Annotated in this window: 116 protein-coding genes, 6 tRNA genes and 1 pseudogene (2 of these 123 running past the window's edge); 57 read left to right on the top strand and 66 right to left on the bottom strand. The window is 55.6% G+C overall.

The window, feature by feature from the left end:
* Nucleotides 1–2,224: the 5' portion of a PEP/pyruvate-binding domain-containing protein gene (locus tag MW898_RS10995; RefSeq protein WP_248907154.1), read on the bottom strand. It extends 464 nt beyond the left edge of the window; only the first 2,224 of its 2,688 coding nucleotides appear in the window; it begins with the start codon at nt 2,222–2,224; its stop codon lies beyond the left edge, outside the window.
* A 188-nt stretch (nt 2,225–2,412) separates the two neighbouring features.
* Here MW898_RS10995 and tgtA point away from each other — a divergent pair, with 188 nt between their 5' ends.
* A complete protein-coding gene (gene tgtA, locus MW898_RS11000; RefSeq protein ID WP_248907156.1) occupies nt 2,413–3,885 on the top strand; it encodes a tRNA guanosine(15) transglycosylase TgtA in 1,473 nt (490 codons plus the stop codon).
* 52 nt (nt 3,886–3,937) lie between these two features.
* Nucleotides 3,938–5,686, top strand: coding sequence for an archaeosine synthase subunit alpha (gene arcS, locus MW898_RS11005; protein WP_248907158.1), 1,749 nt, complete (start codon nt 3,938–3,940; stop codon nt 5,684–5,686).
* Nucleotides 5,687–5,709: 23 nt separating this feature from the next.
* Here arcS and msrB read toward each other — a convergent pair whose 3' ends face one another.
* On the bottom strand, nt 5,710–6,114 hold the full coding sequence (gene msrB / locus MW898_RS11010) for a peptide-methionine (R)-S-oxide reductase MsrB (RefSeq protein ID WP_248907160.1): 405 nt from the start codon (nt 6,112–6,114) through the stop codon (nt 5,710–5,712).
* 144 nt (nt 6,115–6,258) lie between these two features.
* Between msrB and MW898_RS11015 the strand changes: the two genes are divergently transcribed.
* Nucleotides 6,259–6,522, top strand: a complete 264-nt coding sequence (locus tag MW898_RS11015; protein ID WP_248907162.1) for a hypothetical protein — start codon at nt 6,259–6,261, stop codon at nt 6,520–6,522.
* A 3-nt stretch (nt 6,523–6,525) separates the two neighbouring features.
* Complete coding sequence (locus tag MW898_RS11020; RefSeq protein WP_248907164.1) at nt 6,526–8,259, top strand: ComEC/Rec2 family competence protein; 1,734 nt, start codon at nt 6,526–6,528, stop codon at nt 8,257–8,259.
* A gap of 191 nt (nt 8,260–8,450) precedes the next feature.
* On the opposite strand, the gene MW898_RS11025 is transcribed toward MW898_RS11020, so the two are convergent.
* From MW898_RS11025 to MW898_RS11035, 3 genes are all read right to left on the bottom strand, one after another.
* On the bottom strand, nt 8,451–8,966 hold the full coding sequence (locus MW898_RS11025; RefSeq protein ID WP_248907166.1) for a hypothetical protein: 516 nt from the start codon (nt 8,964–8,966) through the stop codon (nt 8,451–8,453).
* A 302-nt stretch (nt 8,967–9,268) separates the two neighbouring features.
* Nucleotides 9,269–9,342, bottom strand: a tRNA-Ile gene (locus MW898_RS11030).
* 93 nt (nt 9,343–9,435) lie between these two features.
* The gene (locus tag MW898_RS11035; protein WP_248907168.1) at nt 9,436–9,927 is read right to left on the bottom strand and encodes an FxsA family protein; all 492 of its coding nucleotides are present in this window, start codon (nt 9,925–9,927) and stop codon (nt 9,436–9,438) included.
* Between the two features lie 94 nt (nt 9,928–10,021).
* Between MW898_RS11035 and MW898_RS11040 the strand changes: the two genes are divergently transcribed.
* Together MW898_RS11040 and MW898_RS11045 are read left to right on the top strand one after the other, a co-directional pair.
* A complete protein-coding gene (locus MW898_RS11040) occupies nt 10,022–11,614 on the top strand; it encodes a DUF255 domain-containing protein (protein ID WP_248907169.1) in 1,593 nt (530 codons plus the stop codon).
* 44 nt (nt 11,615–11,658) lie between these two features.
* Entirely contained in the window at nt 11,659–12,462 is an 804-nt protein-coding gene (locus MW898_RS11045) for a TrmB family transcriptional regulator (RefSeq protein ID WP_248907171.1), read from the top strand.
* A gap of 197 nt (nt 12,463–12,659) precedes the next feature.
* Here MW898_RS11045 and mptA read toward each other — a convergent pair whose 3' ends face one another.
* From mptA to MW898_RS11060, 3 genes are all read right to left on the bottom strand, one after another.
* Nucleotides 12,660–13,589, bottom strand: a complete 930-nt coding sequence (gene mptA / locus MW898_RS11050; RefSeq protein WP_248907173.1) for a GTP cyclohydrolase MptA — start codon at nt 13,587–13,589, stop codon at nt 12,660–12,662.
* Between the two features lie 382 nt (nt 13,590–13,971).
* Nucleotides 13,972–14,547 (bottom strand): DsrE/DsrF/DrsH-like family protein, encoded by a 576-nt coding sequence (locus MW898_RS11055; protein ID WP_248907175.1) that lies wholly within the window; start codon nt 14,545–14,547, stop codon nt 13,972–13,974.
* A gap of 1 nt (nt 14,548) precedes the next feature.
* Entirely contained in the window at nt 14,549–14,794 is a 246-nt protein-coding gene (locus MW898_RS11060; protein ID WP_248907177.1) for a sulfurtransferase TusA family protein, read from the bottom strand.
* A 205-nt stretch (nt 14,795–14,999) separates the two neighbouring features.
* Here MW898_RS11060 and MW898_RS11065 point away from each other — a divergent pair, with 205 nt between their 5' ends.
* On the top strand, nt 15,000–16,178 hold the full coding sequence (locus tag MW898_RS11065) for an MBL fold metallo-hydrolase (protein ID WP_248909756.1): 1,179 nt from the start codon (nt 15,000–15,002) through the stop codon (nt 16,176–16,178).
* A gap of 67 nt (nt 16,179–16,245) precedes the next feature.
* A complete protein-coding gene (locus MW898_RS11070; RefSeq protein ID WP_248907179.1) occupies nt 16,246–16,650 on the top strand; it encodes a helix-turn-helix domain-containing protein in 405 nt (134 codons plus the stop codon).
* A 202-nt stretch (nt 16,651–16,852) separates the two neighbouring features.
* Here the strand turns inward: MW898_RS11070 and MW898_RS11075 are convergent, their stop codons facing one another.
* The 4 genes from MW898_RS11075 to MW898_RS11090 all read right to left on the bottom strand — a co-directional run bounded on the left by MW898_RS11075 (nt 16,853) and on the right by MW898_RS11090 (nt 20,349).
* On the bottom strand, nt 16,853–17,671 hold the full coding sequence (locus MW898_RS11075; protein ID WP_248907181.1) for an NAD(+)/NADH kinase: 819 nt from the start codon (nt 17,669–17,671) through the stop codon (nt 16,853–16,855).
* A gap of 113 nt (nt 17,672–17,784) precedes the next feature.
* Nucleotides 17,785–19,248 carry an MDR family MFS transporter gene (locus tag MW898_RS11080; RefSeq protein ID WP_248907183.1) on the bottom strand — a complete coding sequence of 488 codons (1,464 nt, stop codon included), beginning with the start codon at nt 19,246–19,248 and terminating at the stop codon, nt 17,785–17,787.
* A gap of 176 nt (nt 19,249–19,424) precedes the next feature.
* Nucleotides 19,425–19,507 (bottom strand) — tRNA-Ser (locus MW898_RS11085).
* 41 nt (nt 19,508–19,548) lie between these two features.
* Complete coding sequence (locus tag MW898_RS11090; RefSeq protein WP_248907184.1) at nt 19,549–20,349, bottom strand: hypothetical protein; 801 nt, start codon at nt 20,347–20,349, stop codon at nt 19,549–19,551.
* A 53-nt stretch (nt 20,350–20,402) separates the two neighbouring features.
* On the opposite strand from MW898_RS11090, the gene MW898_RS11095 reads away from it, so the two are divergent.
* Nucleotides 20,403–20,612, top strand: a complete 210-nt coding sequence (locus MW898_RS11095) for a hypothetical protein (RefSeq protein WP_248907186.1) — start codon at nt 20,403–20,405, stop codon at nt 20,610–20,612.
* A gap of 40 nt (nt 20,613–20,652) precedes the next feature.
* Here the strand turns inward: MW898_RS11095 and aroC are convergent, their stop codons facing one another.
* Nucleotides 20,653–21,816 (bottom strand): chorismate synthase, encoded by a 1,164-nt coding sequence (gene aroC, locus MW898_RS11100; protein WP_248907188.1) that lies wholly within the window; start codon nt 21,814–21,816, stop codon nt 20,653–20,655.
* Nucleotides 21,817–21,952: 136 nt separating this feature from the next.
* Nucleotides 21,953–22,669, bottom strand: coding sequence for a hypothetical protein (locus MW898_RS11105; RefSeq protein ID WP_248907190.1), 717 nt, complete (start codon nt 22,667–22,669; stop codon nt 21,953–21,955).
* 100 nt (nt 22,670–22,769) lie between these two features.
* Here MW898_RS11105 and MW898_RS11110 point away from each other — a divergent pair, with 100 nt between their 5' ends.
* Nucleotides 22,770–23,165, top strand: coding sequence for a CopG family ribbon-helix-helix protein (locus MW898_RS11110; protein ID WP_248907192.1), 396 nt, complete (start codon nt 22,770–22,772; stop codon nt 23,163–23,165).
* A gap of 158 nt (nt 23,166–23,323) precedes the next feature.
* Nucleotides 23,324–24,259, top strand: a complete 936-nt coding sequence (locus MW898_RS11115) for a branched-chain amino acid transaminase (protein ID WP_248907194.1) — start codon at nt 23,324–23,326, stop codon at nt 24,257–24,259.
* Between the two features lie 167 nt (nt 24,260–24,426).
* On the opposite strand, the gene MW898_RS11120 is transcribed toward MW898_RS11115, so the two are convergent.
* Nucleotides 24,427–24,879, bottom strand: coding sequence for an Ig-like domain-containing protein (locus tag MW898_RS11120; RefSeq protein WP_248907196.1), 453 nt, complete (start codon nt 24,877–24,879; stop codon nt 24,427–24,429).
* Between the two features lie 70 nt (nt 24,880–24,949).
* A complete protein-coding gene (locus tag MW898_RS11125; protein WP_248907198.1) occupies nt 24,950–26,032 on the bottom strand; it encodes a DUF373 family protein in 1,083 nt (360 codons plus the stop codon).
* A gap of 158 nt (nt 26,033–26,190) precedes the next feature.
* Here MW898_RS11125 and MW898_RS11130 point away from each other — a divergent pair, with 158 nt between their 5' ends.
* The gene (locus MW898_RS11130; RefSeq protein WP_248907200.1) at nt 26,191–26,802 is read left to right on the top strand and encodes a YbhB/YbcL family Raf kinase inhibitor-like protein; all 612 of its coding nucleotides are present in this window, start codon (nt 26,191–26,193) and stop codon (nt 26,800–26,802) included.
* A gap of 87 nt (nt 26,803–26,889) precedes the next feature.
* The gene (locus MW898_RS11135) at nt 26,890–27,882 is read left to right on the top strand and encodes a radical SAM protein (RefSeq protein ID WP_248907202.1); all 993 of its coding nucleotides are present in this window, start codon (nt 26,890–26,892) and stop codon (nt 27,880–27,882) included.
* A gap of 51 nt (nt 27,883–27,933) precedes the next feature.
* On the opposite strand, the gene MW898_RS11140 is transcribed toward MW898_RS11135, so the two are convergent.
* From MW898_RS11140 to MW898_RS11150, 3 genes are read right to left on the bottom strand one after another with little or no spacing between them, the layout of a single operon-like run.
* On the bottom strand, nt 27,934–28,092 hold the full coding sequence (locus tag MW898_RS11140; protein WP_248907204.1) for a hypothetical protein: 159 nt from the start codon (nt 28,090–28,092) through the stop codon (nt 27,934–27,936).
* Nucleotides 28,093–28,104: 12 nt separating this feature from the next.
* Complete coding sequence (locus MW898_RS11145) at nt 28,105–28,302, bottom strand: HEPN domain-containing protein (RefSeq protein ID WP_248907206.1); 198 nt, start codon at nt 28,300–28,302, stop codon at nt 28,105–28,107.
* Nucleotides 28,295–28,621 carry a nucleotidyltransferase domain-containing protein gene (locus tag MW898_RS11150; protein WP_248907208.1) on the bottom strand — a complete coding sequence of 109 codons (327 nt, stop codon included), beginning with the start codon at nt 28,619–28,621 and terminating at the stop codon, nt 28,295–28,297. The genes MW898_RS11145 and MW898_RS11150 overlap by 8 nt, the downstream gene beginning before the upstream one ends.
* Nucleotides 28,622–28,690: 69 nt before the next feature.
* Here MW898_RS11150 and MW898_RS11155 point away from each other — a divergent pair, with 69 nt between their 5' ends.
* Nucleotides 28,691–28,897: a DUF7537 family lipoprotein gene (locus tag MW898_RS11155; protein ID WP_248907210.1), complete on the top strand. Its 207-nt coding sequence runs from the start codon at nt 28,691–28,693 to the stop codon at nt 28,895–28,897.
* A gap of 7 nt (nt 28,898–28,904) precedes the next feature.
* Here MW898_RS11155 and MW898_RS11160 read toward each other — a convergent pair whose 3' ends face one another.
* Together MW898_RS11160 and MW898_RS11165 are read right to left on the bottom strand one after the other, a co-directional pair.
* Nucleotides 28,905–30,938, bottom strand: coding sequence for a DEAD/DEAH box helicase (locus MW898_RS11160; RefSeq protein WP_248907212.1), 2,034 nt, complete (start codon nt 30,936–30,938; stop codon nt 28,905–28,907).
* A 55-nt stretch (nt 30,939–30,993) separates the two neighbouring features.
* Nucleotides 30,994–31,890: a complex I NDUFA9 subunit family protein gene (locus MW898_RS11165; protein ID WP_248907214.1), complete on the bottom strand. Its 897-nt coding sequence runs from the start codon at nt 31,888–31,890 to the stop codon at nt 30,994–30,996.
* A gap of 181 nt (nt 31,891–32,071) precedes the next feature.
* Here MW898_RS11165 and tmk point away from each other — a divergent pair, with 181 nt between their 5' ends.
* Nucleotides 32,072–32,653 (top strand): dTMP kinase, encoded by a 582-nt coding sequence (gene tmk / locus MW898_RS11170; protein WP_248907216.1) that lies wholly within the window; start codon nt 32,072–32,074, stop codon nt 32,651–32,653.
* A gap of 82 nt (nt 32,654–32,735) precedes the next feature.
* Here the strand turns inward: tmk and MW898_RS11175 are convergent, their stop codons facing one another.
* The gene (locus MW898_RS11175) at nt 32,736–32,960 is read right to left on the bottom strand and encodes a hypothetical protein (RefSeq protein WP_248907218.1); all 225 of its coding nucleotides are present in this window, start codon (nt 32,958–32,960) and stop codon (nt 32,736–32,738) included.
* Between the two features lie 152 nt (nt 32,961–33,112).
* Complete coding sequence (locus MW898_RS11180) at nt 33,113–33,424, bottom strand: DUF7991 family protein (protein ID WP_248907220.1); 312 nt, start codon at nt 33,422–33,424, stop codon at nt 33,113–33,115.
* An 80-nt stretch (nt 33,425–33,504) separates the two neighbouring features.
* Here MW898_RS11180 and MW898_RS11185 point away from each other — a divergent pair, with 80 nt between their 5' ends.
* Nucleotides 33,505–34,521 (top strand): thiamine pyrophosphate-dependent enzyme, encoded by a 1,017-nt coding sequence (locus tag MW898_RS11185; RefSeq protein WP_248907222.1) that lies wholly within the window; start codon nt 33,505–33,507, stop codon nt 34,519–34,521.
* A gap of 35 nt (nt 34,522–34,556) precedes the next feature.
* Here the strand turns inward: MW898_RS11185 and MW898_RS11190 are convergent, their stop codons facing one another.
* Nucleotides 34,557–34,829 carry a DUF7967 family protein gene (locus tag MW898_RS11190; RefSeq protein WP_248907223.1) on the bottom strand — a complete coding sequence of 91 codons (273 nt, stop codon included), beginning with the start codon at nt 34,827–34,829 and terminating at the stop codon, nt 34,557–34,559.
* A gap of 114 nt (nt 34,830–34,943) precedes the next feature.
* Between MW898_RS11190 and MW898_RS11195 the strand changes: the two genes are divergently transcribed.
* Nucleotides 34,944–35,624, top strand: a complete 681-nt coding sequence (locus tag MW898_RS11195) for a potassium channel family protein (RefSeq protein ID WP_248907225.1) — start codon at nt 34,944–34,946, stop codon at nt 35,622–35,624.
* 79 nt (nt 35,625–35,703) lie between these two features.
* On the opposite strand, the gene MW898_RS11200 is transcribed toward MW898_RS11195, so the two are convergent.
* Nucleotides 35,704–36,225 carry a DUF5813 family protein gene (locus MW898_RS11200; RefSeq protein ID WP_248907227.1) on the bottom strand — a complete coding sequence of 174 codons (522 nt, stop codon included), beginning with the start codon at nt 36,223–36,225 and terminating at the stop codon, nt 35,704–35,706.
* Nucleotides 36,226–36,346: 121 nt separating this feature from the next.
* Here MW898_RS11200 and MW898_RS11205 point away from each other — a divergent pair, with 121 nt between their 5' ends.
* On the top strand, nt 36,347–36,961 hold the full coding sequence (locus MW898_RS11205) for a DUF106 domain-containing protein (protein ID WP_248907229.1): 615 nt from the start codon (nt 36,347–36,349) through the stop codon (nt 36,959–36,961).
* A gap of 89 nt (nt 36,962–37,050) precedes the next feature.
* On the opposite strand, the gene MW898_RS11210 is transcribed toward MW898_RS11205, so the two are convergent.
* A tRNA-Leu gene (locus MW898_RS11210) sits at nt 37,051–37,135 on the bottom strand.
* A 53-nt stretch (nt 37,136–37,188) separates the two neighbouring features.
* The gene (locus MW898_RS11215; protein ID WP_248907231.1) at nt 37,189–37,524 is read right to left on the bottom strand and encodes a ferredoxin; all 336 of its coding nucleotides are present in this window, start codon (nt 37,522–37,524) and stop codon (nt 37,189–37,191) included.
* A gap of 182 nt (nt 37,525–37,706) precedes the next feature.
* Here MW898_RS11215 and MW898_RS11220 point away from each other — a divergent pair, with 182 nt between their 5' ends.
* From MW898_RS11220 to MW898_RS11240, 5 genes are all read left to right on the top strand, one after another.
* Nucleotides 37,707–39,356 (top strand): ABC transporter substrate-binding protein, encoded by a 1,650-nt coding sequence (locus tag MW898_RS11220; RefSeq protein WP_248907233.1) that lies wholly within the window; start codon nt 37,707–37,709, stop codon nt 39,354–39,356.
* Between the two features lie 113 nt (nt 39,357–39,469).
* A complete protein-coding gene (locus MW898_RS26015; RefSeq protein WP_248907235.1) occupies nt 39,470–40,468 on the top strand; it encodes an ABC transporter permease in 999 nt (332 codons plus the stop codon).
* A gap of 2 nt (nt 40,469–40,470) precedes the next feature.
* Nucleotides 40,471–41,463, top strand: coding sequence for an ABC transporter permease (locus MW898_RS11230; RefSeq protein ID WP_248907236.1), 993 nt, complete (start codon nt 40,471–40,473; stop codon nt 41,461–41,463).
* Nucleotide 41,464: 1 nt separating this feature from the next.
* A complete protein-coding gene (locus tag MW898_RS11235) occupies nt 41,465–42,733 on the top strand; it encodes an ABC transporter ATP-binding protein (protein ID WP_248907238.1) in 1,269 nt (422 codons plus the stop codon).
* On the top strand, nt 42,726–43,985 hold the full coding sequence (locus MW898_RS11240) for an ABC transporter ATP-binding protein (RefSeq protein ID WP_277999780.1): 1,260 nt from the start codon (nt 42,726–42,728) through the stop codon (nt 43,983–43,985). Before MW898_RS11235 ends, MW898_RS11240 begins: the two co-directional genes overlap by 8 nt.
* Before the next feature lie 37 nt (nt 43,986–44,022).
* Here MW898_RS11240 and MW898_RS11245 read toward each other — a convergent pair whose 3' ends face one another.
* Both MW898_RS11245 and MW898_RS11250 read right to left on the bottom strand, forming a co-directional pair.
* Nucleotides 44,023–44,496 carry a DUF7974 family protein gene (locus MW898_RS11245; RefSeq protein WP_248907240.1) on the bottom strand — a complete coding sequence of 158 codons (474 nt, stop codon included), beginning with the start codon at nt 44,494–44,496 and terminating at the stop codon, nt 44,023–44,025.
* 147 nt (nt 44,497–44,643) lie between these two features.
* Nucleotides 44,644–45,354 (bottom strand): nucleotide exchange factor GrpE, encoded by a 711-nt coding sequence (locus MW898_RS11250; protein WP_248907242.1) that lies wholly within the window; start codon nt 45,352–45,354, stop codon nt 44,644–44,646.
* A gap of 229 nt (nt 45,355–45,583) precedes the next feature.
* Here MW898_RS11250 and MW898_RS11255 point away from each other — a divergent pair, with 229 nt between their 5' ends.
* From MW898_RS11255 to MW898_RS11270, 4 genes are all read left to right on the top strand, one after another.
* Complete coding sequence (locus MW898_RS11255) at nt 45,584–48,634, top strand: FAD-binding oxidoreductase (RefSeq protein WP_248907244.1); 3,051 nt, start codon at nt 45,584–45,586, stop codon at nt 48,632–48,634.
* 36 nt (nt 48,635–48,670) lie between these two features.
* A tRNA-His gene (locus tag MW898_RS11260) sits at nt 48,671–48,742 on the top strand.
* A 302-nt stretch (nt 48,743–49,044) separates the two neighbouring features.
* On the top strand, nt 49,045–49,344 hold the full coding sequence (locus tag MW898_RS11265; protein WP_248907246.1) for a DUF8011 family protein: 300 nt from the start codon (nt 49,045–49,047) through the stop codon (nt 49,342–49,344).
* A gap of 377 nt (nt 49,345–49,721) precedes the next feature.
* A complete protein-coding gene (locus tag MW898_RS11270; protein WP_248907248.1) occupies nt 49,722–50,207 on the top strand; it encodes a hypothetical protein in 486 nt (161 codons plus the stop codon).
* A 93-nt stretch (nt 50,208–50,300) separates the two neighbouring features.
* Here the strand turns inward: MW898_RS11270 and MW898_RS11275 are convergent, their stop codons facing one another.
* Entirely contained in the window at nt 50,301–50,849 is a 549-nt protein-coding gene (locus tag MW898_RS11275; RefSeq protein WP_248907250.1) for a DedA family protein, read from the bottom strand.
* Nucleotides 50,850–51,241: 392 nt separating this feature from the next.
* On the opposite strand from MW898_RS11275, the gene MW898_RS11280 reads away from it, so the two are divergent.
* Entirely contained in the window at nt 51,242–51,964 is a 723-nt protein-coding gene (locus tag MW898_RS11280) for a competence/damage-inducible protein A (RefSeq protein WP_248907252.1), read from the top strand.
* Between the two features lie 5 nt (nt 51,965–51,969).
* Here MW898_RS11280 and MW898_RS11285 read toward each other — a convergent pair whose 3' ends face one another.
* Entirely contained in the window at nt 51,970–53,187 is a 1,218-nt protein-coding gene (locus MW898_RS11285) for a CBS domain-containing protein (RefSeq protein ID WP_248907254.1), read from the bottom strand.
* 61 nt (nt 53,188–53,248) lie between these two features.
* On the opposite strand from MW898_RS11285, the gene MW898_RS11290 reads away from it, so the two are divergent.
* Entirely contained in the window at nt 53,249–53,626 is a 378-nt protein-coding gene (locus MW898_RS11290; RefSeq protein ID WP_248907256.1) for a cupin domain-containing protein, read from the top strand.
* A gap of 31 nt (nt 53,627–53,657) precedes the next feature.
* On the opposite strand, the gene thrC is transcribed toward MW898_RS11290, so the two are convergent.
* Nucleotides 53,658–54,908, bottom strand: a complete 1,251-nt coding sequence (gene thrC / locus MW898_RS11295) for a threonine synthase (RefSeq protein ID WP_248907258.1) — start codon at nt 54,906–54,908, stop codon at nt 53,658–53,660.
* Between the two features lie 169 nt (nt 54,909–55,077).
* Here thrC and MW898_RS11300 point away from each other — a divergent pair, with 169 nt between their 5' ends.
* Nucleotides 55,078–56,058, top strand: coding sequence for a glycerophosphodiester phosphodiesterase (locus MW898_RS11300; RefSeq protein ID WP_373689845.1), 981 nt, complete (start codon nt 55,078–55,080; stop codon nt 56,056–56,058).
* A 20-nt stretch (nt 56,059–56,078) separates the two neighbouring features.
* Here the strand turns inward: MW898_RS11300 and MW898_RS11305 are convergent, their stop codons facing one another.
* Nucleotides 56,079–56,561: an acyltransferase gene (locus MW898_RS11305; protein WP_248907260.1), complete on the bottom strand. Its 483-nt coding sequence runs from the start codon at nt 56,559–56,561 to the stop codon at nt 56,079–56,081.
* A 127-nt stretch (nt 56,562–56,688) separates the two neighbouring features.
* The gene (locus tag MW898_RS11310; protein ID WP_248907262.1) at nt 56,689–57,081 is read right to left on the bottom strand and encodes a helix-turn-helix domain-containing protein; all 393 of its coding nucleotides are present in this window, start codon (nt 57,079–57,081) and stop codon (nt 56,689–56,691) included.
* 159 nt (nt 57,082–57,240) lie between these two features.
* On the opposite strand from MW898_RS11310, the gene MW898_RS11315 reads away from it, so the two are divergent.
* Nucleotides 57,241–59,460 (top strand): ATP-dependent DNA helicase, encoded by a 2,220-nt coding sequence (locus MW898_RS11315; protein ID WP_264822274.1) that lies wholly within the window; start codon nt 57,241–57,243, stop codon nt 59,458–59,460.
* A 9-nt stretch (nt 59,461–59,469) separates the two neighbouring features.
* Here the strand turns inward: MW898_RS11315 and MW898_RS11320 are convergent, their stop codons facing one another.
* A complete protein-coding gene (locus MW898_RS11320; protein WP_248907264.1) occupies nt 59,470–61,023 on the bottom strand; it encodes an Hvo_1808 family surface protein in 1,554 nt (517 codons plus the stop codon).
* Nucleotides 61,024–61,485: 462 nt separating this feature from the next.
* Between MW898_RS11320 and MW898_RS11325 the strand changes: the two genes are divergently transcribed.
* From MW898_RS11325 to argF, 9 genes are all read left to right on the top strand, one after another.
* Nucleotides 61,486–62,718, top strand: a complete 1,233-nt coding sequence (locus tag MW898_RS11325) for an argininosuccinate synthase (RefSeq protein ID WP_248907266.1) — start codon at nt 61,486–61,488, stop codon at nt 62,716–62,718.
* Nucleotides 62,719–62,721: 3 nt separating this feature from the next.
* On the top strand, nt 62,722–64,176 hold the full coding sequence (gene argH / locus MW898_RS11330; RefSeq protein WP_248907269.1) for an argininosuccinate lyase: 1,455 nt from the start codon (nt 62,722–62,724) through the stop codon (nt 64,174–64,176).
* Between the two features lie 181 nt (nt 64,177–64,357).
* Nucleotides 64,358–64,522, top strand: coding sequence for a lysine biosynthesis protein LysW (gene lysW / locus MW898_RS11335; protein ID WP_248907270.1), 165 nt, complete (start codon nt 64,358–64,360; stop codon nt 64,520–64,522).
* 33 nt (nt 64,523–64,555) lie between these two features.
* On the top strand, nt 64,556–65,434 hold the full coding sequence (gene lysX / locus MW898_RS11340) for a lysine biosynthesis protein LysX (RefSeq protein WP_248907272.1): 879 nt from the start codon (nt 64,556–64,558) through the stop codon (nt 65,432–65,434).
* Nucleotides 65,431–66,465, top strand: a complete 1,035-nt coding sequence (gene argC, locus MW898_RS11345; RefSeq protein ID WP_248907274.1) for an N-acetyl-gamma-glutamyl-phosphate reductase — start codon at nt 65,431–65,433, stop codon at nt 66,463–66,465. The genes lysX and argC overlap by 4 nt, the downstream gene beginning before the upstream one ends.
* Nucleotides 66,466–66,496: 31 nt before the next feature.
* Nucleotides 66,497–67,315 carry an acetylglutamate/acetylaminoadipate kinase gene (locus MW898_RS11350; protein ID WP_248907276.1) on the top strand — a complete coding sequence of 273 codons (819 nt, stop codon included), beginning with the start codon at nt 66,497–66,499 and terminating at the stop codon, nt 67,313–67,315.
* Nucleotides 67,312–68,445: an aspartate aminotransferase family protein gene (locus tag MW898_RS11355; protein ID WP_248907278.1), complete on the top strand. Its 1,134-nt coding sequence runs from the start codon at nt 67,312–67,314 to the stop codon at nt 68,443–68,445. Before MW898_RS11350 ends, MW898_RS11355 begins: the two co-directional genes overlap by 4 nt.
* Nucleotides 68,442–69,506, top strand: a complete 1,065-nt coding sequence (locus tag MW898_RS11360; RefSeq protein WP_248907280.1) for a [LysW]-lysine hydrolase — start codon at nt 68,442–68,444, stop codon at nt 69,504–69,506. Before MW898_RS11355 ends, MW898_RS11360 begins: the two co-directional genes overlap by 4 nt.
* Complete coding sequence (gene argF, locus MW898_RS11365; RefSeq protein ID WP_368409195.1) at nt 69,497–70,402, top strand: ornithine carbamoyltransferase; 906 nt, start codon at nt 69,497–69,499, stop codon at nt 70,400–70,402. Before MW898_RS11360 ends, argF begins: the two co-directional genes overlap by 10 nt.
* A gap of 141 nt (nt 70,403–70,543) precedes the next feature.
* On the opposite strand, the gene MW898_RS11370 is transcribed toward argF, so the two are convergent.
* The gene (locus tag MW898_RS11370; RefSeq protein WP_248907284.1) at nt 70,544–70,861 is read right to left on the bottom strand and encodes a hypothetical protein; all 318 of its coding nucleotides are present in this window, start codon (nt 70,859–70,861) and stop codon (nt 70,544–70,546) included.
* Nucleotides 70,862–71,180: 319 nt separating this feature from the next.
* Here MW898_RS11370 and MW898_RS11375 point away from each other — a divergent pair, with 319 nt between their 5' ends.
* From MW898_RS11375 to MW898_RS11385, 3 genes are read left to right on the top strand one after another with little or no spacing between them, the layout of a single operon-like run.
* On the top strand, nt 71,181–72,455 hold the full coding sequence (locus MW898_RS11375; protein ID WP_248907286.1) for a Single-stranded DNA binding protein: 1,275 nt from the start codon (nt 71,181–71,183) through the stop codon (nt 72,453–72,455).
* Nucleotides 72,452–74,155: a hypothetical protein gene (locus MW898_RS11380; protein WP_248907288.1), complete on the top strand. Its 1,704-nt coding sequence runs from the start codon at nt 72,452–72,454 to the stop codon at nt 74,153–74,155. The genes MW898_RS11375 and MW898_RS11380 overlap by 4 nt, the downstream gene beginning before the upstream one ends.
* Before the next feature lie 5 nt (nt 74,156–74,160).
* Nucleotides 74,161–74,904: a metallophosphoesterase gene (locus tag MW898_RS11385; RefSeq protein ID WP_248907290.1), complete on the top strand. Its 744-nt coding sequence runs from the start codon at nt 74,161–74,163 to the stop codon at nt 74,902–74,904.
* Nucleotides 74,905–75,049: 145 nt separating this feature from the next.
* Here MW898_RS11385 and MW898_RS11390 read toward each other — a convergent pair whose 3' ends face one another.
* Nucleotides 75,050–76,198, bottom strand: a complete 1,149-nt coding sequence (locus tag MW898_RS11390; protein ID WP_248907292.1) for an NAD(P)/FAD-dependent oxidoreductase — start codon at nt 76,196–76,198, stop codon at nt 75,050–75,052.
* Nucleotides 76,199–76,511: 313 nt separating this feature from the next.
* On the opposite strand from MW898_RS11390, the gene MW898_RS11395 reads away from it, so the two are divergent.
* Entirely contained in the window at nt 76,512–77,282 is a 771-nt protein-coding gene (locus tag MW898_RS11395; RefSeq protein WP_248907294.1) for an SIR2 family NAD-dependent protein deacylase, read from the top strand.
* Between the two features lie 34 nt (nt 77,283–77,316).
* Nucleotides 77,317–77,724: a cupin domain-containing protein gene (locus MW898_RS11400; protein WP_248907296.1), complete on the top strand. Its 408-nt coding sequence runs from the start codon at nt 77,317–77,319 to the stop codon at nt 77,722–77,724.
* Nucleotides 77,725–77,844: 120 nt separating this feature from the next.
* Here MW898_RS11400 and MW898_RS26505 read toward each other — a convergent pair whose 3' ends face one another.
* Both MW898_RS26505 and MW898_RS11405 read right to left on the bottom strand, forming a co-directional pair.
* Nucleotides 77,845–78,003 carry a DUF7563 family protein gene (locus MW898_RS26505; RefSeq protein ID WP_438268373.1) on the bottom strand — a complete coding sequence of 53 codons (159 nt, stop codon included), beginning with the start codon at nt 78,001–78,003 and terminating at the stop codon, nt 77,845–77,847.
* Between the two features lie 113 nt (nt 78,004–78,116).
* Complete coding sequence (locus MW898_RS11405; protein ID WP_248907298.1) at nt 78,117–78,359, bottom strand: glutathione S-transferase N-terminal domain-containing protein; 243 nt, start codon at nt 78,357–78,359, stop codon at nt 78,117–78,119.
* A 73-nt stretch (nt 78,360–78,432) separates the two neighbouring features.
* On the opposite strand from MW898_RS11405, the gene MW898_RS11410 reads away from it, so the two are divergent.
* Both MW898_RS11410 and MW898_RS11415 read left to right on the top strand, forming a co-directional pair.
* Nucleotides 78,433–78,903, top strand: a complete 471-nt coding sequence (locus tag MW898_RS11410) for a redoxin domain-containing protein (protein WP_248907300.1) — start codon at nt 78,433–78,435, stop codon at nt 78,901–78,903.
* Between the two features lie 455 nt (nt 78,904–79,358).
* Nucleotides 79,359–80,117 (top strand): creatininase family protein, encoded by a 759-nt coding sequence (locus tag MW898_RS11415; protein WP_248907302.1) that lies wholly within the window; start codon nt 79,359–79,361, stop codon nt 80,115–80,117.
* Nucleotides 80,118–80,294: 177 nt separating this feature from the next.
* Here the strand turns inward: MW898_RS11415 and MW898_RS11420 are convergent, their stop codons facing one another.
* Entirely contained in the window at nt 80,295–81,509 is a 1,215-nt protein-coding gene (locus MW898_RS11420) for an acyl-CoA dehydrogenase family protein (RefSeq protein ID WP_248907304.1), read from the bottom strand.
* A 545-nt stretch (nt 81,510–82,054) separates the two neighbouring features.
* On the opposite strand from MW898_RS11420, the gene MW898_RS11425 reads away from it, so the two are divergent.
* From MW898_RS11425 to MW898_RS11435, 3 genes are all read left to right on the top strand, one after another.
* The gene (locus MW898_RS11425) at nt 82,055–82,897 is read left to right on the top strand and encodes a HEAT repeat domain-containing protein (protein WP_248907306.1); all 843 of its coding nucleotides are present in this window, start codon (nt 82,055–82,057) and stop codon (nt 82,895–82,897) included.
* Between the two features lie 125 nt (nt 82,898–83,022).
* Nucleotides 83,023–83,847, top strand: a complete 825-nt coding sequence (locus tag MW898_RS11430) for a sister chromatid cohesion protein PDS5 (protein WP_248907308.1) — start codon at nt 83,023–83,025, stop codon at nt 83,845–83,847.
* A 3-nt stretch (nt 83,848–83,850) separates the two neighbouring features.
* Nucleotides 83,851–85,659: a hypothetical protein gene (locus tag MW898_RS11435; RefSeq protein ID WP_248907310.1), complete on the top strand. Its 1,809-nt coding sequence runs from the start codon at nt 83,851–83,853 to the stop codon at nt 85,657–85,659.
* A gap of 81 nt (nt 85,660–85,740) precedes the next feature.
* Here MW898_RS11435 and MW898_RS11440 read toward each other — a convergent pair whose 3' ends face one another.
* The 17 genes from MW898_RS11440 to moaA form a co-directional block, all read right to left on the bottom strand.
* Nucleotides 85,741–87,465, bottom strand: coding sequence for a type IV secretory system conjugative DNA transfer family protein (locus MW898_RS11440; protein WP_248907312.1), 1,725 nt, complete (start codon nt 87,463–87,465; stop codon nt 85,741–85,743).
* Nucleotides 87,466–87,750: 285 nt separating this feature from the next.
* On the bottom strand, nt 87,751–88,497 hold the full coding sequence (locus tag MW898_RS11445) for an isopentenyl phosphate kinase (RefSeq protein WP_248907314.1): 747 nt from the start codon (nt 88,495–88,497) through the stop codon (nt 87,751–87,753).
* The gene (gene mvk, locus MW898_RS11450) at nt 88,494–89,480 is read right to left on the bottom strand and encodes a mevalonate kinase (protein WP_248907316.1); all 987 of its coding nucleotides are present in this window, start codon (nt 89,478–89,480) and stop codon (nt 88,494–88,496) included. The genes MW898_RS11445 and mvk overlap by 4 nt, the downstream gene beginning before the upstream one ends.
* A 214-nt stretch (nt 89,481–89,694) precedes the next feature.
* The gene (gene rpsB, locus MW898_RS11455) at nt 89,695–90,492 is read right to left on the bottom strand and encodes a 30S ribosomal protein S2 (protein ID WP_248907318.1); all 798 of its coding nucleotides are present in this window, start codon (nt 90,490–90,492) and stop codon (nt 89,695–89,697) included.
* Nucleotides 90,489–91,685, bottom strand: coding sequence for a phosphopyruvate hydratase (eno, locus tag MW898_RS11460; RefSeq protein WP_248907320.1), 1,197 nt, complete (start codon nt 91,683–91,685; stop codon nt 90,489–90,491). The genes rpsB and eno overlap by 4 nt, the downstream gene beginning before the upstream one ends.
* On the bottom strand, nt 91,682–91,891 hold the full coding sequence (locus MW898_RS11465; protein WP_248907322.1) for a DNA-directed RNA polymerase subunit K: 210 nt from the start codon (nt 91,889–91,891) through the stop codon (nt 91,682–91,684). Before MW898_RS11465 ends, eno begins: the two co-directional genes overlap by 4 nt.
* A gap of 5 nt (nt 91,892–91,896) precedes the next feature.
* Nucleotides 91,897–92,091, bottom strand: coding sequence for a DNA-directed RNA polymerase subunit N (locus tag MW898_RS11470; RefSeq protein ID WP_248907324.1), 195 nt, complete (start codon nt 92,089–92,091; stop codon nt 91,897–91,899).
* Between the two features lie 12 nt (nt 92,092–92,103).
* Nucleotides 92,104–92,502, bottom strand: coding sequence for a 30S ribosomal protein S9 (locus MW898_RS11475; RefSeq protein WP_248907326.1), 399 nt, complete (start codon nt 92,500–92,502; stop codon nt 92,104–92,106).
* Nucleotides 92,496–92,951, bottom strand: coding sequence for a 50S ribosomal protein L13 (locus MW898_RS11480; RefSeq protein ID WP_248907328.1), 456 nt, complete (start codon nt 92,949–92,951; stop codon nt 92,496–92,498). The genes MW898_RS11475 and MW898_RS11480 overlap by 7 nt, the downstream gene beginning before the upstream one ends.
* Nucleotides 92,948–93,295, bottom strand: a complete 348-nt coding sequence (locus MW898_RS11485) for a 50S ribosomal protein L18e (protein ID WP_248907330.1) — start codon at nt 93,293–93,295, stop codon at nt 92,948–92,950. The genes MW898_RS11480 and MW898_RS11485 overlap by 4 nt, the downstream gene beginning before the upstream one ends.
* A gap of 12 nt (nt 93,296–93,307) precedes the next feature.
* Nucleotides 93,308–93,392 (bottom strand) — tRNA-Leu (locus tag MW898_RS11490).
* A gap of 177 nt (nt 93,393–93,569) precedes the next feature.
* Nucleotides 93,570–94,388, bottom strand: coding sequence for a DNA-directed RNA polymerase subunit D (locus MW898_RS11495; protein ID WP_248907332.1), 819 nt, complete (start codon nt 94,386–94,388; stop codon nt 93,570–93,572).
* Nucleotide 94,389: 1 nt separating this feature from the next.
* Nucleotides 94,390–94,779, bottom strand: coding sequence for a 30S ribosomal protein S11 (locus MW898_RS11500; protein WP_248907334.1), 390 nt, complete (start codon nt 94,777–94,779; stop codon nt 94,390–94,392).
* Nucleotides 94,780–94,785: 6 nt separating this feature from the next.
* Entirely contained in the window at nt 94,786–95,313 is a 528-nt protein-coding gene (locus MW898_RS11505; protein WP_248907336.1) for a 30S ribosomal protein S4, read from the bottom strand.
* Complete coding sequence (locus MW898_RS11510) at nt 95,313–95,804, bottom strand: 30S ribosomal protein S13 (RefSeq protein WP_248907338.1); 492 nt, start codon at nt 95,802–95,804, stop codon at nt 95,313–95,315. The genes MW898_RS11505 and MW898_RS11510 overlap by 1 nt, the downstream gene beginning before the upstream one ends.
* A gap of 14 nt (nt 95,805–95,818) precedes the next feature.
* Nucleotides 95,819–95,903, bottom strand: a tRNA-Ser gene (locus tag MW898_RS11515).
* A 225-nt stretch (nt 95,904–96,128) separates the two neighbouring features.
* Complete coding sequence (gene moaA, locus MW898_RS11520) at nt 96,129–97,085, bottom strand: GTP 3',8-cyclase MoaA (protein WP_248907340.1); 957 nt, start codon at nt 97,083–97,085, stop codon at nt 96,129–96,131.
* 195 nt (nt 97,086–97,280) lie between these two features.
* On the opposite strand from moaA, the gene MW898_RS11525 reads away from it, so the two are divergent.
* The 3 genes from MW898_RS11525 to MW898_RS11535 all read left to right on the top strand — a co-directional run bounded on the left by MW898_RS11525 (nt 97,281) and on the right by MW898_RS11535 (nt 99,226).
* Nucleotides 97,281–98,312, top strand: a complete 1,032-nt coding sequence (locus tag MW898_RS11525; protein WP_248907343.1) for an Mrp/NBP35 family ATP-binding protein — start codon at nt 97,281–97,283, stop codon at nt 98,310–98,312.
* Nucleotides 98,313–98,314: 2 nt separating this feature from the next.
* Nucleotides 98,315–98,536 (top strand): DUF7976 family protein, encoded by a 222-nt coding sequence (locus MW898_RS11530; RefSeq protein ID WP_248907345.1) that lies wholly within the window; start codon nt 98,315–98,317, stop codon nt 98,534–98,536.
* Nucleotides 98,537–98,713: 177 nt separating this feature from the next.
* A complete protein-coding gene (locus MW898_RS11535) occupies nt 98,714–99,226 on the top strand; it encodes an SHOCT domain-containing protein (RefSeq protein WP_248907347.1) in 513 nt (170 codons plus the stop codon).
* Nucleotides 99,227–99,305: 79 nt separating this feature from the next.
* Here the strand turns inward: MW898_RS11535 and MW898_RS11540 are convergent, their stop codons facing one another.
* Nucleotides 99,306–99,926, bottom strand: coding sequence for an NUDIX hydrolase (locus MW898_RS11540; RefSeq protein WP_248907349.1), 621 nt, complete (start codon nt 99,924–99,926; stop codon nt 99,306–99,308).
* Nucleotides 99,927–100,211: 285 nt separating this feature from the next.
* Entirely contained in the window at nt 100,212–102,497 is a 2,286-nt protein-coding gene (locus MW898_RS11545) for a twin-arginine translocase subunit TatC (RefSeq protein WP_248907351.1), read from the bottom strand.
* Nucleotides 102,498–102,881: 384 nt separating this feature from the next.
* On the opposite strand from MW898_RS11545, the gene MW898_RS11550 reads away from it, so the two are divergent.
* Nucleotides 102,882–104,594, top strand: coding sequence for a carbamoyltransferase family protein (locus MW898_RS11550; RefSeq protein ID WP_248907353.1), 1,713 nt, complete (start codon nt 102,882–102,884; stop codon nt 104,592–104,594).
* Nucleotides 104,595–104,729: 135 nt separating this feature from the next.
* Here the strand turns inward: MW898_RS11550 and hflX are convergent, their stop codons facing one another.
* The 3 genes from hflX to MW898_RS11565 all read right to left on the bottom strand — a co-directional run bounded on the left by hflX (nt 104,730) and on the right by MW898_RS11565 (nt 108,997).
* Entirely contained in the window at nt 104,730–106,007 is a 1,278-nt protein-coding gene (gene hflX, locus MW898_RS11555) for a GTPase HflX (RefSeq protein WP_248907355.1), read from the bottom strand.
* A 246-nt stretch (nt 106,008–106,253) separates the two neighbouring features.
* Complete coding sequence (locus tag MW898_RS11560) at nt 106,254–107,021, bottom strand: fumarylacetoacetate hydrolase family protein (protein ID WP_248907356.1); 768 nt, start codon at nt 107,019–107,021, stop codon at nt 106,254–106,256.
* Between the two features lie 134 nt (nt 107,022–107,155).
* Nucleotides 107,156–108,997: an SLC13 family permease gene (locus tag MW898_RS11565; protein ID WP_368409071.1), complete on the bottom strand. Its 1,842-nt coding sequence runs from the start codon at nt 108,995–108,997 to the stop codon at nt 107,156–107,158.
* Between the two features lie 176 nt (nt 108,998–109,173).
* Here MW898_RS11565 and MW898_RS11570 point away from each other — a divergent pair, with 176 nt between their 5' ends.
* From MW898_RS11570 to MW898_RS11580, 3 genes are all read left to right on the top strand, one after another.
* Complete coding sequence (locus MW898_RS11570) at nt 109,174–109,890, top strand: metal-dependent hydrolase (RefSeq protein WP_248907358.1); 717 nt, start codon at nt 109,174–109,176, stop codon at nt 109,888–109,890.
* 126 nt (nt 109,891–110,016) lie between these two features.
* A complete protein-coding gene (locus MW898_RS11575) occupies nt 110,017–110,415 on the top strand; it encodes an OsmC family protein (RefSeq protein ID WP_248909760.1) in 399 nt (132 codons plus the stop codon).
* A gap of 278 nt (nt 110,416–110,693) precedes the next feature.
* On the top strand, nt 110,694–111,152 hold the full coding sequence (locus MW898_RS11580; protein ID WP_248907360.1) for a DUF5799 family protein: 459 nt from the start codon (nt 110,694–110,696) through the stop codon (nt 111,150–111,152).
* Between the two features lie 39 nt (nt 111,153–111,191).
* Here the strand turns inward: MW898_RS11580 and MW898_RS11585 are convergent.
* From MW898_RS11585 to leuC, 4 genes and pseudogenes are all read right to left on the bottom strand, one after another.
* A pseudogene (locus MW898_RS11585) lies at nt 111,192–111,458 on the bottom strand (type II toxin-antitoxin system PemK/MazF family toxin); the annotation flags it as partial.
* A gap of 109 nt (nt 111,459–111,567) precedes the next feature.
* A complete protein-coding gene (locus MW898_RS11590) occupies nt 111,568–112,545 on the bottom strand; it encodes an isocitrate/isopropylmalate family dehydrogenase (protein ID WP_248907364.1) in 978 nt (325 codons plus the stop codon).
* On the bottom strand, nt 112,538–113,197 hold the full coding sequence (gene leuD, locus MW898_RS11595; RefSeq protein ID WP_248907366.1) for a 3-isopropylmalate dehydratase small subunit: 660 nt from the start codon (nt 113,195–113,197) through the stop codon (nt 112,538–112,540). Before leuD ends, MW898_RS11590 begins: the two co-directional genes overlap by 8 nt.
* A protein-coding gene (gene leuC / locus MW898_RS11600) for a 3-isopropylmalate dehydratase large subunit (RefSeq protein WP_248907368.1) crosses the window boundary here: on the bottom strand, nt 113,194–113,336 show its 3' portion. Its footprint extends 1,279 nt past the window's final position; the window shows 143 of its 1,422 coding nt (coding positions 1,280–1,422); the start codon falls outside the window, past its right edge; it ends in the stop codon at nt 113,194–113,196. The genes leuD and leuC overlap by 4 nt, the downstream gene beginning before the upstream one ends.

The following is a 113,336-nucleotide window of genomic DNA, read 5'->3' on the forward strand; positions in this document are numbered from 1 at the left end:
ACAGCTCCTCTTTTCGAAGATACCAGACATCGTCTGGATCTCGCAACTGGTCGTTCGCAGCGAGCTGTTCTCCGGCGTGCTGAAGTCCCTCGTGCCAAGCCGCGAACAGATGGGCGGATCCCTGTTTCGGTTCGTCCCGTAACGGAATGTAGCCACGATAGACGCGTAGTAACCGACGAACGAGGGGTCGTCGGAGCGGGCCGAGAACACCCTGTCCCGCCTTCCGCAGAAGATCGTCTACGGCTTGCTTGGCTGCTTGCTGTCGAGCACGAAGATGGCTCCGATACGTTTCCTCGTCCCCTGCACGGAGATTACTCCGAACGATTTGCAGCACGCCAGCGGGATCGTCTCGCCATCGAGGACGACTGACATCGATCTCACCGGTTGTTCTGTGACCGAAGTCTTCGAGGAACGTCTCAAGTTCGCTGACGAACGCGTCACCACCATCAACAGTGGCAATCTCGGCCAGCGTTCGCCCATCACGGAGAGCTTCTCCGACAGCAGGATACTCGTGCGCGACTGCTTCGAGGTCATCAAGACCGAGATTCATCCGGGTGCCCACCTCATCACTAGAGCCTCTCCCCGCAGCATCGACAGTAGCGTGCTCCTCGGGAAAGAGCTTCTTCAGTGCCTTTCCTGCTGTCATTCCAGCCATGAGAGGCATGAATCGAGGGTAGACCTCCCGCATGAGAGAAACCGTATCGTATGGGAGCCCATCGAAAACCGTCCGTGCCAGTTGTTCTCCATCGTCCGGTTCGAGTATCTCTGTGGCGGCCTGCTCACCCCACTCACGATACCATTGCCGGAGGTGGGGCATATCCTCTCCCGCGCGGATAAACGATAGACAGTAGCCCGAGACGATACCCGGAATGATTGGTGCGACGGTACGAATCAGCTGAAACGCATCACGCCCGAGCGAGGGAACGATCGAAGGCGAGACTCCCCCCTCGAACTCCGATTCGCGTCGCTCGGTCAGCTCTTTCAATCCGAGAGCTGCGTGCTCGACCATCGAGATGAGTCCCGTTACGATTGTCCCCCGAAAGAGAGACTGACGCAGGAACGGCGTAATATCTTCGTACACCCGTCCACCCGCGTGAGCTGCCCATCTGCCACGTTCACCTGCAGTGTCGAACTCAGCGAGCATCTCTTCGATCACCGCGGTCCACAGATCCACAGCGAGTGGCGGCATCGCTTCTGCCATCGCTTGGGTGTGACCCACGCTGAGATAGACGTGCAGACGCCCGTCAGTCGGCATCGGTTCGGGGAGCGGAAACAGTGCGGTGATCGGTCGTGATTGGAGTATCACGAACTCGCCATCGACGAGCGCCCACTCGATGTCCTGTGGACTTTCGAGGTGCGATTCGATTCTGACACCCAATCGAACGAGATCAGAGAGGTTATCGTCCGAGAGCACGCGAGCACGTTGCTCAGTTTCATCGAGTGTAACGCGGTTGGGGTCGTTCTCTTCCAACGAGAGTCGTATCTGCTTGGTGCCGACATCGTACGACAGCACTTCCCCCGTCGATTTCTCTACGTGGGCGTTATCTGCTTCGACCTCACCGGCGACGATCGTTTCTCCAAGCCCGAACGCAGCGTCGACGGACGCAATCGTCCGGTTGCCACTGTCGGGATCTGCGGTGAACAGGACACCCGCTGCCTCGGCGTCGACCATCCGTTGGACGACGACAGCGAGTGCAACATCAGCGTTCGGGATGTTGTTCTGGTTTCGGTATGTAACAGCTCTCTCAGTGAATAGACTCGCAAGACAATCCAGCACACGATCTGCGACATCGTCGGGGCTAACCCCCAGATACGTCTCGTGCTGTCCGGCGAACGAGGCAGATGGGAGATCCTCTGCTGTCGCGCTGGATCGGACCGCATACGAGGCGGCTCCGTGTGTCTCGATTGCCTCTCGCAGTTGGCTGTGCAGTTCATCTGGCAGCTCTCGCGTTCGAAAGGACGAACGAATTTCTTCTGTGCGCCGTTCGAGTTCGGTTCGGTTCTCTGCAGAACGATCATCGAGAGACTGGATTGCATCTCTCATTTCGTTGTTCAGCAGGATTTCGTAGGCATCGGTGGTGACACAGAAACCTCCCGGAACGTTGAATCCGGCTTCGATGAGTGCGCCAAGCGTCGCTCCTTTTCCACCGAAACGCTCCCGTTCCGGATCGACTGCGTCCAGATCGACGATGAATTGCTTCGGTTCGTTCTCGGTGGTGCTCATACCCAATCACAGCGATGTTGTGATTTGAAAAACTCCATGACTAAAATAGCTATGAAGTTGTGAATGCATAAGCCTATCTGCGCTGTCCAGATGAGTAGTAATTGTCTCTCCGATACGTTCCGGGAGATACGGTTTGAGGACAGGAGCCGAACGCAATTCTTAGTGGTGCGCTCGGGCAACGGGACGCAATGGGAGAGATTTTTGAAGTCCGATCGTTCGACGCCGCAGGCCGTATCGGGGAGTTGACCGTTCCTCGGGCCGGTCTCACCGTCGAGACGCCAGCGCTGCTTCCCGTCGTGAATCCGCACATCGGGACGATCGATCCAGCTGATTTGGCCAGCGAATTCGGGGTCGAGATGCTCATTACGAACAGTTACATCCTCAACCGAAGCGATGACCTGCGCGACCGGGTGCTTTCTGAAGGAGTGCACACACTGCTCGATTTCCCCGGTGTCATCATGACCGACTCAGGCTCGTTTCAACTGGCCGAGTACGGCGATATCGAGGTGACGACCGAGGAAATACTCCAATTCCAACGGGATATCGGCTCGGATATCGGAACGCCGGTCGATATCCCGACTCCACCGGACGTAAGTAGAGCGCAGGCAAACGAGGAGCTTCAGACGACACAGGAGCGCCTCAAAACCGCCGAACGCGTCGGTCAGAAGATGGACAGTGAGATGCTCATCACCGCTCCAGTCCAAGGATCAACCCAACTCGACCTGCGTGAGCAGGCCGCGCGCCACGCCTACCAGACGAAGCTCGACGTCTATCCCGTCGGTGGAGTCGTGCCGTTGTTGAACGCCTATCGATACTCGGATATGGTTGATGTGGTTGCGGCCGCAAAGCGTGGATTGGGCGTCGACGCGCCTGTTCATCTGTTCGGAGCGGGCCATCCGATGATGCTCGCGCTCGCAGTTGCGCTTGGGTGCGACGTGTTCGATTCGGCGGCGTACGCAATCTACGCGCGCGACGACCGCTATCTCACCGTTCGCGGGACGGAACATCTCGACGACCTCGCGTACTTTCCGTGTTCGTGTTCGATCTGTACCAATCATACACCAGACGAGATCCGGAGGTGCGACGACGAGACAAGAGAGGAGTTGCTTGCACGCCACAACCTCCACGTCACGTTCGCGGAGCTACGCCGGGTGAAACAGGCGATCCGTCGTGGCAATCTGCTCGAACTCGTCGATGCACGGGCACGAGGACACCCAAAGCTGCTCGATGGCTATCGGACGCTATTCGATCACAGCGAGCAGTTGGAGCGATCGGATCCGGTCTCGAAGGACGCGGTGTTTCACGTTTCGAGCGAGTGCGTCCGCAGACCAGAGGTCATGCGTCACCACTCACGACTCGAACGACTGAGCGTCGATGGAGACGTGTTGCTTTCAGAAGGAGGAGTCAACGAAGCGTTCGACGAGACGTGGCGTGTCGTCCCGCCGTTCGGTCCGTTCCCTCGGTCGCTCTCGGAGACGTACCCACTGACCGTAGAAGTTCCCGAGCGAATGAGCCGGAAGAGCTACGAAATGGCCGCAGACGGCATCCGTGCGCTCGTCGAGACAAACCCCGATACCTCGTTCACGCTCGCACACCGGGAATGGCCCAAGAGCGCACTCACACGACTACCGAACGCAGTAACAGTCACTGAACTCTCATGACTCTCGAAGACACAAGCCAACGTAGTTCTGTGTCGACGCCAGAAGACGACCAATGACCGATTATTTCGAAGTTCACGAGCGCGACGGACCGGCTCGGATTGGGGAACTCCGCCTCGCTGATTCGATTCATACGCCCGCACTCATCGACGACAGCATTGAAGACGCGGGGAGTCTCTGGTCCGAGGAACGGACGACACCAGTGGGGGACGAGACGGCGCTGACTGTCCTTCCCCACCGAAGCTTTCCAGCAGGGACCGACACGGAGGTCGAGGAGGCGTTCGCAGTTGAGTATCCGACTGTCGAGTTCCCGAGTGCGGCTGTCATCTCTCGTGAGACAGCAGGAGATCACGGGAGTGATGCGTACATCCTCTCTTCTGCCTCCGGTATCGTGGGGCATGCATCGAAGTTCGTCGACACAATCGTCGATGTTCGAACATCGATTCCGGCTGATACCGCACTCCTCCTCTCGGGGGTGGCGACACCGGCGAACGCCGCCACGCTGGCCTACGCGGGTGTTGATCTCTTCGACAGCAATCGCGCGTACGTCCGTGGATTGGAAGGATTCTATCTGACGGCAGACGGTGAGGAGTTCCTCGAAGATCTGACTGAGCTTCCGTGTTCCTGTCCGGCCTGCCAGCGAGGACGGGATGCATTCGACCGGGAGCACTGCGCTGAGCACAACGTGGCCGCCATCGAAACGGAGTTGGCACGCGTCCGCGAACGCATTCGTGCTGGTCGACTCCGAGATTATCTCGAAGGACAAGCCCGCCACGACGCGTGGCTGACAGCGGCATTCAGACGACTCGACCAGCAATACAGCTATCTCGAACAACACACGCCCCTCTTACGCCAGAGCACGCTGCTCGCTGCGAGTGACGACAGCATGCGACGAGTCGAAATCCAGCGTTTTGCAGATCGTGTGTGCACACGCTATCGAAACCGCTTCGAACAGCCACTTGCACTTGTCCCCTGTTCGGCCCGAAAACCCTACAGCGAATCACAGAGCCACGGTCAGTTCCACGACGCGATCCACTATCGCGCGCACAAGGTGTCGATGACATCGCCGATCGGCGTCGTTCCCCAGGAGCTGGAGTATACGTACCCCGCACAACACTACGACAGCGTCGTGACAGGGCGGTGGTCAGCAGAGGAGATCGACTTCGTCGCCCGCGTGCTGACAGAGTATCTCGAACAGAACGAGTACCCTCGCTACATCGCGCACGTTCCGCCGGGTGGCTACCGAGAGATCTGTGAACGTGTCGAGAAACGTACTGGAATTGAGTTCGAGTACACTGTCAGCGATCATCCGACGACAGCCGAATCGTTGGCGAATCTCCGAGAGACACTCAGCGGCGAATCGAAGTATCTGAAGCGCGAGCGCGAGCATAACACTGTTCGTGCAATCGCGGACTACCAGCTCGGACCTGACGCTGGGACCGAACTGTTTGGAACAGAGATCTCCGTGGACGGATGGCTACCGTCGCTGCGTGTCCACGACAAGGGGCAATTGGCGACGATTGTCCCTCAGTACGGAACGCTCGCGTTCACGCTCGCTGGCGCACGCCGATGGCTCGATAGCAGCGTCCCGACCAAGCGCGTCGAAATTGATCCATTCGTACCGCAAGGAAGCGTCCTCGCTCCCGGTATCGTGGACGCTAGCGCGGACATCCGCGTTGGTGATGAAGTCGTTATTGAGGGACCAAAGGCGTTCGCCGTCGGACGAGCGTCGATGAGTGGACCTGAAATGACGACGAGTACACGAGGAATCGCGGTCGAAGTCCGTCACGTCGATGAACGGTAAGTGACGAGCGAAACAGAAGGGCGCTACTCTTCCTCGGTTTCGAAATCGAGCGAAACAGAGTTGATGCAGTAGCGTTTGCCAGTCGGATCCGGACCGTCGTCGAACACGTGCCCAAGATGGCCGCCACAGCGCGCACAGACGACCTCTGTTCGATTCATTCCGTGGCTCGTATCGCGGTGGAGTTCGATCGCATCCTCCATCGCATCGTAAAAGCTCGGCCAGCCCGTGTTGGTCCCGAATTTCGTTTCGGAATCGAATAGCTCGACTCCACAGGCCGCACACTGGTATGTTCCCTCTTCGTTCGTACTGATGTGCTCTCCACTGAATCGCGGCTCGGTCCCCTTCTCGCGGAGAATTTGGTACTCCTCATCGGAGAGAACCTCGCGCCACTCCTCGTCGGTCTGGGGGATTGAATCGCTCTCAGGCATGGGGTGACGTATGCGCTCGATCAGGTTGTGCGTTTCGAACAAATAGAAATGGAAAGAGGGAACGACGGGGAATTGAAACCACCGTCCGTGGCAACTATTCAGTCCCGGCATAATTAAGTTCGATGCCAGTGATTGTCACAGATAATGATAGAGCGCCGTCTTTCGTATCAAGACCTTGAGGATGGTGTCGCAACACTGTTATTGTTTGAAGGTGAGGAAATCAAGGAAGATTTCTACTGGGATGTAGAGGATATGCCAGACGGTGCAGAACCCGGAGATCAATATCAACCGGAGTTCGAGGATGGTGAACTCGTCGCACTGCATTATGACGAGGAACTCACTGAACAAACATTTGAGGAACACCAAGACGCGCTTGAATGGTACAATGAGATGTTGGAAGATAACTAAGATATGCCCGGCGAACCGCTGTCTAATGGGAAACGAGAAGTATACACACTGAACGTTGAGCAAGCGGATTCGCATGCGATTATCACAGAAGATGGAAAAATCGCCCTCATAGATGCAGATAAAGAGAGGGCTGCTGACGAACTTGACACCATCTTAGCCGGACGGGAAACGCCACAGACAGATACCGGACGTGTTCCGATCGAGACGTTCGTTCTGACACATTTTCATGACGATCATTCGAGAGGTGTGCAGGAATTGTATGACCACGGCTACGAAATACAACATGCTATCCAGCCTGACGAAGATCGGTATACGATGCGTGACCGGGAGACCAGAAAGCCAAGGAAAGGCGTGAAAGTGGCTGTCAAGATGACGTACGCCCGTGCGTTGAAAAAGCATGACCCAGATACCATCAAACAGGTCTCAATGGGTGATTCTCTCTCCTCAGATATAGACAGTCAAGTTCTGGCTCCACCCAGTGATTCAGGCACGATCACATTCACCAGCCCAGAGACTGGGCGGAAAAACACCCTCAAACCGACCGGTGCGAACGCAAACAGTATTGCTCTCAAAACGGAGGGCGAGCAGTCGGTGTTGTTCATGGGGGATGTCGAGGACACCGGCGGACTCAACGGCGAAAGTCAGGTGATGCACCAACACGATAGTGAGGAAAGCGAGGTTGATCTCGACGCCGACATCCTCGTGGTCTCGCATCACGGTTCAGATAACGCGACCAGCACAGAATTCCTCGAGCGAGTCGATCCAGAGGTAGCAGTAATTTCGAGTGGTCTACACAATAAGCACACGAGCGAGAACCAGCACGACGCTCATCCCCACGATGCGACTCTCAAGCGACTGCACGATCGGGGTATCGATGTCTACTGGACGCCGGGTCACGGAACACTCCGGACCGACCTAGACACAGAGGCTGCCCACCCGGAGCCAACGACCGATCTCGAAACGACCAACGCCGCCGATGTGGCCGCGCTGAAATACTACTGCCGGGAACACGACGTCTCACCGGAACAGATCGTGGCACTTACCCCAGACCATTTGCCTGAAGAAACGTCCGCGTGGGTAGCCGACGCCGCACCGATGATGGTCGAGTCGACCGAAGAGATCTTGGACGAAGCGATTGCGAACGGCGAATCCGTTGAGGATCTCCGACAGACGCTCGATCCAACGCCGGACGCGCACGATCAGCTCCAAACGAGCGTGCAAGCCGATCGAGACGAACACGTGACGACCAGAGCAGACGTGAACCGGAACCGGGAGGCGTTTTTCAGCGCCAAACGGGCAGAAGACGCCTACAAGCGGCTCCCACTGCACACGCGACTTCGGGCAAACCTCCCCAACCGATTCGGGGGGATCGAGCATCCGCTGGCAGATGTTCCTTCACCCGACGATATCGATGGTCCCCGAAAGGTCGAGGAGGTCCCACGGGCTGTTCAACATTCTCCCGCAGCCAAAAAGCGCGACAAGAGAGGAATCGTCATCGACGAGCGGCTCCTTGCGGCCGAAGACGCCGCTGACGAGGCTGTCGACACTGCTGAAACGAGTGAAACGTTGTGTCACCACCTCCGAGAGACCCCCGGCGCACACCAAGACTTCCTCTATGCGATCGAGACCCCCGATGCCCATACCAAGCACAAACCCGAAGAAGATCTCTCCGAGTCGTTGGAACAGACGAACCAGCGGGAACGATCGCAGACACAGGATGTCTCGCTGGGACTCTGATGTCGTGGTATCGATGGGGAGATCGTCCGCTTACCAGACAAGCGTCGTCGATGACTCCGAGAACTTGGACAATGGAACTCCGTCGGTTTACAGCAAAGTTTCTGTCCAACCACCGAAATCGAATGGAACATTTCAAGCATCAATCGACTGATCACGAGGGAATCTTCGGAATCCAATACGTATCCCTGTAATCACACCTCTGTCCAAGATATCACTTCTTCATCGTCCGAGAATATTCCAATATCAGTTACGTGAATAGTTACATCCGACACAGTATCGACGGTACATCCATATACTATTTTACATATGTCTTCAAATATGATATATTCGTCAGAAGCATTCACGGGTTGGCTATGGCAGGCCATAACACACTCTACGTCGGAAGACGGCTGCTTCAATGAGAATAATCGGTCAACTGCCCAATACAGAACTCGTAAAACCATCGAATTTGGAAAATCGGGGTCGGTATAATTAGCTGGTATTTCAAGACCATGTCTTTCACTCACATTCAACATTGCAGCATCCTTCCTATCGTCCACCTTCGTAACGGTGTGACATCCTGACCGATATTGGTACATTGGAATATCGCCCTCAAACGTTACGTTCATGAACCCAGGTCCGTCACCGATTCTCTGTTGTGCTTCTTCAAACATCTGCTGGAGGCGTGTTTCCTTCTTCTCACTACTCCACTGAGCGGGATCCATCATCGAATACGAATCAGAGGCAACAGGCTTAACATCATATATTTGTATTTCAAACAGCAGACTACGGTGCTTCGTCCAGCAAGAACTTCCATGAATCGAGGGGAGGGGATCGCTCGGAGGTACTGAATGTGGCTCCCACTCCAATCGTTTGAGTCAGTCTATGAAATCCGATTTCAACGGTTGAAGACACAGAACGGCACAAATCCATCCAGAATTATTTTAGATTCCCATCTAGAGATGGTGTGAGTAATCGACAGAACAGAGATCCGTTCCGTCAATGTGAAATAATCGGCAGAAATGTAGTATGGGCCGACGCGGATTTGAACCGCGGACCTCCCGGTTATCAGCCGAGCGCTCAACCTAACTGAGCTATCGGCCCGCTGAACGTACTCTGTCGTACTGCCCTGTTCTGTTTAAGCGTTTCTTTTTGTCGGCCGCGAGTGACCGACTCTCAATCGTTCTGCCGGAGTATTCATTTGTCACTCCCGTCTCCTTTGACGCTGTATTCATCATCACCGAGATTGTACGTCGCGTTGTCCTGATTTTGGTTAGGAAAGCCCGATGTATAGATCGTTCCAGTGACGAATCCGTCGGTTTTGCCGTCGAGATACGGCGTGATGACGTATCGTTTTGCTAGCAATCGGACTGGATAACGTGTCGGAGGCAACACGAGGATCAGCCCAGTGAGATCCGTCACTAGCCCGGGAGTGAGAAAGAACACGCCGGACGCTATGAGGAGTGCACCGTCGACGAGTTCATCTTGGGGAACCTCACCTGTTCGCAGTTTCCGTTCAACTCGACTGATGGTGTGGCGTCCCTCTGCACGAACGAGAAGCATCCCAATGAGTGCCGTCAGTACGACGAGTGCGACTGTGGCAACCCAGCCGATCACTTGCGACACCAAAAAGAGGATGACGATATCGGCAAGGGGGATGAGCAATAACAGAGCGATGAGCCGCTTCATATCGGTACGTATTTACCCTAGATGCAAACGTGTTCCGGCTCTCATCAGGCATCCGCAACACGCATCTGTCGCGCCAACGGGAGATAATACAACGATGTGCCCCGAAACACTCATCAATTGGCGTGACTGGGGACCGGCTCCGTTCGAGGAGGCACGCGCCGCCACTCGTCCAGTCTTGCTCTCGATCTCTGCGCCCTGGTGTGAGTGGTGTGCCACGATGGACCGCGAGGCGTTCTCGAACCCCGCTGTCGCGGCGAATATCCACGACGATTTTATTCCGATCCGTATCGATGCGGACCGACATCCACGAGTCCGAGATCGATACACGATGGGTGGTTTTCCATCGACAGTGTTTCTCACCCCGGAGGGAGAGGTGATCACCGGTGCGACGTACATGGAAACAGAAAGTCTCCGGTCCGTTCTCGAACGAGTCCGGGAGACGTGGACTGAGAACGACGGAGGCAGCATTCCCCGTGCGCTCCGCGACACCGAGTTGCCCCGTGACACGCTCGATGAGCGTATCGTGACGCACATGGAACAACAGGTGCAAGCGGCCTTCGACGACGAATTCGGCGGCTGGGGAGACGGTCCGAAGTTCCCGCTCCCGCGGACGATAGAGTTCGCGCTGAAGCGGGATCGATCTTCTGCGCTCCGAACGCTCGAAGCGATCGCTACACATCTCTACGATACGTACGACGGAGGGTTCTTTCGCTATGCTGGATCGCGTGATTGGAGTGATCTCCACCGAGAGAAAGTGCTCGATACGAACGCTGCAATCTGTCGCGCATTCACAACCGCATACCTCTACACTGGTGAGGACCGCTATCGAGAGCCAGCACAGGAGACCATCGAGTACCTCACGACGACGCTCTGGACGGGCGATGCCTTCGCGGGCAGTCAAGCCGCGGGTGAGTACTACACCCTCGAACCAACCGAACGCGAGAGTCAAGAGCCACCCTTCGTCGACGAGACAGTGTTTGCCGATCGGACGTCGCTCGCTGTCGATGCGCTCTGTCGGTTCTACGCAGTCACCGACAACGAGGGCGCGCGGCGCTACGCAGAGCGTGCGCTTTCTCACGTGCTCGAAACACTCGTCAATAGTGCAGGGACGGTTTGTCACTTCGACGGTGGTTCCGAAGGACTGCTCCTCGATCAGGCACGAGTTCTTCAGGCACTCACCACGGCCGCCCAGATACTCGATCAAAAGTACATTGTCCCAGCGCAGACGGTCGCAGATTGGACGATTGAGCACCGAGAACGAGACGGAGCCTTCGTCGATGGATCCGACGGTCCCGCTCTGCTCGATCGACCACTCCAGCCGCTCGATACGACGGTCGAACTCGCAGACGCACTGATCGACCTCGCGGTTCTGACCCAGAACACGGAATATCGATCAGTCGCTCGGACAGCACTCGAATCGTTTGCTGGAGCACACGACCGGATGGGCGTCACGGTGGCGAACTATGCGAGTGCCGTCGCCCGCGTCGTGAACACGCCACTCGTGATCGAAATCGCTGACGAACCCGGGAGCGATCTCCACCGAGCAGCACTTCGCGTTGCCGATCACGAGAAAATCGTCGTTCTCACAGGGGAATCAGACGGGAAAGCGACCGTACTCGACGAAAGTGGACAGACGGGTCCAGTAACAACCCCTGACGCACTCGTTTCGCTCATCGAGGATGCGTAAACTCCCGATGTGTTTTTATCGTCGCAACAAAATTAGAGTACATAATGGCAAACCTCAGAGACCTCGGCCTTTCGGAGTACGAAGCGCGCGCCTATCGAGCGCTCCTTCAGACGGGACCGACAACCGCAAAGGAGTTGTCACAAGTTAGCGACGTGCCGATGGGGCGGATCTATGACGTGTTGAACAGCATTGAGCAGTATAATCTCGTTCGCTCACAGACCGCTTCGCGGCCGAAAAAATACGTCGCTGTCGAACCCTCGACTGCACTCAGTCGCCTGTTGGAGGATAAAAAGCGCGAGCTCGCTGAAAAGGAGAACCAGTATGAGGAGATTGTCGACGAACTCGTCACCTCCCTCGACAGCACAGAGCCACACGAGGAAACGTTCTGGACGGCCGCGGTCGGCCCCGAAGAGGTTGTCGATCTGCTCGTTGAGCGAATTTCCGTGGCCGATGAACGAGTCGTGATGGTTGCCTCGACAGTCTCACAGCAGTTTGATCTCGACGATCTCGGCGATCGGGTGTCCGCTTCCCTCGAAGCAGCACTCGATCGTGGCGTCGAGGTGTCACTGCTCATGCGTCCTGCGCTCGTCGATGCACTTCCCCCCACAGTCGGGAAGCGCTATCGGACTAGTCTCTCACCACACCGGAATTTCGACTGTCGAACGAGCGACAACGTCAGCGGCACGTTCACCATCGTCGACGATGTTGAGGTCTGTATCGAAGTCTCTCACCCACTCCGAGAGATGGATACATTTGCGATGATCAACCTCAAAGACAGAGGCTTCGCATCGGATGTTCATTCAGAGTTCGAACCGCGCTGGGCCGAGGCGGAAGCACTAACGTTCTAAGAACCACGATACAACCGATCCCAGTGCTGTGGCCATTTGCCACTCTACACTCAAAACTGGGTTACTCGATTCATGCGCTGAGCGACGAGTACTGCGGTGAGTTTAAATTCCAAATGCAGGCAGTGGGTGACACTCAGCGACCAATTTCAAAAATATCTGATAAGTAAAAGACGCACCAACAAGGGAGCAACGCTCGCTTACGATCCGTTCAGCTCGGACCGGAGGGCACTCATCTTTGCGACGCGTTCGGCGTGAGCGTTATGTTGGTGGATCGATTCGTCGTTCGACTGTTTCATCGTGATGATCGCATCATCCGGGAGGTCCGAGAACTGGTTGACGACTCCTTCGGCCATGGCACGGACACAGTCCTCGACAAATTTCGCGTCCGTGTGAGACGAGTAGGTCATGTGGTCTTCGTCGGGCCGTTTTGCGAGGTTGTAGATCCGTGCACTCATCGAATCACGGGCAACTTCGATGACGTCGGTGACATCAACGTTTGGTTCGCCCGCCGCTTCGATGGTGAGTGTAGCGTGTCCGCGCTGGGAGTGACCTGGCTGTGGAACCGTATCGAGGAACTGCTCGATGACTCCGTCCTCGACACCGAGGTCGAGGAGCGTTTCTCGGGCGCGGGCGGCAGACATTCCTTGCGAACAGGGACAGACGGTCATCCCAACGACGCGCGCACCAATCTCTTCACGAGTGCCGTCTTCGGTTGCTGTGGCACTCGCGATGATATCCGCAGTCGACTGGGTGAGGCGGTCTGACTCGGGCGTCTGATCGTGGACAGCGTATGTCGCCTCCATGTGGACTTCGGCTTTCGTCGTATAGTCGTGCTTTTCGAGGAGACGCTCGGCAGCGGTACCACAGACGTCTTCGACGCCGGAGGTAGTATCACTGACCGCGATCTCAAGTGTCTCGTCAATGACTTCCATGTTCCGGCTCATGTCCGCACCCTTCCGCCACTTTGGCAGATCGACGAACACTTCGAATTCAGCCATCAGTACGATGGGTCTGCGATCATCCCGATCGATCTTGACGAGCTTCTCGACCCCGGTCACGCCGACGCGGTTAAGCCCGATACTGACGGTCGGACTCGACGCCTGCACGTCCGGCAGCTGCTGGCTCATTATTTCGAGAAATGAGCCAGACCCGAATATGGGTTCCGAAACCCACATGAATTTCTCACAATTCGTTCGTACGGTTTTTGTTGCCCGGAACTTCGTATCGGGGTTTCCACAAACGTTCAACCAGACGATACCAATCGTATCGAAGCGAGCCAATGAATTGGAACCAACAGCGCACGGCGACTGGCCACGAAATTCTGTACCGACTCCACACTCATCACAGAAGTGACTGAGGATTGCAATTGCTGAAACACGGTGGAAAACAGCGTCTTAGAACGACGGTCTCCTTTGCCGTCTCTGAGAATACGCAATGGTGGACTGGGCTGGATCCAGTATGAGAAACCGCTCTGGCGCATCAGACACACCTAATCTACAAAATAGTGCGCTAAATGAGAAGTTGGATATCTGACTCAGCCATGTCTCGAATGGCTGTCGCCGCACCAACACCGACGGTAATGCCGTCATAGAAGTTGTCTTCGTCATATCCCATGAGATCGATTGTCATCTGACAGGCTTGGAATTCGACTCCCATATCGAGAGAAGTGTCAAGAAGTTCCTCGATCGTGGCTGTGTCGTTGTCTGCAATCTGCTTTTCCATCATCTTCGTTACGATTCGATCCATTCCCGGAAATGCCGCGATTGCGTTCGGAACTGACATATTAGGATTTCCGACCGAACTCAGCTTCAGATTCTTCGATTTCTCCTTATGAAGGATGTCCAGCCCCCAGAACGTGTGAAAAACTGTGACTTCGTACCCGAACGCTGCGGCGGTGCTTGCAAGAATGAGCGGGGGATAGGCCATATCGAGCGTCCCCTTCGTTGCGATAATCGATATTTTCGGCTGCTTATCACGGCTCTCTACGTCAGCAACCCGGTCCTCAAGAGCGACGACTCGCTCTTCGAGCTCTTCATGAGTCAAGCGCTCGTCGGACTCTGGCGTTTGCGGAGTGTCAGTACTCATTCTATGAGTCCGTCTTGCGGATGTAATGCGTGAATATCTCGCTACGCTCGTCCTGCTCAATGAGTTCGACGTCGCTGGTTGCAGCTGCCCAACCAGCGAGATCACTCATACTTCCGGGATCGGTCGCGAGAACTTCCAGAATCGCTCCTTCTTCGAGTTGATCGATAGTCTGCTTTGTCTTGACGACTGGCATGGGACAGTTCTGTCCCGTTGTGTCGAGTACCTCGGCAGTTTTGTGTGTGGTCATAATAGTGACTACATCGCACAATATTGGAGAGGACCGTAAAAACGTACCGATAGTAGACCTTATTTTGAACACAACTAGTCCCCCATGCTCCCCGTATTATCTACTATCATGGCCTATTAGTCACTTTCTCCCTTATTAGTATTGTGTGGATATAGAATTACTATGCAAAATCTTATTGGCGAGCCGTTTGTAGAAGCGAATGACAATGACCGACGGAGAGTACCATTCGGAGGATGATATCAACTCGATCCCGCCGAAAGAGCTGAAAGAACGTATCGACAGAGACGAGGACGTGTTTATCCTCGATATCCGAGCAGAAAATGACTTCGAGGAGTGGCACATCAGCGATGAGAACGTCGAGATCGTGAATCATCCGTATTTCACGCTGCTCGATGGAATTCCTGAGGAGTTACTCACAAAACTTCCCGAGGAACAGAAGCTCACCGTATTATGCGCGAAGGGTGGTTCCAGCGAGCTGGTCGCCGAAAACCTCCAACAAGAGGACTACGATGTCGATCATCTCGAGCGCGGGATGAAGGGCTGGGCACGGATCTACGAATACACCGAGCTCACGGTCCAGAGTGACGTAACGATCGCACAGTATCATCGACCGTCGAGTGGCTGTCTCGCGTACCTCATCGTCTCGGACAGCGAGGCCGCTGTTATCGACCCACTCCACGCGTTTACTGCTCAGTATGCACAAGACGTGCGAAACCTCGGTGCTGAACTGGTTTACGCGCTCGATACGCATATCCATGCAGATCACATCTCAGGCATTCGATCGCTCGCTGATCAGACAGGTGCGACTGCAGTTATGCCCGCGGCTGCCACAGAGCGTGGTGTCGATTACGATCAACCATACGAGACGGTTCGAAACGGGGATAGCCTCACCGTTGGTGAGGTAGAGATCGACGTTATCCACACGCCCGGCCACACATCGGGAATGACCGCGTACAAGGTCGAAAACGTACTGTTCACCGGCGACGGGCTGTTCACAGAAAGCGTCGCACGACCCGATCTCGAAGATCCAGCGGCGGCCACGGACGCAGCTGCGACGCTGTACGAATCACTCACCGAGGAGATCCTGACACTGCCCGACGACACGATCATCGCACCTGCACACGTTAGCGATTCCGCAAGTCAGTGCGAAGATGGCACCTACACCGCTATACTCGGTGAACTCACGGAAACAATGGACGTACTGTCGATGGATAAAGAGCCGTTCGTCGAGTTCATCGTTTCGAGCATGCCGCCTCGACCCGCTAACTATGAGGCGATCATCGCTACCAACCTTGGCGAGGAATCACCTGACGACGAAGAAGCGTTCGAACTCGAACTGGGCCCGAATAATTGCGCAGCGAGCGAATCACCACTAACGAATTGAGATGGGCACGGTATTGTGCTAACTATGCAAATTCTTTTGAATGTGTATCGCTAACCACGAGTAACCGATGGCCGACTCGATGAGCGAAATGCTCCGGCAGGATATGCAATGTGAGGGACTGTTGGAGTGTTTCCACAACCTCAAAGAAATCGACAAGGATGTGTTTCGATTGCTGAACGAGACAGATGAATCACTCACTGTCGACGGAATTGCAGATAAAATCGACCGTGAGCGGTCGACCGCCTACCGCTCGGTACAGCGACTGCTGCAGGCTGGATTCATTCAGAAAGAGCAGATCAACTACGAACAAGGAGGTTACTATCACGTCTACCATCCGCGGGCCGCCGAAGACATTACACAAGAGATGCAGCGGATGCTCAACGACTGGTATGCGAAGATGGGACAGCTCATTGGTGAGTTCAGCGAAAAGTACGATGACGAACCCGGCCAGCTATCACCAACTGAAAACTGATCATCTCTCATTACACAGCAACAAAAACGATCGATATGGATCCCTCGTGTTTGATTTCGACGCCGTGAGTTTGAGGTGAGCGTTCCGTTCGTACCCTGATTCTCATGTGAGGAGATAGCTTCCTCGTACTCGTCGTCTCAGTCACAATCGAACGATTAGTAGCAAAGTAGTGACCGTTGGAGACGAAACGGCATTCGAACGCTCATCCCAATTGCAATTTTCCGAGCGCCGCAAAGAAGTCGATATCCGGACCAGCAATCCGAACAGGCGGCGCTTCGGTCGAGAGTGAAATAGTCACCGGCGGATTGAGTTCTCGCTTGACTCGACCGTCACTAACAGCAACAGCCTGCTCGGCTCCATCGACGCGGACGGTCACGTCGGTGTCCGAACCAACCAGCAGTGGTGGCATCCCTTCTGTGGCACACATTTCGTTGACGACAAGTGCCGAAACGTCGGTGTGGACAAGCGGCCCACCTTCACTGAGATTGTAGGCAGTGCTGCCAGTCGGCGTGGAGACAAGGACGCCATCTGCGTGTCCACCAGTGTACAACGAGCCGTCGAGTCGAATCTCGATGTCGATACCATTTCCAGGACCGCGTTGGGGGCCCATGATGACCACTTCGTTCAACGCAGGAGAGAGCGTCCAGTCCTCACCCGTGGCCGTTAGTCGTGGGACCTCCCGAATCTTGACCGTCCCGTCACTGAGTTCTGAAATCGTTCGTTCGACGGCCGACACAGCGTTTTCTGGTGGTGTTGCGTTCAAAAATCCAACCTCACCGAGATTCACACCCATGATCGGCGTCGAACCAATCCCGCGCACGGCATAAAGAAACGTGCCGTCGCCACCGATACTCACGACGAGGTCACATCCGGCCATTCCTTCGATCGATACACCAGGTACGTCGAGGGATTTGGCTGTTGTCTCATCGACGACGACATCAGCACTCACGGAACTGCGGATGTCGCCTGCCAACGCCGCCGCCCGTGGGTTATCCTGCTGTGCGACAATACCGACTCGCATATCTGTGTATCGAACCCTGTCGTCAAAAACCCACGCACACGCGGGTGTTGTGGGATGAAACGGTGCGTTCACTCACATGGCAGGGGTTGACAGAATTAGAGAACTAGAGATATCTAGTCGTCCCCGGACGGCACGTCTTGTGCTTGGGCATGAGCTGGCGGGAGATACACGGACAGTCCAAACGTGAGAAGACAGATGACGAACGACACGGCAAAGACAGTCGTTAGGCCCTCCGTCAACACGAGGGTGAGGCCGTCCGGTGGGGTGGACGAATCAAGCAGCACGCGCTGGAGGTCACCAAGATCCGATACTCCTGGTACCGCATCAAGCTGATCGTTCATCACGAGAGTCATCACGATGCCGAGCACTGTGACACCGATCGTGCCACCGAGATTTCGGAAAAACTGTTGTGATGAGGTCGCAAGCCCCATCTGTTCGGTACCGAGCCGATTCTGGATCGTCGTCAACAATGGTGGTGTAATCATCCCCATCCCGACACCCATCACGAAGACGTTCACGAGGATAGCGAGGAGAGAGAGCGATGCCGTCCAGAACGCGCCAGCCACGAAGCTCGCTGTCATTATAGCCGCGCCGGTCACAATGAGCCGACGCTCGCCGAACCTGTTCACCTGTCGTCCGGAGACAAAGCTCATTCCCGACCATCCGATCGAGATCGGAAAGACCGCGAGTGCTGCGCTTGCAGCCCCGCCGTAGACGCTCTGGACGAACAAGGGCACGTAAGTGAGGGCTGCAAAGATGACGAAGCTACTGAAGAAGCCGACAGCGTTGGTGATAAGGAACACTCGATCCTCGAATAACGAGAGCGGGAGAATGGGAACCCGAACCGAACGCTCGATGCGGATGAACGCGAGCACGCTCCCGAGACCAACCACGAGCAGACCTCCGGTCAGTGCGATCGAGGACTCGGACAGTTCCAGCGCAAGGAGAATCGCCCCGACACTAGCTGAGAGAGCAAGCGCACCACCGTAGTCGACCTGTCGCTCGACCTCACCAGTTGTCTCTTCGAGTGATCGGGAGACCAGCACGATAGCCACGATACCGACGGGAACACTGAGATAGAACACCCACCGCCAGTCCAGAGTCACGACGATGAGATAGCCGAGTAATGGGCCGATGACGCTCGAAACACCCCAGACTGCGCTCCCGTAACCGATTGCTTTTCCTCTCTGATCAGGCGGATAGATCACACCGAGAATGGTGTACGGAATTGCGTACATTGCACCCGCTCCGATGCCCTGAACGGCTCGAAATACGATGAGCTGGTCCATCGATTGGGCCGCCCCAGCGAGCGCGCTCGCAAGTACGAAGACGACGACACCGATGTAAAAGAACCGCTTTCGGCCATAAATATCTGACAGCCGACCGAACAACGGCATACTGATCGCCGCAAACAACATGTACGCAGCAAACACCCACGAGTAGAGACTAAGCCCACCGATCGACGCCACGACCGTCGGCATCGCTGTGCTCACGATCGTGCCGTCGATCCCAGCGAGAAATATCCCAAGCATCATGCCAAGCGTGACGAGGCGTCTATTCGATGTCGGCTGTTCCATAGATGAAGCGATGCGTTCCGACTACAAAACGCCGCGCCGAATCGTGGCGATATTCAAATTTTGATTCCCATAGCACAGTGACACGAATCGAAATTGCAGAACGCTATACAGTGTCCATACGAGAAGTTACGAAGGTAGTGTTGACGAAACAGAGGGCATAGAAAATCCGTTGTCAGCGGTGGGGATGGGATTCGAACCCATGAGGCCATAGGCCACCTGTTTTCAAGACAGGCGCGTTAGTCCACTCCGCCACCCCACCTGCGTTCTCCTATATTCCCGCCTCTGTTTAAATTCTAACGATCAGCGCGTCAGATCCAGTCCGTGTTCGCATTCGACGATAGACAGTCCGAGGCTGTCGAGGAACGCGGTTGTGTGCTCGGGAACGAGGCGGCCGGCGCGTCGACGGGCACGGATGAGTGCAAGCGCCTCAGCGAGATCAGTCCCGGATTCGACGACAGGAAACTGTGGGAGGAAATCAACCTCGTGGCCAGCGTCGATTGCTCGATCAGTCAGTGTTTCGACAGCAGGAGCGGTGTACGCGTCAGCGTAATCAATCGTCTCTCTGAATCCAGCGTAGTAGACTCGACCGTCGGTCGATGGTCCGAGAATGACAGGAGACCGTCGGAGTTTCATCGCGGCGGTGTCAATCTGCTGGCGAGAGAGAAACGGTGCGTTCGGTTTCACGATGGCGACCGTTCCTACACCCTCTCGTTCGAGGAGATGCGTCGCCGTATTGCCAGCCCGTCCCGAAAACGTCTCACCAACCTGACGCTCGAAACGAGCCACATCGGGATCGTCGAGCGTGTTGTCAACAACTGCCCGAACGTGGGCTTCAGCTTCGTCTTTAGATTCTGATTTTGGCTCTGACTCTAATTCTGATTCGACGGTTTTGGTTTGTCCGTCGTGTTCGGGAAGTGCATCGTCCGGCCGGTAGTTGACGAGCAACTCACCCCCGCTCGCTTCGACAGCACGACAGGCATCTTGCAGCATCGCGGTGTAGAGTTCGGTCGCTTCGGTGGTCGAAAGCGGCGATGTTTCGGGAAGAGCGGTGAGAACGAGACCATCGCGGGGTGGATCACAGAGAACGGCAATCGTGGTCATACGAGTACTGGGTGGGGCGCGACCTTTATCATCCCGGCTTTGGAAGCGGTGGTATGGATTTGACACGAACGGTCGGCGTGCTCGCTGTCCTCACGACTGTTGTTGGCGTGGTGGGTGCGCTCTTTTCATTCGTTGCTCGACTGCTGGCTGGATCGTACGTGATTCCAGTGATACTTGCTCTCTTGCTCCTCAGTGCAAGCATCGCTGCAAGCGTTGGTACTGGTGTGTTGTCAAGCCGATTTCTCTCGAATCCGTACTGGTGAATCAATAACTGAAAATAGTTCAGTGGTGCGTGGAGGAGCGTTATTCTTCTCGGTCTCTGTTCTCCGGGCTCCGTGGGTGGTACTCCGTCTCGTATTCACCGGGACGGTCGTCGAGACGGTCCGGATTGAGGTAGCCACCGAGGAGCATGAAGTCGACGATTGTGAGGTTGACCATTGCCTCAACGACTGGGACGCCCCGAGGCGGGAGAACGGGATCGTGTCGACCAATAACTTGAATCTCTTTTTCCTCGCCCGTCTCCCAGTCGACTGTCGTCTGTGTTTTCGGGATGGATGTGGGGGCATGCAGCGTCACTTCCCCGTAGATCGGCTGGCCGGTCGTGATGCCGCCCTGCAGGCCGCCGTGGTCGTTACCGACGGGGATGGGATCGCCGTCCTCATCGAAGGTCCAGTCTTCGTTGCGCTCGCTCCCGGTCTGTTCGCGCGCTGTCCGACCCAATCCGAACTCGAATCCTGTAGCGGCGGGAACGGCCATCATCGCCTGTCCGAGGCGTGCGGTAACTGAATCGAATCGCGGAGCTCCCAGTCCGCGTGGCACACCACGCGCCTCAAAGTAGATTGAACCACCGATCGAATCGCCCTCCTGCTGGTATGTTTGGATGCGCTCGCGCATCCGTTCTGCCGTCTCAGGATGAGCACACCGCACCTCGTTTTCCTCTGTATGTTCGAGGAGTTCATCGAACGATACATCAGGAGACTCGATGTCACCGATCTGATTGACGTGTGCTTTGACCTGAATTCCCTCGCGTTCGAGGAGTTTCTGCGCGATTGCTCCAGCAGCGACCCAATTAACGGTCTCGCGAGCGCTCGAACGACCACCACCACCCCAGTTTCGCGTCCCGAACTTCGCAGAGTAGGTGAAATCTCCGTGACTCGGACGGGGTGCGGTAATGAACGGTTCGTATTTCCCCGAACGAGGGTCTTTGTTCTGAATCCCCATCCCGATCGGCGTTCCCGTCGTATAGCCGTCCTGCAGACCGCTGTGAATCTCGACAGCGTCGGGTTCGTCGCGGCTGGTCGTGATCATCGATTGGCCGGGCTTGCGCCGATCAAGTTCGTGCTGAACGTCCTCTTCAGAGAGTTCGAGACCCGCCGGACATCCAGAGACCGTGACACCCATCGCCGGCCCGTGACTCTCACCATAACTGGTGACGCGAAAGAGCCGACCAAACTCGTTTCCATTCATTACTCGGGTATTGGAGGCGGGCCATTTAGGTGTTGCAACTCGCGCAACCGAGGAGACAGAAAAGCTCTGCGTTACTCGATGTACACACACGCCAGATACTGTGTCGGCGTCACAGCAACACAGCACACACCCAGAATTACAACACGCCGGTGATGAATCCAAGGCCCATCAGAATCAGAACGGCTGCTGAGATCGTCGGGAAGTATTCGGCGTAGCGCTCGGCACGTTCTTCGTACCGTTCGAAACCAGCAATAAATAACATGGTCAGTGCAACGAGCGCAAGGATCACAGCAAGTGCATAGACGAGCATCAGTTCGAGACAGTACGACGAACCGGTACACATCGCAATGATCTCGAACTCCTCCTCGTGCGCAAATCCGAGGAAAAACGCGGCACTCGTGATTCCCCACAACCCACGCGAATCATCAGGCGATAGCTCGCTGTGGTCGTGATCGTCATGATCATGGTCATAATCATGCTCGTGATCATGATCGTGGTCGTGATCGTGATCGTGATTTTTTTCGTTCTCGCTCTGAGCATGAGTGTGTGAGTGGCCATTCCGATACTCGTAGATGCCGAGTAAGATGAGGAGCACACCAGCAACGTAGTTCAGTCCATCGAATTGTCCGATTCCGCTGTACGTTTTGAGGAGGAAAAAGAGACCGACGACAGCGATAGAGCTGATGAGATGTCCGATGCCAATAAGAAGACCGGAAATGAACCCGAAAATCCACCGATTTGATGTGTCAATAGCGTACACTGCTGCGACTGGCCAGCCGTGACCCGGTTCGGCTCCGTGGATGAGTCCGAGAGCCACCGCACCGACAAACACCGAGAGCGACCCATCAAGCATATCAGAAGACAGAACAGCCATTGATAAGATGGTTGTTATGATCGGAATGGGGATATCGTAATAACCGGGACATCTTTGCTGGAGAGATCGAATATCCGCCATGCGTACGAGCCTGAATATTCCCAAAGAGGATCTCGCGGCATTCGATGCAGTCTGGCAATCGGAAGGCTACGACTCGCGTTCGCGTGCGGTTCGAGAGGCCATTCGAGAGTACACGGAAGCCCACGCACGCCTCGAAGAGACGACTGGCGAGGTCGTTGCTCTTCTCGCGTTCGATTACGAACACCACGCAGTCATCGAACCGCTCCATACAGTCCAACACGAGTTTCAGGACGTTATCAGCGCGACCAGCCACGCACATCAGGGAGACTGGTGTCTCGAAGGAGTGTTCTGTCGTGGGTCGGCTCCACGTGTTCGTGAACTCGTGTATGAGCTCAGAGATTTCGACGCCGTTGGTCGAGTGAAAGTGATGACACTCATGGCCAATGATGACTGATGACAGCGAGATCGACGACGGAAGGGTAGTGATAGAAATAACAACAATAGTAGCGATGAAATGAATATCAAAATAAAAATGGACATGGATTTTCCGAGCGTATTCATTGTGCGGCAAAAACCGCCAAGACTCATTACCCCCCAGAGAGAGACTCCACTATGAGTTTCGCCGAGATGGACATCGACACTATTTGGATGGATGGCGAGTTCGTCGACTGGGATGAAGCACAGATACACGTCCTCACGCACGGACTCCACTACGGAAGCGGTGTCTTCGAGGGGGTCCGCTGCTATGCGACCGAGCATGGTCCAGCTATCTTCCGGTGGGAGGAACATCTCGAACGGCTATACAATTCCGCAAAGCCCTACGGACTCGACATCGAGTATACCAAAGAAGAACTTACCGAGGCGACGGTTGAGCTCATCCGCCGTCAAGATCTCGCGTCGTGTTATATCAGACCGCTCGCGTTTTATGGATACGACAGCCTCGGTGTGAGTCCGGAAGGCTGTCCGACACAGGTCGCTATCGCCTGCTGGCCATGGGGGACGTATCTGGGCGAGCAGGCGCTCGAAGAGGGCGTTGACGTGATGGTTTCCTCGTGGCGCAAGCACGCATCGAGTCAGATCCCGACGAACGCCAAAACCACTGGACTGTATGTCAACAGCCTTCTCGCTGGCGAAGAAGCGCGACGAAACGGCTACGTCGAAGCCATTGTTCTGAATAAGGAAGGAAACGTTGCCGAGGGACCAGGTGAGAACATCTTCGTCGTGCGTGACGGCGAGATCTACACACCAGGACTCGCAGAGAGCATCTTGGACGGTATCACACGCAGAACTGCCATCACGCTCGCCCGCGAACAGGGGTATACGGTTCACGATGAAGCGACGATCAGCCGTGGTGAGCTGTACACCGCTGACGAGCTCTTCTTCACTGGAAGTGCTGCCGAAATCACGCCAATTCGTTTGGTTGACGACGTTCAGATCGGTGACGGAACGCGTGGACCTATCACTGAAGACGTGCAGTCGGCGTTCTTCGATCTCGTCGAGCGACGCGTGAGCGACCACGATGAGTGGTTCCACTACGTTTCGGAGTGAGCCATCGTATTTGATTCGGTGGTGCAAGCTGTTCGTGCTGGAGATTTGCTTCGACAGTCAGAATTGAGAGTGCTGATGAGCAAGCAGGCTAGTCCGACACCTGAACAGACACGCCACCAAACACCGCAATGAAAACAATAAGATGAATCGACAAGAGTGAACGCGGATCAACTCGTATCGTTGGTTCTGCTTCCAGACACACCGCCGCAGTGAGATCGTATTTGTGGAGCACCATCGTCACGGATTTCGATTACGATTGTTTCTGTGTCACAGTTACCGTTTGGAGGGACGTACTCAGCCGTGCGTGGGTCGCTCTCATCAACATGAATGGTAATCGTGTGCGCTGGGCCACGAAACGTGCCAGCGACGGTGGTCGCATTCGATTTGATTTGGTACTGAAATCGAAAGAGGTGTTTCTCGTCAGGATTGTCAATGGTAACTGTCACATTACGTGCTGAGTCACCGAGGTTTTCGACGACAACGTTCCGGTTCCGTTTGGGCATGTCCATCCCGAAGAGCTGTCCGAGACATCCAGATGTGGCCGAGAGGACACCGAGACAAACAGCACCGACGACAGTTCGTCGGGAACACGGTCGTCTCCGAACGCTTGAAGATGACATAGTACAGGATTTACGCCATTCCGAATGAATCATCCGACATCAGATTGTTCCGTTTATCAACATATTTTTTTTATGCCGTCGTTTTTCGCTCTGCTGAGAACCGCGATTCCGCGATTGCGAATGCGAGTGTGCTGAACACACCGAGCAACGTGCTTGCGGTGAGGACAATAGCGAGAAATGAGAGATTAACATATGAGAGTACGTGCGCGCTCACGCCGTAGAGAACGGCTGCGATGGCCAGTACATAGAAGGGAGCGTTGAGGTGACGCCACCGGAAGGTGTCGTGGAGATACTCGTCTGTAATGTGGCCGAGACTCGCTGTGACTCCAGCAGCGGCAAGCCAGTATACAGCGCCGTAGACGAGCGCAGCACCAGTCGTGAGAATACCAACCGGAGCGCCCGATCGGAGGCTGGAAAGCGTGTCAACGCCGTTTACACTGCCAATTACGATCAGTGCGGCTGCAACGACGTACGTCACAATCGTTACTCGACCAGTGTAGAGGCTCGTTCGGGCACGCTTGACGGCAGTGTCGAGAACCCGGTCAAGCCCGAGTCCACGGAAGAGGAGATAAGCCCCAAGAGAGCCACTCAGTGCCCCGAGCGTCGCACCAGGGAGATTAAAATGATTTGCCACTTCGACGAGCGGGTAGACGAGCAAGAGGACGCCAAGTGGAATAAGGATGGTACCACGCGTCTCGGGGTCATCAAGCACCTGCTTAATCGTATAGTACATCGATTCGAGATCTTGTGCCTGCCGGACAACGACCCGCTGAACACTATCTATTGGGACACGGGAACGGATGACCGGGATGACGCTCTCGTCTTGTGCACCATCAGTGACGACGATAGCGTGTACGTCTTCGCCGGTTGATAACGAGGCGAGAACGGTATCGACCTCTTCACCGACTTTTCGGTTTGCGGCGACATCGCTCCCATTCGTTCCAGTGACGACCGCTACCTCAACTGTCTCGTCATCGATGTGGTCGTAGAGGTGTATCCCTTCGAACACCACGTTGACATCCGAATCCTCGGGATCTGCGGTAGCGAGTGCAACAGCTGCTTCTTCTACAGACTCGCGCCCGACGACTGGCGTCTGTAGTCCAGTCTTGCGTCCAAGATCGTCGTCAAGGTCGACACACAGCACCAGCAACATCACTCGACGGTACAGCCCCCGGGGTAACGAACTTATCGGGCACGAATCGAATCCCGGATGTGTGCAGTGCGAATCTATGATCAGCCGATCGAACGGTTGTACGATCTACGGCGACCGACAACGGACAGTATATCCCTCCGGCGACCGTGCAAGCAACCATGCGAACGAGGCGTCAGGTGCTCGGTACGCTCGGTGCGCTCGGTACGGTGACGGCGCTCGCTGGCTGTGCCAGTCGAGCAGACAGACAGAGCGGCGGAGCAGGGCTGTTCGCCCCTGAATTTTCTGACCGATCTATCCCAGAGCAGTACACCTGTGCAGGTGGAGATATTTCACCAGAACTCGAATTTTCAGATGTTTCCTTTGACACTGAGGCGTTCGCGCTTATTATGGATACTGTCGATGCGTCCGGTTCGAAGCCGTTCGTCCATTGGCTTATCTGGAACATCCCAGCAAACACGACGACACTTCCAGAGGGTATTCCACAACAACCACGAGTCGAACTTTCCGAACGTGGAACTGATCCCGGATTCCCTGCGACCGTCACCGGAACGACTGGGCCGGTACATCAGGGAACCAATGGGTTCGGTGAAATAGGATATCGTGGTCCGTGTCCCCCACCAGAAGAACCGCCATATACCTACGAATTTACGCTGTATTCACTCCGATCAACGATCGACGTAGCTCCTGGAGCGAAGCGCCCAGCACTCGAATCGGCCATCCAGAGTGAACTCATCGGGGAAACGACGCTGATAGGAACATTCGATCGATAAGCCAAATAGAGACAGCACACGATGCGGTCTGCAATTCGGGAAAGAACGCACGACTTTTCAGCGTCGACCGGATATCGAACGTAACGGATGATCTCAAAGGGCTGTGAACAGTGTGCCGAGGGCGGCAAGATGGTGCTGTTCGTCTACGGATACTGTGACCAGCGTGATTGCTTTTACTGCCCGCTCGGTGAGAATCGCAAGAACGTCATGGACGTGTACGCCAACGAACGGCTGATCGAAGAAGACGAGGACATAATCCGCGAGGCAAAGCGCATGGACGCCCTCGGAACATCGATCACCGGAGGAGAACCACAAGAAGTCCTCAACCGTACCTGCCGATACCTGTCTCTATTGAAAGATGAATTCGGAGAGGATCATCACACGCACCTGTATACTGGTATTACGGGCGGTCGGGAGAACATGCGTCGGCTCGCGTCCGCCGGTCTCGACGAGATCAGGTTCCACCCACCGTACGAACTGTGGGGCGATCTCCACGGGACCGAGTGGGAGGATATCCTGTACATTGCCCGTGAAGAAGGACTCACACCCGCGTTCGAGATTCCCGGCATTCGGGCCGAATCGGAGTTCCTCACGTTTCTCGATGAGGGCGCAGCGGAGTTCTGTAACATCAACGAGTTCGAGATGAGCGACGGAAACGCACAACGAATGAAAGAACAGGGCTATGAACTCCGCGATGGCCACATGAGTGCCGTCGAAGGGAGTCACGATGTGCTCGAAGAGATGGGCGAGCACGAGCGCGTCTACTTTTGTACCAGCGTGTTCAAGGACGCTGCCCAACACCGCAATCGTCTGAAACGAATGGCGCGCAATGTTCAACGGCCGTTCGATGAGATAACAGACGATGGAACCCTCGTCTATGGGAAGACGTGGTTGACAGAAGCAGAACTGCAAGCACTCGGTGTCCCTGAAGAGTACTATACGGTGAAGACGGACCACGTCGAGCTCGCGTGGTGGCTTTTAGAGGAGCTCATCGAAGAAGGCGATGCGGGACGTGGCGAAGTCGTTGAGCAGTACCCGACTGTGAACGGAACCGTCGTCGAGCGAACGCCGTTGGCGTAGCGCCGGTAGCTTCGTGAGATGGGATCTATCGATTGAGTATAGCTTTGTACACTATACTAGCGCTTTCATGTCTTCCACAAACTGTTCTGTGTTCTCGAACATCTCATCGAGATCACCTTCGATCGGATCGTGTTCGTAGTCCGCTGTCTGTCGTCGCGTTCTCATCGCGTTTAGAAAGCGGCCATCATCGCGGCTTGCTTCGTTTTCCATTACGATCTCTTCTCAGAAATCAGATACGACTCCGTTGTGTGTCGTCGGATCGAATCCTCGCGTATGGAGTACGGCTATTGCTGCGTGAAAACAAGCGTAGTAGAGTCGATTTACGATCGCTCGATCTGTTCCGCCGGTCTGTCGAAGCTTGGTGGCATCAGCCAACGCCTCGTTGGCCCGCTCGAATTCCTCTGTCGTGTACTCATCCATATAATCGACCCTCTCTCCGTACGTTTCGCAGAAATGGAAAATCCTTCCGAGACTCAAATTTCTCTCTCGTTTTGATGTGTGGACTTATCACAACGCCGTGTTCGAGACCGATGTCGAACGCTAGGGCGTAGAGCGTCTCCGCCTCCTCAGTCGTTGTAAGAATCACAAGAATATCGACATCGGAATGTTCGGTCGCCTCGCCTCGTGCTGTACTCCCGTAGAGGATAATTTCGTGAATATCATCCCCGAGTACTTCCTTCGCTCCCTGCGCGAACGCCTCAAATGCTCGTTCTCGCTGTCGGGTCGCTTGTGTACTCATAATAAGCCCTTAGACGGCCAGTTATTCAATCTCTTGGGTGAATACGCAAAGACCAGTATGATTCCTCCGATGGTGTCCGAATCAACAGTCGAGAACTTCACCATGACCGCGTTGGTCGACTCCGATGGGTTAGTTCGATCAAGTACGTACGAAATAACGTATACGACCAGTGAAGGAGAGACACACAGCAGGACGGGTTCGATCCGGTTCAACGGCGCCGATACCACGACGGTTACCGAACCCGCGTGGGTCGAGGAGGCACAAGCCGAAAGCTAACTAACAATCAGATCTCCGACTCGAGCAGTTCGATATCCCCGACGATATCGTAGGGATCGTCTCCTGCACGAATTCCTTCCAACATGACGAACGCCGCTTTCGGTGCGAGGAAGTGCCGACAGATCACTCTTCCGAGTGGCGTCGCGGTCGCCCCGTCGATGAAGTCGTACTGGATGAGTTTTCCGAGCGCGTGTTTCGTCGGCACATCTCCGATCATTCGGTCGTTGAGACGCTTTGCACCTCGACCGGCAACAACGATGTTCGCAAGCGTCTCTTCGACGGCCGCTGACTCGTCGTAGGGCGTCACGACTGACTCCATCTCTCCTTTAAGAAGTTTGAACGCTACCTCATCCTCGGTCATTCCCATGGAGTTATGGTACGTGCCATCGGGTTCGACGAGGAGGTAGACGGTACCTTCGTCGTGGAAGTCAGGACGTCCCGCGCGTCCGAGCATCTGACTGAACTCCTGCACCGAAAGCCACTCGATGCCCATTGCAAGCGAGTCGAAAATGACCTGCGATGCAGGAAAGTCGACGCCAGCGGCGAGCGCGGCGGTCGTCACAACGGCAGCGAGCTCCTGATCTGCGAATTTCCGCTCGACCGTCTTTCGGCGCTTATAGTCCAGCCCAGCGTGATACGGCGCACTATCGTACTCCAGCGACCGACTGATGGAGTGACAGCGCCGCCGTGAATTGGTGAAGATGATGGTCTGGCCGCGATAGTCTTTCGACGATTTCGTATCGAATGCACGTCTAACGAGCTTGTTCTCGATATCCGATTTATCGTGCCCGTCCGTGAACGTAACGTGGCGCTCAATAGGAACTGGTCGCTCCTCGAACTCAATGAGTGTCGCATCGAGCGCGCCCGCGAGCTGTTTGGGGTTGCCTACAGTCGCGGAGAGATACACCCACTGCGTGTCCCCCTTGTCCTGCTCACAGTAGTGTTTCAAGCGGGAAATGAGGCCATCGAGACGGTGACCGCGTTCGGTTTCCCCAAGGGTGTGAACTTCGTCAATGACGACAGTGCCGATATCACCGAGATCCTTCCCGGTGCGAAGAGCGTGGTCGATCCCCTCGTAGGTCCCGACAATAACGTCCGCACCGGGATTGAAGCCCGCACCACCATCACGGATACGGCTCGCCCCAACCCGAATTGTCACGTCTACGAGAGAGCCGTACGCTTCGTCGAACTGTTCGTGTTTCTGGTTCGCCAGCGCGACGAGTGGGACGAGAAAGAGCATCTTTCCCTCCCCAGAGAGGATACGATCGATACCGGCGAGTTCACCGATAAGCGTCTTCCCTGTCGCGGTCGCACTCACGACGAGCTGATCGCGTCCCGAGAGGACGCCGTTTCTGACCGCGAGACTCTGGACTGGGAGGAGCTGCTCAAACTGTTCGGTGATGAGCGATGCGAGCTTCGGATTGAGATCAAGCGCATCAGTCGGGACGGGATCGACCGCATCGACCGTGGAGCTAATCTCATCAAACTTCGTAAGTTCGGGGTCGAGACGGCCTTTCAAGAGGTTCACTATCCGATCGAGATCGCCGATCTCGACTAACAGATCTTCGAGACGCTCGCGGGCACCGGACTGGAGACTCCGGTAGTTGAGCTCCCGTTCGAGTTCGCGCTTTGCACAATCGAGACAGATGTGTTCACCGTCGGCACGAATATCCGTCTCACTCGTTAGCGGTGAGTATCGACCCGCGCTCGCGCAGTATCGGCACGTCCGAACGACCTTTGCACCGAGCTGATAGCCGTCCAGCATCGATCGAATCTGATCGCGTCCGTTCCGTGATGTCTGCTCGGAGATACGGATGCGCGTCGCGCGTCGTGCGATGTCGACGAACTCCTCGGGCCGACGGAGGTCTTCACCCGACCCTTCACTCACACGAAACCGAGCCGGACGAGGTCCGGCATTCGTCTCTTTCAGCTCAAGAATCGCCTGCAGCAGCCGCTCGTTATCACGGGTAACGACGACAGTGTAATCGTCGGACCGTTCGTGGAGGAACAGGGTGTCGACCGCCGAAACCTGCTGAGACACGGACCCTACTACCCGGCGGGGCTATTTGACTGTCCCGAACTCGATGCACCGTTCATCAGAGACGGGCGTCGAGATCGAGGTACGATTCAAACGTCGTCAGACTCTCTAGAGCGACACCGAACGCCTCAATGTCGTTCGAATCGGTGGTGTTGTCCATACGGAGTGATTTCGCTTGGTCGGCACCCATTGGGGCGCCCGGAAGCGGACCGACGACAGTGAGACCGATATCGACGAGCTGCATCGGGATCGGAACGATCGTCACCGACTGTCCACTCGCTCGGTAGACGAGTTTGGTAACGTCCGCGAGTGTGAGCATTTCCGGGCCGGCAATTTCGTAGGTCCCGTCGAACGCGTCGTCTTCGATCGCATCAGCGAGTATCGGGACGAGGTCACCAACCCAGATGGGCTGGAACCGAGTACGCGTCCCCCCGCCTGGCAGTCCCGTTACAAACGGCGTGGTGAGTTGTTTTGTGAACGAGACAAATTCTCCACCGTCACCAAACACGATTGACGGACGAATGATGACGTGGTCGAGAGTGGCATTTCTGATGACGGCTTCGGCCTGACCCTTCGCTTTGATGTATGCTGTGTCGCCGTTCGGGTCCGCCCCGAGTGCGCTCATCTGAACGATCCGACCAACGTCGTTCTCTTGTGCCGCGCGAACGATGTTTTCGGTCCCGCCGAGATGGACGTCAAAGTGCTTTCTGTCGCCGCCACTCGGTTTGAACAGCGGCGAGAGGGCGACCAAATTGACGACAACATCCATCCCATCGAACGCAGGCGCGATTGAATCGTACGCAGTGACATCACCCATCGCCGTCTCGACGCCGTCGGAAAGATTTGTCTCACTTGGAGTGCGCGAGAGTGCGATCACGTCATGACCGCGCGAGTCTAGTTCATTGCACAACGCCGTCCCGATAAAGCCGCTCCCACCGACGACTAGCACACTCATAGTATCATATTTGTTCGATAAAGACGTAAAACTATCGTGCGAATACAATCGGTTTCAGTCTACTGAGAAGACTGTTGTACAGAGTAGCAATACGGGAATGCATGAAACTCAGTTGCATGTTCTCTCAGAGAGGCAGTTCTGAGACCGTACTGTCTTACTATGAGACCCTCGTATCCGAAGTATGCTTATCACGCTCGAAGGTATCGATGGAGCCGGTAAGACGACAGTGCAAGAGGCGCTTGAAGCGACTGTCGACGCCGTATTCACAGGGGAACCAACTAGCTCGTGGTACGGAGAAAGCGTCGCTCGGTCGTTGGCTGACAACGAGGCGGATCCACTCGCCGAACTGTTTCTCTATACGGCAGATCACGCAGATCATCTCGCTCGGGTAATTCGTCCAGCACTCGATCAGGGTGAAGTCGTTATCTCAGATCGCTACTCGGACTCACGATATGCGTATCAGGGAGCCAGTTTGGAGGGTGTCGTTCCGCGACCGATGGAGTACATACGTGGGATTCATCAACCATTCACTCGTCCGCCAGACGCTACGATCTACCTCGATATCTCCCCAGAAGAAGGTGCAAAGCGCGCGGGTGCGAGTGATAAATTCGAACAAGCGGGCTATCTCACAGCCGTTCAGGAAAACTACGAGCGACTGATCGGATACGATCCCGATCGCTTCATTCGGATCAATGCCGAACGCTCGCCTGAAGCGGTCATCGAGGATGTCGAACGAGCGATCGAACGGCTGCTAGAAGGGTAACAGGGCTTCTTGTCGTTTGTCCCCAAGAATCCTCTATGAATACGAACGCGACACTACCCACTCCTCGACGCTCTCGATCACCTCAGCGTCTGTAGCCGCCGTCGGTGAGAGTGACGCCGTCTCGACGATCATCAAGGATAGAGAATGTATCGTCAATCGCACGGTGTTGCCGTACAAGCAGTCGATCGACTGCTTCGGATGCGACTTCCTCCACGGTTACACCGCGCTCGATAGCGATCTGTCGGAGAGACTCGTATTCGTCCTCCGTCAGTTCGATGTGCACCCGTTTTCTCTCATCTTCTCCCATATTCGTCTCAATTATCCCCCGACACATAATTTTTCTGTATATCAAATGTATTTATAAATCAAAACGTGTGTTTAATTGTATCAGTCGACGTGCTCGGAGGGCGAGCACAAAGTCCTCCTGAAGCACTTGCTCACTTGCTATCGTTCGTGTTACTATTTCGTTGGTAGCGTAACCTCCTCGGGTGCGGGCATCCAGAAGTAATCGAACGCGATTCCGATAGTAACCGGCAGTACAACGAGGAGGCCGATCACGAGTCGTGGACTTCCGATATCGAATCCAAAGCCGGCTGCGCTCATGATTTGCGTAAGGATCACGAGAACCGGAGGGATGATTAAGAGGGCGAACACCACCGGACCCCAACTCGTTTTGAGTCGGACGCGGAAAAAGCGAGTCATCAGCGCCGTAATGGCGGTATTGACGCCGATCATGACGAGTAGTTGAATGACATCGACGACCGAAACCATATGTGTGGTTTGATTTCTGTCCTCTTTGTCGTGTCGAAGGCCACCGCAACGTCTTTCAGCGTTTGTGCCGATTCGCTTGCATGCACCGGGTCATTGACGAGGGGGATCTTGCGTCAACGTCGTTCGATATTGAGGAGGCACGCGCGCTCTTGAGAGACATGGTTCGTGCACGAACGTTCGACGATCGGGCGCTCTCGCTCCAACGGCGAGGATGGATGAGTGGATATCCACCTTTCCGTGGTCAGGAAGCGTCACAGGTCGGAGCCGCCCACGCGATGGGCGAAAACGATTGGCTCGTGCCGACGTACCGATCGAACGCGATGCAACTCGCCCGTGGTGTTCCACCGAGCGATATCCTTCGCTTCCGTCGGGGACATCCCGAGTACCATTCAGATCATCAGATTCCCATCTTTCCACAGGCGGTCCCGATTGCCACACAGACACTCCACGCTGTCGGTATTGGAATGGCTCGAAACTATCGACACGGAGACGATGCCCACGCTGTTCTCTGCTACCTCGGTGACGGTGCAACGAGTGAGGGGGATTTCCACGAAGCGCTCAATTTCGCGGGCGTATTCGACGCTCCAGTCGTTTTCTTCTGTGAGAACAACCACTGGGCCATCAGTCTGCCCCGCAATCGCCAGACAGCAGCGGACAGTATCGCTATCAAAGCCGAGGCGTACGGATTCGAGGGCAAGCAGGTTGATGGCAACGATCCACTTGCTGTGCGATCGTCCGTCGAGAGCGCGCTCGAAACCGCCCGAGCAGGCAGTCCAATCCTCATTGAGAGTCTCACGTACCGTCAAGGAGCGCATTCGACGAGCGACGACCCAGACCGATATCGTGATGACGTCGATCTCCCTGAATGGCGTACCGCCGATCCGATCGAACGCTTCGGGACGTATCTCCGCGAACAAGACGCTATCGACGACGAGTTCATTCCCACCGTCGAAAACGAAGTTCGTGACGAGATCAGCGACGCTGTCTCGACAATCGAAGAGACCGAGACGACAGATCCGTCCGATGTCTTCGACTTCGTCTACGCAGATCTCACGCCGCGGCTCCGAGAGCAACGAGCGTCGATCCAATCACGATAACCAGAACAGCTCAAAAATTCGTGGGCATTAACCCGTTAGATCGCGTCATCAGGATCGTGTTTTTCCTTCATCCGGGTGACTTCGTCCGCGTACTGTTTCCGGGTTTTTTCATCTACAAGTGCGAGATTATCCTGTTCGACGAGGAGGCTTGCACTTGTCTCCCGCTCTGAACCGCTGAAACTCGTCACTGCTCGCTCTTTGCGGAATTCGTACCGGCCGTCCATCGTTGCGTAGGTGAGAATGATGAGGTTCTGTTCGTCGTCGGAGTATGTGCGTTCAACGAGCCAGACGCGTTCCATTTCGTCCATGATGTTTTGTTGGATTTCCGTATACAAAACTACCATCAGTGTCCGCTACGAGAGACACCGGCAGTCACTGATCCGGTGAGCAGAGTTATGTGTCTCGCTTGGTTTAGAGTACTCATGCGCTTTGTTATCATCGGCGGCGGGCGTGTCGGAAAGCGGACAGCCCGTGTTCTCGAAGGGGAAGGCTACGATGTGTCGATCCTCGAATCGAGTGCCGAGCGGGTCGATCGACTCCGCAAAGAAGGATTCGACGCCGTACAGGGGGACGGCAGCGAGGAGAGCGAACTTCTCGGACTCGATCTCGATAGCGCAGATGGCGTCGCTGCACTCACGGGAAGTCTTACTGTTAACGTCATCGCCTGTCTGATCGCCAAAAGCTACGATTGCCGAACCGTGCTTCGTGTCGATAGTGATTACTACGAGTACCTGTGTCGCAAATACGCGACTGAGATCGACGAAGTGATCTACCCAGAACGGCTCGGTGCCATCGCTGCCAAGAACGCTCTTTTAGGCGGCAGCATCCGCGCTATCGCAGATATTGCTCAAGAGATTCAGCTCGTTGAGCTGACGGTGACTGAAGAATCGCCGATGCGGGGGTACACTCTCTCAGAACTTGAGCTCCCAGCCAACTCACGTCTCCTCGGGTTCGGTAAAGCAGGCGATTCGATCCACCTCCCTGCCGAAGATGAATCGCTCGAACTCGGCGATCGGCTTGTCGTTATTGCTAACTTCGATGTCCTCGCCGATGTCCGCCGCATCATCGTTGGCGAAAGCGACAGCCAAGCCGCAGCAGTCTGATGCAACCGGAAGTCACAGCCGCAGTATCTCATTTTTATCCCGCGTTGCAACGCTGTCTGTAGATCTGGACTGCGGTGTGTTACAGCGGGGTTGGTCCACCGCTCACTTCATCATTGTTTCCCTGATGGGCATTGCTGAGCAGTTCTGAGACGGGTGGGCGGTACGTATAGCCCGGGACGATGCCCTCTACGTATGTTCCTTCGACGTACTCGGCTATCGCTTTCGCCACGTCGGGTGCCCGATCGCTATTTCCGAACTGGAACGCGAACTCGACGATTGCTTCTCCATCGTCCGATCGGGCGGAGAAATCATCAAGCGTGATATCCTCACGAACGGCTCCTGGTGCGTCTTCGAGCCGGCGTTCGAACGTCTCGAACCAACCCGCACGAAGACTCGGGCCAACGTCTTCCTCGACGGCACTGGCAAGCGTCGGTGTTCGGACTGTGAGTCTATACAGGAGCATCCACGAATCAGCGTCGCTCTCGGATGCTACAACGCGGCTGTCGAACGCCGTTGTTCCCAGAACGTACCCGCCGTCTTCGGTCGAGTAGGCGGTGTGACGCTCGAATGCCTGTCGAGCGTTTTCCAGTGGCTCGGTCATATCCTACGTTGGGTGATCGAGAAGAAAAGCGCACTGTGTCTCCACTGATCACGTGAGAACTACAAACGACACGGGAGACAGCTACGAAAACCATTAGTCAGTGTTCGTTGTATGAGCGTGCATGGTCCTCGAAAGTAGTGGGTGGACAGCGTACGATACAGCAGCCAGCGTGTTCGCGCTTGCTCTGCTGTCTGGGTACGCTTTTGCGCCCATCCAAATCGCCGTCGCCACGACGCTCAATCTCGTACTCAGTCCGCTTGCGACGCTCATCCCTCTCTCGTTGTTCTTGCTTGGACTGTCCGGTGTGACTGGCATTTCCGCGACCGCGCTGCGACACCTCCTCCTCGATAATGACCGGCTCGATCGCCTCCAGTCCAGAATAACGGAACTGCAAGAGAAGATAGCTGCCGGACAGAACGACGATGAAGCGATCGATGCGGTGACCGAAGAGCAACAGGAACTCGTGAACAGTACGATAACGATGATGAAGCTGCAGTTCCGCCCGATGGTGTGGAGCATGATCGTCACAGTTCCAGTATTTCTCTGGCTTCGGTGGGCAGTAATGGCACCGACCGCGGCCGCAATTCCGGTCGCTCTTACTCTCCCGGTCGTCGGACAGATCGCGCTCTCGGCGACGCTCATCGGTCCGCTCAAAGTCTGGATCGTCTGGTATATCGGCGGATCGATTTCAGCGTCCGTGCTCTCTCGTCGACTCCTCGCCCGCGTTACGCACTAAGACGAATACGGCGGGCTGGTGCCATCTCACCAGATGCTGTTCTCCAGAGCAAATCGATCGTTACCACCCGCTGATTCGTTCTAAAAGAATGCGGAGGGAGGGATTCGAACCCACGGACTCCTTCGAGAGCGGATCTTAAGTCCGCCGCCTTTGTCCAGACTCGGCCACCTCCGCGCGTTTGGATATCGTCAGTCTCACCGAAAGTGGTTTCGATCCGAGTAGGTGGTTTACCACTCGACGCTCAGCGTTCCATCACCGTTCGGATCCGGTGCGATCTCCTCGTCAGTCTGCCGGTCAATGACGTGGATGACACCGCGTCCCTTCTTGGCTGGGCACACCTCTGCGGCGCGAACGTTGTGCTCAAGGTCCGCTTCGTCGAAAAAGTACGTTTTGGGAGCGGCGATCCCGCTCATCAGATCCATCTCCCAGTTCTCGGAAACCTCTGCACACTTGCCCGCCGCAATGCATAGATTCGCCTCGAAGATAATCTTGTACGGCTTTTCGTCTACGGGTGGAGCGTCGTGCTCACCGATCTCACTCGGGTCGACCCTATCCCCAGCCATCAATGAGTGCTTTGCAGTCGATGGGTTTGGGGCTGTCGATCCTGCCCGTACCCCGGAATGTGAGATAATAACAAAGTGTAACTGAAAGATGGATTTTACATACCATAATAACTTTACTGTAGTAACTATCACTGAGGTTGGGAGAGAATGGCAGACAATAGAAGTCAATAAACCACATACCAATGACAGATAGTGATCAACCGAAACGTATTGGTCGTATCGATCGCCGGAAATTCATCGCTGGAGTCGGAGCTGGGGTTGCCACCGGGCTCGCTGGGTGTCTCGACAGCTTCAACGCTCCCAGCAACAACAGTGATAACGGAAGCAGCGGCGGAAACAACTCTGGCGGGGGCTCAGAAGGATTGCTCACGTTTGCACAGGTGAAAAGTCCCGTTGAGTTCGATCCGGTCGTCCTCAACGACGTCCCTTCGGATCAGGTCGCCTCGCTCGTCTTCGATCCACTGTACCAGTTTGACAAAGGAGGGACCAATCTCGTTCCGAGGGTTGCAGCCAAGAAGCCAGAAGTCGAAAAAGGAGGCAAGCGATACATTGTCGAGCTCAATACGGATGCAACGTTCCAGAACGGCGACCCAGTAACACCGGAGGATGTGAAGTATACCTTCACTGCGCCGGTCAAAGAGGAGACAGAAAACGCTGGTGACTTCAGCTCGATCAAGACTGTCAAGACAGTCGACGATTCGACGGTCCAGTTCGATCTGAAATATCCGTTTGGCGCGTTCGACTCGTATCTCGCCGCAGATATCGTCCCGAAGTCAGTCCGTGAGAACGATAAGAAGAAGTTCAATACGAAACAGCCAATCGGTGCCGGACCATTCAAGTTCGCCGGGTGGAAAGAAGGAAACTTCGTCCGTGTCGAGCGCTGGGACGACTACTGGGGCGATCAGAAACCAAATCTCTCCGAAATCAAATTCGTTCCCGTTGAGGAAGGAACGACCAGAGTTACGACGCTCAAGTCCGGTGAGAACGACATCATCGAGGAGATACCGCCTAAATCCTGGAATACCGTCAAGAGTATCAGTGGTGCATCGATCAATTCTGTTCCAGGTGTTGGGTATTTCTACCTCGCATTTAACTGTAATAAAGGACCGACAGCCGATCCGAAGGTCCGCGAGGCGGTCGATTACACCTTCTCGATGGATCAAGCGGTATCGAACTTCGTCGAACCGACGGGAATCCGTCAGTACAGTCCACTCCCCGAAGCCCTCGCCAGCGAGTGGGATATGCCCGTCAAGAAATGGAAGGAAATCCCCCACGACAAGAACATTGACAAAGCGAAGTCGATGCTCGATGACTCCGATAACGTCCCCGACAACTGGAATGCGAATATCATCGTCCCGCCGGACGATAAGCGTGAACAACTCGGTACCACGGTAGCCAGCGGCCTGAAGGAGGCCGGCTACAACGCGAGCGTCCAGCGACTCGACTGGGGAGCATTCCTCGATAAGTACGTCAGCGGCGATCCAAACGACTACAACATGTACACGCTCGGGTGGTCTGGCTCACCCGATCCGGACTCGTTCATGTACTTCCTCTTCTCCCAGAAGGAAGAGGGCGTGGGCAATGGAACGTTCTATCGAAACGATACCGTCGAGAAGGCAATCACGGATGCGCGCCGCTCGACAGATCAGAATAAGCGCCGCAAGCTGTACGAGAAGGCAATCACGACGCTCCTCGAAGATCGTGCCCATCTACCAGCGTACAACCTCAAAAACAGCTTCGGCGTAAAAAGCTACGTCAAGGACTTCACGGCCCACCCAGTGAGCAGCTTCAGTATGGTTAGTGGTTACAACAACGTCTCAGTCGAAAAGTGACTCGACCGTACAATCGACGTCATACATGACAGACACGACGATTCATCGGCGACGGAGAGCCGCGCGTAGATCCGATCGATACGATCTGCCCATTCGGAGAGAGAGGTGATTGTGTGGGATTAGCGCGCTATACCGTCCGGCGGTTGGTACAGGCGATACCGGTGGTACTCGGTATTGTGACGATCACATTCGTCCTTACGGACGCCATTCCTGGCGACCCGGTCAGTATCATGCTCGGACCGACTCCAAGCGCTGGGCAAGCGGAGGCGATCCGCGCGAAGTACGGTCTCAACCAGCCGTTGTATGTCCGATATCTCAACTACCTTGCTGGTGTCGTCCAAGGTGATCTTGGACAGAGCCTCTACTATCAGGTTCCCGTCACGCAGAAAATCGCCGAACGGCTCCCAGTGACACTGCTCCTCTTACTGTCGAGTTTCACGTTCGCTATAATCGCGTCGATCCCACTGGGCGTTATTTCCGCGAAGCGGCGCAACAAACCGACTGATCACGTTGCACGGATTGTTGCGCTGGTCGGTGTGAGCACACCCTCGTTCTGGATCGGGCTGATGCTCATTATCATCTTCGCGTTCAAGCTCGGGTGGTTACCGGCGACGAACCTCATCTTACCGTGGACCCATCCACTGCGGATCGAAGGGGCACAGACACGCGTTGATGTTCTCATCATGTCGATGAAGCATCTCGTGTTGCCGACGCTGTCGCTCGGAACACTCCAGATGGCGGCGATCACTCGCATCGAGCGGTCGTCGATGTTGGAGGTGCTCTCGAAGGAGTACGTCAAACTTGCACGCGCGTATGGCGTCTCCGAATCGACAATTCTCAGAAAGCACGCCTTCCGAAACGCACAGCTACCGGTGCTGACGGTACTCGGACTCAACCTATCGACGGCGATCGGGGGAGCAGTGCTGACCGAGACTGTCTTCAGTATCAACGGGATGGGAACGCTCATCATCACCGCTGTTTACAACCAAGACTATCAACTGATAATGGGAACGACAATTGTCTTCGGATTGGCATTCGTGATAGGAGTAATCCTCACCGATCTCTCCTACGCGTACGTCGATCCGCGTGTCTCATACGACGAAGGGAACTGATCATGACCACAAACTCAGACGAACTACTCTCCTCAGATCGCACTGATGGCTCCGAGGAGAGAGAAAAGCAGGAGTACGAGGGCGTATCTCGGGTGGGCTGGCGCTACACCCTCACACAGATTAGGCGTGATCCGACCGCCCTTACCGGGCTGTTCATCATTGGATTCATGACAGCCATCGCCATCTTCGCGTACGTCGACGCGAAATTCCTCGGATACTGGTTCGCAAACACGTACTGGGTTAATCCGGCAAACGACCCACAGGTCGTCAACGCGCTACTACCGCCGGTCAGTGCCGAAAACACGTTCGGTACTGGTACGTGGAAACACCCACTCGGAACAGACAACCGTGGCCGAGACATCCTCGTGCGACTGTTCTATGGGACGCGAATCGCCATTCAAGTCGGATTCATTTCGACGGCGTTTGGTCTCGTGGGAGGCGCTCTCGTGGGAGCTGTCTCTGGCTACTACGGTGGATGGGTGGACGATGTACTGATGCGTGCCGTTGAGACACTCTATGCGATTCCGTTTCTCATCCTCGTCATCGCGTTTATGTCCGTCTTCGGACGAAATCTCATATTCGCGATGATTGGTGTCGGGATCGCCTCAATCCCAGTCTTCGCACGGCTGATCCGCTCACGCGTGCTCAGCGTCCGTGAAGAAGACTACGTCGAGGCTGCCCGGGCAGCGGGTGTGCGAGATCGGAATATCATTCTCCGTCACGTGATTCCGAACAGTTTCGCGCCTGTACTCGTTCAGGCAACCTTGCAAGTCGGTCTGAGTATCATCATCGTCGCTGGCCTCTCTTTCCTTGGCTTTGGTGTCCAGCCGCCAACCCCGTCGTGGGGTCAGATGTTGTCTCAGTCACGCAATTACATGCTCGAAAGCCTCTGGTTCAGCCTCTGGCCTGGACTCGCTATCCTCGTTACTGTCGTCGGATTCAACCTCTTCGGAGACGGCCTCAGAGATGCACTCGATCCGCGTATCAATGATTGACATGACTCAGGAACCACTTCTCCGCGTTAACGATCTGAAGACACAGTTTTTCACCGAATCGGGCGTCGTCCGTGCGGTTGACGGCATCTCATTCGACGTGAACCAGAGCGAAATTGTCGGCCTTGTCGGGGAAAGCGGCGCTGGAAAGAGTGTCGCAGCCTCCAGCATCCTCAGACTTGTTGAGAGACCCGGTGAGATCGTAGGCGGCGAAATCACCTTTAAGGGTGAGACGCTGTTCGGTCTCGAAGAGCAATCGGGGAGTGAACTCCAGAAATCTCCGGAGATGCTCTCTGAAACGGCGATGCGAAAGCGAATCCGCGGTCAGGAAATTGCCATCATCTTCCAAGATCCGATGGAGAGCCTCAACCCGGTCTTTACCATTGGTGGCCAACTCCGTGAGTTCATTGAGCTCAACCGCGACCTCGATAAGAGCGAAGCAAAGCGTGAAGCCATCGACATGCTTCGGGAGGTTGGAATTCCCGAACCGGAAAAGCGCTATGATGACTACCCACACCAGTTTTCTGGTGGGATGCGCCAGCGCGTCCTCATCGCAATGGCACTCTCGTGTGAGCCGAGCCTCATCATCGCCGACGAGCCGACAACAGCGCTGGACGTCACGGTCGAAGGGCAGATCCTCGATCTCGTCGCCGATCTTCAGGAGAAGTATGGCACGAGCTTCATCTGGGTAACACACGACATGGGCGTGGTCGCGGAGATATGCGACCGCGTGAACGTGATGTATCTCGGTGAGATCGTCGAACAAGCCGACGTTGACGATCTCTTTCACAACACCAACCACCCCTACACGCAGGCACTGCTGGAGTCGATCCCACGGCCAGACGAGACGGTCACTGAACTCGACCCGATCGAAGGCGTCATGCCAGAGGCGATCAACCCACCGAGCGGTTGTCGGTTCCACACCCGTTGTCCTGACGCACGTGAGGTCTGTGTCCACGCACATCCTGACACTCGGAACGTTGCTGATCCAGCTGCGTCTCCACATCACGCTGCCTGTTTCATGCACGACGCCTTCGAGGCAGGATACTGGAAGAGCGACCCGATCACCGCAGACGCGAAAGGAGGCTTTGGCGAAGGACTCCTCAACGATGAGCGGGGAGGCGGTGTTCAAAAAACCGATGGCGGAATCCGTGGCGTCGATAGAAGCGGTGACAACGACAACAGCAGTAACGGCAGCGACAAACACAAACACGGCCACGACCACAACCACGACCGCGACAACGGTGCTGGAGGGAGTAAACACGATGAGTAACGCTACATCCGAAGAGACACGGAAACAGTCAGACGACGCACTGCTCGAAGTCAATGGGTTGACGAAACACTTCGATCAAGGGAGTGGCTTTCTGAGCGGGTTTCTTGACAGTGATGAGGTACGCGCTGTCGAAGATGTCTCATTCAAGATTAAGCCGGGCGAAACTCTCGGGCTGGTTGGTGAATCCGGATGTGGAAAGAGCACGCTTGCACGGACTATCCTTCAACTCGTCAAACCGACCGACGGCGAAGTTCGCTTCAAAGGGCGAGACTTGACTGAACTGGACGGCGAGGATCTCCGCGCACAGCGTCGGGATATGCAGATGATCTTTCAAGATCCACAGTCGAGTCTCGATCCTCGAATGAAGGTTGGTCCGATCGTCGAGGAACCGATGCGTGCCCACGGACTCAACGAAGAGAGTCGTGAGGCGCGCGCCCGGGAGCTACTCGAAAAAGTCGGGCTGGATCCACACCACTACAACCGCTATCCACACCAGTTCTCTGGCGGACAGCGTCAGCGGATCAATCTCGCACGGGCGCTGTCGGTGAACCCCGATTTCATTGTCTGTGACGAACCCGTGAGTTCACTCGATGTCTCGATCCAAGCTCAAGTGCTGAACACGATGAGTGCGCTCCAAGAGGAGTTCGGCCTCACATATCTCTTCATCGCACACGATCTCTCCGTCATACGTCATATTAGTGACCGCGTTGCGGTGATGTATCTGGGACGGATCGTCGAACTCGCTGAGAAAGAAGACCTATTCGAGAACCCACAACACCCGTACACACGGGCGCTGTTGTCGTCGATTCCGGTTCCCGACCCGCGCGCAAAAGGACAGCGTGGAGTACTCGAAGGTGACGTGCCGAGTCCGATCGATCCGCCCTCTGGATGTCGATTCCGGACCCGTTGTCCAGAGCTGATCTGTCCGTCTGAGTACAATTTGAACGAGAGGCAGTGGAGTAGCGTGCGGGCATTCGTACGGGCAGTAGATCGACGCACGTTCGAGCCAGAGACCGAGCACACACTGCGTGAGCGGTTCTTCGGGGATATTTCGCTTAGAGGAGATGCAGCGGACATCGTCGACCAAGCAATCAGCCGTGTTCTTGAAGGAGAGTGGGATGAAGCGAATCAACTACTCGATGAGGGCTTCGCACAGAAGAGTATCTGTGCGCGAGAAGAGCCAGCGTACGAGGTTGCGCCGGAATATGGTTCGGATCGCCACTTCGCAGCCTGTCATCTCCACCGGGAGTAAACAATCGGTGTAAGGCACTCCGTTCGTAGTGTTCGTCTCAACCGATCTGCACCGTTGTCGTCGCCGATGGTGATGAATCTGCGGTGGCGATGAATACGTCGATAACGTACTCCCGTGGTTCAGCTGTCACCCATCGACCTTCGTCAGTTCGTCCGAATCGGCCGTTCCATTGCCAGTCGATCTGTTTTCGCTCGCGGGGACGAAACGAAAAGCTGTTCGGTGTCGAACGGGTGTACCGAGCCTCATCGCTTGCTTCGAGTTCTCCGTCGACCCGCCAACCCCAGAGACGCTGGCGCGGTGTTTGCACCGTGATCGGTACCGGGAGTTGGTTCATGAATTTCGCGGTGATTTCGACTGCTTCGCCGGGATCATACTGCTGTTTGTCGGTTTCGACAGCAACGTGCACAGCGCGTTGGGCGATTGATTGTGGAACGAATTTCCCGAGGATGTCCGCGAGATAGTTCCGGTTTTCGTCCAAGCCGTGACGGGCCACTCGCTCATCAGATGGCATACTACGGGGCGTACTCTACCAGCGATTGTCGCGCGGTGACGTTCGTATGTCGTTCGGTCGCCATCGGAGATCTATTAAACAGAGGTGTTATTCGTTCTGCCGATCGGTTGTCGCTGTTCAAGATGTAAAGAATTGTTACGTTCTCTCCTACTTACTATCCGCTTTCCCATCGCTAACGGTGACTTGCGCTTCACGGATGACCTTATCAGCCATCTCGTACCCCGGTCGATGAACGGCATCGATGGTGTCTTCGGGTTGATCTGAGTCGACGCGCATCAATACTTCGTGGCGCTGTGGGTCGATATCCTCGCCCGGTTCCGGCGTGATTTCGGCGACGTTCTCTTGTTCGAGAGTCCGATCGAACTGTCGGAGCGTGGTCTCGATTCCTTCTCTGATCTCGCCGTCCTGTTCGAGTCCACGTTTTAAATTGTCTCGAACGTCGATGATGCGCGTGATGAGGTCTTCGGTAGCACGTTTTCGCTCTTGCTTGCGGCGTTTTTCCATTCGTTTCTTGTAGTTTTGGAAATCCGCCTGCGTGCGTTTAAGACGTGATTCAAGATCGTCGATGGTGGACTCCAGTTCGTCGATCGTATCTTGTTGTTCATCGGCTTTCGCTCGGAACGATTCGATCTCTCGTGCTAGTTGGTTGGGGTCGCTGTCTGCAATGCGCTCAACGAGATCATCAGATGGTTCCTCAAAGCTCCCCTCGGTCGTTTCACCCGAGCCAGAATCCGAATACTCATCGTCAGTCATCCCATTCGGATTGGTCGCCTCCGTACCGGACGTTCCTGCATCTTCACCCTCAACGTACCGTTTACCCGACGCCGATTCGTCCCGTGGTGGCTCATTTTCACTCATTAGTGGACAAACGACGGCAGGCCGATTAAACGAACCGGAACAAACCGACGCGTCGAAGATTCGGAAACCGGTGTCCAACCATCTGACTCGTGATCTCAGCGGATCGAATCAGATCATACTGCACTGCATTTTCCTCCGCTCGGACCGTAGAACACCGAGAAATAATACAGTCGGTTTGTGCGACCATATGTCACAGAGCGCTTAACCTTCGGATACGAAGACGAATACAATGTCACTCGGCGAAAGTGAGATCAACTTCGACCCATCAACCGATCGGGCGAACTACGACTACGTGAGCGACGATATTGCTCGACCAGACCTCCTCAATGACCTCAAACGGCTCGTCGATGACGATGACGATGTTCGGTTCGATACGTACTCCAGACAGTTGTATGCGACCGATGCCAGCGCTTACGCGGTGTTGCCAATCGGCATCGTCTTTCCACGATCGAGTGACGACGTGGCTGCGGTCGTGGAGTACTGTGCCGAGCATGGAATCCCGGTGTTGCCCCGCGGCGGCGGAACGAGCCTCGGGGGACAGGCAGTCAACGAAGCGGTCGTTCTCGATTTTACGAAGCATATGGATGGGCTGCTTTCGGTCGATCCCGAGTCTCGTACAGCAACCGCCCAGCCTGGTGCGATTCTCGGCGATATCGACGAGCAGCTCGAACCGCACGGATTGAAGTTTGCGCCAGATCCCGCGTGGGGTGATAAGAGTGCTCTTGGAGGGGCCATCGGCAACAATTCGACGGGAGCACACTCGCTGAAGTACGGAAAGACCGACGCCTACATCGAAGCGTGTGAGGTTGTGCTCGCGGATGGTACAGCCACACGCTTTGGAGAGATTTCGGTCGATACGCTACGCGAGAGAGCGGACCCGACCGCCGACGAACTACGCGCACAAATCTACGCTGCCGTTCTCCGAATCATCGACGAGGAAGCAGAGGAAGTCGACCGCCGCTATCCAGATCTGAAACGGAACGTCTCGGGGTACAACCTCGATCGGCTCATCGAGGAAGCGCGAGAGGAGCACGCGACGAATGATGAAACACCGGCGACTGTGAACCTCGCGCGACTACTGGCGGGAAGTGAAGGAACGCTGGCGATCGTCACGGAGGCGACGGTCTCGCTCGAACCGATACCGGAAACGAAGTCGGTCGCGTTGCTGACGTACGACTCTGTCCTCGATGCGGTAGCGGATGTTGATCCGATTCTCGATCACGATCCCGCGGCAGTCGAGGTGATGGACGACGTTTTGTTGGATCTCGCGCGCGCGACAGAAGAGTTCTCCAACGTCGTTGGGTTACTCCCCGAAGGAACTGATTCGGTGCTACTGGTCGAGTTCTACGCGGACAGCAACGAGGATGGCCGTCGAAAGGTCGAAGACCTCATCGCCGACCGCGTTCGGACGACGGACAACCACGACGCGGTAGCCGAGCAAAGCGATATGAAACGCGCGCGCCACGCACTGGAAGCACACGAAGCGGAAATGCGCGCCAAGTTCTGGAAAATGCGCAAGTCGGGGCTGCCGATTCTCCTCTCGCGCACGACTGATGAAAAGCATATCGCGTACATCGAGGACACTGCTGTTCCCGCTGAAAACCTTCGTGGATACGTTGCTGACGTACAATCCATCCTCGATGAGCACGATACGTTCGCCAGCTACTACGCTCACGCTGGTCCGGGTGTCCTCCACATCCGTCCGCTTGTCAACACAAAAACGATCGAAGGCGTCGAAGAGATGGCCGCCATCGCAGACGAAATGACGGATCTTGTCGTCGAGTACGGTGGAAGCGTCTCTGGTGAGCACGGAGATGGTCACGCTCGTACACAGTGGAATCGAAAGCTCTACGGCGATCGTCTCTGGGGCGTGTTTCGTGACCTCAAAACCGCGTTTGATCCGGATTGGCTGCTCAACCCCGGAAACATTTGTGGCGATCACGACATGACACAAAATCTCCGATTCGACCCCGACTACGAGTTCGACGCGGGATTCGAGCCGTCGCTCGAATGGCCGACAGAGAACGGATTTCAGGGAATGGCCGAACTCTGTCACGGCTGTGGCGGCTGTCGGGGCCATCAATCGACTACAGGAGGCGTCATGTGTCCGACGTACCGGGCGGCTCACGAGGAGATCCAATCCACCCGAGGACGAGCGAACATGCTCCGTGCAGCGATGAGCGGACAGCTCGATCCAGAAGAACAGTTCACTGACGAGTTCATCCACGAAGTGCTCGATATGTGTATCGGCTGTAAAGGCTGTGCGAGAGACTGTCCGAGCGAGGTGGACATGGCGAAGTTGAAAGCCGAGGTCACACACGAGTATCACCAGCGCAACGGTGCAAGCCTGCGCGATCGGCTCTTTGCGAATATCGAGTCGCTCTCGGCGCTTGGGAGTGCGCTCGCTCCGCTCTCGAACGTGGCGATGCGGATGCCGGGTGCGGGCTGGCTTGCCGAAGCGACAGTTGGTATCGCCCGCGAACGCGAGCTTCCTGCCTTTCGTTACGAGAGCTTCACAGACTGGTTCGAACAGCGCGGTCCGCGCGTCCCTGCCACCGATGCAACGCGGAAGGCGTTGCTGTTCCCCGATACGTACACGAACTACAACCATCCAGCGTCTGGGAGGGCGGCCGTCCGCGTGCTGGAGGCAGCGGGTGTTCATCTTCAGGTTCCCGACGTTACGGGGAGCGGTCGACCACCGTACTCGAAAGGATTTATCGATCAAGCGCGCAGGGTAGCCCAACGAAACGTCACCGCGCTTGCACCGATGGTCGAGGACTGCTGGGACGTCATCGTCGTCGAACCGTCTGATGCGGTGATGTTCCAGTTGGACTATCTCGATCTTCTCCCCGGACCGACCACCGAACTGATCGCAGAGAACACATACGGCGTGATGGAGTATCTCGACACCCACAGACTGGACGAATCGATGGCGTTCGATGCGCCCGATGAAGCCCTGACCTACCACGGGCACTGCCATCAAAAGGCCACGAAAAAGGATCATCACGCTGTCGGTGTGCTCCGTCGAGCGGGTTTTTCCGTCGATCCACTCGACAGTGGCTGCTGTGGAATGGCTGGGAGCTTCGGCTACGAGTCCGAACACTACTCGATGAGTAAAGCCATCGCTCGAATTCTATACGACCAAGTTGACGAAAGCACTGGTGACACCGTCGTTGCACCCGGTGCGTCGTGTCGCGCACAGCTCGACGACCACGTCGGTAAGAAACCACCACACCCAATCGAGAAAATGGCAACAGCACTGGGCGGCGAAGAGTCGTAACCTATATCAAATCACCATCGGGTACTACTGAATGTGTCCGGGTTGGGGTAATGGTCATCCTTCAGGCTTGTGGAGCCTGAGACGCGGGTTCAATTCTCGCACCCGGACCTGTTTTCTCTCGATGCTAATTGGTGAGTATCGCTACTGAGAGAGCGTGTAGGTCAGAAATAACGATACGATCGATAGTACGCGAGACATCGCTCAGACTGCAGCTATCGAGTGGTACCTCATATCCAATCAACGACACGCTAGTTTCGAGCCATCAAACTGGCGAGTCTGTCTCGCAACGCCCGGGACGCCCCGGGTGTGATTCGGATCCCGAGTGATGATCGATCCAACAGTCGAACAACGTCGACGGTCACCATACTTTTGCACGTAATCGTTGTACTGACATACTACAGAGATCTGTTATGGATTTTAGTAAGTACCAACGATCGTTGTTCAAAAAGCCGTGGAAGAAAATGGCTGAGCGGGCGTTTTTCGGCTTCTCTGTCCTATGTACGGTGTACTTTCTACGGAACGGCAACGGGCAACTCGCGCTCTTGGCTGGCGGTGGGCTGATCTGCATTTCACTGTCCCAACTCCTCCACAAAGAACGTCATGAGGCGTCGACCGTTCTCTGGCTCGCGGGACTCGTGCTGTATGTGTGTCTGTTGTTATTCACCAACGTCGTCTTTCCTGAGATCCTCTTCATCTTTGATGGAGTGTGATACGATTGTGTGGTGTGCGTGTTTCCTGAATCCACGAACAATGCGATTCAGAACAGAAATCTCCAGTCGAATATTTTGAAAGAGCACTGTATGTTCCTGTCGGATAAAACAGGGAACATCACTACCAAACGACGAAACAGTCTACCGTGAACTAGATATGATTAAAAAAGTACTCATCTGCTACATTCAAAATTATTTCGTCTAATGTCTATTAGAAACATATGCATACCTACTGGCTACATATAATTCAGTTTAGTTGTGGATCTAGTCTCAAAACAACCATTTCACGTACAGATAGATATAATCCATGTCCATTCTATCCTAGTTTCGAGTCCACATTACTAGTATTTTTTAAGGAGGGAATTGGTATAATTACCATGGTGATGTGGATAGTTCCGGTGGATGCAATGCTCTGGCACACGCTCGAATCACCAGTGAATTTGACCGAGTGGGATGGACGAACAATTGAATTTCCGTTTTTCGCTCGTGTCCTCGGTATTCGGACTGGTTCAGAGGAGAATGTCTGGAAACGCAATCGGCAGTACTGGGAGACAATGGATTCAGAGGATCCGTTGTTGATTTACCGTACGGATTTAGAACGCTACATTGGATTTGGTCGAGTCGGACAGAAAGCAGAGACGACGTACTTTGGAAAAACGTACTGGGGAGACGAGTCAGCTGCTAGTATTTTTACTGTCGACGATTATGATGATTCACTCGATCTCTCCCCCGAGACGGTCAACGACGTTTTAGGATACGAAGAAGGGTTCCGACCGCACGGACTCTCCAAAGTGAGCCCAGATCGACCAATCAGTGAGCTTCTGTTCTTCCTCGATGTGAGTCGAGGATACGTCAAAACATAGACTGTACGGAATATCGTACAAAGTCCGTTTGGTGAATTTTGACCGCCATAGCAATAAATTGAATTGTCATAACCCAACAGCTACATCTATGTTTCAATATATCGTGGGGAGTAAAGTCAACGTGGCGATGGAGATAGTCAGCGGTGCTGTGACGGTGGTGACGAACACTGCAGCGGCTGCGGTGAACAGCGCACTACCAGCGGCGGAGTAGGCAACGAACTTTCGACGGTTCATCCCAGCGAAACCGGCCGGGATCGAGATAAGCGAGCGCACGGCCGGGAGTAACCGCCCCCAGAACACGGTCTGCTCTCCCCAGCGTTGAAACCAGTAGCGCGCCCGGTCGATGTCACGTTCAGAAACCCGGACGTATCGACCATAGTGGTTGAGAGCCTCGTGGCTTGTCGCACCGAAGACGTAGTACGCGAACAGACTACCGAGAGTCGCACCCGCAGTCCCCACGAGAACGAACGCACAGAACGACGTCACACCTGTGACGAGCAGTTCTGCAGCGGCCGGGACGACGACTTCGCTCGGAACGAATGGAAACACCATCGACGACTCACCGAACATGAACAGAAAAAACGCGAGGTATCCGTACTGCGTGAGAAGCGCGAGCAGTGCATCTGTCGACCACTGGAACACAGTCCTCTTTTACCGCGTGCGCGTTTTGCACTTTTGCTCCACCCCAAGATGGCTTCAAGCGTAGTCTAAAGACGTTCCGTCAGTTCTGAGAATACGTACACACACAAACGACGTGAATAGCGTGAGTTCACGGGTGCTCCCGGGGCGCTAGCAATCGCTGAAACGTGCAAAGCGTGGTGATCACCGGTCAGCCTGTCGGAGTGTGGCCCACCAAAGCGACACCATTGCGTCTGAGAATGAAAAGACGCACGCGTGAAGGACGGAACATGCACTCACGAGCCGTCCGGATGAGATGATTTCCATCTCGAACAAACAGGGAATCCCGGCCTTCAGGATGGTGGTAGTTGATAGAAGGGGCAACGCATATTTTCGGGAACTACGACTGTCGATGTATGCAGGTGGCTCTTCTAACGGTCGGTGACGAACTCCTTTCGGGGGACACGGAGAACACGAATGCGACGTGGCTTGCTCGCCAGCTTTCAGGGCGCGGCGTTGCGGTGAAACGAATCGCGGTCGTACCAGATGAGGTATCCGTTATTGCAGAACACGTCAGTAAGTACAGCACGGCGTTCGATGCGACGCTCGTCACCGGTGGACTCGGTCGAACACCAGACGACGTGACGATGGACGGTGTTGCCCGCGCGTTCGATCGATCGTTACAACCGAACGAACTGGCTCGAGCTGATATCGAGCAGACAGTCGCTGCACTCGCTGAACGTCGCCCGAATCTTTCATTCGACATCGAAATTGAGACAGAGGCAGCAATCCCGGAGAATGCACGACCGCTCATCAACGACGCTGGGCTTTCACCAGGATGTGTACTCGAGACGGTCTACGTGCTCCCAGGCATTCCAGAAGAGATGCGATCGATGTTTACATCAGTTGCAGACGAGTTCGCTGGTGAAGTTCAGACGAGAGTTCTCTACACCAACGATCCGGAGTCGAATCTCGTCGGTACGCTCACGGACGCACGCGATCGCTTCGACGTAGGCGTCGGGTGCTATCCCAACCGGGATGCAGGACACAACAGACTGAAACTCAGTGGAACGGACAAAAGCGCGCTCGAAACAGCCGAGTCGTGGTTGCGCGATCGAGTTACCGTGGTTGAGGAGTAATCCGATCAGCGTGCTTCACGCGGATAGCCGGTCGAGTGGTCCGACTGCGATCCGGTCCGCGGTTCCAGCGAACCGCTCGAACGAATGACTGCGAGCGCAGTCATCAGATCCGATCGAGTGAGCAACCCAGCGAACTCCTCATCGTCCATGACAAGGAGTCGACCGATGTTCTCCTCTTGCATCATCGTGAGTGCCTCTAACGCGTCCTCATTGACATCCACAGTGACGAGATCCGTACTCATGATCTCCTCAACGCGGTAGGCGTCCTGTTCGACTTCATTGACGCTCTTTGCGTCTTCGAGCGTGACGAGTCCAACAAGATGACCATCACGGAGCACTGGATAGCCAGTGTGGCGCTTCTGGAACATGTACTCGAGGAGTTCGGAGACGCTCGATTTCGCATCGACGGTGTTGACATTTTCCGCAGGTGTCATGACATCTCGCACACTGACACCCTCGAAGGCGGCGCTCATCATCGTCTGTTGTGCTTCGGAAGTCGCCCCGAGGTAGATGAAAAAGGCGATACCGACGAGGAAGATGTTGAATCCGACGAATAGCCCAACGAGACCGAGCAGGATCGCAAAGAACTTCCCCACCTCGGCAGCGATTTCGGTCGCCCGCGCGTACGGACGGTTAATAGCGAGCAACGCACGAAGGATTCGTCCCCCGTCCATTGGAAACCCCGGCAGGAGATTGAATGCGGCCAGTGCGAGATTCGTAATAGCGAGATAACCGAGAACAAATAATAACGCAGCCGAACCGACGCCGACGGCACCAGCCGGAAGAATCGAGGGGGTCGTCAAGAAGACGCCAAACAGTCCGATACCGAGACCGATACTCACGAGAGGACCCGCAATCGCAATGTACAGTTCCTGTTCCCACTCTTCGGGCATTTCACTCAGTTGAGCGATACCACCGAACAGCCACAGCGTGATGGAGGAGATAGGATACCCATAGCGCCTCGCTACGAGAGAGTGTCCGAGCTCGTGGAGGAGGACGCTGGCGAACAACCCAATGGCAGCGACCAACCCAACGACAAACGGAACAACATCTCCAGAAAGTGCCGAAGAAACGATATCTACCGCAAAGTATTGGTTGAGGATACCGACCCAGATGTTCACCTCACTGCCGATGAGATACGCGAACAACGGCAGGACGAGCAGGAACGTCAGGTCAAGTTTAATGGGGATACCAAACGCGCTCCCGATACGGAAACTCCGCATACTTCGTGCTACGGTATCAGTCCTCTTAACACCGAGGACGAAGAACACTGTGTAGATTCGTATGAGTGATCAGACACAACAGCCACTCGTCCGTCGCGCAGAAGAGATCGAGTACGAAACGGTCGCGGCTGCCGACGGTATGGACAAGGGTGTCCTCATCGGTCCAGAGCACGGTGCACCGAACCTCGCTATCCGACGATTCTCGCTCGAACCCGGCGCAACGGTCCCAAAGCACACAAACGAAATCGAGCACGAGCAGTACGTTCTCGCAGGGGAGTACGTCGTCGGTATTGATGACGAGGAATATACGGTGTCGGCTGGCGATTCGCTGTTCATTCCTGCTGACGTCGTTCACTGGTATCGGAACGACGGCGACGAGCAAGGCGCGTTCATTTGTGCCGTGCCAACAGGCGATGATGAAATCAACCTCGTAGAGTAACGTCTTCGATTCTCTTCTACTCTCTTCTGCGCTACTCTTCTGAGACGTGTGCGAGCACAGCGTCAGTGTCGTTTGGAACGGGTTCGGGGTCGTTCCCGGCAACAGCAGCCGCGTCAGGATCTTTCAGCAGGTGGCCGGTTGTGAGACAGACAACATCTTCGTCAGACTGTACGATGTCCTGTTTGCGAAGCTTTCTGAGACCAGCAACGCTTGCAGCACTCGCGGGTTCGACGCCAATCCCTTCGCCAGCAAGATCTCGCTGTGCTTGTGTGATTTCTCTGTCGCTGACAGCGACGGCAGTCCCGTTCGTTTCGCGGATACCCGGTACTGCTTTCGGTGCGTTGACGGGGTTGCCGATCCGGATGGCTGTTGCCTTCGTCTCGACCTCGTCCCATCGACGAACCGGCTCGTCGCTTTCGATTGCTTCGACGATCGGTGCAGCGCCTTCGGCTTGGACGCCTGTCAGCTTTGGCACCTCCTCAGGCGTGAGCGCCCCCGAGGCGACGAGTTCGCGGAACGTCTTGTACAGTGCAGACGTGTTGCCAGCGTTGCCGACCGGGAGAACGATACGATCGGGGAATCGACCTTCGTCCCGGTAATGGCGCTCCAGAATTTCGTGTCCGATGGTCTTCTGTCCCTCTAATCTGAATGGATTGAGTGAGTTCAGCAGATACGCCTCGCCACGGTCTGCGAGATCACGGACGATGTCGAGACAGTCATCGAAGTTGCCGTCAACCTCCAGAATGCGCGCTCCGTGGAGACTCGCCTGTGCGACTTTTCCCGCAGCAACCTTCCCCGCAGGCAATAAGACAAGCGTCTCCATCCCGGCGCGAGCACCGTACGCTGCGAGTGCTGCGCTCGTGTTCCCTGTGCTCGCACACACCAACCGTTCGACACCGAGCTCTTGGGCCACCCGAACGCCGACGGTCATCCCTCGATCCTTGAAGCTTCCCGTCGGATTCATCCCCTCGTGTTTGATGCGAAGCGTTCGAACGCCGATGTCGTTCTCTAACCGAGGTGCGTAGTACAACGGCGTGGCCCCCTCAGGGAGTGAGACACCATCATCGAACGGGAGTGCGGCCGCGTATCGCCAGACGCCCGAACCAGAGAACGCATCAAACGTTGGATACTCGGCGTAGCGAACTTCGAGCAAGCCATCCGCGTCACTCGTATAGCGAACTCCGTCGAACGGAGCGTACGTCTCGCCGGTTTCGATACACTCCAACCAGATGCCGTCTGCTGCCTCAGGAGGCACGTGTTTTGAAAGCTGTAGGTTTGCCATTGGTCGACGGTTGGCGCATGAGAGATAAAAACCGGGCGGTCCCTCCGAACGCTGCCGTAAGTTCGAGATACATCAGGCAATACAGAGATCTCCGGAGACAGCCATAGATAAAGTACTAATATTAATACAAAATATAACAGTTTATAAGTAATTACGACGTAGTTGAAGCATGGAAATGACGAGTTTGAACCGGCGGCAGTTCGTAATCGGAGCGAGCATGACAGCAGGGTCGGCCTTCGGTGGCGTCGGTACCGTCTCGGCAGTAACCCGTGAGAAAGACGACGAGACGGCTCCATCGGTTATCGCTCACCGCGGCTTTGCTGGTGTGTATCCCGAGAACACAGTTCGAGCAGCCCGACTCGCTTCACACACCTCGAAAAGACGGAGAGAGACGGGCAAAGCGGGCCGTGCCAGCCTCGGTGCCGACATGATCGAGATCGATATAGTGCCCACAGCGGACGGCGATATCGTCGTTTTTCACGACGATCGTCTGTCCGGACGCGACGGTGGCGAGCGGGGGCTAACCGACGCGTCGGGCGTTGTCTGGGAGACACCGAGCGAGGAAGTGCTTGCGGCGGAAGTACTCGAAAGCGGTGAGACTGTTCCCCGTCTGAGCGACGTGATGGACGCCATCCCAAAGCACGTCGGTGTGAATATCGAGCTCAAGAATCCCGGCTCGTTCGACCTACAGTTCGCAACAGCCCTCTCGAATGACGAACTCGAACAGCAAAAGGAGATCTGGGAGTCATTTACCGAAGACGCACTTGCGATCGCATCGGAGTACGAGAACCCAATTCTCATTTCGTCGTTCTACGAGGCAGCGCTTGCGACCGTCCGTGAGGCCGACCCGACGCTCCCGATCGCGTTCTTGTTCTGGGATTCGATCGAGGAGGGGTTGACCGTAACCCGAAGATACGACTGCGAAGCAGTGCATCCACCGTGGAACATGATTCAGGATACGCCATTCTTCGAGGACGAATACTACACGAGCGGGCCGTTCGCCGACATCGACCTCGTTGAGGTGGCCCACGCCGAAGACCGAGCAGTGAACGTCTACACGATCGGTACGTGGTACCAAGCCGAACAACTGGCTGCTGCAGGCGTCGACGGACTCATTTCGGATTATCCGGCACTACTCTCACCACGGTGAAAATGCGGACACAGGAAGTATTACTCAGTCATCCAGTCGTGTAGATCGACAACGTGCTGTGCCGGGGGGGAACCGAGAACAATTTTTTCGGAGCCGACATCGTCGACTACCGTCGATCCAGCCGAGAGAACCGTTCGTTCACCGATTTCGACGCCCGGACCGACGACAGCTCCTGCACCGATGAAGACGCCGTGATGCAAAATTATTCGCTCGAAGATATCGTTTTGAAACGTCATTCCGTCCTCACTCAGTTCGTGCGTCACGCCGACAATGCTACAGTTCGGTCCAATCTGGACGTGATCTCCAATTTCGGCGTTCTCGATGTAACAGCCCGCGTTGATATCGATCGTATCTCCTATGCTGCACTTCTTGATCGAAGTCCGCTCGTAGATTTGACATTCGTCACCGATGTCGGAATCGTGAACAGTGACGTATTCCCGTATTTCTGTGCTTCCAACGGTCGAATCGACAATTCGTGCAGTACGATCGATCTCGTTTCCCATGACGTGAGTGTCGCCTGCTCGCTTTTAGAACTTCTACATCACGAGCGTGGACAACCGACACAGTCAGTGAGTCTATCTCGGTTTTACAGGATATACATCATGGAAACGTTCCAATTCGGTCAGTTCACTACGCTCGACTTTCGTCTTCGCCATACTCGTCGATTCGTTCGTGGACGTACGCTGCCCACGCGTCGAGTGTCTCGTGCATGAGTTCTTTCGTCTCGTCGAGTGGTGTCGCGGTGTATTGGTAAACCTGCCCACCACCATCGAGTAGCTGACGTTCGCGTGCAACGAGCTCTTTTTCTCGGAGAGTCGTGAGCGATCGGCTGACGTTGCTCCGATCGCGGTCGAGCCCGTCAGCAAGTTCTGCGACCGTACACCCGGACGTATCGAGGAGCATGAGATACGTCGTGCTCTCGTGCTGTCGCATGTCGAAGACACACGAGAGAACATCTGCGAACGTCGGCTCACTGCCGAGCATGAGCTGGCGAAAACGGGTTGGATTCGGATCGGCGTCCATAGCAGACGTATGTCCGTTCGACAAATAATGACTCACCCATCCAACGTGAAAACTAGATCTCCGATGTTGTCCGAGTGGATTCGGCGAGCGCACAGCACAACAAAAGCGTGCGCCACCGAACGCCGAAGATTTTTCACGGGTAACGGATAAGGATCGACAGTGCCAAACCCGCCGTATCTTCGGTTTTTCCCGTACGAAGACCCGTACGACCACCAGCGGGAGGCGATGGAAACGATTGGCGAGGCGCTCTCTGGTGGACGGGACGTTCTCTTCGAAGGCGCATGTGGAACGGGAAAGACGCTTGCTGCGCTCGTGCCCGCATTAGAGTACGCCCGCGAGGCGAACAAGACCGTCGTCATTACGACGAACGTCCACCAGCAGACTCGCCAATTCATCGAGGAAGCACGCGCTATCACCCGACAGGAGTCGATTCAAGCGGTCGTGTTCAAGGGAAAACTCGATATGTGTCACATCGATGTGGGCTATGAGGAGTGTCAGGCGCTTCGAGACACGACGCGTGAACTGGCCGAGACAGAACAAGAACGAGCTGAACTGGCCGAAACGGAGCGCACGTTGCTCGATGAATCCCGAGCCCGAGAGGGTGCCAACGCGGATCAAGCAGCCGAGGGTCGAAACGCCGTCATGGAGGAACTCGATGAACTCGATGATACCCTCGAAGAGCTTCAAGAGCAGGCGACGTGTGAGTACTACTACCGCAACGTAACCGAGGAGACGGACGCCTTCTACGAGTGGCTATTCGCGGACGTGCGGACACCCGAAGAGATCTACGAGTACGCTCACAACGCGGGCCTGTGCGGGTACGAACTCCTGAAAGAAGGGATGGAGGGCGTCGACCTCGTGGTATGTAACTATCACCACGTGCTCGATCCGATGATCCGCGAGCAGTTCTTCCGGTGGTTGGGGCGTGATCCAGAAGACGTCGTCGTCGTTTTCGATGAGGCCCACAACATCGAAGACGCAGCCCGTGATCACGCGACCCGGACGCTCACCGAATCGACGCTCGAAAGCGCGCTCTCCGAACTTGAATCGGTCGAAGATAGGAGAACAACGAGTGCTGAAAACGTCATCGAAGCGTTCTACACCGCACTCACTTCGACCTACGACGACGCACTGGCGTTCGGAGAGCGCGAGACCATCGGAGACGAGTGGTACGATCTCTCGATCACGAACGAAACCGGCCGCGATGAGCTCACGCTTTCATTCCTCGATGCGTACACGGGCGCGGGGATCCACAACGACCTCGACCGGAGCCTCGACCTCGGAAATTCGCTCGATCGATCGTACCAACAGGAGTACAAAAACGGTGAAACACGAACGCGAAAAGAGTGTCGCATCCTGCAGTCAGCGTCGTTCATCGACGACTGGCTTCGTGATAGCGATCATAATGAAATGTATCCGGTGGTGAGCGTGCGCCGGGATGGAGGAAATGATTCGGTGTACGGTCGGTCTGAGCTGTATACGTGTATTCCTCGGCAGGTCACGGAACCGTTGTTCGAGGAGCTACACGCGAGTGTATTGATGAGCGCGACGCTGCGGCCGTTCGATGTGCTGTCCGACGTGCTCGGGATCACTGGATACGTCGGTGACGACGACGAACAGGACGGTCCAGTGACGATGGCCTACGGAGCACAGTTTCCGGAAGAGCGTCGACGGACATACGCGGTCGATACGCCCGCACTCTTCGCCAGCCGACGCGAGGAACACGATATTCAGCGCAAAATCACCGGCGTTCTCGAAGACGCGATCGAGTTCACACCGGGTAACGTGCTCTGTTTCTTTCCGAGCTATCGTGAAGCAGAACGCTATCAGGCGTTGATCGATGTGGATGCGACGTTGTACCTCGACGAGCCAGGAGCGAGCGTCGAGGAACGCAAACGGGAGTTCACAGGCAGTTCAAACGGTGTGTTCTTCACCTCGTTGTGGGGAACACTCACGGAGGGAGTCAGTTTCGATGGCGACGACGCGCGGACAGTGGTGGTCGTTGGTGTCCCATATCCCCGGCTCGATGACCGGATGGAAGCGGTCCAATCGGCGTACTCGATGGCGTTCGATGGTAACGACAACGACAGCGACGATCCGGGATGGGAGTACGCTGTAGAAGTACCAACGGTTCGGAAAACCAGACAGGCGCTCGGGCGAGTCGTCCGCTCGCCGGAGGATTTCGGTGCTCGTCTCCTTGTCGATGAACGCTACACGATGCGTGCCAGACGAGAAATGCAGAAATACAGCGTCGTGGAGACGTTTCCTCCCGAGGAACGGACCGAAACGATCGACATCGAACCGGAGAAGCTCAGATTCGGTCTGTTGAATTTTTATACGGATATGGACGCGTGGGTCGGTGCACCACCTACACCCTGATCGACCCGGTCACTGTCGGGGTTGGAGCATGACACTGAGGAGTACAATCCCTGCAATGGCGATGAGTCCGCCGAAACCAGGACCACTCGTCGTCGTCGTTGTCGTTGTGTCCTCGGTATTCGTTGTGTGAGTCGATTGCTCTTCCGTCGTAGCATCAGCTTTCGAATCAATATCGTCCAGCGCATCGATCGTCGGTCCGTTCACGATTGTCACCGTCGTTCCAGTGCGTCTGACGGAGAACGCGTCCGCGAACGCTCCATTGTTGATACGCCACGTGTGCACGCCTTGCTTTGTAGCGCCCTCTGTTTCGAGGATCTCGATGTATGCATTACGGAATTCACGAGCATCGCGCTCTGAGTCCCAGCTCGTCTTCCAGACGTATCCACGCTTATCGCCCTTCGCGTAGGTGTACAGGCCGTCGCTCCTCCAGCCAGAGGAGGGACGGCTGACGTAGTTGTAGACGTCGGCCGACGAATCCGAGCGCGAGAGATTCTCCTCACGTATCGGTGAATCTGAAGCCGATTGACGCCAGAACAGCGTGTAGATACCAGCCTCACCGACGGTGTCGTTCTCAATGCGATTCCAACCGTTCCGAGAGCGGTCGGTGAACGATTGATTCGATGGTTCGTCGGGACGCCCCGGATGAATCACGGTTGCGGTCGATGTCGGCAGCTGGGTGTGTGCATCATTGATCGCCGTCCAGCCGCCGTTCCCAAAGAGCGTCCGGACATACACCTCACCAGCCGCGTATGGGAAGTACGTAAACCGATAGAAACGGAACGTTGCAGTTCGATCTGCGTTGTTTCCACTCGTTGGATTATCGATACAATTCCAGCCATCTTGGCAGTTTTGCCGGTATCGTTCAGTGATGTACGCAGCTTCCCCTTCGACGAGACCGTCCTTAGCGAACTCGCCATCGAGCGTTGAGTGTCGATACCGCTGCTGTTGGAGGTCGAACTGCTGGTCTTGAAGCATGTGCGCGAGTTCGTGAATCATCGTCGCGCCATCCACCGTCGGCTTCGAGGGATCTCCTACGATGACGATGCGATCACTGCCTTCCTCGGCAGCGAATCCGAGAACACCCCCCTGTTGGGCACGCTGAATAGCGCGTGAGGCGTTCGTAGACTCACCGTAGAAAAACAGCGCTTCCCAGAGCTGCTCGTTCGACGTAAGTCCGAACGTGTCGTTTCGGGGGGGATCGAGATTTTCGGGACGAACGAACTCGATCTCGACCTGTTCGGTGAATTCGAGTCGCCGGATGTGCTCGACGCGGGCCATGCTACGCGCGAGGAACGCATCGAGTTCCGACTCAGAGAGACCATCACTCTGGTCGACGGTGATCGATTCGTTATACCAGTATCCGCTTTCCCAACCGAGTGTATCTGTGTTCGGATCAGGCGGTGCGCTCTGCATAGCGTTCGATTCGAGGGAGCCGGACGTTTCTATCGAATCGACCGAAGTCGCGTGATCATCAGCCACTGTAAAAAGACCAGTCTCGACAGGCAACGCTAGTACTACGAGACCAATCAAAAGTGCGACAACAGCGACGTGTCGCGCTCGCATCTCTACTCTACCGTTGTGGCTCCGCTACTTAATCCCACGTCCAGTTGGCTCGATACATTGCTAAGCGAAGGAATCACTAATCACACCACCGTAGCCATCGAAAGCGACGAATGCACGTTCCTCATCGAAGTCCCAGACAATGGTCGTTCACGTACCTGCGTTGTAAGGTTTATTAGCCATATTTTAGCTTCGTAATCCGCACACTGTGCCACCATACCTCACAGAATTCTTGCCGCTCCGGAAGAGTTTAATACCCTGCTGAATCTATGCCGGAGTACATGCAAACGAAACCCCGCGATCACTGCTCGCTTGCAATGACCCGCGGGTCCGCCCTCGTTCTCCGACGACGACGACCGGGCCGCTAGGCCCGACTATACTACTTTTCTGACCGGATTTGCCTCGCTTTCAAACGACCCCGAGAAGCTACCATACAACCAAAAACATCGAAAATAAGACAAAAATATGACAGGAAATGATACAGTTGCGCTTGCGTTTTCCGGTGGACTCGACACGACAGTGTGCGTTCCACTACTCGAAGAGGAATACGGCTACGATGATGTTATCGGCGTCACCGTCGATGTCGGGCAACCCGACGAAGAGTTCGCAGAAGCAACGGAAACAGCCGACGCACTCGGCATTGAGCACTTCGTCGTAGACGCTCGTGAAGAGTTTGCGTCGCTCTGTCTCCAATCGGTTCGTGCGAACGCAGACTATCAAGGATATCCACTCGGTACAGCACTCGCTCGTCCCGTTATTGCAGAGGCAATTCTCGAAGTGGCGACCAAAGAAGGCTGCAGTGCCATCGCTCACGGCTGTACTGGAAAGGGGAACGACCAGCTCCGGTTCGAGGCCGTCTGGCGTGACTCCGACCTCGAAGTCATCGCGCCAGTGCGCGAGCTCGGGTTGACACGCGAATTCGAGATCGAATACGCGGCCGAGCGCGATCTACCAGTCGAGAGCGGTAACGAGGGGGCGTGGAGCATCGATACGAACCTCTGGAGTCGCTCCATTGAGGGCGACGACCTCGAAGATCCCGGGTACGTGCCACCGGAAGACATCTACGAATGGACTGATCTACCAGAGACACTCGATACCGAGACCATTGCAATCGGGTTCGAAGACGGGTACGCCGTGAGTATTGACGGCGAATCACTCGAACCGATCGCGCTCATCGAGAAGCTGAACACGCTCGCAGGAGCGCACGGAATCGGACGCACAGACATGATGGAAGATCGGATGCTCGGGCTGAAAGTTCGTGAAAACTACGAACACCCGGCTGCAACCGTGCTCCTCACTGCCCACGAGGCGCTCGAAGGTCTCGTGCTGACCCAAGAAGAGCGCTCGTCGAAAGCACACATCGACCAACAGTGGAGCGAGAAAGCCTACGAAGGGCTCCTTTCTGCACCACTGGTCGATGCCCTCTCGGGATTCATCGATGCGACGCAACAGCGCGTCACGGGGACCGTAACGGTCAAGCTCGAAGTCGGACACGCACGGCCAGTCGCGCGCAAAAGCGAGTACGCGGTGTACTCCGAATCGGCGGCGTCATTCAACACCGAGACCGTCGACGGCATCAAACAGGAGGACGCGACGGGCGTTGCGAAGTACCACGGTTATCAGGACCGGCTCGCACGCGTCACGACAGCGACAGACGACGCGCCCGAGGCCCTCATGGACGGCGGAACAGAGGAGTAAGCAATGGACAAGGAGATCAGATCCGGTGCAGCCGTCCGCGGTGATCGCTTCAGTGGTGGTCCCGCGCGTGAGTTCCTCTCATCCCTTGCCGCGGACGAGCGGATCTTTGCCGCCGACATCGCTGTTGATCGCGCACACAGCGTGATGCTTGCAGAGCAGGGAATCGTCCCAACGGATGAGATCGGACAGATCCTCGCGGCGCTCGATGTGATCGAAGTCGAGGGACACGAATCCCTGCCCGACGGCGAAGATGTCCACGAGGCCATCGAGTCGGCTGTCATCGACGCAGTCGGTCCAACTGGCGGGAAGATGCACACCGCCCGGAGCCGGAACGACGAGGTGGCAGCGTGCATTCGCTACCGCCTGCGTGATGATCTCATCGATAGCATCGACGCGGCTATCGGGCTACGCGAGGCGTTGGCGGGCGTCGCAAGTGAGCACCAAGAGACGGTGATGCCTGGATTCACGCACTTACAGCCCGCCCAACCGACGACGGTCGCCCACTGGGTGCTCTCGTATGAACAGGCGCTTCAGCGCGATACGGATCGCCTGTATTCGGCCTACAGTCGGACGAACCGCTCACCACTCGGTGCGGCCGCGTTCGCGGGAACGCCCTTCTCGATCGACCGCGAACGCACCGCCGAACTGCTCGGTTTTGATGGGATCGTCGAGAACTCGATGGACGCTGCCTCGGCGCGAGACTTCCTCTTCGACAGTGCGGCAGCGCTCGCGGGACTAGCGACGACGCTGTCAGGACTCGCAGAGGATCTGATCCTCTTCTCGAACAAGGGGTACGTCGAACTCTCGGATGAGTACTCCTCGACGTCCTCGATCATGCCACAGAAGAAAAACCCCGACACGCTCGAACTCGTTCGAGCAACAGCCGGATCGGCAAGTGCGGGGCTCAACGGCTTGCTCACGACACTCAAAGGGCTGCCACGAGCGTACAACCGCGATCTCCAGCGGGCGACCACGCACGTGTGGTCAACAGTCGATGCCGTCACCGAGGGAACCGCTGTCGCCAGTGGAGCAATCACGACGACAGCGTGGAACACCGTCGCTCTCGCTGATGCGGCTGGGAGTGGCTTTTCGACCGCAACGGGAATTGCAGACAAGCTTGCAATGTGTGGAATACCCTTCCGGACGGCCCACGAAATCCTCGCTAAGGCCGCACAGGAGGGAGCAGACGCTGCTGCTATCGAATCCGCAGCTGAGGAAATACTCGATGAACCACTCGGTGCCTACATCTCCAACGAAGAGATACAGGCCACACTCGATCCCATTCAGAGCGTAGCGAGCCGCGATTCGCGCGGCGGACCGGCACCCTCAGCGATCGACGCACAGCTCGATTCGGTTACGAAATCCCTCGAATCGGATCGAGAAGCGCTCACGAATCAGCAGGCGAACATCGAATCCGCGCACAAAACGCTCACAGAGGTGGTACATCGCTATGCTTGAGCGACGACGACCACGACTACCGATCCCGTCCCCCCTCGGGGACAAATAACAAAACTATGATGTACATTATCATGGATCGCTGTATTGGACGCTAACACACCAATAGAGCCTTGTTTGGGTTGTTAAATTTTTATGATACTTTCGATGGTTTTAAGATGATCCCACGACGAGATTGAGGTACATGGCAGAATGCATCGAATGCGGGGCTGACGTAACCCTGCACGACGACATCGAAGAAGGAGAGATCATTGATTGTGGGACATGCGGTGCCGAATTAGAGGTCCTCGAAACAGCTCCTGTGGTGCTCGATACCGCGCCTGAGCTCGAAGAGGATTGGGGCGAGTAAGGCGATGGGAGCAGTCGGCACATACATACAATCATGAATATCGGTGTACTCTATTCCCGGATTCGCCGCGACGAGAAGCTCCTGTTGTCCGAACTGCGAGAGCGTGGACACGAGGTCACGAAACTCGACGTTCGCACGTTGCAGTTCGACCTTTCGGAACCGCCGGAAGCACTCACAGCGTGTGATATCGTTCTTGATCGGTGCCTCGCTACGAGTCGGAGCGTCTACGCAACGCAGTTCATCGACAGGTACGGGATTCCAGTCGTGAACGGACCGGAGACGGCAGCGGTGTGTGCCGACAAGGCGAAGAATAGTCTCGCACTCGCGCAAGCGGATATTCCGACACCACGGACGGAAGTCGCGTTCACGAAAGACGCCGCGATGGAGATCATCGAGAAGTTCGGCTACCCATGCGTACTAAAGCCCGTCGTCGGGTCGTGGGGGCGATTGATGGCGAAAATCGACTCCGAGAGCGCCGCCGAAGCCATTTTAGAGCACAAGGCGACTCTCGGTCACTACGAGCACAAGGTGTTCTACATCCAGGAGTTCGTCGAAAAACCCGACCGCGACATCCGCGTCCTTGCTATCGACGGCGAGCCGATCGCATCGATGGTCCGTTCTTCGGAGCACTGGCTGACGAACGCCGCGAAGGGAGCAACGACGCGCGAATTCGAGCTCGACGATACGGCTCGTGATCTCGTCGCCCGCGCGAGCGACGCGGTTGGTGGTGGTCTGCTCGGTGTCGATCTGATGGAGATCAAATCCGGCTCAGAATCGGAGGCCGAGTACACTGTCCACGAGGTGAACCACACGGTCGAATTCAAGGCGCTCGATGAGGCGACAACGGTCGACGTGCCAGCGGCGGTCGTCGACTGGCTCGAAACGAAAGCCACGCAGGAGGTGATCGCATGAGTACCTTGACAGCAACGGTTGTCGGTGCGAGTGGGTTCACGGGAGGCGAGCTCCTTCGGTTGCTCGCTGGTCACCCCAAATTCGAGATCGCACAGGCAACGAGCCGCCAGTACGAGCGCAAGACGATCGGTCGTGTTCATCCGAATCTCCGCGGGGTCGATCTGCGATTCAGTGCTCCCGACGATCTGGAAAGCGTCGACGTGTTGTTCGCAGCGACGCCACACGGTGTCTCCATGGATCACATCGACGCCTTCCAAGAGGCAGCGGACACGATTGTGGATCTGAGTGCGGATTTCCGCCTCGACAGCGAAGGGCAGTACGACGAGTGGTACGACGGACACACGCGTCCAGAGTTTCTCTCGGAATCGGTGTACGCGCTTCCCGAACTCACACGCGAGGATCTACCCGGTGCAGAGTTGATCGCAGCGGGCGGTTGCAACGCGACCGCCACCATCCTTGGGCTACTACCATTATTCGAAGACGGTATCCTCGATGGAACGGAGCAGACCATCGTTGACGTGAAAGTTGGTTCTTCTGAGGGTGGTGCTGGTGGCGGAACAGCTTCCTCACACGCCGAGCGCTCGGGCGTCGTCCGTCCGTACGCGCCTGCGGGCCATCGCCACGAGGCTGAGATCGAGCAGTTCCTCGGTCCAGTGAGCTTCACCGCCCACGCGGTCGATATGATTCGTGGCGCGAGTGCGACGTGTCACATCTTCCCGAACGATCCAGTCACAAAGCGGGATCTCTGGGGAGCCTATCGGGAACAGTACGACGAGGAGCCGTTTGTGCGCACAGTTGCAGGCGGCGGCGTGTATCGCTACCCCGAACCGAAGGCTGTTGCGGGGACGAACTACGCCGAAGTCGGCTTCGAACTCGATCCATCGAACAAGCGGATCATCGTGTTCTCGGCCATCGACAACATGATGAAGGGATCTGCTGGACAAGCGATCCACGCGGCAAACATCGCGCTCGGTTTCGAGGAGACTGCTGGATTAGCGTTTCAGGGATTACATCCCGTGGGGGCACCATGAGGTGCTGTTGGCACAGTGGGAGGTGGGCCCTGTGACGGTTGTCGTCAAGGTCGGCGGCGCGCGCGCTGTCGATCCGAAAGACGCGCTTGCAGACGTTTCGGCGCTCATCGACAACGACGAGCAGGTGGTCGTCGTTCACGGTGGATCAACTGCCGTAGACGACACGCTCGAAGCGCTCGGGGAGACACCGGAGTACGTCGAGACGCCGTCGGGCGTCGTTGGACGGTTCACCGACGAACGCACGATGGAGGTGTTTTCGATGGTTCTTCCCGGGAAACTCAACACCGATCTCGTGGTCGGATTACAGAACGAGGGTGTCGACGCAATCGGACTCTCGGGTATCGATGGGCAGTTGCTCTCGGGTTCACGGAAGTCCGCTGTTCGAGTCGTCGAAGATGGGAAGAAGAAGATCCGTCGTGGCGATCACTCGGGGCGTATCGAGCGCGTAAACGGTGATTTGCTGGAGACGCTGCTCGAAAGCGGATACACGCCCGTCGTGACCGTCCCGATGTTGGCGGACGACGGAGTGGCGGTGAACAGCGACGCTGATCGCGCGGCGGCAGCGGTTGCTGGTGCGCTCTCAGCAGAGCTCGTCATTCTCACTGACGTTCCTGGTGTACTCGCGGATGTCGACGACGAGTCATCGGTTATCGAGCGCGTCGATTCATCTGATGCGTACGAGACGCTGACTGCGGCCGCAGAAGGGTTTATGACTCGGAAAGTGATGGCCGCGACTGAAGCGCTCGAAGATGGTGCAGAAAGCGCGACAATCGCCAGTGCGAACACCGAAGCGCCGATCAGTGGCGCACTCGGTTCGAACGGAACGACAATCACGCCGGAGGCACTATGACTGAAGCTGGATTCGTCTTCAACGAAAAGCCCATTCGCATCGATAGCGGAGCGGGTCCATATCTGTATGACACGGAGGGGACCGAGTATCTCGATTTCGGTGCGAGCTACGCCGTAACGCCGACCGGTCACTGTCATCCGGAAGTAGTGGCTGCCGTCCAACAGCAAGTTGAGCAGCTCATGTACGTGCAGGCGTCGTACCCGGTCGACATCAGAGACGACCTCTCTACGACGCTCGCAGCGAGTGCTCCCGGCGATATCGGAAATGTGTGGCTCTGTAATTCAGGGACGGAGGCGAACGAAGCCGCAATCAAGTTCGCTCGGAGCGCAACCGGACGCTCGAAGATCGTCGCCACGAAAAACGGATTCCACGGACGGACGCTTGGCGCGCTCGCAGCGACGTGGAAGAAAAAGTACAAGAAACCATTCGAGCCACTCGCGGGCGACTTCGAATTCGTGCCCTACGGCGACCACGAGGCGCTCGAAGCAGCAGTTGATGAGGAGACTGCGGCAGTCCTCCTCGAACCGATTCAGGGAGAAGGAGGGATCAACCCGACAACGCACGAGTATCTGCAGGCCGTGCGCGAACAGACAGCCGCCCACGACGCAGCGATGGTGCTGGATGAGATCCAAACGGGACTCGGACGCACCGGCACCATGTGGGCGACCGAGGAGTTTGGCATTGTCCCCGACATCCTCACGACAGCGAAGGGACTCGCAAGCGGATTACCGATTGGTGCGACGCTCTGTCGTGACTGGATCGCAGACGGTGCAGGCGATCACGGCTCGACGTTCAGCGGGGGACCAGTCGTCTGTGCCGCTGCGCAGGCGACACTCGATGTGCTCGCAAACGAGGACCTCCCAGCGCACGCCGCGGAGATCGGCGCATATCTCACTGATGCGTTACAAACGGCCATCGGAGACGACGTGCGTGACATTCGTGGTCGGGGGCTCATGATCGGCATCGAAGTCAAGCGCGGCGCGAATCGGTTGTTGCCGACACTCGCGCTCGAACATAACATTCTGGCGCTTCCTGCCGGACGAACGGTCCTCCGATTGCTTCCGCCGCTGATCATCGATCGCGATCACGCGGACCATGTCGTCAACGCACTCAGCGAGGTGATCGGATGAACTCCGTCGTATCCACCCAAGAGATGACACCACGCGAACTGCTCAAAGAAATCGTAACCATTCCATCCGTGTCGGGAGACGAACAGGCCTGTGCAGAACGACTCGCAGCCTACTTCGAGAGCCACGACCGCAACGTGTGGATCGATGAGGTGGGGAACGTTCGTGCGCCCGCAGACGATAGCGTCCTCTTCACGTCACACATCGACACAGTACCGGGTGAGATTCCGGTTCGCATCGATGCTGGCGAACAGTCGGGCGAACCCGCACTCTGGGGCCGCGGAAGCGTCGATGCGAAGGGGCCCTTGGTTGCAATGGCGGTCGCTGCAGTCCGAACGGGAATGAGTTTCGTCGGCGTTGTCGGAGAAGAAGTCGATTCCCGCGGAGCATGCCACGTCGTTGCAAACCGCGACGCTCCAGAGACTGTTATCAACGGTGAGCCAAGCGGTTGGAACGGCATCACTCTCGGCTATCGTGGACTGCTCGCCGGGACGTACGTCGTGACGAGCGAATCAGGACACACGTCCCGACCGGAGAACAACGCGATTCAGGACGCGATGGACTGGTGGGGACGCGTCGAGCAAGCGTTCGAACCGGACGAGTGGACGCCGGTTTTCGAGCGTGTGACGTGTAAGCCAATTCGAGTCGAAGGCGGGACGAGCGACGATGGGCTCTCGGTGGAATCGTCCATGGATGTACAGCTCAGGGTTCCACCGAACCACACTGTCGACGAAATCCGCGAAATCGCCGATTCACAGCTCAATGGTGGCACAGTCAGGTGGTACGACGCAGTTCCGCCTGTCATGATGGAGCCGCGAACCGATGTGGCACGCGCGTTCCGGGTCGCTATCCGGAAACACGGAGGCGACGCCCGACTCCTTCGCAAAACGGGAACGAGCGATATGAACGTCTTTGCGAGCGAGTGGGACTGTCCGATGGTCACCTACGGACCAGGCGATTCCGATCTCGATCACGCACCGAACGAGCATCTACCACTGGAGTCGTTCGACCGTTCCGTGGCAGTGCTCGAATCCGTTGGACAGAAGCTTGGAGGATCACAATGACACAGCATTTCCTCGATGTCGATGATCTCTCGCGTGAAGAACTCGACGACGTGCTCGACGACGCCGAAGCGCTGAAAAGCCAAGAGACAGGGGACGATGACAATCACGCCCCACTCCCTGACAAAACGCTGGCAATGTTGTTCGAGAAGCCGAGCACGCGCACGCGTGTGTCATTCGAGACGGGGATGACCCAACTCGGTGGGCACGCAATTTTCCTCGGCCCTGACGACACGCAACTTGGACGGGGAGAGCCACTTTCAGACACCGCTCGGACGCTTTCGCGGTACGTCGACGGTATCATGGTTCGCGTGTTCAACCACGCTGATGCTGTCGAACTCGCCGAGTATGCGAGCGTACCAATCGTCAACGGACTCACTGACGATGCTCACCCATGCCAAGCACTCGCGGATTTGCTGACAATACGAGAACATTTCGACTCATTCGACGTGCAGGCCGCGTGGGTCGGAGACGGAAACAATGTCGCTCAATCGTTCGTTATCGGATGCGCGATGGTCGGCATCGATCTCACAGTCGCTCATCCCGAAGGCTACGGAATCGACGACAGCGTCATCGACCGTGCAAATCAGTTCGACGGACCTAACGTCACGGTAACGAATGACCCAACTAAAGCTGTAGCTGACGCCGACGTGGTGTACACCGACGTCTGGGTGAGCATGGGACAGGAAAAAGAGCGTGACGAGAAGTTACAGGCGTTTGAAGGATTTCAGGTTAACGAGGAACTCCTCGATGAACAAGCGGTGCTGCACTGCCTCCCGGCACATAGAGGAGAAGAGATCACCGGCGCGGTAATCGAAAGCGATCACGCACTCGTCTGGGACCAAGCCGAAAACCGGCTCCACGCACAGAAGGCTCTGTTAACAAAACTACTGTCGTAATTTTCGAAAATTCAATCGAAACAAGAGACAATATGAGACACTGGGAGCCGCGTACACCACATTGCATTGCACCGAATCGAATTGTAATAGACGGCGCTACGCTTTGGATTAGTAGCGTCTGTGGGTGTCGTAGTGTCTGTGTTATCTGATTCCGATTTGTTCTCTCAGTTCCTCCGAGTTGTTGAGCATTACGCGCACGCCGTTTTCCCAGAAGAGTTTATTCGGTTCTAATTGTTCCCCGTATCGTTGGTAGAAAACATCATCGAGTTCGTCGTACAACGAAATGACTTCGTCGACGAGATCGTCTGGAATTCGCATTTTCACGGTTGTGCTGTGCTCTTCCGTTTCCGGATCCGACGGCAGACCGATCGTTCCACGCACCACAACGTGGCCGTGGCCATTTTCACGGGCATCGTTTACCCAGACAAATTCGCTCGAATCAGAGTCGTCCTCAACCATCACCTACAAAGTGGAAACTAATGTAAATATACCTTGGGTGTTACAGAGACGCAAGGAGAGTTTTCACAGCTATAGCCGTGGGATAAATCTACTAGGACCGAACGTGGTGGTGTCGATTGCGAATCTGATAGTCGTTAGCCCAACTCTTTCATAAACAGACCCATATGATTTTTCATAGATATAGTTCTATGTATGAAGAGAACGAATCCAGAGAATCTCAGTCAAAATCATATTCTATCCGTAATTTCTGTGTACAAGACCTGAGTCGTCCGCTGGCACGAACGCTTTTTGTGAGCGAGCGCACAACGGACAAGATGCGATGGATACCGACACTCACGCCGAGGAACTTGCCTCCGACCTCGGTGTCGACAAAGAGGAGGTCGCAGCGGATCTCGAAAATCTCATCGATTATGATGTTCCACTCGACGAAGCAAAACAAAGCCTCCGACGGAAGTACGGCAGCGGCGGTGGTGGCGGCAGCACTTCCCCGACGGCCGTCGATATCAGCGACATTACGACAGACGATACAAGCGTCACAGTAACCACTCGTGTCCTGACCGTTGGGAAGCGAACCATCAGATACAGCGGCGATGACTTCACCATTTCGGAGGGTGAACTCGCCGATAAAACTGGGACGATATCGTACACCGCGTGGGAGGATTTCGGTCTTTCATCGGGAGATACGATTACCATCGGCAACGCGGGCGTCCGCGAGTGGGACGGTGAACCAGAACTCAATCTTGGAGAGAACACATCAGTTACCACTGCCGAAGAATCGCTCGACGTACCGTACGCGGTCGGTGGGAAGCGATCGCTCGTCGATCTCTCTCCTGGTGATCGAGGGATCACACTCGAAGTCACCGTGAGTGAACTCGAAGAGCGGACGATCGATGGCCGCGACGGTCCGACAGACATCCTGAGTGGTGTGCTCGCGGACGAAACGACTCGCCTCCCGTTCACCGATTGGGAGCCACACGACGAGATCGAACCCGGCGCGTCGATCCGGCTTGAAGACTGTTACATCCGCGAGTTCCGAGGGGTCCCATCTGTGAATCTCTCTGAATTCACAACAGTCACACCGATGGATCGGACAATTGAAAAGACCGAAACGGCACCGAAAAAGCAGATTGGAGCGGCTGTCGCCGACGGAGGTATGTTCGACATCGAACTCACAGGGAGCGTGCTCGCGGTCCGTGACGGTTCTGGACTCATTCAACGCTGTCCAGAGTGTAACCGCGTCATTCAGAACGGGCAGTGTCGAAGCCACGGCGATGTCGACGGCCTCGATGATCTCCGTGTGAAAGCGATTCTCGATGACGGGACCGGGACAGTGACTGTTGTGCTCGACCGAGAACTAACAGAGCGCGTCTACGGGGGGACACTTGAGGATGCACTTACCAGTGCCCGCGATGCAATGGACAAAGCAGTCGTGGCCGCTTCGATCGCATCAGATATCGTCGGAAAGCGACACCGCGTTCGCGGCTCACTCAGCGTCGATGAGTACGGCGCAAATCTCGATGCGACCGAGTTTGAGACCGTTACCAAAGAACCAACAAAGCGTGCTCGTGCCCTTCTCGCGGAGGTGGACGGATGAGCGAGCGTAACCGCAGTAGTAGTAGTGGTAGTGGTAGTGGTGCCTCCAGTAATCGCGAGGTCGCGTATCGTCTGTTTGCGGCAGAGTGCAACGATGCGAGCCATTCGTACTCCGAAAGCGACGAGGAACGGGCTCCGAACTACGTGGTCACCCCAACTGGTGCGCGAGTCAACCGACTGTTCGTCATCGGTGTTCTGACAGAAGTTACACAGGCTGGTGATAGCATGCTTCGTGCACGGATAGCAGATCCGACCGGCGCGTTCGTCGTCTACGCCGGGCAGTATCAACCCGACGCAATGGCGTTTCTCGATGGCATGGAGCCACCAGCGTTCGTGGCCGTCACTGGAAAGGCCCGGACGTTCCAGCCCGAAGACTCAGACATCGTATACACTTCCATTCGACCGGAGGAAATGAATGAGGTCGATAGCAATACGCGCGACCGCTGGACGGTCTCAACGACCAAACGAACGCTCGAACGGATCGCAACCACCGCTGCTGCGCTCGATACCGGACAGACGGGCGAGGAACTCCACAACACACTCCGCGAGAATGGAGTCGATCCGAGTCTCGCAGCCGGAATCCCGATCGCTATCGATTACTACGACACGACAGCAGCGTATCTCGCAGACGTTCAACGCCTCGCACTCGATGCGACACGTCTCGTTGCGGGCGAGATCGACACAGTCGACAGCCTCGAGCTGGCACCCGGACAAGGGGATGGACCGATCAAACCGGCACTCGACGTGGACGAACTCTCGATCGTGACAGACGAGAAAGTGAAATCAAAATCCAGCCCGGAATCAGAACCAAATTCAGAGCCAGAGCCAGAGTCGGAGCCGGAGCCGGATATTCCAGATCAAACACCGGCTGAGGACGACAGTGATTCCCCAGCGTCTGCTGAAGATCGTACGGCCACGACAACAGAGCGAGAACGAACGGAGCAGTCTCCAGCTCAATCCACAGAGGAACCGACAAACGCGGACGTCGAAACCGAGGCAAAGACAGACACAGACGCTGAGACTGAAGCTGATACAGACGCGGACAGAGAGACAGCCGACGTCACAATAGAAGAGGCAGACGAATTCGATTCCGAAGAGTATGATCCTGAGGAGTTCGATCCCGAGGAGTTCGAACTCGACGAAGAAACCCGACGAGAAGTCGAGGAAGAGTTCGGAACCGAGTTCTCGACCGCCGCTGAGGTCGATGCCCCTGGTGAGGCGGGGATCGAAACGAGCGAACCAGATATACCGGATGTGACAGAATCCGACGAAGCAGCTCCCGAATCGGGCGAAACACAAACAGAAGCGGAACCCACGTTCGATGACCTCTCCGATGAGTCCGATATCGATGAGGAAACGACCGCCGAGACAGCATCGACGACCGACGCCGAACCAGAACCAGAATCCGAGCCAGAACCAGAACCAGAATCCGAGCCAGAACCAGAACTAGAATTTGAATCGGAATCTGATTCAGAGCCAGCGTCGGAATCAGAACCTGACGAGGAGATAGACATCGAGTCGTTGTTACTTGATCTGATGCACGATTTCGATGACGGTGACGGGGCGGACCGTGAGGAGCTCACCGAGCAAGTGAGTGAGTCGGCTGGTGTTTCGACGGAGGTTGTCGATGACACGATTCAGGACGCATTGATGAGTGGGAAGTGTTACGAACCGAACGGTGGTAAGCTGAAGCCGATTTGATTGTAATGTTCGAACCGGTTCCCGACGAACCAGCGGCGCTTGCGGATCTCGGATCGGACCGTGCGCTCGTTATCGCGGACTATCACGCTGGGCTCGAGGTTGCACTCCGACGCGAGGGCGTCGAACTTCCGATGAGGGACACGGATCGAAGGGAGGCTCTGCTCACGTTGCTCGATCGGACGGATGCAGATCATATCGTTTTTCTCGGTGATATCGCCACGGACATTGGTGCATCCAACCGTGAGGAGCGCGCTGAGCTCCAGTCGCTGTTTGCCGCTATCACAGAGCGTGTTCCCGTCACGATCGTGAAGGGAAATCACGACGGTGCGATTGAGGAGCTAACCGACGATGATGAGATTCGCGTCACTGGAACTGAAGGGATCAGGATCGGCTCAGTCGGCTTCGTTCACGGACACACGTGGCCCAGCATCGACGTACTCACGGCAGACACCGTTGTGATGGGCCACGAACACCCAATGGTCCGCCTGATTGATGAGGTCGGCGGCAGTCGGACGGAACGGGTGTGGCTTCGAGGACCGCTCCGATCCGATCCGTTCGAAGCCTACCACGAAACAGCACTCGAAATCAGTGGCGAACTCGTCGTGTGCCCGGCGTTCAACGATCTCACTGGCGGAACGTGGACGAATCTCGATCAGGATTTTCTCTCGCCATTTCTCCCTGCCGGCGTCGAAAGCGCACAGGCGTATCTGCTGAACGGAACACGACTCGGGGCGTATGACGAAATTTAACCCGTCAGAACGATCTGTGTACGGATCGTATTCCGTTCGATATTCAGCGTATCGGCATCGATCGCGTGTGAGTGTGTGTACTCTGTTTCTCTGCAGGTGATATCGAGCAGATGTTCGTTGACATAAACGTGATCTCACCAGAGCCTTATGCGACGTTTCGCTCGTGAGTGAGACCGTCGTCGCCGTCGAAACGCTCGCTACCGAGATTCGAGATATCCACGAGTGATGCAGAGCCTTCGAACACGAGTTCAGTCACGATCTGTCCGGTCGCTGGCGCGTGTTGGAATCCGTGGCCCGAGAACCCTGCTGCGGTAATGCAGCCTGGGGTCGACTCCTCGATGATCGGGTGGTGGTCTGGTGTGACCGCGTACAGTCCGGCCCAGCCTCGCCTGATCTCCGACGCCGGGCCGAAGTAGTCGGCAACGTCTGCCGCGCGTTCGAGCGCCTCGACAGCCCAATCGAGATCGAACGACTGACTGTACGCGTCCGGGTCTCGATCAGGGTCTTCGACAGCAAAGTGTCCGCCCACGAGCGCCGTGCCGTCCCGTTCCGGTCGAAAGTACGATGCTCGATCGAGATCGATGGTGAGTGGAACCGTTTCTGGCACGGAGCGCTCCGGATCGACAACGAGCATCTGGCGGCGTTTCGGTGCGATCGGAAGGTCGAGTCCCGCAAGTGTGCCGACACGCTCAGCCCACGGACCAGCCGCGTTGACGGCGAAATCCGCATCGATCCGTGTTCCATCGGCGACGACACAAACTGATCCTGAATCAGGGATGATGTCAGTGACCGCCGTTTTTGTCCGGATGTCAGCCCCGGCTTCGGTCGCACCCGCCGCAAATCCCTGCAACGCGAGATGGGGATCGGTAAATCCATCGAGCGGCGAGAACGTCGCAGCAGAGAATGGCTCGGTTCGGAGCGACGGACAGTGTGCTCTGGCTGCTTCGGGCGCGAGAAACTCGCTCCGAGCACCGCGTTCGTTTTGCATCTCCACGCTTGCCTCGAACGCAGACGCCGTACTTTCATCGCGGGCAAGAAAGAGATACCCCGCGCGACGATACGCGATATCGACCCCGAACGTCTCTTCGAATGACCGCCACGTAGGGAGGCTAGCGAGTGAGAGATCGACGTTCACTGGCGTCGAAAACTGCGTTCTGATCCCACCAGCGGCGCGCTCTGTGCTCCCTCCACCGAGAGAACCCTTCTCGCAGACGATCACCTCGGCCCCCCGCCGAGCGAGAAAGTACGCGCTCGCCAGTCCGACGATGCCGCCGCCGATGACGATAACCTTCATGCGAGAGGATTGCGGCCACCGGGAGTAAGCGTTACCCCAGATCAAACATCGATAGTTGATCCAACGATCGATATGAGCGTCGTCTGTTCCATGACGTAACAGGGCTCGCTTCGAGTCAGTTTTTGCTATCCGAAGTGGTAGTCAGTCATTCAAATCGATAAGCGGATACACACAGCACGAAGCAACGATTCCAAGCCACGTGCATCCTGTTCGCCTGATCATCAACCCAAAGAGAAGATTTATTAGTTATATCTAATGATTTTAACAGTGGTTGGATCCTGCGTTTTTTGCCCGTCGGCAACGAGAAGCGTGTATGGAATCCAAGGAGCTCCGATTTGCTGCTGGTGCCATTGCAGACGCCGAAACCGCCGTCGTGATGAGCGGAGCCGGTGTCAGCACCGCCTCGGGGCTTCCCGACTTTCGCGGCAGCAATGGTCTCTGGGAGCGCTACGAGAGAGATGCTTTTCACATCGATCGACTGCAGACCGCACCAGAACAGTTCTGGCGCACCTACGCTCAGATCTCCACGGAACTATCGGGGGAGGGAGTCGATCCAAATCCTGCTCACGAGGCAATCGCCGCGCTCGAACAGAATGGACAGATCGAGGCGGTCATCACGCAGAACGTCGATGGGCTGCATCAGGCTGCTGGCAGCGAGAACGTCATTGAACTCCACGGCAACGGACAACGCGTTATCTGTCCTGCCTGCAGCGCCACGTACGCCAGCAAGACCGTCCGTGAACGCGTCAAGCGCGGCGACACGCCACCACGATGTGAACTGTGTGATGAAGAACGAATACTTGAGCCCAGCGTGGTTCTCTTCGGAGAACAGCTGCCAGAACACGCCTTTTATCGCGCACACGCAATCGCGCAGAACAGCGATGTCTTCCTCGTTGCTGGCTCCTCGTTGACGGTCGAGCCTGCTGCAAGCCTCCCTTCGCTCGCTGCAAATCGAGGTGCAACACTCATCATTGTCACTCACGATCGAACACCACTGTCCGACCGCGCGGAGTATGACTTTCGTGCGGACGTGACAGATGTTCTTCCCAGCCTTCGACGGGCGATCACAGAGCGCGAGTACTAGTTATTTACACACACCATCCGTGAGTCACGGGTGCATGGGATACGAAGTCGTACACACCGACGACGTACCGGTAACCGACTTATCGAACATCGATGAGATACCGCCAGACCTAGACATTCGCGCGGTCGATGAAGCGCTCGGCGCTGAGAGCTCGAAAGTGAAGCTCTGGTATTTCGAACCCGGAGAGGAGATTCAGTATCACGCTCACTCGGAGCAAGAAGAGCTCTACTACGTCCTCCAGGGGACGTTTTCACTCAAGCTCGGGCCGTCTGGTGAAAGCGAGATTGTCGAAGCGGGGCCAGGAACGTTCTGGGTCGCCGAACCGAAAACCGGCCACGGCCACCGAAACATCGGCGACGATAGAGGGATCGTCCTCGCTATTGGCGCACCCCCCATCGATGATCCCGGTCTGGATCCACACTCTATCGATGGAGAGGAGTGAGTTCCCCGACCGGACGCCCCTCTAGTCCCGATGCGAGACGTGGGGATCTCGATCTCGGGCTACGACAGGCTCGGTGATGTAGGTTCTTTACCATACTTCTTCAGCACACGTTCAGTAGAGTCAGTTGCCGCGCGAAGACCGTGCTTGCCGAATCGATGCGCCGTCACGAAGCTTATCTTCACAGTTCGGACAGACACGGACAGACTCCATTTCGGTCGGTGCGAATACTCGTACATATGCCTCAGTTACAAACGATCCACAGTTCAGGCATTCAGGCATCCCCTGAAGGACTTTCGTTCGCACACATATATCTTACGTATCTGGTCAGAGGAAAATAATGGGCCTGGTTGGAGAGAAAAATCCATTTACTGAGTTGTGCAATAAAAATTCAATCAGTTTTCGTACGAAGTGTCGAGGTATTCGAGGATCCGTTCTGATTCGGCCATTGTGACTCCGCGTGTTTCATCGACGAGGACGGGAACGGCTCGCTGGCCCGAGACGCGTTTGACCTCATCGCGTTTCGAATGGAGTCCTTCGACCCAAATGCTTTCAAACGTGATATCGAGTTCATTCAGGCGATCGACGACGAGTTCGCAGAATGGGCAGCCTTCGAGTCGGTAGAGTGTGAGTGTCATACTGGTCGAATGGGTGGAAGAAATAAATATCCGACGGCAAAGTGGTTTTTTCGCTCCGTGAATAGGTTTGTGTATGCGACTGAGTGAAGGACAGCAGGCTCCTGATTTCGAAGCGCTCTTGTGTACTGGTGAGACGTTTCGCTCACGACGACTCGATACGGTACTCGACGGGGGAGGCATCCTCGTGTTCTCTGCGTTTGCGTTTTCGGCAATCGCAGAAAACTGGTGGAAGCGGTACGAGCGATCGGGGTGGAACGAGTTCGACGTGCCCGTTCTCGGTGTAAGTCGGGATGGACCGTACGCACAGAACGCTTTTATCCGATCACTCGACAGCCCGTTTCGGCGCTTCAGCGACACAGACGGGACCGTGAGCGAACGCTACGGTTTGCTCACCGAACGCGACGGAATGGCGAATACGTCTACACCATTTCGTGCGGTGTTCGTGCTCGATGACGACCGGACGACAACGTACGCGTGGATCGCGGACGATTGGATCTCGCCAGTTCCACGAGAGGAAGCTGAGGAAGCTGTCGGGAACCTCTGAGTTAAGCGACGCTGGTTAGATGAGGAGCGTGGAGAAGGATGAAGTTCAGAGACGGTTGTGTCACATCGATATTCACGTCGGAGAGAAATGCCGCGAGCGCACCGATAGTCTCGAACTGTTCATCGACGGCACTCTCGACGTATGATTGGGGTAATGATAACTAAACCCTCCGTGTACGCGTCTCGGAGTGCCGCTTCGACAGTGTTGGGATGCTGATCTCGATTGAGAACGCGAGTAGCACGTTCGTATCGACGGCTATCGTCATTTCTCACAGCCCGTCTCGTCCGGCTCTCCTGACTCACTACAATCGTCCCATGGTATTACTATTTGAGCATTACACCACGTGGATGTACCTTCGTTCCAGAAACCTCCGGGCTGCTTACGGAGACAAAAAATAACGCAACGGACCGGTGAGCAGCCATAGAGTTATGTCCTCAGCATCTGTATGATGGCTGATGTCTTCTCACACATCAGTACTCCTTGAGGAGTACACGTGGCCAGAGGTCGAGACTGCGCTCGAAGAAGGAACACGGACAGTGGTCGTAGCGGTTGGATCGGTCGAGCAACACGGTCCACATCTTCCGCTGATTATGGATACGCTCGCTGGTGATGAGCTCTCTCGACGGATTGCCAAGAAGCTCGGCGACGCCCTCGTTGCCCCGACGATTCGGCCCGGCTGCTCAGGCCATCACATGGATTTTCCCGGAACGATTACGATTCCTGCCGAAACGCTGATGGACCTGATTCGCTCGTACTGTCGGTCGCTAGACGAACACGGATTCGAGCACATCGTTCTCGTCGCCACGCACGGTGGAAACTTTGCGCCGGTCAACACCGTCGCGCCCGAAATCGCCCGCACCATCGACGCAAACGTGATTGCGCTCGCAGATCTCGATGAACTCATGTCGTTGCAGAATGAGGGGCTTCGCGAAGCCGGCGTCGAGTACGAGGAGCCAGTGATTCACGCGGGAGCTGTCGAAACAGCGATCGTTCTAGCAACGAACGAATCCCTCGTTCGAACGGATGAGCTTGCAGTCGGTCACGAGAAACCGATATCTACGTCGCGACTACTCAGCGATGGGTTTAGATCGATTACTGAAAATGGCGTGCTTGGTGATCCCCGCAAAGGAACTCCCGAATCAGGGGAAACAATTCTCGATACAGTAGCAACCGCCTACGCCGAGCGAATCGAGGCCGAACGCGATGCCATCTGAGACACTCTTTCTGTCAGTTCCAGTCGTCGACCGACGCGTCGAGCCACCGAAATTATTGACTGCTAGCTTTGTGCTCCAGCCGCGAGAATAATCGACTGACGAGGACCGACGACAGGATACTCATTTCACAATCACCACACAACCGAGATTTCCCGTCTGTTCAATATAAAAGGTATATCAACGCGCACTCATTTGTTTCGCAATTGTGTTGAGTTGTATTTCGTCAGTACCTTCGACGATGCGGAGGATACGCGCGCGGTGGAGGTGATTCATGAACGGATTCTCCTCGCTGAGACCATTGCCACCGTGCACTTGTACAGCGTCATCAGCGATCTCCCAGAACATGTTCGTTGCAAACCACTTGAAGATGGAGGCGTCTTCGATGACGCTGTCGCCCTGATCCATCTTCCACGCGAGTTTGTGCCCTGCAGCGTCAGCCGCGTAGTTCTTCGCGCGTCCGCGTGCGATCTTATTCGAGATGGATTGGAACTTCCCGATCGGTCGGCCGAACGCCTCGCGGTCGTTCGCGTATTCAACTTGAAGATCAAGCAGGTGTTCAGCGTGGCCCACCGCTTCGGCTCCGAGTTCCATTCGGCCTAGTGAGAGAAACTCCATCGCTTGGTAGAAAGCGGCGTCTGGTTCACCGAGCACGCGCTCGTCTCCGAGTCGCACGTCGTCGAAGTGGATCTCTGCCTGCATCCCTTCCATCCCGACAGCGTTGTTCAACGATCCGATCTCGTACTCGTCTGCCTCGACGATGAAGCATGTGATACCACCGTAGCGTCCGCTTTCCTCCTGTGGGGTCGTTCGGGCGAACACCTGCAGGAAATCAGCGTAGGGTGCGTTCGTGATCCACTGTTTCGTTCCATTGAGCACCCACGTCTCCCCGTCTCGCTCGGCAGTCGTCTTCATCGCTGGTGAGTCCGATCCCGCATGAGGTTCGGTCTGAGCGAATCCAGTTGATAGCTCCGCGCTGATTGTGGGTTCGAGATATCGCTCGATCTGCTCGTCCGCTGCTTGTAAGAGGAGCGGCTTTGGTCCGGCCGGACCGGCCAACACGAACTCCGAAAGGCCTGTTCCGTGCGTCGCAACGTGCTTTTTCGCTCGGTACCACAGCACGTTCGAAATGCCTTCGCCACCGTGTGCTTCGGGCATGTTCATCGCATAAAAGCCAGCTTCTGCGCTCGCTTGTCGTATCGATTGGATTGCTTCGAGAACGTCGGAAACGAGACGGCCATCGGATTCGTGACGCAATCGAGGATTCGACCACGTCTCACCGAGATCAGATTCAATCGGATCGACCTCCTGTTCGATGAATTCGTCGAGGCTCCGTTCGATGAGTCGCCACTCCTCGCTTTTCGCAAATGAAACGCCGTCAGAATCTGTCGCCATGACACGAGATGTGGTCGAATGCTGTTAAGTCTACGTGTAGACTATTATAGTATTCACACAGCGAGAAAGCGATCACAGGAATGGAGACGATTCGTGGATGAATTATACACATACTTTAAAAAGTAGATCGGTGGTCGAATGCACACGATCGGTCTCGTGTGCACTGTATGCAAGAAAAGTCGGACGAGATGACGGATTATTACGGGATCGAGGATGCAAAGGTTCGCCGGAAAGCCATCAGGGCCTATACGCTCTTCCGGCACGACTAACCGGTGACAACCGTGATCCGGACGGAAGCCGTCGTTCCCGCCCTCGAACGGGCGGCCGAGCGAGCGGCGCTAGACAGGACCGAAGCGAATGGAATCAATGGAATATGCGGAGATATTGAAAGAATAATAGAATATGAAGGACACATAATGACTGAGCAGTTGAGCAAGCAACCGAATGAGTCATAGAAAGTAATATATTTATTCCATCAAACAATAACCCAACAATATATCAATGGATTCTATCGAATATTCGTGCTTGAATGGAGAGGTCTACTAATGACGGAGACGGCCGAAATCGAGGATGCGGTTCGAATCCCTGAAAATAAAGATGGGACAGCAACGGAGCGAAAAATGGCATTAGAGACGCTCAAAGAATACTCATCGAAGCATCCGGACGCCATCGTGCCTTATATAGATGTTATCGCTTCGCTCGCAGACAGCGAGGAGCATGATATCTGTCACGATGTCGCCCTTATCTTTCGGAAGATTGCCAACCACGATCCTAGCGCTGTGGCACCATACACCAAATCGATCTACACACTACTCACAGACGACGATCCGTTCGTGCTCTCATCTACCGTGTTGACGACCATGTTTGTCACTCGTGAGTCACCGACAGTACTGTCAGCCACTACAGACAGGCTGCTTGAGCTGCTGACTTACGAAAACGCCGGTGCAACCGGCCCAGCAGCTAATGTACGAGGGAAGGCAGCCGCAACGCTCGGCAATATGGGAATCGCAAATCCGATCGTCGCTGCTCGGGCTGATGAATCACTTGCAGACCTGTTCGACGATCCAGATCAGGATGTGCGCGCCATTGCAGTCTTAGCACTCACACGACTCGGGCTTGCGCATCCAGAATCCGTCGAGACAGCGCTGACTCACCTTCCAGCACAGTTGGACGATGAGACTTCAGACGTCCGTCGCAACGCTATCAGGGCATATACGCTCTTCCGTCGGGACAAACCAGATGCGATTATTAAGCCAGATATTGTCGCTCCAGCGTTCGAACGAGCAATCGAACAAGCGGAGCTAGACAGTACCGAAACGAGTGGAATCGACGAAGTATGCGAATATATTGAAAGAATCATGACAAATAAAGGCTGCGTAATAACTTAACAGTTGAACAAGCAACTAACATGAATTATAGAAAATGTCATATGAAAATTAACAGATGTGAATCGGTGAGTGATGTCGCTATGAGTTTCGTTGAAAATCCTTGCCCGACCAGAGAGGTGTACTAAATGACAGATGATATCGACGTTAAAAACGTAATCCAGACCCTTGAAGACGGGGCACCGAGAGAGCAAGAAGAGGCATTATCCATTCTTCGCGATATTTCACATTCACAACCGAACATTCTCGCCACTCATCTTGACGCCATCTGCTCGTTCGCAGACGACGAAGATCCGATGGTCCGTTTCAGCGTTGCCACGGTTCTCGTCAATGTTGCCGCGCACGAGCCGAGCGTCGTACTTCCTCATGCGCCTGTTGTGCGTACGATGCTGATGGATGACGATTCAAGTGTGTTGTCATTTGCCACGACGACGGCCATGATCATTGCCAGTGAATCGCCAACAGCGCTATCGGGGATCGCCGATAGATTGCTCGAATTATTGATATATAAGAATGTTGCAGCGTCGAAATCAGCCCGTGACATACGGGTGTCGGCAGCATCGACTCTCGGTAAACTTGGCGAAGTTGACCAGGCCATCGCGTCCCGTGCTGATGAACCACTCGCAAATCGGCTCGACGATCCTGAACCTAGGGTTCGACGGGCCGCAGTCACAGCACTCACCCGGTTCGGACTTTCGCATCCCGATGTCGTCTCAACGGGACTCGCTCGTCTTCCGGAACGGCTGGACGACGAGGATGCAGAGGTTCGCCGGAAAGCCATCAGGGCCTATACGCTGTTCCGGCACGACCAACCGGCGGCAATCGTTGAGCCGGAAGCCGTCGTTCCAGCACTCGAACGGGCGGCCGAACGAGCGGAGCTAGACAGGACCGAAGCGAGTGGAATCGACGAAGCATGTGAATATATTGAAAGAATGATGGCAGATCAGTCCTGATCGATGACTAGGCTGCCAGACAAGCATCCGATATGTGGACATCTGGTAGGAACGGCCTATAAAGGAACGTTAGAACTTACCGGCAATCAAACAGTACAGACTGATGAAGAAACACACAATACTGTTGAGACGACAAAAAAACGCACGGTTGAATCTGGGACAGAAGGGTCGTTGAAAGCATCGTTGACGGGCGTTGGAGCAAGCCTCAAGGGCTATATTAGGGGAAAAAGGTCAAAATCAAATAAAAAAAGCTCAAGTGACATCCACCGCCAATCAGAAGCGGCTGCCGTCAGCCAAACTATTCGCATTGAATCAGTAAATAACCTGGAAGACGCCGACAGACTTGGATGTCAAGATCCAGACTGTCCACTCAACGATGACAGACAAAAGGTTCGAATTGTAGAGGATATGCGAGTAGATCTCGACGAATTAACTAATAAGTTCGATGACAAAGAACTAACGGAAAAAAATCAACGACGTCTTGATACTCATAGAACCACAGCAGAGCTAGGGGACGACCAGCCACGTAATACTGCTAGCTCAAGTGAACCGATCGGCGACCCATACCACCAGTCACACACTCCCGATCGATCCGTCGAACCAATCGAACGGAACAACGACCAGAACGAACCGGAACGGCCCGAAACCAACGATCCGTCCCCAGATCCAGACGAAGAAACGACCAAATCGGAAGTGGAGGAGTCGCGCGACGCTGAGACTCTCAGAGCAAAAGAGAAGGCACTCGCAGAGAAGCGGAAAGCGCTCGAGGAAGAACGAGAGACCCTGAGAGAAGACAGAGAAATCATCAGAGAGGATGAAAAAGCGCTTAATGAAGAACGAAGAGCGCTCAGAGAAGACGATCGACCACACAGTGAGGAACGAAGAGCACTCAGAGAAGAGGAAAGGGAACTCAGAAACGAGCGAAGATTACTCAGGGAAGAGGAAAGAGAGCTCAAAGAAGAAGAGGAAGCACTTCAAGCGAAGGAGAACGCACTGAGAAAAAAGCGGGAAGTGCTCACAGCGGAGGACAACGCCGTTGAAAGAAGTGCCGAGAGCACAACAGCACCATCTGCCGGAGCGACAGAACGGAACGGCACGACTCAGGCGGAAAACGATGCGACTGATAAAGAACGAGACGCGGGCGAAACCCCAGAACCCGCCGAGAACGACAAAGATTCACCGACCACTCCGATCGACGAAGAAGGACCAACGACCAACGAACCGGACGGCCACTCTACCGACGTAGACTCGCGCTCGAACGATGAGCAGGACGACTACGGGAAACACCTCCCGTCCGACGAAGGTCGAGGGGCAGACGACCGACACGACGACCGAGAGGAGCCAAAAAAGCACCTCCCGAACTCCGATCAGAGTCCGAACAACGGTCAGGATAAAGGACACGCGAATGGGTCACCATCAACTGAAGTGAATCCCGAGGCGAACAGCACGAAATCAGTCGGCGGGGATTCGAACACGAACGATCCGCAAAATAACGAGCACAAGGAGCATTTGCCGTCAGGGGATGCAGGAACGACCGACCGCACGGACGATACGCCCGAGGCAGCCAAACGACATCTCCCCGAATCCGACCAGAACACGACCGACGAGCCACAGCCGACTGAACCGAACCCAAACACGAGTGGGAAACAGAACGACGAACACGAGAAACATCTCCCGTCTGATGATACGGAGGTCACCGATCAGACGGACGACAATATAGAAGAGGCCGAAAAACACATTCCCGAAGAAGACGCAAGAATAGATCCGAGACCGGATCACGATTTGGACGACCGCGATAGAGAGCGAGAGTAACGTTACTGTGAGCGACTCAAATAGATGCTGATAGCTTGACCAACCTTACACCGATACAGTCTCTGAAAGATGAAGTGTCTGTCAATCGGTTCCTACGTGTTGCTCGCTTGAAGCGTCCGATTCGTCCTGATTCTCGCTGGACGCAGTACCTTCAATTTCACCAGTTATGCTCCGTTCGGGCAACGCACCGGCGTGCTCAGTTGGCGAAAGAACGTCTGCGATAACCTCCATCGTGTCGCCGGTCAGCATCGAGATATATCCAAAGAACCAGCCAGCCTGCTTGACGATGACACCAACACCTGGGTCCCACTTACGGATATCTCCTGTAGCGAATATGTGTTGTTCACTTTGTTTCATTTCTTTCCGTTTTCCATACCATTTTTCTTCGACATAATTGGTATGTTGAACGAACTTTGTACCGATTGCGTCCCGATAGAACTCAGCCGTCTCCGAATCGTTCGGGCGTAACAACACCATCGAAACCAGCCCCGCTAAAATCGATTCACCACCGTTGCGGCCATAATTCTGATACAGTTGCTGCACCGACTGCAATGTCACAAGTGTGACGACCTTATCGCCCCGTCCGACGTTCACGAGTTCCTCTAACTGGCGAAGATGTGGAATTTGTGCGAACTCATCGAGGATGAAATACGAATACGTATCGGTGTTTTGCATCGCGTGCTTTGCGGTGTGATCGATGAGAAATCGAAAGATCGGTTTTGTGCTTTGACCGGTCGCCTTCGGGAAATCGAGCACGATCGGCACACCCTGTGGATCCCGAACGTGATCGCGAATCGAAAAACCATCTCCATCAGGAGGGGCTGCTCCGAAATCTCCGATAAACACCTTATTGACGATACGCTGGACCGACGCATAGACACCTTGTGCCTGTTTGGGACTAGTTTCGACATCGATTGCTGACGCTGCCGCCCGCAGGTCGGAATACTCACTCAAGTGTTCATAGATTTCATCTGCTCCGTTCCGTTGGAAATAGTGGCGTACCGATGCATTCGACAGTTCGAATTCGTCGCTCTCCTCGCGCTTTCGAACCAATCGCTTCAGACATGCAGCAAAGACCTGTCGGGCCATATCGTCGAAGAAATCGTTCTCACCCCCGCTCGGTTCGGGAAACAGTGCTTGCGCGAACTCGTCAATGTCCTGTTCCGTGTCGAATTCCCGAAAGAGATTCCAAATATACGTCGAATCCTCCATAGAAATGCTGATGTACTCGACACCGAGTATATCAAAAAAATCCTGAAAGTCAGTCTTATGATCGTATACCAACATCAATGACGAGTGATCGAAGAGCATCTGCTGTACAAAATGTATTGCAACTTCAGTTTTTCCTGAACCTGAAGCACCAGCAACGAGGATCGATCTCCGAGGTAAAGAAACACTTCCTGCCCATCGGTCGAGGAATCCGAAGTTTCCACCAGTTGCTGCAATGGAAATATTTATTGCAAGACCATTTTGTAAATCTTTCCGATACCGACGATCTTGATAGATTCTCTGGACAGATTGTTTTATACTCCGGAGAAACAACGCTGTGAACAAGACAATCATCAAGATCCAAAGCCACACTAATGACGTTGACTGAAGGGTATACGCCACCACAGGTACTGCCAGTAATGTGACAACCATTACGAATGGGGCGAGAACCCAGTGAATGGCCTGCAGGCGGTCGTAGAATGATGATAGTGGGTGCCAAAGACGTTTCCACCAGGGCTTGCGAAGAACTGCTGACGCACCGAACAACGCAACGATTCCGAGCACGAGAAACCAGCCGAATGTCTCAATGAGACTCATCAGACACCTCCTCGGCTCGTTTTCTGCTCGGTGCTATGCTTGACACGTCGATGGTGTATCGTGAGACAACATCGATTGGTTTTCGGTCAGAGGGACTCGGTTGCCGTGGTCTGAGGTTGACAGACGACATCTCCATTCGAATAGAGGTTTATTTAATTCGGACATATAACCATTGATTCTTCGTTAAGATCCAAATGTAGAGGTGTGATAAACATCAAACAGCGCACCGACACAAGCTACTCTCAGATTCGGTTCTAACGTGTCGGTTGTCGATTACTCTCCAGATCACATTCCAGATTCAAATCCGATCCGTGTTCCAGGCGATTCACCCTCAAGAAACGGTCCGATTCCCTCTCGGTCGAAGACGAAGGCGGGTGTCTCAAGTGCCAACAGCGCGCGTACTTTCGCGGCCATGCCACCAGTGACGTCTGTCGATTCGCTCGCACCGAGCGCGTGGGCTACATCCGCGAACGTGTCGATGTCGGGAACGACCGCTCCTGCATCGAGAACACCCGGCACTGCAGAACAGAGTCCAACGCGCTCAGCATCGAGATCAGTGGCAAGGACACGAACCAACTCGTCACCGCTGACGATTGTGGTTCCCTCGCGTGCGTGCGCGATGACATCACCATGGAGGACAGGAACGAATCCCTCTTCGAGCATCGTCTGTACCTGCTGTGTTGAGAGCAGCAGCTCACCATCGACTGTTCGAGTCCCGACAGAAAGCGGATGGACGGGAAGCGCTGGGATTCCCTCGGTAGCCAGTGCATCGATGACTATTCTATTGAGGGATTTCATCGCCTCGTGGATAGCGCGGGTAGCATCGGTGTCGTGCGTGCCTGCCGTCCGACTGACGGCGTGTTCGGTTGCGTGGTGGTGACCGAAGCTTCCCCCGCCGTGAACGAGTACGAGATCAGCGTGCTCGTGTCTGGCGATCGTCTCGCTCGCGTGCTCAAGTGCGTCTCGATCGACTGTTTCGGGCTGATCCTTGTCGGTGATAACACTCCCACCGAGCTTGAGAACGGTCGTCATTCTGCCTCCACCCGCACACCGTCTCTATCCAATTCAGCACGAAATGCCTCCTCACAACCGGGCGTGTAGCTGAGCGCGGTCGCTGTACTTGGGGATTCATCGAGCGCAACGATACAGCCGCCACCGCCTGCGCCCGTCAACTTTGCACCGAGAGCATCGGCATCGCGTGCGGCCCACACCATCGCATCGAGCGAGCGAGAAGAGACACCGAGTGCTGAGAGTAGTCCATGATTGAAATCCATCAACTGACCGATTTTGTGGATGTCGCCCTCAGCAAGCGCCCGTTCACCTACTCGGACGATGTCACCAACCGTCCGTACTGTATCTGCAGCGAAGTCATACTCCTCACGGAGTGAGCGCACGCCAGAGACGAGTGCGCCTGTATCGCCAGTTCCGCCGTCATATCCGATGACAAACGGAAGTCTCGAAGCATTCTCGATCGGACGGCAATCGTCACCTTCGACACGGACTGCTCCACCCATTGCCGAGCAGAATGTGTCTGCTCGTGAGGCTTGTCCGTCTTGGACATCGTATTCGACACGATAGGCGCGGTCTGCGATCTCCGTGGGCGAAAGCTCGATTCCGATTTCGCGCGTCGCAGCATCGATGGCTGCGACTACGACAGCTGCGGACGAACCAAGGCCTGCCCCCAGCGGAATGTCGCTTTCGATGGTGATCGTGAACCCGACGTTCTCGTCGGCCACATCGCGGACCTGATCGATCGCACCATCAACGTAGCCCACTGCAGCCTCGACGAGCGGGCGTGGAACGTCGACATCTGCGTTCAAGACTCCATCACCGTACTCAACAGAGAATCCATCGAGCGTGAGATCCTGAGTCTGTACCCGAAGCCGATCGTCGTCGCGTGCTTTGGCGGTCACTGTTGCCCGGCGTTCGATAGCGCACGGAACCGCTGGTTCCCCGTACACGACGGCGTGCTCGCCGAAAAGATACACCTTCCCCGGCGCGCTTGAAACAGTCATGCCTCTTCCTTCCGAGAGAGATGGCTAAAAACATCCGAACCGCGTCGCTTTCGCTCGTTGGATCTGACCGGACGAACCGATCCTCCGGGAAGCGCTCTACGATCGAGAACGAGGGCTAACAAGCGTGACAAACGGTGCATAACCGACTAACTGTGTCACCACTCATAAGGAAAACAGCCAGTTACAACGCACAGATACGACGAAAAGCGGCGGTTCAGATACCTTCCTCGAAGTCTTCTAGCGCGTACGTCGGTTCGCCACCACGGTTGTCGAGAACCTCGTTGGCGAGGAGCCAGTAGACGACAGAAAGCGCTCGACGACCTTTGTTGTTCGTTGGAACGACGAGATCGACGTTGTCGGTCGTGTTATTCGAGTCACACATCGCGACGACAGGAATGCCGACGGTAATCGCTTCCTTGACGGCTTGTGCGTCGCCAATCGGGTCGGTTACGACGACAACGTCCGGTTCGATGTATCCCTCGTACTTTGGATTCGTGAGCGTTCCTGGGATGAACCGGCCGGTTCGTGCGCGTGCACCGACGGCCGTCGCGAACTTCTCGGCAGGGAACCGACCATACTGACGCGAGGAAGCGACGAGGATCTGGTCGGGCTGGTAGTTAGCGATGAATTGGGCAGCCGTTCGGATGCGCGAATCTGTCCGGCTCACATCGAGCACGTACAGTCCATCCGTCCGAACACGATGGATGAACCGCTCCATCGATTCGGTTTTTTGTTGGGTGCCGATGTGAACACCGGCAGCGAGATAGTCCTCGACTGGGATGAGGAGATCTGCTTCCTCATCTGGCATTACATCCTCGTCGAGAACAGGCTCGTCCTCGGTGGCAACCTCATCTGCCTGCTCGGGTTCGTCTGCCGTTTCTGTCTGTGATTCTGCTTCTTTCTCTGCGTCCGTCAGCGATTCTGTGTTCATATCCGTATTTTCCATCTCGGTCTCGGGAGACTGATCGTCGTCCGAAGCAGACTCCTCAAGACCTTCTTCGTTGTTACTCATGCGTTTGTCTCGATTCGGATGAGTTCGTTAAGTTTCGCTGTTCGCTCGCCACCAACCGCACCCGTTTTGATGAACGGGGCAGCGGTTGCCACGGCGAGGTGTGCGATGGTCGTGTCCTCAGTCTCGCCGCTCCGGTGTGAAATGACCGGAGCGTATCCGTTTTCAACGGCGAGTTCGACGGCATCGAATGCGTCTGTCAGTGTTCCGATCTGGTTCGGTTTGATGAGAATGCTGTTTGCTGCATCCTGCTCGATACCCTCTGTGAGCCGATCGGTGTTCGTCACGAACAGATCGTCACCACAGACGAGCGTTTGGTCACCGACACGTTCTGTCAGCGCTTCGAAGCCGTCATAGTCGTTCTCTTCTAATGGGTCCTCGACGTACACGAGGCCGTACTCGGTGACGAGATCAGCAACGTACTCGATCTGCTCGTCGGTCGTCCGTGATGTGTCTGAATAATGGTATTTTCCCCCATCAAACAGCTCTGATGCTGCTGCGTCGATGCCGAAGCTGATCTCAAAGCCCATCTCCTCGCTGACGGTCTCGGTCGCTTCGGCCATGATTTCGAACGCCTCACTGTCAGCGATCGATGGCGACCACGCGCCTTCGTCGCTCTTTTCGGCTGAGATCCCACGGTCTGAGAGGATGTCATGGACCGCCTGATGCACTCTGGCGTTGGCAAAGACGGCATCCGAAACGCTCGGTGCGCCGACTGGCGCTGCGAGGAACTCTTGAATGTCGGTTCCGCCCGTAGCGTGTTCACCACCACCAATAGCGTTTCCGAGCGGTGTCGGGTAGTCCCCACCACGGAATGCACCACCGAGATGCTGATAGAGCGGCGCACCGAGCATATCCGCTCCAGCCTTTGCTGCTGCCATGCTGATTGCGACCGCGCTGTTCGCACCGATCTCACCGAAGTTGTCGGTTTCATCAGCCTCACGGAGCGTTCGATCGATGGATCGCTGATCACCAGCGTAGACTTGCCCTTCGAGCCGTGGAATGGCGAGCGATCGGGCTTGTGCAATAGCCTCGTCCGCGGGGAGTTCGATGGCCTCGTACTCACCGGTGCTCGCACCGCTTGGGGCACTTGCGCGTCCAAAACCACCACTTTCAGTAGAGACATCCGCTTCGACAGTCGCGTTCCCTCGGGAATCGAGGACCTTTCGAAGACGAATCTCAGTGATGAGTGTCATTGTAACTCTCCTCTGCCGTTGTTGTCGCTATCTCCAGATCCCCGCTTTACGGTAAAGGGTAACACTCCTGCGTCGTACTCCTCGGCCGCAATGAGAATCGGTTCAGTCTGAGTCGTATCAACGAGGACGGGGGCCCCGAAGGTTACCTGCAGCGCTCGTGCGCCGATGATGCGTGCTTTCTCATATCGGTTGTGTCGCTGTTGCATCGACATCACTGGTATGGGGAAACGACGTCAACGAGGTCTTTGTGCGAGACGAGCATTCGTCTACAACACGGCCGCTCGATACCGAGGTTATCGAGCACAACCTCGGGTGATTCATCACCTTCACGCGTACGTTGTTTGAACTCCTCCCAGTGCTCTCCGACGACCTTACCACACGTGAAACACCGAACGGGTACCATCATGACGTGATCACCTTAACGATAAGATTTCTGGTAGCGAGCGCGGGCTCCGGGACCGCCCCACTTCTTGGATTCGGATTGTCGAACATCGTTCACCAGCAGCGACCGATCGAAGCTCATGAACGCATCGCGCAGTTCTGCGTCGTTCGTGTGCTCAACGAGTCCACGTGCGATGGCCGTCCGAACTGAATCGGCCTGTCCGCTGATTCCACCGCCGGAGACGCTGACATCGATATCGATGCCGTCACGGAGCTCTTCGTCGGCGATACGAAACGGCTCCAGCATTTTCAATCGGGACTGTTCCGGCTCGACTAGTTCGACGGGCTGTGCGTTTATGCGAACTCGCCCTTTGCCATCGCTGACGGTGGCACGGGCAATTGCAGTCTTTTTCTTTCCACTCGTGTTGGTTACCATGTGACGTTTGCCCCCAGTCGCTCGCTGATATCGCTCAACGAGACAAATTTGATGTTCGATAGTCGATCGAGCGAGGTGTCTTCGAGAACCTCGGGCTCTACTTCAATGTCGCTTTTGCTTTCGTACGGATTCCCGATATAACATCGGACGTTCTCGAACGCCTCTCTCCCGCGTGGACGTTTGTATGGAATCATCCCACGGATCGAGCGTTTGAAGATCCGGTCCGGACGCTTTGGGTAGTATGGACCCCGGTCAGAGCCGACATCCAGACGCTTTTCGAAGACAGACATGACGTCCTCGTCGTTCCCGGTGATGACGGCTCGCTCTGCGTTGACAACAGCGATCCGTTCACCATCGAGTGCACGACTGGCAACGTTGCTCGCCACGCGTCCGAGAATACAGTCTCGGGCGTCAACGATCACGTCTGCGTCGAATTCAGCGGCGTTCATCGAATCACCCGGACGCTAGATCCTTCGGGATTGCGCTCAAGTGCCTGTTCGAGTTCGATGGCCTCACCAACCTGACCGATCTTGGTCTGGGCCGTACCAGAGAAGTCGACGGCAGCAACGGTGACCTCCTTTCGGAGCGCACCACTACCGAGAACTTTTCCGGGAACGATGACCGTCTCGTCCTCTTTGGCGTACCGCTCGATGCGACCGAGGTTAACCTCGGCGTGCGTCCGCCGGGGCTTTTCCAGCCGCTCGGCGACATCACCCCATACGGCGGCACCGCCTCTCGCAGCCCGCTTGCAGTCGGCGATGAGACTCTTCAGTCTCGGGTTTGTCTTATTCATGATCCTGAGAAATGCAGGGAGCAGGATTTGAACCTGCGGACCTCTACAGGACAGCGCCCTGAACGCTGCGCCGTTGGCCAAACTTGGCTATCCCTGCTCATCGTGTGTGTTGGCCGGGACTCCCACATACCACTTTCGATGCGCTCGCCGTGTGTCGGTCGAGACGATACAACCAAACCCGTAGCCGTAACCGCAACCGTATCAGCTGACGTTACGCTCGCTGTGGTTGTGGCTCGGGTAGTGGTTGTAGTTGTGGATGTGAGAGTCTCGGTTGTCATAGTGAAACTGCCTCTTCGAGTTCGTCTGCTCTGTCGTGGAGCGTGTCGCTGGCTGCAAGCACCAGTTCATCGACGCTCATCGATCCGTCGCTTTCGACGTGGAACACGAATGCGTTCGGCACGTCGCGCACCGCAACTTCCTTTCCTGGGTAGCGATTTGTCAAATCGTTGTCGAAGGTCTCGGTTGCAACGAGCTGACCGTTCGCCGGTTCGACGCCGTCGTTTCCAGCAACAGCGTGCTCTGCGGAACTCTCCTTGATGATTCCGCGGAGGATATTCGGCTCGGTTGGTTCGTCCTCGAACGATTCTCGATCACCGACGACATCGACGGTTTGGAGATGGCGATATCCAACCGCGACACCACCTTGATTCTTGGCGTGCTCGCGCCCGCGACTCATCACGGCATCGGCTTCGAGTTCGAGCCGTTGCGGTGAGTCGGCCGTCTCTGGGTATTTTAATTCGATGATCGGGATGTTCTTATCGGCAGGCTGCACGAGTGCGTCGCTCGATACGAGATCGCCGGAGTAGGCGGTTGCCGGTCCCTCGACATCCATCGCCAACGTGACGCTGTCACCTTCCTCGAACTCGCCTGCTGGCGTCGTGAGTGGAACCAGACCCAAGCGGAGAGCGATCTGCTCGTCGAACATCACGGACGAGTTCTCGACGATTCGAACGGAGTCGATCGAAAGCGTCGGGACGTCCGCGATGAGCGCTCGCCGTATCCCATTTGCGAACGCGGGAGTGACATCGTGGACGACAAAGCGCGCTTTGCGCTCGTCCCGATCGATGAACTGCACCTCGAAATCACCTGTCATATCAGAACCCGCTGTTTTTCGGTGGTCGAGTCCCGTCGTGGGGGATTGGGGTCACGTCTTCGATTCGGCCGATTTCGAGCCCTGCTCGGGCGAGTGCTCGGATCGCTGCTTGTGCGCCCGGACCAGGATTTTTCTGTAGGTTGCCACCAGGCCCACGGACGCGAACATGGACGCCGTCGAGACCTTGTGCCAAGATGTCCTCTGCGACGACTTCGGCCATCTGCATCGCTGCGTACGGCGAAGCTTCATCGCGGTTTTGCTTTACAACTGATCCACCACTGGATTTAGCGAGCGTCTCTGCGCCCGTCTCGTCCGTGATGGTGATGATGGTGTTGTTGAACGATGCGTGAATATGGGCGATACCCCATCGTCCGTCAGATTCCGAACTCATGATATGTTACTCTTGACCCTCCGCCCGAGCCGGGTGAAGTTCGTCGGCCAGCGGGCTTGTTTCGTTGTATGCGATACTGTCCTCTTCGTGGGTGTGGACGGTGTAAGATGGCACTGTCACACTGCGACCGTTGACCGTGACGTGGCCGTGGGTGATGAACTGACGCGCCTGTTTCGGCGTGTTTCCGAGACCCTTACGGTACGCAATCGTCTGAAGACGGCGTTCGAGAAGGTCTGTCTCATCGAGACTGAGAACGTCGTCGGGGCCGTCTTCTGAACCGAGAATCCCGGCTCGGCGGAGACGGTCCAAGAACTCCGTTGCCTCTTCTGCGGCAGCTTCTACGTCGCCCTGTTCACGCCCGAGAAGCGATCGGGCTTCCCGTCGGTACGATCGCAGTTCGGACTGGGTTCGCCAGAGTTCCTCTTTGTTTTGGAGGCCGTAGCGACCGAGAAGACCTCCTTCCTCGGCGATCCGTTCGCCCTGATAGGGGTGATTCGGCGTCTCGTAAAATTTCGTGTTCTTCCCGAGTGTCATTACTCAGCCTCCTCCTCTTTGATCGCTTCAACGTTGACGCCGACCGTTCCTTCGGTACGGCCGGTGGACTTGGTACGCTGTCCACGAACCTTCTGGCCGCGCTTGTGGCGGACGCCCTTATACGAGTCGATCATCTTCATACGGTTGACGTTCTGTCGAACCGTCATTTCGAGATCGTTGCCCGTCTCGTGGGTCGTCGATCCCGTGAAGTAGCTCCGGCGGTGATTCGTGAGCCACTCGGGGACGGTGTCGGCGTAGTTCTCAACCTGGTCGATGACAGCATCGATCGTCTCGTCGTCGAGACGACCGAATATGGTTGTGCGGTCGATACCAACGCTCTGGCAGATGATTCGGGCAGTCCGTCGACCGATACCGTTCATCTCGCTGAGCGCCCGCTCGGCGGACTTCGTTCCGTCGAGATCTGTTTGTCCGATGCGGACGAAATATCGGATATCCTCCTCATCATCCGCTTGGGTGTCTTCCGAACTCATGGATGGTGATCAGACGTCGTGGCGGGGATTCGAACCCCGGAGGCTTAACGCCACTGAGTTAGCAACCCAGCGCCTTGGGCCATGCTTGGCTACCACGACACATACTACCGCCCAGGCGTACCCGGACTCGGGGAACCGCACCCCTACATTCGATTGTACTCATAGCAACCCGGTGGTCGTACTTAAATACACCGATGACCGGGAATCGAGTGTTGGAATACCATACAGAGTGGCCCAATTCAGTTGGAATTAGAAAGTTATATTAAGCATGAAAAACCGGCAACGACCGATTGTTACTTGGACGGTACCTGTGGGTGATCAGCGTCACGCACCGATATACTCCTCGTTGATGACCCACTCATCATCGTCTTTGATCATATACTCGCCATAGTACGGCACGCGGTCGTGTACGACGTCGCGAAACGCTGTTCGGATCTCGGGTTTTGTCATCTCACCCATCGACTTGAGGTCGTCGTTTCGGTTGAGACAACCCTTGAGGTAGCCGTTGTGGGTCACCCGTACGCGGTGACAGTTAGCGCAGAAATCCTCGTTTCCGACTGGATCGACGACTTCGACCAGACCACCGTCGATCCAGTACCGTCGGCGGTCGTGCATAGTGCGGTGTTCAACTTGATCGGCCTGCTCATTGAGCCAGCCGTGAACCCGATCGATGTCGATCGCCCAGTCAGGCCGACCAGCGAGTTCGGGCATGTACTCGATGAGTTGGAGCTGGAGTCCCTCGTTTTCGGCGACGTGTTCGACCATCTCGGGAACGTAGCCCGCTGTCGCATCGAACACGACCATGTTCAGCTTGACTGGTGTCAGTCCTGCATCGACCGCCGCGAGAACGCCCTCGATGACGTCGTCGTAGGCACCACTCTGTGTGACCTCACGGAAGGCTTCTGGGTCCAGCGCGTCTTGAGAGACGTTTACGCGATCGAGACCAGCATCGAGAAGCGCTTCAGCCCGGCCCGGGAGGAACGTCCCGTTGGTTGTGAGGGACACCTCCATTGAATCGGGTGTTCGGCGAACGATCGTTTCGAGATCATCTCGAAGCATCGGCTCGCCACCAGTGAACTTGACCGCATTGACGTCGAACTCCTCAGCTACTTCGAGGAACTGAACGACGTCGTCGGTACTCATCTCCTCGTCTTGTGGCTCCATCGGGCCACGTGTGTCGCCCAACCCTTCGTTGTGACAGTAGATACAATCGAAATTACAGCGATCGGTGAGCGAAACCCGAACACCGGTGACCGCACGACCGAACCCGTCGATGAGCATGTTCGATACTACCACTACGCAGGCTTAAGCCCCGTGGCGATACTGACCCAGATGTAACCATATTTGATTACATGCTCGGTTGATGTATGCTCAGACGGTTACAGACTACTCGAAAGGAGGATTGATTCACGTGCCGAATCTGCTTGCAACCGGATCGGTCACAATCCTTATTCGCGGGCCAGCGATAACGGTGATATGAACAAAGACGATATTCTCGACCGGCTCAAAGCGGTCGAGGACCCCGATTTTGGGGAGGATATTGTATCTCTTGGATTGGTCAACTCAGTCGAGATCGAAGATGAGTCGGTGCACATCTCACTCGCACTCGGGGCTCCGTACTCGCCCAACGAAACCGCGATCGCACAGGACGTGCGCGAAGTCCTCGCAGAGACGGACCTCGACGTGTCGCTCTCGGCCGCTGTTGACACCGGACTGTCCCCCGACGAGCAGGTGCTTCCGAACGTGGAAAACATCATCGCCGTCGCGTCCGGGAAAGGCGGTGTCGGCAAGAGCACCGTCGCGGTGAATCTCGCCACCGGACTCGCCGACCTCGGTGCCAACGTCGGTCTGTTCGATGCCGATATCTACGGTCCAAACGTCCCACGGATGGTAAGTGCCGACGAGGGACCACAGGCCACAGCCGAAGAAACGATCATCCCGCCGGAGCGATTCGGTGTGAAGCTGATGAGCATGGCGTTTCTCGTCGGAGAGGACGATCCTGTCATCTGGCGCGGCCCGATGGTGCATAAGATCATCACCCAACTCTGGGAAGATGTCGAATGGGGCGCACTCGATTACATGGTCGTCGATCTTCCACCTGGGACGGGCGATACGCAACTCACACTCCTCCAGAGTGTCCCGCTTGCGGGAGCGGTCATCGTCACGACACCACAGACGGTCGCGATCGATGACGCTCGAAAAGGGCTCCGCATGTTCGGCAAACACGACACGCCCGTACTCGGTATTGTCGAAAACATGAGTTCGTTCCGGTGTCCTGACTGCGAGTCAACACACGCGATCTTCGGCGAGGGAGGCGGACGGGCGTTCGCTGACGAGGTCGATATGCCCTTCCTCGGCGAACTTCCGCTCGATCCGAAGGTGCGCGAACGGGGCGATGACGGTGACCCGATCGTACTCGATGAAGACTCCGAGACTGGGCGTGCGTTCCAATCGTTCACGGAGAACGTTGCGAACAACGTCGGAATCGTGCGGCGAAAACAGAACTGAACATGGGTGTCGAAAACGATCCGGAGAAGGCAGCGTTTCTGCGGGAGATTGCCGAGGAGGTACGCGACGAGACCGAATCGAATAGCGAGCAGGTCGCTGCCATCCTGTACAGAGTGTCAGATATATATGACGAAAGTGAAGACACAACGCCACAGGACATTTATCTGAATATGAAGTATATTTTGAATGTGAAAGAACAGGGCGGGATCAAGCGCCGCCAATAGTTCTCACGAGATTACTGTGGCTCGTGGGGCGTCGCAAACGCTGATTCATTTTGAGCGGTCACGACGAGAATGAGTGAAGTCAGATTCAGAACCCGACGCACACAAGCGCTTTACTCTCGGCCTCTCGTTCGAAATAAGCGTGACATATAGGTAGATAGCCTTCCAAATCGGGCTACAATGGGTTGGCTCCGTGATCATCTCTTCGCCGTTTCGATGGTGGTGTTCATCGTTTCCGGTATCGTGTCGGCTCTCGTGATCGGCTACGTCGGGCTACTCGTTGCCTCGGCGTTCTGGTCTGGCGGATTGACTGTGAGTTTCTTGCTCGGCCTCGCGCCGTCTCTCGTGATTCTTTCCGTTTTGCTCGTTGTCACTGCCCTCTCCGGCGTGTCTCTTGGCTGGGCAGTTCTCCGTCGTCTATCGCTTCCCCGGGGCAAGCGGTTGTATCCCCTCATCGAACGGCTGGAGCGCCGGAACTCGAAACTTGATACGCTCGGATTGTCCAAGTTTGTGGAACCACCAGAGCCATCAGAGGAAGAGAAGATGGACGAGGTGAAACAGCAGTACGTCGAAGGAACGATCAACGAAGATGAATTCGAGCGGGAAATCGAACGCCTCACGTCCGAATCGAGCGAGCGAGACGACGAACCGTTCCGAACGCGGAACACACGGCGTTCAGAGCGCGAGCACTGATTCTGATCGGAGAACAGCCAAGTATTGTTCTTTTAGAACTTCACAAGATCTGATAGCGCAACAGAGCCAGCAGTTGAGATCAGTAGCGGGCTGTGGCAAAATCACTACGATTCGAGCGATTCCACCCGTCTAGTAATCGCTGTGTTGACGGAAGCAGTCGGTCATCAATGGGCGGGTTGACAAACCAAGCAGCACCATTGAGTTCACCGGGCTGGACAGAAATTGACCCGCCCACGTACTCAGCCTGAAAGAAAGCTCTGAGGACGTGCAGACGTTCGTTGTACCCTTCACAAGTAGCAATTTCGTGACGCAGGTGATTGAGTCCCAGCAGAGAGATATCGATAGCAACTTCCTCGGCTACTTCTCGATGAACAGTTGATTCTAGGGTTTCGTCGTTCTCCTGTCCGCCACCGGGGACTCCCCAGTCGGAGCTTTCTCGTCCGAGAATCAGCAAGACGCGCTCTCGCTCGTCTCCTTCAACAGCCATTGACTCTGTGAGTTCAGCCTGTTGGTCCGGGGATCGACGAATCAGAGCGTACGCACTTCCGATATACCCAGCATTAGACATCTCGATCCACTCCTCGAATCGATTAGCAGACGGTGTGTCGTGACGCTCTCGAATTGGTGTTTCGCCAAAGTGATCGAGTAATCGGTCACGGCGGCGTTCAATCTCTTCACGATTGATCTCTTTGTAAGTCATAGAATACTACGCTCGTTCAACAGAATAAAACTCTGTCGAAATAACGGCAACTATCGAGGAACTGACACCACACGTTGAGGTGTCACGCCCTGAATACAGCAGACAGCATCAATCATCGATCGCCATCCCCCACTCATTGGAGTGATCGTAAATGTTCGTGATGTGCAGGACGCTCGTGGCAAGTCGAGTGGACTGTTTGAGAACCCGTTGTCTGTGTTCGACGGTCAAACACGCACAGACAGCGATACATGACGAACCACTCAAACCGAGCGTAGATGGACCTGTTCACATCCGTCTCGATTTCGTCAGCGGTCCGTGCCGACGGCCACCAAGGGTGTACAGCCAGAGTAAGATGAGCCCGAGCAGGTAGGCCCCGACCACCGGTAGTGAGAAGATGATCATCCCAAAGACACCCCCAGGGGCAGCGACCGCGATGACGCCGATGATGATGATCACGGCCTCGCGCCAGTGCTTGAAGATCAACCGATACGGAAGGAACCCGCCTCGGTGGAGGAACAACAATGTCGTCGGGATCGTTGCGAGCAATCCGATCCCGACAGTCGTGAAGAACACCAACCAACCAGCCGCGTTAATCTGGTATTTGATCAGCATATTCGCCTGAATCGCGTCGTACGCGAGCCACGAGATGACCGTCGGAGCGACGACCGCGTAGCCGAGAATACTCCCCACGATGAGAGCAACAAGTGAGGTGAACGACCACATGAACAGGATCCCTCGACCGCCGCCACTAGTACCCACGAGTCCGCGCTCTGCCAGCGCTGGCCACGCGTAGTAGAGGATCGCTGGGAGCGTGGTAGCCAACCCAATAACCGCCGCGAGTTTCATATCGAAGACGAGTGCCTCAACGGGGTGTAACGCGACGACACCGACCTGATCGGGGCGAATGCCAGCCGGCAAACGACTCAGGAAGTCCTCTTTCAGTACGGTCAGTCCTCCCTCGTACAGCACGGTGAAAATCACACCCATGACGAGCATGAACAGACCGACAATCCGGAACATCTTCGAGGTGAGACTACCGACGATGAACTGGACATCGTAGAAATAACCGCCAATATCGTCTTCAGAGCGCTCTTTTTCGGTGAACGCGTTGATCATCCCCGTCGTGGTCTCGGTGACGACATCCCCGGTATCACCCTCAGAAGACGCTTCGTCCGATTCTGATTCAGAGTCGGAATCGGGATCGGAATCGGGATCAGCAGGCCGGTCGGCGGGCGTATCGCCGTGACCGCTATCAGTAACAGCAGCGCCACCAGCCTCGGTTGGCTCGTCGGCAAACTCCTGTGCGGCATCGAACCGATCGAGGATTGCTTGCGCTTTCTCGGGATCGTTCGCGTCCATCGCCGCACCCGCGTGCCCGAGCGCTTCGTCCTCGGTCATGGCTGTAAACGCTTCGTCCGGTGCAACGGCAATACTGTCTGCATCGAGCCGTGAGAGATCGAGCGAACTCGGGTCACCTGTGCTTGCTGGCGAAGGACCCGATCGACTCACTGCCTTCGCGTCGACATCCCGGAACAGGTGGAAAACCAACATCCCACTCCCAACCAAAAGCCCGACTGTCACGCCGAATGCGATGGTGGCAGCGGGTTTTTGTATCGCAAAGAGCCACTCAACAGATGGGAGCGTTGGCACGTCGTACGGGAGTTGTCGGAGGTAGACGTTCGCTTTCGTACCATATCCGAGCGTAACGCCTCCGTACGCGAGACCTCCCGTCAAAAGCGTGCTTGCGACCACCGAAAGCCAGTGATCAAGAATGATTCTCCCGAGTCCAATCTGCTCTCGGGAGTACTTGACTGTGACAGCGAATTTTGAGGTCATAAGCCCGATCATATACAGACAGAGCATCGGAACTGCGACGAGCGACATCGAGAAAGGATCCGGCGAGCCGTTGACAATCGACGCGATGACAACAATTACCACGACTGCGTGGCGCCATTTCGAGACGAGCGTCGCGTAGGGAACGATCTCGGCGTATGAGAGCAACATCATCACGAGTGGGAGTTCGGCAGCGAGACCCATCGCTATCGAGAGAAGCGCCAAAAACCGGAACCATTCGACGATCGAATAGTGCGGTTGGAGACCGGATTGCACCGCATTGGACGTGAGAAATTCGAACAGCATCGGGAAAAACAGATAGTAGGAATAGACCACACCCCCGATAAAGAGTAGCACGACAGAGATTGCAAGAATAACCAGTTGCCACATTGGAATCGGGGACTGGGGAAGTAACCCTCGTTCCCGTAGTGTTTCACGAGAGACATACGCAATTGCGATGATCCCTACGATCCCACCACAGATGAGTGATACTTTCGTTTGCAGAAGGATAACATCGAACGGAGTAAGCGCGTTGAGGGTTGCACCATTTACTAGTAATTTCTTTTTTAGAATTCCAAGTAGCCAGTATTTAAGCGCATAGAACGCACCGATAAACCCGAGAAGAAAGACAATGAATACCTTTCGAAGCTCGGCCTGTGCGCCCGCGATCATATCACCCAGCACGGCGCGACCGTCGTCGATCGTTTGGAGGGTGCTCTCGTCAATCGCGCTTGCCATTGGGCCGTTTAGATCCTCAACTGTTGTCAATCTTCCCTCTCTGGAAACTATCATCTGAACCTGTGATCGAGGTTAGAAAAACACTCCACCCCATTACATTCGAATTATACCAACTTATGCAAATATGGCAATTACTAACTGTAAGAAAATACTATCGAAAATAAGACTTGAACAGTGGTATGTGCCAGTTCAAAACCACATGCTATAGACCCGACTCCAGACATAGTAACATATTCAGTCACATTATCGGACAAAGCTCAGGAACGCCAGCCATCTCGTAATGATTTCATATCCTACACGTTCGGAGAACTATTATAATTATTCAGGGTCAGAATAGACTAGAAAGCATATATAGGGGGACAAGAATACCACGGATTAAACACGATGGTTTTCTATCGGCTTGCATTCAAACCCGCTATCGGTCTCTACGGTCAGCACGATCCAAGTGCAGCTCTCTTCGAAGACGGTCAGCTCGTCTATGCGATTGAAGAAGAACGATTGAGTCGTCGAAAGCACGCTGTCGGTGCATTTCCTCGGAACGCGATTCAGGCATGTTTGGACTACAGAGATCTTTCGTTGAGCGATCTCGATGACATTGTTCTCCCGTACGATCCGTCGCTCCAGTGGAAGATCCTCCCGCATTATCTTGAAACAGCACTCTCAGCCGACAACTGGCTAAAGCGGTTTGTTTTCCTCGGAGATACGATTGTCACACAGGTTCGGGGGCAGATGTATCCCACACGCCAAATCGAGAACAAGCTCGCATCGATTGGGACGCCAGTTCCGCCGATCTCAACCCAGCCACATCACGCCTGTCACGCTGCGAGTGCGTTCCATCCGTCCGAGTTTGAAGAGGCACTCGTTCTCACCATCGATGCCAAAGGTGAGTACGACGCAACGACGGTCTGGCACGGGACCCCTGACGGTTTAGAGCGGATCCGAACGTATCCGCATCCGAACAGTCTCGGATTGTTTTTCGCCGTTGTCACCGAATACCTCGGCTTTCGAATGTTCAACGGTGAGGGGAAGGTGATGGGCTTAGCTCCCTACGGACGGCCGAATCGTACGATCGAATCTGCGCTCCGGGACGTGATCGAAACAGGGGCCGACTACGACGTGACTGATCTCACGAATCAGTGGGGAACCGACGCAGGAGTCGAGCAGTTAGAATCGATATTCGACCGTCCGCGTCGAAAGACATCGGGAGCGTTCACACAGTGGGAGAAAGACTTAGCGCTCACAGCCCAGTCGCTCCTCGAAGAAACGGTCGTCGACCTCGTCGAGACGTACTGTCGAAAGATCGGTACGAACAACGTCGCACTCGCAGGTGGGGTCGTGCTCAACTGCAAAATGAACCAGCAAATCATCAACCTCGACATCGTCGATGATGTGTTCATCCAACCAGTTGCAAACGACGCCGGTTTGGCGTTGGGAGCTGGCTGGCTCGATCAGTCACCAAGTACTGTCGATCAGATGTCCACAACCTACTTCGGGCCGTCGTATACGACGTCTGCGATCAAACAGCGGCTCGAAGCGAACAAGATCGAGTACACCGAGCCGGACCAACTCGAACGGACCATTGCACAGCGGCTCGCCGAAGGCTCTCTCGTTGGCTGGTTCCAAGGACGGTTGGAGATGGGTCCGCGCGCGCTTGGAAATCGGAGTATTCTCGCCGATCCCCGAACAGCTGATTCGCGTGACCGTGTCAACGAGCACGTTAAACACCGCGAAGGCTGGCGACCGTTTGCCCCATCGCTGCTCGAAACTGCCAGCTCTGAGTATCTTGGAACGGAGCAATCGTCCCCGTTCATGATCACCACGTCTACGGTCCCATCGGAACGAACCGACGAGCTCGAAGCGGTACTCCATCCGGCTGACGAGACAACGCGCCCGCAAACCGTCAATGATGATCAAAATCCACGCTACGCCAAACTCTTGCGGGAGTTCGAGAAAATAACGGGCGTCCCAGTGCTACTAAATACCTCGTTTAACGATCATGGTGAGCCGATCGTGACAACACCACAAGAGGCGATCAAGGACTTCTATGGAATGGGTCTCGATTACCTCGTGCTCGAAGATGTCGTTGTCAAGAAATAGATGTGGAAATGAAAGAAGCTGAACCAACGAACCCGCGAATAACGGTCCTCTTCGCGTTGTCGGTCGGTTCGATACGCAGAGTGCGGCTCTGTCGGAGATAGCTCCACGAGGCGAATCAGGCTAAGTGCAACAACACTATCGTGTCAGCTCCTTTGCTCGCATGTTGGCCTGACGAACAATTGATGGGTGACCCACTAACTCGATAGAAACCGTCTCGCCGTCGTGGTCCACGGCTCTGACATCGGCGTGATCGTACGCCCACGAGACGAACCGCATCGTTTCACCACTGTTCGAGAGGACGAACCGCGCTCGTTGTTCGGGAAGTGCATCGCGGATACGAGCACAAAGGTCATCGACGCCCGTCCCCTCAACTGCGCTGATTGCGGCCGGCGGCAGTTCGAACTGAGAGACCGCCTCACGAGCCGTCTGTCTATCATCCACGACATCGACTTTGTTCAGTACGGGAAGAATACGCACATCATCAGCGAGATGGTTCCGGGAAGTCTCTACTTTCTCGTGGAGGTCGTCCAATGGATCGCTCGCGTCGATCACGAGACAGACGAGATCAGCGTGCCGAACCGCACCGAGTGTCGACTCGAACGACTGTACTAACCACCCCGGAAGATCTCGGATAAACCCGATTGTATCGGTAACGAGAACCGCCCGTCCGTCGAGAGTCGCGCGCCGGGTCGTCGTTCCGAGCGTTTTGAACAGGCGGTCTTCGGTGCCAGCGGTCTCGGTGAGATCCGTGTGCTGCTCTCTGTCGACGGCGAGGTCGTCAGCGAGTCGACGAAGCAACGTCGATTTCCCAGCATTGGTGTATCCAGCCAACGCGACAAGCGAGAGACCAGCATCCCGGTGTTGCTCACGTCGCTTCGTGTCGGCGCTGTCGATCGATCCCAACTGTTCTTCAATGCGCTGGATGCGCTCTTTGATGTCCGTAACGCGACGGTTCTCTTTTTCACCGAGTCCACCACGAGATCGTCGCTCGTTCGCAACTTCTTTCTCCAACCGGATTTCTTCCTGCACACGAGGGAGTTCGTAGTGTAACTCCGCGAGTTGGACTTGGAGCTGTGCTTCACGGGTTCCCGCCTGTTCTTCAAAGATATCGAGGATGAGACGATATCTGTCGATGAGTCGTATTCCGTCAGGAACGATCTCACCGATGTTGTGAGCCTGCTGGGGACTGAGTTCGTTGTCGAAGATAACGCCGCTCGCAGCGGTCGCCTCGATGCGCTCTGAGAGTCGTTTGATCGCCCCCTGTCCGAGATTATACGTCGAGTCCTCCGAGCGAACCTGTGTGAGTTCGCCGACGATCTCGTGTCCTGCCGCCTCGGCGAGTGCACGTATTTCGGCCGTTTCTGCGGATCCAGCGTTGACGCGCTTTACAATTATTATTCTGTATCCAGACATTTTTGCTGTTTTGAAATATCACATGTGAGTTGCAACGATACACATTATATCCGGAACACGCGAGTTCCAGACATACGTGTACGAATCATTCCAATCTACGTTGTCGATCAGGCGACTCGCGTCTACCCAGTGATTAGACACGAAGGCGAAACGCCAGTCAGAAGGATGGTAGGGTGGTCATCGTTCGACCTGTTCTCGTAGAATCGAGTGGCGGGTACATAACATTTGTGCCGACAGTATCGGAGATCAGGGAATTCGAACGGAGTGAGCGAGAGTTCCGATACCTTCGATTTCGATTTCCACCTCGTCGCCATCGGACAGCCGACCAACGCCTGCAGGTGTTCCGGTAGCGATGATATCTCCCGGTTGGAGCGTCATGAAACTCGTGAGCTCCTCGATGAGATCACCGATCGGAACGGTCAGTCGGTCGATCGACGAATCTTGTTTCAGTTCACCATTGATGCGGAGGCGAAGGGATGCATCGCTTGGAACGTTTTCAGGACGGGAAATGACGGGACCGATGGGAGCAGCACCATCGAACGCCGTCGCACGGACCCAGTCCTGCTCTGCGCAGTCATCGTGGTTCGAGATGTCGTTGAGACAGGTGTAGCCCGAAACGACACTCATCGCGTCTGTCGCTGCAACATTGTTACAACGATCCGATATGACGACGCCGAACGCCGCTTCGCAGTTGAATCGATGATCTCCCTCCGGTAGCGTGATCGTCTCTCTGTGTGCAGCGACAGTGGACGGTGGTTTGATAAAAAACGATGGGCGGTTGGGAGTCGATGTGTTCCGTTCGGTAACGTGATCCTCGTAGCTTGATCCGATACAAATGATCTTGCTCGGATCGCACGGCGGAAGAACATCGACAGTATCAGGCGAAAACGTCTCATTTCCGAACGCGACGCGACCACCATAGTGTTCGCGGACGGTTATCTCCTCACCGGGCCTCCCAGTCCACTCGCCCCGGCGAACATTCCCCGCCGGGTCACGAAATCGAACGGTTCGCATACGGTGTCGCTCGCGCTCGATCCGAATAAATCTGACCGAACCGTCCCCTCGTAATCCGAGTAATCGGACATATGAACGAAAATATATGCACACTGATTCGTTCAAAATCCCCATCTGATTGTTCGTGGGCTCACTTAGAGACCCCAGAACATGGCGATACCGACCACAGTCACAACCGAAAGCAGCAGTTGCAGCGGTGCACCAACCCGGAAATAGTCGGTGAATCGATATCCACCGGGACCGTAGACGAACAGATTCGTTTGATAACCCACCGGAGTCATGAACGCTGTGCTCGCTGCAAACGTCACGCCAATGACGAACGCAAACGCGTTCACGTCGAGTTGTTCGGCTGCTTGTATCGCAACCGGAATCATCAACACGACGCTCGCGTTGTTGCTGATCACGTTCGTGAGGAGTGCCGTTGCCAGATAGAACACCCAAAGCACTGCAAGCGCAGGCAGCACTGTTGCGCTTGCGGCGACGAGTTGCCCGAGAAGTTCTGCCGCGCCGGTCTCTTCGAGCGCGACACCCAGTGGAATCACACCCGCCAGTAGGAAGATCACGTTCCAATCGACCGAATCGTACAGTTCGGCCGGTTTGAGCACGCCGGTGAGCACCATTGCGACCACCCCACCAAGAGCGCTTACCACGATCGGAAGAATGCCGGCTGCTGGGAGCAACACAACACCACCCAAAATCAAGAGCGCAACGGGTATTTTTTCGGTCCGGTACTCCGGTTGGTCGGGTTCGTGCGCGACGATGAAATCACGACTGCGCGAAAGGCGGTCGATGCTGTCTGCCGGAGCTTGAACGAGGAGCGTATCTCCAACGCGGAGGGCTCGATCGTCCATTCGAGGCTGGATGAGCTGTTCGCGGCTGCGGAACGCGAGCACGTTTGCGTTGTACTGTCCACGGAATGCTACGCTCTCAAGTGTCTCACCGATGAGCGAGGATCCAGACGGGATAATGACTTCGACGAGTGTCTGATGACCATCCTCGACTTCGAGTTCGGCATCAGAGGTTGGCGATCCAGCAATGGTGAGACCGTCCCTGAAGATGAGTTGCTGGAGGGTGTTTCGATCCGTTCGGAGCGTGAGGACATCGTCTGCTCGAATCGATTTCTGGGCCAACGGTTCCACGAACGTCTCTCCCGCTCGATCGAGTTGGAGTACGTCCATTGACCCGGCGATCATGTCGCCTGCTTCGGCGACAGTCGAGCCGACAAAGGGTGAGTTTTCCAGAACGATGGCCTCCGTCAGATACGCTTCGAGTTCGTACTCTTCGATCAGATCATCGCGTGGTTCAATCCGTTCGGGCAGGAGTCGGTTCCCGATCGTGAGCAAGTACGCCGTTCCAACGAAGAGGATGATGATCCCGAGTTCTGTGAACTCGAACATCGAGATTGACCGACCGAGTAGCCGGTCAGAAACGTCGCTCGCGAGAATGTTTGTCGATGTCCCAATAACGGTCAGCATTCCCCCGAACATCGACGCGAACGAGAGGGGCATCAACAGTTTCGATGGCGAAGAGTTGCCCTGATGAGCGAGATCTGAGACGACGGGGACAAGAATCGCCACAACGGGAGTGTTGTTGATGAATCCCGAGGCCGGACCTGCGATTCCGATGGTGGCAAAGAGCTGTTTGAACGGATCATCGCCCGCAAAGGCAGCCATCTTCCGACCCAGCCACTGAACGAGACCAGTCTGGCTGATCCCAGCACTCAAGATAAGCATCGCGAGGACCGTAATCGTCGCCGGACTGGAGAATCCAGAGAGACCCTCTGCCGGTGAGATCTGCGTCCACGGACTGAGTACCATCAGCAACACCATAAGTAAGATAGCAGTCACGTCGACCGGAACTGGTTCGGTCACGAACAGCACAAGCGCGAGAGCAACGAGACCGAAGACGACGGCCATATCCACGGTTACATCGAAACCAGCGATGGGAAAGAGCACAGAGAACGCATGGAGAGACATATGTGGGCGTCGGTTGTGAATTGTAAAAAATCGTCGATAAATCATCCCTGCTTTTCCGCAGTACGGCTGACGATCGATCATCCATGATCGATCCATTGTCGATTGAATTTCGCGACGCTAGTTCAGGAACAGCTCTGTTCACATTTAAGTAATTGACGCGAGATTGTCGGCGTACTATGGAACTGACTTGGCACGGCCATTCAACATGGTACGTTGAGGTCGGTGAAACGACGCTCCTCATCGATCCGTTCTTCGACAATCCACACACGAGTACAGCGCCGGGGAAGATCAACACGCCCGACTACGTTCTTCTGACGCACGGTCACGCGGATCACATCGCTCACGTTGGTGAGTTTACTGATGCGACCATCGTCGGAACACCCGAGCTCACTGGATTCGTTGCGGACGAACATGGGGCGAGCGATACCATCGGGATGAATCTTGGAGGGACGATCGAGTGTGGTGACGCCTACGTGACAATGCACCGGGCAGATCACACCAATGGCGCGATGACCAACTACGAGCACGACGTGGGAATCCCGAGCGGATACATCATCAGCACCGCAGAGCCATCACGAGCCTCCGAACCAGACACAACGACGTTCTATCATTCTGGGGACACCAGCCTGATGTCCGAAATGCGCGACGTGATCGGTCCGTACCTCCAACCGGACGCCGCCGCACTGCCCGTCGGCGATCACTTCACGATGGGACCGTGGCAAGCCGCCATTGCCGTCGAGTGGCTCGGTGTGGACTACGCGCTCCCGATGCACTACGATACGTTCCCACCGATCGAAATCGACATGGAAGAGTTCAAGCGTGAGGTCGAGTCGACCGGTAGCAACGCTGATGTCGTCGTTCTCGATGGTGACGAGACGTTCACCCTCGACTGAGGCGTATCAGAACACGACAGAATCAATCGAAACGCGCGCCTATGTCGTGTGAATTACATCCGTTTGGAGATGGTCGTTGGAGGTACGACCACCTTTTTAGTCTCGCCAGACCTCTTCAAACGTGCAATGGGAACCATCGAATCGACAACCACGTCCGAAACGGGCTACACGTCCGTTAGCCGTGTTGGAGACTACGAACTCACGGTCGATGCGGCCAACGAAGAGGGTCCGACACCGAACGAAGTCCTCGTTGCTGACTATGTGTCTTGTTTCATCCCGGCGTTCCGAGTCGGTGGGGATAAAGTCGGGTTCGACGACCTCGGCACGATTCAGGTAGAGGCGGAAGCTGACACCAACGAACGGGACAACCTCGAAGCAATCCGCTTTAGCATCGCTGTTGAAACCGACCTCTCGAACGAGGAGTTCGATGCCATCGTCGAGCGCGCAGAAAACATCTGTCACGTTCACGATGCACTCCGCGAGGAACTACACGCCGAAATCGAGATGGACGAAACTGCACTCTGAACCGGACACTTTCGCTCTACTCGGTGACTCCCGAAGCCCATGGCTTCGAGCGAGAATGAGCACGCTTCGAATAGTCAATTAATCATAGTGTATTTGATTGTTCTACGAAGCAACGGAGTACGCTTCAGTATCACGTTCTGTATCTGTAAACAAGAGGTTAGTATCGATTTTTATTTGTGTTTTTGAGTCGGGAATCTAAAACTAGTATCCTCGCCGTGTTTTGTGGCACTGGACGTGTAACGAGAACGCTCATACGCCCGCACTTCGAACGTCACAGTATGGCACAGGACTGGACCGACCGCATCGTTGGCGCACGGATGTCGGTCGACAGTGAGTTCGAGGATCGACTGCAGCAGTCCGAATTTTCGAGACAAGAGTGGGGGCTGGTGATGACCGCCGTCGAATTCGACATCGAACACCCGAACGATCCCGACCGGGCCCGTATCGTCGCCGATACCGATAACCTCGGTGCGATCATGCCCGAACTGGATCGAATTTCGGAGATGACACCGATGGGAGCAACCAAAGACAGTGGTTCCAGCGGAGGTATCTTCGATTCCGTCAAGAACGCTCTCGGATTCGGTGGTGATGGGAACGCTGTCGATGAAGAAAAACGAAGGCGGGCAGCACAACTGGCCAACGAGTACGCCAGTGATCTCCAACAGCATCTCGAACATCGTGGAAAGTGGGACGAAATCCGGACGATTGCGAGCGACAACGAAGCGACAGAATCATAGCAGTGCTTGAGTCTCTAAATCGAGTTGCACTTCGAGGGCCTACTTGATTTCCGGCAGTGCTCGACCACCGGGATTGAGCGAACCAAAGTTCCGGAGTACACGATGAGGAACAGAGACGGTACGCAGTTGGTTGCAAAGCACCGCTGAATCCTCGCGGATTATTGTTTGAGACGCTTTGAGTTCTACACGGTATGGCGGCACAGGCGTCGGGTAGCTCGTCGAGAGGGGTGCGACGATCGTTGTGGAAATCGCACGGTTTGCGGCATCGTTTTGAACGACCACACACGGCCGCGTCCCGTACTGCTTTGATCCGTCGTCTTCACCCCCGGTCGCATTGTTCTGCCCATGCTAATGTACATATGTCACTATGTTGTACAATAAAATTGCCGGGGGAGGGGCCGGGAGCGCCCGATCCTCAGAGTCGGTCTGTGATCGCGCTGCTCACGTCTTCTGTGGAGGCGTTGCCACCGAGATCTGGAGTGTGTGGTCCTTTTTCCAGCGTTTTCTCGACAGCTGTCCGGACGCGGCTCCCGGCGTCGTCGTAGCCGAGATGGTCGAGGAGGAGCGCTGCGCTCAAGATGGCCGCAGCGGGATTGGCGATTCCGTCGCCAGCGATGTCTGGTGCTGTTCCGTGGACCGGTTCGAACAGCGCGTTGTCGTGTCCGATGTTCGCGCTCGGAAGCAATCCGAGTCCGCCAACGAGACCGGCAGCGAGATCCGACAGCATATCGCCAGCGAGATTCGGACAGATGACGACGTCGTACTCATCAGGATGCATCACGAGATGCATTGCAAGCGCGTCCATCAGCGCTGTATCGTACTCGACGCCGCGTTCTTCAGCCACGTCGGCAACTCCTTCGAGGAACTGTCCATCGGTCGTTCGCATGACGTTTGCTTTGTGGGCGACCGTCACGCGATCTCCGCGCTCGTCAGCGTACTCGAATCCAAATTGTGCGATCTGGCGGGATGCATCCTCAGTAACGACGCGCGTGAGCGTCGTCACGCCCGCCGAGAGTTCGCTTTCGATTCCCGTATACACTCCTTCCGTATTTTCGCGGATGAACACGAGATCGGTCTCGGGTTTGAGCGCATCGACGCCGGGATACGCGCGAGCGGGCCGGACGTTGGCGAACGATCCAACGGCCGAGCGGAGGGGAAGGATGACGTCCGCTGCCGTCTCGCCGGCAGCGCCGAACAGCGTTGCATCGGCGTTCGTGACGAGAGAGACGGTTTCATCAGGAAGTGCCTCACCGGTCTCTGCGAGCGTGCCATCGCCAGCCTCGCCCGTCACGAACGAAAGACCGAGATCGAGTGTATCGAGGACGCGTACCGCTGCGGGAACGACTTCGCGTCCGATACCGTCCCCTGGGATGATAGCGATTTCCTCAGTCATCGGTAGCGATATAGGGGAGGTCAGTTGCTGTCGATTCGATTTCCGATCTGTTCATCCGCATCAGCGTCGTCGTATCCCAGATACCCTCTACGAGTGCCGATCGCTGCGCATCATCGACGCGTCCGTCGACAGTCTCTCCTCCGTATGTGATCGTCTCGTCCGTCACGTCGATGGATATGTCAGCGTCTGGGTTCGATTCGACGAAGTTCTGTAATTCTACGATGGTCTCCTCGCTTGCGGTGACGGTTGGAATTCCGAGCGCGAGACAGTTGCCCGCGAATATCTCTGCAAAACTCTCTCCAACGACGGCGTCGATACCCCAGCGCATGAGCGCCTGTGGGGCGTGCTCACGAGAGGAACCACACCCGAAGTTGGCGTTTACTACCAGTACGTTGGCACCCTGAAACCGCTCTTCGTTGAACGGGTGCTCTTTCAGATCGTCATCACCGACAGGCGCAGCGTCTCCCTCAGAGGAACTGTCAAACCGCTGGTCGAAGAAGGCGTACTCACCGAGACCATCGAAGGTGACGACCTTCATGAAGCGTGCTGGAATGATCTGGTCCGTGTCAACGTCGTTTCCACGGACGGGAATGCCCGTTCCGGAAACGTATTCGACCGACGGGACAGACCCCGAACTGGATTCATCAGTCATGCGACAGTCACCTCCGGGAGCGTGCGAACGTCGGTCACTTCGCCCGTGACCGCGGCAGCAGCAACCATCGCGGGACTCATCAGAACAGTCCGTCCGTCTTTGCTCCCTTGTCGGCCGACGAAATTACGATTGGACGAAC

Source organism: Halocatena marina (assembly GCF_023276375.1).
Taxonomy (GTDB): domain Archaea; phylum Halobacteriota; class Halobacteria; order Halobacteriales; family Haloarculaceae; genus Halocatena; species Halocatena marina.

Bases quoted from the DNA above. Each gene is read 5' to 3' on its own strand.
- tgtA (WP_248907156.1), top strand. From the start codon at position 2,413: ATGGGAGAGATTTTTGAAGTCCGATCGTTCGACGCCGCAGGCCGTATC.
- arcS (WP_248907158.1), top strand. From the start codon at position 3,938: ATGACCGATTATTTCGAAGTTCACGAGCGCGACGGACCGGCTCGGATT.
- msrB (WP_248907160.1), bottom strand. From the start codon at position 6,114: ATGCCTGAGAGCGATTCAATCCCCCAGACCGACGAGGAGTGGCGCGAG.
- MW898_RS11015 (WP_248907162.1), top strand. From the start codon at position 6,259: ATGATAGAGCGCCGTCTTTCGTATCAAGACCTTGAGGATGGTGTCGCA.
- MW898_RS11020 (WP_248907164.1), top strand. From the start codon at position 6,526: ATGCCCGGCGAACCGCTGTCTAATGGGAAACGAGAAGTATACACACTG.
- MW898_RS11025 (WP_248907166.1), bottom strand. From the start codon at position 8,966: ATGATGGATCCCGCTCAGTGGAGTAGTGAGAAGAAGGAAACACGCCTC.
- MW898_RS11035 (WP_248907168.1), bottom strand. From the start codon at position 9,927: ATGAAGCGGCTCATCGCTCTGTTATTGCTCATCCCCCTTGCCGATATC.
- MW898_RS11040 (WP_248907169.1), top strand. From the start codon at position 10,022: ATGTGCCCCGAAACACTCATCAATTGGCGTGACTGGGGACCGGCTCCG.
- MW898_RS11045 (WP_248907171.1), top strand. From the start codon at position 11,659: ATGGCAAACCTCAGAGACCTCGGCCTTTCGGAGTACGAAGCGCGCGCC.
- mptA (WP_248907173.1), bottom strand. From the start codon at position 13,589: ATGAGCCAGCAGCTGCCGGACGTGCAGGCGTCGAGTCCGACCGTCAGT.
- MW898_RS11055 (WP_248907175.1), bottom strand. From the start codon at position 14,547: ATGAGTACTGACACTCCGCAAACGCCAGAGTCCGACGAGCGCTTGACT.
- MW898_RS11060 (WP_248907177.1), bottom strand. From the start codon at position 14,794: ATGACCACACACAAAACTGCCGAGGTACTCGACACAACGGGACAGAAC.
- MW898_RS11065 (WP_248909756.1), top strand. From the start codon at position 15,000: ATGACCGACGGAGAGTACCATTCGGAGGATGATATCAACTCGATCCCG.
- MW898_RS11070 (WP_248907179.1), top strand. From the start codon at position 16,246: ATGGCCGACTCGATGAGCGAAATGCTCCGGCAGGATATGCAATGTGAG.
- MW898_RS11075 (WP_248907181.1), bottom strand. From the start codon at position 17,671: ATGCGAGTCGGTATTGTCGCACAGCAGGATAACCCACGGGCGGCGGCG.
- MW898_RS11080 (WP_248907183.1), bottom strand. From the start codon at position 19,248: ATGGAACAGCCGACATCGAATAGACGCCTCGTCACGCTTGGCATGATG.
- MW898_RS11090 (WP_248907184.1), bottom strand. From the start codon at position 20,349: ATGACCACGATTGCCGTTCTCTGTGATCCACCCCGCGATGGTCTCGTT.
- MW898_RS11095 (WP_248907186.1), top strand. From the start codon at position 20,403: ATGGATTTGACACGAACGGTCGGCGTGCTCGCTGTCCTCACGACTGTT.
- aroC (WP_248907188.1), bottom strand. From the start codon at position 21,816: ATGAATGGAAACGAGTTTGGTCGGCTCTTTCGCGTCACCAGTTATGGT.
- MW898_RS11105 (WP_248907190.1), bottom strand. From the start codon at position 22,669: ATGCTTGATGGGTCGCTCTCGGTGTTTGTCGGTGCGGTGGCTCTCGGA.
- MW898_RS11110 (WP_248907192.1), top strand. From the start codon at position 22,770: ATGCGTACGAGCCTGAATATTCCCAAAGAGGATCTCGCGGCATTCGAT.
- MW898_RS11115 (WP_248907194.1), top strand. From the start codon at position 23,324: ATGAGTTTCGCCGAGATGGACATCGACACTATTTGGATGGATGGCGAG.
- MW898_RS11120 (WP_248907196.1), bottom strand. From the start codon at position 24,879: ATGTCATCTTCAAGCGTTCGGAGACGACCGTGTTCCCGACGAACTGTC.
- MW898_RS11125 (WP_248907198.1), bottom strand. From the start codon at position 26,032: ATGTTGCTGGTGCTGTGTGTCGACCTTGACGACGATCTTGGACGCAAG.
- MW898_RS11130 (WP_248907200.1), top strand. From the start codon at position 26,191: ATGCGAACGAGGCGTCAGGTGCTCGGTACGCTCGGTGCGCTCGGTACG.
- MW898_RS11135 (WP_248907202.1), top strand. From the start codon at position 26,890: ATGATCTCAAAGGGCTGTGAACAGTGTGCCGAGGGCGGCAAGATGGTG.
- MW898_RS11140 (WP_248907204.1), bottom strand. From the start codon at position 28,092: ATGGAAAACGAAGCAAGCCGCGATGATGGCCGCTTTCTAAACGCGATG.
- MW898_RS11145 (WP_248907206.1), bottom strand. From the start codon at position 28,302: ATGGATGAGTACACGACAGAGGAATTCGAGCGGGCCAACGAGGCGTTG.
- MW898_RS11150 (WP_248907208.1), bottom strand. From the start codon at position 28,621: ATGAGTACACAAGCGACCCGACAGCGAGAACGAGCATTTGAGGCGTTC.
- MW898_RS11155 (WP_248907210.1), top strand. From the start codon at position 28,691: ATGGTGTCCGAATCAACAGTCGAGAACTTCACCATGACCGCGTTGGTC.
- MW898_RS11165 (WP_248907214.1), bottom strand. From the start codon at position 31,890: ATGAGTGTGCTAGTCGTCGGTGGGAGCGGCTTTATCGGGACGGCGTTG.
- tmk (WP_248907216.1), top strand. From the start codon at position 32,072: ATGCTTATCACGCTCGAAGGTATCGATGGAGCCGGTAAGACGACAGTG.
- MW898_RS11175 (WP_248907218.1), bottom strand. From the start codon at position 32,960: ATGGGAGAAGATGAGAGAAAACGGGTGCACATCGAACTGACGGAGGAC.
- MW898_RS11180 (WP_248907220.1), bottom strand. From the start codon at position 33,424: ATGGTTTCGGTCGTCGATGTCATTCAACTACTCGTCATGATCGGCGTC.
- MW898_RS11185 (WP_248907222.1), top strand. From the start codon at position 33,505: ATGCACCGGGTCATTGACGAGGGGGATCTTGCGTCAACGTCGTTCGAT.
- MW898_RS11190 (WP_248907223.1), bottom strand. From the start codon at position 34,829: ATGGACGAAATGGAACGCGTCTGGCTCGTTGAACGCACATACTCCGAC.
- MW898_RS11195 (WP_248907225.1), top strand. From the start codon at position 34,944: ATGCGCTTTGTTATCATCGGCGGCGGGCGTGTCGGAAAGCGGACAGCC.
- MW898_RS11200 (WP_248907227.1), bottom strand. From the start codon at position 36,225: ATGACCGAGCCACTGGAAAACGCTCGACAGGCATTCGAGCGTCACACC.
- MW898_RS11205 (WP_248907229.1), top strand. From the start codon at position 36,347: ATGGTCCTCGAAAGTAGTGGGTGGACAGCGTACGATACAGCAGCCAGC.
- MW898_RS11215 (WP_248907231.1), bottom strand. From the start codon at position 37,524: ATGGCTGGGGATAGGGTCGACCCGAGTGAGATCGGTGAGCACGACGCT.
- MW898_RS11220 (WP_248907233.1), top strand. From the start codon at position 37,707: ATGACAGATAGTGATCAACCGAAACGTATTGGTCGTATCGATCGCCGG.
- MW898_RS11230 (WP_248907236.1), top strand. From the start codon at position 40,471: ATGACCACAAACTCAGACGAACTACTCTCCTCAGATCGCACTGATGGC.
- MW898_RS11235 (WP_248907238.1), top strand. From the start codon at position 41,465: ATGACTCAGGAACCACTTCTCCGCGTTAACGATCTGAAGACACAGTTT.
- MW898_RS11240 (WP_277999780.1), top strand. From the start codon at position 42,726: ATGAGTAACGCTACATCCGAAGAGACACGGAAACAGTCAGACGACGCA.
- MW898_RS11245 (WP_248907240.1), bottom strand. From the start codon at position 44,496: ATGCCATCTGATGAGCGAGTGGCCCGTCACGGCTTGGACGAAAACCGG.
- MW898_RS11250 (WP_248907242.1), bottom strand. From the start codon at position 45,354: ATGAGTGAAAATGAGCCACCACGGGACGAATCGGCGTCGGGTAAACGG.
- MW898_RS11255 (WP_248907244.1), top strand. From the start codon at position 45,584: ATGTCACTCGGCGAAAGTGAGATCAACTTCGACCCATCAACCGATCGG.
- MW898_RS11265 (WP_248907246.1), top strand. From the start codon at position 49,045: ATGGATTTTAGTAAGTACCAACGATCGTTGTTCAAAAAGCCGTGGAAG.
- MW898_RS11270 (WP_248907248.1), top strand. From the start codon at position 49,722: ATGGTGATGTGGATAGTTCCGGTGGATGCAATGCTCTGGCACACGCTC.
- MW898_RS11280 (WP_248907252.1), top strand. From the start codon at position 51,242: ATGCAGGTGGCTCTTCTAACGGTCGGTGACGAACTCCTTTCGGGGGAC.
- MW898_RS11285 (WP_248907254.1), bottom strand. From the start codon at position 53,187: ATGCGGAGTTTCCGTATCGGGAGCGCGTTTGGTATCCCCATTAAACTT.
- MW898_RS11290 (WP_248907256.1), top strand. From the start codon at position 53,249: ATGAGTGATCAGACACAACAGCCACTCGTCCGTCGCGCAGAAGAGATC.
- thrC (WP_248907258.1), bottom strand. From the start codon at position 54,908: ATGGCAAACCTACAGCTTTCAAAACACGTGCCTCCTGAGGCAGCAGAC.
- MW898_RS11300 (WP_373689845.1), top strand. From the start codon at position 55,078: ATGGAAATGACGAGTTTGAACCGGCGGCAGTTCGTAATCGGAGCGAGC.
- MW898_RS11305 (WP_248907260.1), bottom strand. From the start codon at position 56,561: ATGGGAAACGAGATCGATCGTACTGCACGAATTGTCGATTCGACCGTT.
- MW898_RS11310 (WP_248907262.1), bottom strand. From the start codon at position 57,081: ATGGACGCCGATCCGAATCCAACCCGTTTTCGCCAGCTCATGCTCGGC.
- MW898_RS11320 (WP_248907264.1), bottom strand. From the start codon at position 61,023: ATGCGAGCGCGACACGTCGCTGTTGTCGCACTTTTGATTGGTCTCGTA.
- MW898_RS11325 (WP_248907266.1), top strand. From the start codon at position 61,486: ATGACAGGAAATGATACAGTTGCGCTTGCGTTTTCCGGTGGACTCGAC.
- argH (WP_248907269.1), top strand. From the start codon at position 62,722: ATGGACAAGGAGATCAGATCCGGTGCAGCCGTCCGCGGTGATCGCTTC.
- lysW (WP_248907270.1), top strand. From the start codon at position 64,358: ATGGCAGAATGCATCGAATGCGGGGCTGACGTAACCCTGCACGACGAC.
- lysX (WP_248907272.1), top strand. From the start codon at position 64,556: ATGAATATCGGTGTACTCTATTCCCGGATTCGCCGCGACGAGAAGCTC.
- argC (WP_248907274.1), top strand. From the start codon at position 65,431: ATGAGTACCTTGACAGCAACGGTTGTCGGTGCGAGTGGGTTCACGGGA.
- MW898_RS11355 (WP_248907278.1), top strand. From the start codon at position 67,312: ATGACTGAAGCTGGATTCGTCTTCAACGAAAAGCCCATTCGCATCGAT.
- MW898_RS11360 (WP_248907280.1), top strand. From the start codon at position 68,442: ATGAACTCCGTCGTATCCACCCAAGAGATGACACCACGCGAACTGCTC.
- MW898_RS11370 (WP_248907284.1), bottom strand. From the start codon at position 70,861: ATGGTTGAGGACGACTCTGATTCGAGCGAATTTGTCTGGGTAAACGAT.
- MW898_RS11375 (WP_248907286.1), top strand. From the start codon at position 71,181: ATGGATACCGACACTCACGCCGAGGAACTTGCCTCCGACCTCGGTGTC.
- MW898_RS11380 (WP_248907288.1), top strand. From the start codon at position 72,452: ATGAGCGAGCGTAACCGCAGTAGTAGTAGTGGTAGTGGTAGTGGTGCC.
- MW898_RS11385 (WP_248907290.1), top strand. From the start codon at position 74,161: ATGTTCGAACCGGTTCCCGACGAACCAGCGGCGCTTGCGGATCTCGGA.
- MW898_RS11390 (WP_248907292.1), bottom strand. From the start codon at position 76,198: ATGAAGGTTATCGTCATCGGCGGCGGCATCGTCGGACTGGCGAGCGCG.
- MW898_RS11395 (WP_248907294.1), top strand. From the start codon at position 76,512: ATGGAATCCAAGGAGCTCCGATTTGCTGCTGGTGCCATTGCAGACGCC.
- MW898_RS11400 (WP_248907296.1), top strand. From the start codon at position 77,317: ATGGGATACGAAGTCGTACACACCGACGACGTACCGGTAACCGACTTA.
- MW898_RS26505 (WP_438268373.1), bottom strand. From the start codon at position 78,003: ATGCCTGAATGCCTGAACTGTGGATCGTTTGTAACTGAGGCATATGTA.
- MW898_RS11405 (WP_248907298.1), bottom strand. From the start codon at position 78,359: ATGACACTCACACTCTACCGACTCGAAGGCTGCCCATTCTGCGAACTC.
- MW898_RS11410 (WP_248907300.1), top strand. From the start codon at position 78,433: ATGCGACTGAGTGAAGGACAGCAGGCTCCTGATTTCGAAGCGCTCTTG.
- MW898_RS11415 (WP_248907302.1), top strand. From the start codon at position 79,359: ATGTCTTCTCACACATCAGTACTCCTTGAGGAGTACACGTGGCCAGAG.
- MW898_RS11420 (WP_248907304.1), bottom strand. From the start codon at position 81,509: ATGGCGACAGATTCTGACGGCGTTTCATTTGCGAAAAGCGAGGAGTGG.
- MW898_RS11425 (WP_248907306.1), top strand. From the start codon at position 82,055: ATGACGGAGACGGCCGAAATCGAGGATGCGGTTCGAATCCCTGAAAAT.
- MW898_RS11430 (WP_248907308.1), top strand. From the start codon at position 83,023: ATGACAGATGATATCGACGTTAAAAACGTAATCCAGACCCTTGAAGAC.
- MW898_RS11435 (WP_248907310.1), top strand. From the start codon at position 83,851: ATGACTAGGCTGCCAGACAAGCATCCGATATGTGGACATCTGGTAGGA.
- MW898_RS11440 (WP_248907312.1), bottom strand. From the start codon at position 87,465: ATGAGTCTCATTGAGACATTCGGCTGGTTTCTCGTGCTCGGAATCGTT.
- MW898_RS11445 (WP_248907314.1), bottom strand. From the start codon at position 88,497: ATGACGACCGTTCTCAAGCTCGGTGGGAGTGTTATCACCGACAAGGAT.
- mvk (WP_248907316.1), bottom strand. From the start codon at position 89,480: ATGACTGTTTCAAGCGCGCCGGGGAAGGTGTATCTTTTCGGCGAGCAC.
- rpsB (WP_248907318.1), bottom strand. From the start codon at position 90,492: ATGAGTAACAACGAAGAAGGTCTTGAGGAGTCTGCTTCGGACGACGAT.
- eno (WP_248907320.1), bottom strand. From the start codon at position 91,685: ATGACACTCATCACTGAGATTCGTCTTCGAAAGGTCCTCGATTCCCGA.
- MW898_RS11465 (WP_248907322.1), bottom strand. From the start codon at position 91,891: ATGCAACAGCGACACAACCGATATGAGAAAGCACGCATCATCGGCGCA.
- MW898_RS11470 (WP_248907324.1), bottom strand. From the start codon at position 92,091: ATGATGGTACCCGTTCGGTGTTTCACGTGTGGTAAGGTCGTCGGAGAG.
- MW898_RS11475 (WP_248907326.1), bottom strand. From the start codon at position 92,502: ATGGTAACCAACACGAGTGGAAAGAAAAAGACTGCAATTGCCCGTGCC.
- MW898_RS11480 (WP_248907328.1), bottom strand. From the start codon at position 92,951: ATGAACGCCGCTGAATTCGACGCAGACGTGATCGTTGACGCCCGAGAC.
- MW898_RS11485 (WP_248907330.1), bottom strand. From the start codon at position 93,295: ATGAATAAGACAAACCCGAGACTGAAGAGTCTCATCGCCGACTGCAAG.
- MW898_RS11495 (WP_248907332.1), bottom strand. From the start codon at position 94,388: ATGACAGGTGATTTCGAGGTGCAGTTCATCGATCGGGACGAGCGCAAA.
- MW898_RS11500 (WP_248907334.1), bottom strand. From the start codon at position 94,779: ATGAGTTCGGAATCTGACGGACGATGGGGTATCGCCCATATTCACGCA.
- MW898_RS11505 (WP_248907336.1), bottom strand. From the start codon at position 95,313: ATGACACTCGGGAAGAACACGAAATTTTACGAGACGCCGAATCACCCC.
- MW898_RS11510 (WP_248907338.1), bottom strand. From the start codon at position 95,804: ATGAGTTCGGAAGACACCCAAGCGGATGATGAGGAGGATATCCGATAT.
- moaA (WP_248907340.1), bottom strand. From the start codon at position 97,085: ATGCTCATCGACGGGTTCGGTCGTGCGGTCACCGGTGTTCGGGTTTCG.
- MW898_RS11525 (WP_248907343.1), top strand. From the start codon at position 97,281: ATGAACAAAGACGATATTCTCGACCGGCTCAAAGCGGTCGAGGACCCC.
- MW898_RS11530 (WP_248907345.1), top strand. From the start codon at position 98,315: ATGGGTGTCGAAAACGATCCGGAGAAGGCAGCGTTTCTGCGGGAGATT.
- MW898_RS11535 (WP_248907347.1), top strand. From the start codon at position 98,714: ATGGGTTGGCTCCGTGATCATCTCTTCGCCGTTTCGATGGTGGTGTTC.
- MW898_RS11540 (WP_248907349.1), bottom strand. From the start codon at position 99,926: ATGACTTACAAAGAGATCAATCGTGAAGAGATTGAACGCCGCCGTGAC.
- MW898_RS11545 (WP_248907351.1), bottom strand. From the start codon at position 102,497: ATGGCAAGCGCGATTGACGAGAGCACCCTCCAAACGATCGACGACGGT.
- MW898_RS11550 (WP_248907353.1), top strand. From the start codon at position 102,882: ATGGTTTTCTATCGGCTTGCATTCAAACCCGCTATCGGTCTCTACGGT.
- hflX (WP_248907355.1), bottom strand. From the start codon at position 106,007: ATGTCTGGATACAGAATAATAATTGTAAAGCGCGTCAACGCTGGATCC.
- MW898_RS11560 (WP_248907356.1), bottom strand. From the start codon at position 107,021: ATGCGAACCGTTCGATTTCGTGACCCGGCGGGGAATGTTCGCCGGGGC.
- MW898_RS11565 (WP_368409071.1), bottom strand. From the start codon at position 108,997: ATGTCTCTCCATGCGTTCTCTGTGCTCTTTCCCATCGCTGGTTTCGAT.
- MW898_RS11570 (WP_248907358.1), top strand. From the start codon at position 109,174: ATGGAACTGACTTGGCACGGCCATTCAACATGGTACGTTGAGGTCGGT.
- MW898_RS11575 (WP_248909760.1), top strand. From the start codon at position 110,017: ATGGGAACCATCGAATCGACAACCACGTCCGAAACGGGCTACACGTCC.
- MW898_RS11580 (WP_248907360.1), top strand. From the start codon at position 110,694: ATGGCACAGGACTGGACCGACCGCATCGTTGGCGCACGGATGTCGGTC.
- MW898_RS11590 (WP_248907364.1), bottom strand. From the start codon at position 112,545: ATGACTGAGGAAATCGCTATCATCCCAGGGGACGGTATCGGACGCGAA.
- leuD (WP_248907366.1), bottom strand. From the start codon at position 113,197: ATGACTGATGAATCCAGTTCGGGGTCTGTCCCGTCGGTCGAATACGTT.